This is a genomic window from Amorphoplanes friuliensis DSM 7358 (genome assembly GCF_000494755.1).
GTDB lineage: Bacteria > Actinomycetota > Actinomycetes > Mycobacteriales > Micromonosporaceae > Actinoplanes > Actinoplanes friuliensis.
The window spans coordinates 3,246,888-3,360,537 of record NC_022657.1 but is presented as its reverse complement, the minus strand read 5'-3'; the positions used below and the strand labels follow the sequence as shown (position 1 = coordinate 3,360,537).

109 protein-coding genes (1 of these 109 running past the window's edge) are annotated in these 113,650 nt (G+C 70.5%); 61 read left to right on the top strand and 48 right to left on the bottom strand.

Annotated elements, in window-relative coordinates:
* Positions 1-81 precede the first annotated feature (81 nt).
* Positions 82-1,584 carry a glycoside hydrolase family 43 protein gene (locus AFR_RS15675; RefSeq protein WP_238547287.1) on the top strand — a complete coding sequence of 501 codons (1,503 nt, stop codon included), beginning with the start codon at positions 82-84 and terminating at the stop codon, positions 1,582-1,584.
* 145 nt (positions 1,585-1,729) lie between these two features.
* Entirely contained in the window at positions 1,730-2,128 is a 399-nt protein-coding gene (locus tag AFR_RS15670) for a hypothetical protein (protein ID WP_023361458.1), read from the top strand.
* A gap of 20 nt (positions 2,129-2,148) precedes the next feature.
* On the opposite strand, the gene AFR_RS15665 is transcribed toward AFR_RS15670, so the two are convergent.
* Together AFR_RS15665 and AFR_RS15660 are read right to left on the bottom strand one after the other, a co-directional pair.
* The gene (locus AFR_RS15665) at positions 2,149-2,355 is read right to left on the bottom strand and encodes a hypothetical protein (RefSeq protein ID WP_023361457.1); all 207 of its coding nucleotides are present in this window, start codon (positions 2,353-2,355) and stop codon (positions 2,149-2,151) included.
* A 114-nt stretch (positions 2,356-2,469) separates the two neighbouring features.
* Positions 2,470-3,351 carry a GNAT family N-acetyltransferase gene (locus tag AFR_RS15660; protein WP_148307973.1) on the bottom strand — a complete coding sequence of 294 codons (882 nt, stop codon included), beginning with the start codon at positions 3,349-3,351 and terminating at the stop codon, positions 2,470-2,472.
* Between the two features lie 148 nt (positions 3,352-3,499).
* Here AFR_RS15660 and AFR_RS15655 point away from each other — a divergent pair, with 148 nt between their 5' ends.
* From AFR_RS15655 to AFR_RS15640, 4 genes are read left to right on the top strand one after another with little or no spacing between them, the layout of a single operon-like run.
* Complete coding sequence (locus tag AFR_RS15655; RefSeq protein ID WP_041842252.1) at positions 3,500-5,038, top strand: phenylacetate--CoA ligase family protein; 1,539 nt, start codon at positions 3,500-3,502, stop codon at positions 5,036-5,038.
* Positions 5,035-5,481: a hypothetical protein gene (locus AFR_RS15650; RefSeq protein WP_023361454.1), complete on the top strand. Its 447-nt coding sequence runs from the start codon at positions 5,035-5,037 to the stop codon at positions 5,479-5,481. The genes AFR_RS15655 and AFR_RS15650 overlap by 4 nt, the downstream gene beginning before the upstream one ends.
* Positions 5,478-6,533 carry a GNAT family N-acetyltransferase gene (locus tag AFR_RS15645; protein ID WP_023361453.1) on the top strand — a complete coding sequence of 352 codons (1,056 nt, stop codon included), beginning with the start codon at positions 5,478-5,480 and terminating at the stop codon, positions 6,531-6,533. The genes AFR_RS15650 and AFR_RS15645 overlap by 4 nt, the downstream gene beginning before the upstream one ends.
* Complete coding sequence (locus AFR_RS15640) at positions 6,530-7,408, top strand: nitroreductase family protein (RefSeq protein WP_023361452.1); 879 nt, start codon at positions 6,530-6,532, stop codon at positions 7,406-7,408. Before AFR_RS15645 ends, AFR_RS15640 begins: the two co-directional genes overlap by 4 nt.
* Here the strand turns inward: AFR_RS15640 and AFR_RS15635 are convergent.
* Positions 7,405-8,166, bottom strand: coding sequence for an alpha/beta fold hydrolase (locus AFR_RS15635; RefSeq protein ID WP_023361451.1), 762 nt, complete (start codon positions 8,164-8,166; stop codon positions 7,405-7,407). The genes AFR_RS15640 and AFR_RS15635 overlap by 4 nt on opposite strands.
* A 53-nt stretch (positions 8,167-8,219) precedes the next feature.
* On the opposite strand from AFR_RS15635, the gene AFR_RS15630 reads away from it, so the two are divergent.
* Both AFR_RS15630 and AFR_RS15625 read left to right on the top strand, forming a co-directional pair.
* A complete protein-coding gene (locus AFR_RS15630; RefSeq protein WP_023361450.1) occupies positions 8,220-8,633 on the top strand; it encodes a MarR family winged helix-turn-helix transcriptional regulator in 414 nt (137 codons plus the stop codon).
* A complete protein-coding gene (locus tag AFR_RS15625; protein ID WP_023361449.1) occupies positions 8,630-9,691 on the top strand; it encodes a spore photoproduct lyase family protein in 1,062 nt (353 codons plus the stop codon). The genes AFR_RS15630 and AFR_RS15625 overlap by 4 nt, the downstream gene beginning before the upstream one ends.
* Positions 9,692-9,734: 43 nt before the next feature.
* On the opposite strand, the gene AFR_RS15620 is transcribed toward AFR_RS15625, so the two are convergent.
* The 3 genes from AFR_RS15620 to AFR_RS15610 form a co-directional block, all read right to left on the bottom strand.
* Positions 9,735-12,695 (bottom strand): 3-keto-alpha-glucoside-1,2-lyase-like domain-containing protein, encoded by a 2,961-nt coding sequence (locus AFR_RS15620; RefSeq protein WP_023361448.1) that lies wholly within the window; start codon positions 12,693-12,695, stop codon positions 9,735-9,737.
* 163 nt (positions 12,696-12,858) lie between these two features.
* Complete coding sequence (locus AFR_RS15615) at positions 12,859-14,184, bottom strand: M1 family metallopeptidase (protein WP_023361447.1); 1,326 nt, start codon at positions 14,182-14,184, stop codon at positions 12,859-12,861.
* On the bottom strand, positions 14,181-18,092 hold the full coding sequence (locus AFR_RS15610) for a Pls/PosA family non-ribosomal peptide synthetase (RefSeq protein ID WP_023361446.1): 3,912 nt from the start codon (positions 18,090-18,092) through the stop codon (positions 14,181-14,183). The genes AFR_RS15615 and AFR_RS15610 overlap by 4 nt, the downstream gene beginning before the upstream one ends.
* 190 nt (positions 18,093-18,282) lie before the next feature.
* On the opposite strand from AFR_RS15610, the gene AFR_RS15605 reads away from it, so the two are divergent.
* Positions 18,283-18,480: a hypothetical protein gene (locus AFR_RS15605; protein ID WP_023361445.1), complete on the top strand. Its 198-nt coding sequence runs from the start codon at positions 18,283-18,285 to the stop codon at positions 18,478-18,480.
* A 22-nt stretch (positions 18,481-18,502) separates the two neighbouring features.
* Here the strand turns inward: AFR_RS15605 and AFR_RS15600 are convergent, their stop codons facing one another.
* The gene (locus tag AFR_RS15600) at positions 18,503-19,099 is read right to left on the bottom strand and encodes a TetR/AcrR family transcriptional regulator (protein WP_023361444.1); all 597 of its coding nucleotides are present in this window, start codon (positions 19,097-19,099) and stop codon (positions 18,503-18,505) included.
* A gap of 76 nt (positions 19,100-19,175) precedes the next feature.
* Here AFR_RS15600 and AFR_RS15595 point away from each other — a divergent pair, with 76 nt between their 5' ends.
* Entirely contained in the window at positions 19,176-20,114 is a 939-nt protein-coding gene (locus tag AFR_RS15595; protein ID WP_023361443.1) for an LLM class F420-dependent oxidoreductase, read from the top strand.
* A gap of 216 nt (positions 20,115-20,330) precedes the next feature.
* On the opposite strand, the gene AFR_RS15590 is transcribed toward AFR_RS15595, so the two are convergent.
* Positions 20,331-21,035 carry a hypothetical protein gene (locus AFR_RS15590; protein WP_023361442.1) on the bottom strand — a complete coding sequence of 235 codons (705 nt, stop codon included), beginning with the start codon at positions 21,033-21,035 and terminating at the stop codon, positions 20,331-20,333.
* A 42-nt stretch (positions 21,036-21,077) separates the two neighbouring features.
* On the opposite strand from AFR_RS15590, the gene AFR_RS15585 reads away from it, so the two are divergent.
* Positions 21,078-21,455 (top strand): DUF4279 domain-containing protein, encoded by a 378-nt coding sequence (locus tag AFR_RS15585; protein ID WP_023361441.1) that lies wholly within the window; start codon positions 21,078-21,080, stop codon positions 21,453-21,455.
* A 6-nt stretch (positions 21,456-21,461) separates the two neighbouring features.
* On the opposite strand, the gene AFR_RS48395 is transcribed toward AFR_RS15585, so the two are convergent.
* Positions 21,462-22,517 (bottom strand): M15 family metallopeptidase, encoded by a 1,056-nt coding sequence (locus tag AFR_RS48395; RefSeq protein ID WP_023361440.1) that lies wholly within the window; start codon positions 22,515-22,517, stop codon positions 21,462-21,464.
* 132 nt (positions 22,518-22,649) lie between these two features.
* Entirely contained in the window at positions 22,650-25,523 is a 2,874-nt protein-coding gene (locus AFR_RS15575) for a GH92 family glycosyl hydrolase (protein WP_023361439.1), read from the bottom strand.
* A 213-nt stretch (positions 25,524-25,736) separates the two neighbouring features.
* Between AFR_RS15575 and AFR_RS15570 the strand changes: the two genes are divergently transcribed.
* Both AFR_RS15570 and AFR_RS15565 read left to right on the top strand, forming a co-directional pair.
* On the top strand, positions 25,737-28,970 hold the full coding sequence (locus AFR_RS15570; RefSeq protein ID WP_052359718.1) for a GH92 family glycosyl hydrolase: 3,234 nt from the start codon (positions 25,737-25,739) through the stop codon (positions 28,968-28,970).
* A 56-nt stretch (positions 28,971-29,026) separates the two neighbouring features.
* The gene (locus tag AFR_RS15565) at positions 29,027-30,130 is read left to right on the top strand and encodes a ricin-type beta-trefoil lectin domain protein (protein ID WP_023361437.1); all 1,104 of its coding nucleotides are present in this window, start codon (positions 29,027-29,029) and stop codon (positions 30,128-30,130) included.
* Positions 30,131-30,132: 2 nt separating this feature from the next.
* Here the strand turns inward: AFR_RS15565 and AFR_RS15560 are convergent, their stop codons facing one another.
* The 3 genes from AFR_RS15560 to AFR_RS15550 form a co-directional block, all read right to left on the bottom strand.
* Positions 30,133-30,753 (bottom strand): VC0807 family protein, encoded by a 621-nt coding sequence (locus AFR_RS15560; RefSeq protein ID WP_148307971.1) that lies wholly within the window; start codon positions 30,751-30,753, stop codon positions 30,133-30,135.
* Positions 30,754-30,775: 22 nt separating this feature from the next.
* Entirely contained in the window at positions 30,776-31,381 is a 606-nt protein-coding gene (locus tag AFR_RS15555) for a TetR/AcrR family transcriptional regulator (RefSeq protein WP_023361435.1), read from the bottom strand.
* 69 nt (positions 31,382-31,450) lie between these two features.
* Positions 31,451-33,073 (bottom strand): methyl-accepting chemotaxis protein, encoded by a 1,623-nt coding sequence (locus AFR_RS15550; RefSeq protein WP_023361434.1) that lies wholly within the window; start codon positions 33,071-33,073, stop codon positions 31,451-31,453.
* An 86-nt stretch (positions 33,074-33,159) separates the two neighbouring features.
* On the opposite strand from AFR_RS15550, the gene AFR_RS43650 reads away from it, so the two are divergent.
* The 5 genes from AFR_RS43650 (at position 33,160) to AFR_RS15525 (ending at position 38,210) form a co-directional block, all read left to right on the top strand.
* On the top strand, positions 33,160-33,990 hold the full coding sequence (locus AFR_RS43650; RefSeq protein ID WP_023361433.1) for a helix-turn-helix domain-containing protein: 831 nt from the start codon (positions 33,160-33,162) through the stop codon (positions 33,988-33,990).
* A 43-nt stretch (positions 33,991-34,033) separates the two neighbouring features.
* The gene (locus tag AFR_RS15540) at positions 34,034-34,777 is read left to right on the top strand and encodes an SDR family oxidoreductase (protein ID WP_438829941.1); all 744 of its coding nucleotides are present in this window, start codon (positions 34,034-34,036) and stop codon (positions 34,775-34,777) included.
* A complete protein-coding gene (locus tag AFR_RS15535) occupies positions 34,777-35,649 on the top strand; it encodes an SDR family NAD(P)-dependent oxidoreductase (RefSeq protein WP_023361431.1) in 873 nt (290 codons plus the stop codon). The genes AFR_RS15540 and AFR_RS15535 overlap by 1 nt, the downstream gene beginning before the upstream one ends.
* A gap of 90 nt (positions 35,650-35,739) precedes the next feature.
* The gene (locus tag AFR_RS15530) at positions 35,740-36,828 is read left to right on the top strand and encodes an alpha/beta hydrolase family protein (protein ID WP_023361430.1); all 1,089 of its coding nucleotides are present in this window, start codon (positions 35,740-35,742) and stop codon (positions 36,826-36,828) included.
* Between the two features lie 125 nt (positions 36,829-36,953).
* Entirely contained in the window at positions 36,954-38,210 is a 1,257-nt protein-coding gene (locus tag AFR_RS15525; RefSeq protein WP_023361429.1) for a prolyl oligopeptidase family serine peptidase, read from the top strand.
* Here AFR_RS15525 and AFR_RS15520 read toward each other — a convergent pair whose 3' ends face one another.
* Positions 38,211-38,516 (bottom strand): putative quinol monooxygenase, encoded by a 306-nt coding sequence (locus tag AFR_RS15520; RefSeq protein WP_041840892.1) that lies wholly within the window; start codon positions 38,514-38,516, stop codon positions 38,211-38,213.
* Between the two features lie 63 nt (positions 38,517-38,579).
* On the opposite strand from AFR_RS15520, the gene AFR_RS15515 reads away from it, so the two are divergent.
* The 3 genes from AFR_RS15515 (at position 38,580) to AFR_RS43645 (ending at position 41,127) form a co-directional block, all read left to right on the top strand.
* Complete coding sequence (locus tag AFR_RS15515; RefSeq protein WP_023361427.1) at positions 38,580-39,257, top strand: response regulator transcription factor; 678 nt, start codon at positions 38,580-38,582, stop codon at positions 39,255-39,257.
* On the top strand, positions 39,250-40,512 hold the full coding sequence (locus AFR_RS15510; RefSeq protein WP_023361426.1) for a sensor histidine kinase: 1,263 nt from the start codon (positions 39,250-39,252) through the stop codon (positions 40,510-40,512). Before AFR_RS15515 ends, AFR_RS15510 begins: the two co-directional genes overlap by 8 nt.
* 87 nt (positions 40,513-40,599) lie before the next feature.
* Positions 40,600-41,127 carry a PepSY domain-containing protein gene (locus tag AFR_RS43645; RefSeq protein ID WP_023361425.1) on the top strand — a complete coding sequence of 176 codons (528 nt, stop codon included), beginning with the start codon at positions 40,600-40,602 and terminating at the stop codon, positions 41,125-41,127.
* A 66-nt stretch (positions 41,128-41,193) separates the two neighbouring features.
* Here the strand turns inward: AFR_RS43645 and AFR_RS15500 are convergent, their stop codons facing one another.
* From AFR_RS15500 to AFR_RS15490, 3 genes are all read right to left on the bottom strand, one after another.
* Positions 41,194-42,405 (bottom strand): alpha/beta hydrolase, encoded by a 1,212-nt coding sequence (locus AFR_RS15500; RefSeq protein WP_023361424.1) that lies wholly within the window; start codon positions 42,403-42,405, stop codon positions 41,194-41,196.
* 78 nt (positions 42,406-42,483) lie between these two features.
* Positions 42,484-42,813 carry a VOC family protein gene (locus tag AFR_RS15495; protein WP_023361423.1) on the bottom strand — a complete coding sequence of 110 codons (330 nt, stop codon included), beginning with the start codon at positions 42,811-42,813 and terminating at the stop codon, positions 42,484-42,486.
* Positions 42,814-42,967: 154 nt separating this feature from the next.
* Positions 42,968-43,681: an endonuclease/exonuclease/phosphatase family protein gene (locus AFR_RS15490; RefSeq protein WP_023361422.1), complete on the bottom strand. Its 714-nt coding sequence runs from the start codon at positions 43,679-43,681 to the stop codon at positions 42,968-42,970.
* A 53-nt stretch (positions 43,682-43,734) separates the two neighbouring features.
* On the opposite strand from AFR_RS15490, the gene AFR_RS15485 reads away from it, so the two are divergent.
* A complete protein-coding gene (locus AFR_RS15485; protein ID WP_023361421.1) occupies positions 43,735-44,118 on the top strand; it encodes a VOC family protein in 384 nt (127 codons plus the stop codon).
* On the opposite strand, the gene AFR_RS15480 is transcribed toward AFR_RS15485, so the two are convergent.
* Together AFR_RS15480 and AFR_RS15475 are read right to left on the bottom strand one after the other, a co-directional pair.
* On the bottom strand, positions 44,066-44,650 hold the full coding sequence (locus tag AFR_RS15480; protein WP_023361420.1) for a hypothetical protein: 585 nt from the start codon (positions 44,648-44,650) through the stop codon (positions 44,066-44,068). The genes AFR_RS15485 and AFR_RS15480 overlap by 53 nt on opposite strands.
* 53 nt (positions 44,651-44,703) lie before the next feature.
* Positions 44,704-46,179 carry a GGDEF domain-containing protein gene (locus AFR_RS15475; RefSeq protein ID WP_023361419.1) on the bottom strand — a complete coding sequence of 492 codons (1,476 nt, stop codon included), beginning with the start codon at positions 46,177-46,179 and terminating at the stop codon, positions 44,704-44,706.
* Between the two features lie 74 nt (positions 46,180-46,253).
* On the opposite strand from AFR_RS15475, the gene AFR_RS15470 reads away from it, so the two are divergent.
* Positions 46,254-47,183, top strand: a complete 930-nt coding sequence (locus tag AFR_RS15470) for a DUF389 domain-containing protein (protein WP_023361418.1) — start codon at positions 46,254-46,256, stop codon at positions 47,181-47,183.
* 2 nt (positions 47,184-47,185) lie between these two features.
* Here the strand turns inward: AFR_RS15470 and AFR_RS15465 are convergent, their stop codons facing one another.
* Entirely contained in the window at positions 47,186-47,788 is a 603-nt protein-coding gene (locus AFR_RS15465) for a hypothetical protein (protein ID WP_023361417.1), read from the bottom strand.
* A complete protein-coding gene (locus tag AFR_RS15460; protein ID WP_023361416.1) occupies positions 47,785-48,684 on the bottom strand; it encodes an ABC transporter ATP-binding protein in 900 nt (299 codons plus the stop codon). The genes AFR_RS15465 and AFR_RS15460 overlap by 4 nt, the downstream gene beginning before the upstream one ends.
* A 104-nt stretch (positions 48,685-48,788) precedes the next feature.
* On the opposite strand from AFR_RS15460, the gene AFR_RS15455 reads away from it, so the two are divergent.
* From AFR_RS15455 to AFR_RS15435, 5 genes are all read left to right on the top strand, one after another.
* A complete protein-coding gene (locus tag AFR_RS15455) occupies positions 48,789-50,390 on the top strand; it encodes an MFS transporter (RefSeq protein WP_148307969.1) in 1,602 nt (533 codons plus the stop codon).
* Between the two features lie 70 nt (positions 50,391-50,460).
* On the top strand, positions 50,461-51,024 hold the full coding sequence (locus AFR_RS15450) for a hemerythrin domain-containing protein (protein ID WP_023361414.1): 564 nt from the start codon (positions 50,461-50,463) through the stop codon (positions 51,022-51,024).
* 63 nt (positions 51,025-51,087) lie between these two features.
* Complete coding sequence (locus tag AFR_RS15445) at positions 51,088-51,930, top strand: helix-turn-helix domain-containing protein (protein ID WP_023361413.1); 843 nt, start codon at positions 51,088-51,090, stop codon at positions 51,928-51,930.
* A gap of 151 nt (positions 51,931-52,081) precedes the next feature.
* Positions 52,082-54,829: a transglycosylase domain-containing protein gene (locus tag AFR_RS15440; RefSeq protein ID WP_023361412.1), complete on the top strand. Its 2,748-nt coding sequence runs from the start codon at positions 52,082-52,084 to the stop codon at positions 54,827-54,829.
* A gap of 34 nt (positions 54,830-54,863) precedes the next feature.
* A complete protein-coding gene (locus AFR_RS15435; protein ID WP_023361411.1) occupies positions 54,864-57,605 on the top strand; it encodes an AAA domain-containing protein in 2,742 nt (913 codons plus the stop codon).
* Here AFR_RS15435 and AFR_RS15430 read toward each other — a convergent pair.
* Entirely contained in the window at positions 57,589-58,545 is a 957-nt protein-coding gene (locus AFR_RS15430; protein ID WP_041842244.1) for a quinone oxidoreductase family protein, read from the bottom strand. The genes AFR_RS15435 and AFR_RS15430 overlap by 17 nt on opposite strands.
* A 101-nt stretch (positions 58,546-58,646) precedes the next feature.
* On the opposite strand from AFR_RS15430, the gene AFR_RS15425 reads away from it, so the two are divergent.
* Positions 58,647-59,522 carry a helix-turn-helix domain-containing protein gene (locus AFR_RS15425; protein ID WP_023361409.1) on the top strand — a complete coding sequence of 292 codons (876 nt, stop codon included), beginning with the start codon at positions 58,647-58,649 and terminating at the stop codon, positions 59,520-59,522.
* A gap of 1 nt (position 59,523) precedes the next feature.
* Here AFR_RS15425 and AFR_RS15420 read toward each other — a convergent pair whose 3' ends face one another.
* From AFR_RS15420 to AFR_RS15405, 4 genes are all read right to left on the bottom strand, one after another.
* Positions 59,524-59,943 (bottom strand): hypothetical protein, encoded by a 420-nt coding sequence (locus AFR_RS15420; protein ID WP_023361408.1) that lies wholly within the window; start codon positions 59,941-59,943, stop codon positions 59,524-59,526.
* Between the two features lie 82 nt (positions 59,944-60,025).
* Positions 60,026-60,451, bottom strand: a complete 426-nt coding sequence (locus AFR_RS43640; protein ID WP_148307968.1) for a DUF6188 family protein — start codon at positions 60,449-60,451, stop codon at positions 60,026-60,028.
* Between the two features lie 77 nt (positions 60,452-60,528).
* Positions 60,529-61,215: a DUF998 domain-containing protein gene (locus tag AFR_RS15410; protein ID WP_023361406.1), complete on the bottom strand. Its 687-nt coding sequence runs from the start codon at positions 61,213-61,215 to the stop codon at positions 60,529-60,531.
* 56 nt (positions 61,216-61,271) lie between these two features.
* Positions 61,272-62,447 (bottom strand): ROK family transcriptional regulator, encoded by a 1,176-nt coding sequence (locus tag AFR_RS15405; protein WP_052359398.1) that lies wholly within the window; start codon positions 62,445-62,447, stop codon positions 61,272-61,274.
* 42 nt (positions 62,448-62,489) lie between these two features.
* Between AFR_RS15405 and AFR_RS15400 the strand changes: the two genes are divergently transcribed.
* The 7 genes from AFR_RS15400 (at position 62,490) to AFR_RS15370 (ending at position 70,511) form a co-directional block, all read left to right on the top strand.
* Positions 62,490-63,317: a LacI family DNA-binding transcriptional regulator gene (locus AFR_RS15400; protein ID WP_023361404.1), complete on the top strand. Its 828-nt coding sequence runs from the start codon at positions 62,490-62,492 to the stop codon at positions 63,315-63,317.
* 128 nt (positions 63,318-63,445) lie between these two features.
* The gene (locus tag AFR_RS45080) at positions 63,446-64,741 is read left to right on the top strand and encodes an ABC transporter substrate-binding protein (RefSeq protein ID WP_023361403.1); all 1,296 of its coding nucleotides are present in this window, start codon (positions 63,446-63,448) and stop codon (positions 64,739-64,741) included.
* Positions 64,738-65,601 (top strand): carbohydrate ABC transporter permease, encoded by an 864-nt coding sequence (locus tag AFR_RS15390; RefSeq protein WP_023361402.1) that lies wholly within the window; start codon positions 64,738-64,740, stop codon positions 65,599-65,601. The genes AFR_RS45080 and AFR_RS15390 overlap by 4 nt, the downstream gene beginning before the upstream one ends.
* Positions 65,598-66,419, top strand: coding sequence for a carbohydrate ABC transporter permease (locus AFR_RS15385; RefSeq protein ID WP_023361401.1), 822 nt, complete (start codon positions 65,598-65,600; stop codon positions 66,417-66,419). The genes AFR_RS15390 and AFR_RS15385 overlap by 4 nt, the downstream gene beginning before the upstream one ends.
* Positions 66,416-69,148 carry a glycoside hydrolase family 2 protein gene (locus tag AFR_RS47825; RefSeq protein ID WP_023361400.1) on the top strand — a complete coding sequence of 911 codons (2,733 nt, stop codon included), beginning with the start codon at positions 66,416-66,418 and terminating at the stop codon, positions 69,146-69,148. The genes AFR_RS15385 and AFR_RS47825 overlap by 4 nt, the downstream gene beginning before the upstream one ends.
* Before the next feature lie 12 nt (positions 69,149-69,160).
* A complete protein-coding gene (locus tag AFR_RS15375; RefSeq protein ID WP_023361399.1) occupies positions 69,161-70,162 on the top strand; it encodes a glycosyl hydrolase in 1,002 nt (333 codons plus the stop codon).
* A 61-nt stretch (positions 70,163-70,223) separates the two neighbouring features.
* Positions 70,224-70,511, top strand: a complete 288-nt coding sequence (locus AFR_RS15370) for a hypothetical protein (protein WP_023361398.1) — start codon at positions 70,224-70,226, stop codon at positions 70,509-70,511.
* 8 nt (positions 70,512-70,519) lie between these two features.
* On the opposite strand, the gene AFR_RS15365 is transcribed toward AFR_RS15370, so the two are convergent.
* Positions 70,520-70,921, bottom strand: coding sequence for a winged helix-turn-helix transcriptional regulator (locus tag AFR_RS15365; protein ID WP_041840890.1), 402 nt, complete (start codon positions 70,919-70,921; stop codon positions 70,520-70,522).
* A 54-nt stretch (positions 70,922-70,975) separates the two neighbouring features.
* Between AFR_RS15365 and AFR_RS15360 the strand changes: the two genes are divergently transcribed.
* Positions 70,976-71,776 carry an alpha/beta fold hydrolase gene (locus tag AFR_RS15360; protein ID WP_023361396.1) on the top strand — a complete coding sequence of 267 codons (801 nt, stop codon included), beginning with the start codon at positions 70,976-70,978 and terminating at the stop codon, positions 71,774-71,776.
* Positions 71,777-71,835: 59 nt separating this feature from the next.
* Here the strand turns inward: AFR_RS15360 and katG are convergent, their stop codons facing one another.
* On the bottom strand, positions 71,836-74,109 hold the full coding sequence (katG, locus tag AFR_RS15355) for a catalase/peroxidase HPI (RefSeq protein WP_023361395.1): 2,274 nt from the start codon (positions 74,107-74,109) through the stop codon (positions 71,836-71,838).
* The gene (locus AFR_RS15350) at positions 74,106-74,561 is read right to left on the bottom strand and encodes a Fur family transcriptional regulator (protein ID WP_023361394.1); all 456 of its coding nucleotides are present in this window, start codon (positions 74,559-74,561) and stop codon (positions 74,106-74,108) included. Before AFR_RS15350 ends, katG begins: the two co-directional genes overlap by 4 nt.
* Positions 74,562-74,805: 244 nt before the next feature.
* On the opposite strand from AFR_RS15350, the gene AFR_RS15345 reads away from it, so the two are divergent.
* Positions 74,806-75,039 carry a hypothetical protein gene (locus tag AFR_RS15345; RefSeq protein WP_148307967.1) on the top strand — a complete coding sequence of 78 codons (234 nt, stop codon included), beginning with the start codon at positions 74,806-74,808 and terminating at the stop codon, positions 75,037-75,039.
* Between the two features lie 24 nt (positions 75,040-75,063).
* Here AFR_RS15345 and AFR_RS46765 read toward each other — a convergent pair whose 3' ends face one another.
* Complete coding sequence (locus AFR_RS46765; RefSeq protein ID WP_158510549.1) at positions 75,064-75,240, bottom strand: hypothetical protein; 177 nt, start codon at positions 75,238-75,240, stop codon at positions 75,064-75,066.
* Positions 75,241-75,432: 192 nt separating this feature from the next.
* Between AFR_RS46765 and AFR_RS15340 the strand changes: the two genes are divergently transcribed.
* The 8 genes from AFR_RS15340 (at position 75,433) to AFR_RS15305 (ending at position 82,268) form a co-directional block, all read left to right on the top strand.
* Positions 75,433-75,963: a SigE family RNA polymerase sigma factor gene (locus AFR_RS15340; protein ID WP_023361392.1), complete on the top strand. Its 531-nt coding sequence runs from the start codon at positions 75,433-75,435 to the stop codon at positions 75,961-75,963.
* Positions 75,960-77,183: a hypothetical protein gene (locus AFR_RS15335; protein ID WP_023361391.1), complete on the top strand. Its 1,224-nt coding sequence runs from the start codon at positions 75,960-75,962 to the stop codon at positions 77,181-77,183. Before AFR_RS15340 ends, AFR_RS15335 begins: the two co-directional genes overlap by 4 nt.
* 67 nt (positions 77,184-77,250) lie before the next feature.
* Positions 77,251-78,150 carry an AraC family transcriptional regulator gene (locus AFR_RS15330; RefSeq protein ID WP_023361390.1) on the top strand — a complete coding sequence of 300 codons (900 nt, stop codon included), beginning with the start codon at positions 77,251-77,253 and terminating at the stop codon, positions 78,148-78,150.
* Between the two features lie 148 nt (positions 78,151-78,298).
* Positions 78,299-78,604: a putative quinol monooxygenase gene (locus tag AFR_RS15325; protein WP_023361389.1), complete on the top strand. Its 306-nt coding sequence runs from the start codon at positions 78,299-78,301 to the stop codon at positions 78,602-78,604.
* Positions 78,605-78,636: 32 nt separating this feature from the next.
* Positions 78,637-79,599 (top strand): alpha/beta hydrolase, encoded by a 963-nt coding sequence (locus tag AFR_RS15320; protein WP_023361388.1) that lies wholly within the window; start codon positions 78,637-78,639, stop codon positions 79,597-79,599.
* Positions 79,596-80,195, top strand: a complete 600-nt coding sequence (locus AFR_RS15315) for a class I SAM-dependent methyltransferase (RefSeq protein WP_023361387.1) — start codon at positions 79,596-79,598, stop codon at positions 80,193-80,195. Before AFR_RS15320 ends, AFR_RS15315 begins: the two co-directional genes overlap by 4 nt.
* An 11-nt stretch (positions 80,196-80,206) precedes the next feature.
* Positions 80,207-81,433 carry a low temperature requirement protein A gene (locus AFR_RS15310; protein ID WP_158510548.1) on the top strand — a complete coding sequence of 409 codons (1,227 nt, stop codon included), beginning with the start codon at positions 80,207-80,209 and terminating at the stop codon, positions 81,431-81,433.
* Complete coding sequence (locus tag AFR_RS15305) at positions 81,372-82,268, top strand: SMP-30/gluconolactonase/LRE family protein (RefSeq protein ID WP_023361385.1); 897 nt, start codon at positions 81,372-81,374, stop codon at positions 82,266-82,268. The genes AFR_RS15310 and AFR_RS15305 overlap by 62 nt, the downstream gene beginning before the upstream one ends.
* 42 nt (positions 82,269-82,310) lie before the next feature.
* Here the strand turns inward: AFR_RS15305 and AFR_RS15300 are convergent, their stop codons facing one another.
* Positions 82,311-83,237, bottom strand: coding sequence for a hypothetical protein (locus AFR_RS15300; protein WP_023361384.1), 927 nt, complete (start codon positions 83,235-83,237; stop codon positions 82,311-82,313).
* Positions 83,238-83,324: 87 nt separating this feature from the next.
* On the opposite strand from AFR_RS15300, the gene AFR_RS15295 reads away from it, so the two are divergent.
* From AFR_RS15295 to AFR_RS15285, 3 genes are all read left to right on the top strand, one after another.
* The gene (locus AFR_RS15295) at positions 83,325-84,509 is read left to right on the top strand and encodes a spore photoproduct lyase family protein (protein ID WP_023361383.1); all 1,185 of its coding nucleotides are present in this window, start codon (positions 83,325-83,327) and stop codon (positions 84,507-84,509) included.
* 171 nt (positions 84,510-84,680) lie between these two features.
* Complete coding sequence (locus AFR_RS15290) at positions 84,681-86,750, top strand: phosphocholine-specific phospholipase C (RefSeq protein WP_023361382.1); 2,070 nt, start codon at positions 84,681-84,683, stop codon at positions 86,748-86,750.
* 35 nt (positions 86,751-86,785) lie between these two features.
* A complete protein-coding gene (locus AFR_RS15285; RefSeq protein WP_023361381.1) occupies positions 86,786-87,619 on the top strand; it encodes a patatin-like phospholipase family protein in 834 nt (277 codons plus the stop codon).
* Positions 87,620-87,635: 16 nt separating this feature from the next.
* Here the strand turns inward: AFR_RS15285 and AFR_RS15280 are convergent, their stop codons facing one another.
* Positions 87,636-89,090 carry an alkaline phosphatase PhoX gene (locus tag AFR_RS15280; RefSeq protein ID WP_041840888.1) on the bottom strand — a complete coding sequence of 485 codons (1,455 nt, stop codon included), beginning with the start codon at positions 89,088-89,090 and terminating at the stop codon, positions 87,636-87,638.
* 72 nt (positions 89,091-89,162) lie between these two features.
* Positions 89,163-89,567, bottom strand: a complete 405-nt coding sequence (locus AFR_RS15275) for a VOC family protein (protein WP_023361379.1) — start codon at positions 89,565-89,567, stop codon at positions 89,163-89,165.
* A 94-nt stretch (positions 89,568-89,661) separates the two neighbouring features.
* Here AFR_RS15275 and AFR_RS15270 point away from each other — a divergent pair, with 94 nt between their 5' ends.
* Complete coding sequence (locus AFR_RS15270) at positions 89,662-90,618, top strand: helix-turn-helix transcriptional regulator (protein ID WP_023361378.1); 957 nt, start codon at positions 89,662-89,664, stop codon at positions 90,616-90,618.
* On the opposite strand, the gene AFR_RS15265 is transcribed toward AFR_RS15270, so the two are convergent.
* Positions 90,598-91,257, bottom strand: a complete 660-nt coding sequence (locus AFR_RS15265) for a GntR family transcriptional regulator (protein ID WP_041842236.1) — start codon at positions 91,255-91,257, stop codon at positions 90,598-90,600. The two genes, AFR_RS15270 and AFR_RS15265, sit on opposite strands and share 21 nt — an antisense overlap.
* Before the next feature lie 63 nt (positions 91,258-91,320).
* On the opposite strand from AFR_RS15265, the gene AFR_RS15260 reads away from it, so the two are divergent.
* Genes AFR_RS15260 through AFR_RS15250 form a run of 3 tightly spaced genes read left to right on the top strand, consistent with a single transcriptional unit; the run spans position 91,321 to position 93,375 of the window.
* The gene (locus AFR_RS15260; protein ID WP_023361376.1) at positions 91,321-91,863 is read left to right on the top strand and encodes a YbhB/YbcL family Raf kinase inhibitor-like protein; all 543 of its coding nucleotides are present in this window, start codon (positions 91,321-91,323) and stop codon (positions 91,861-91,863) included.
* A 54-nt stretch (positions 91,864-91,917) separates the two neighbouring features.
* Entirely contained in the window at positions 91,918-92,379 is a 462-nt protein-coding gene (locus AFR_RS15255) for a hypothetical protein (protein ID WP_023361375.1), read from the top strand.
* Between the two features lie 54 nt (positions 92,380-92,433).
* Complete coding sequence (locus AFR_RS15250) at positions 92,434-93,375, top strand: DUF808 domain-containing protein (protein WP_023361374.1); 942 nt, start codon at positions 92,434-92,436, stop codon at positions 93,373-93,375.
* Between the two features lie 16 nt (positions 93,376-93,391).
* Here the strand turns inward: AFR_RS15250 and AFR_RS15245 are convergent, their stop codons facing one another.
* Positions 93,392-94,531: an N-acetylmuramoyl-L-alanine amidase gene (locus tag AFR_RS15245; protein WP_158510547.1), complete on the bottom strand. Its 1,140-nt coding sequence runs from the start codon at positions 94,529-94,531 to the stop codon at positions 93,392-93,394.
* A gap of 231 nt (positions 94,532-94,762) precedes the next feature.
* Between AFR_RS15245 and AFR_RS15240 the strand changes: the two genes are divergently transcribed.
* Positions 94,763-95,107 (top strand): hypothetical protein, encoded by a 345-nt coding sequence (locus AFR_RS15240; RefSeq protein ID WP_023361372.1) that lies wholly within the window; start codon positions 94,763-94,765, stop codon positions 95,105-95,107.
* Between the two features lies 1 nt (position 95,108).
* Here the strand turns inward: AFR_RS15240 and AFR_RS15235 are convergent, their stop codons facing one another.
* Positions 95,109-95,456, bottom strand: coding sequence for a DUF2255 family protein (locus AFR_RS15235; protein ID WP_023361371.1), 348 nt, complete (start codon positions 95,454-95,456; stop codon positions 95,109-95,111).
* 94 nt (positions 95,457-95,550) lie between these two features.
* Here AFR_RS15235 and AFR_RS15230 point away from each other — a divergent pair, with 94 nt between their 5' ends.
* Positions 95,551-96,387, top strand: a complete 837-nt coding sequence (locus tag AFR_RS15230) for a LysR family transcriptional regulator (RefSeq protein ID WP_041842234.1) — start codon at positions 95,551-95,553, stop codon at positions 96,385-96,387.
* Between the two features lie 60 nt (positions 96,388-96,447).
* On the opposite strand, the gene AFR_RS15225 is transcribed toward AFR_RS15230, so the two are convergent.
* From AFR_RS15225 to AFR_RS15215, 3 genes are all read right to left on the bottom strand, one after another.
* Complete coding sequence (locus tag AFR_RS15225; protein WP_041840886.1) at positions 96,448-99,645, bottom strand: LamG-like jellyroll fold domain-containing protein; 3,198 nt, start codon at positions 99,643-99,645, stop codon at positions 96,448-96,450.
* Positions 99,646-99,743: 98 nt separating this feature from the next.
* The gene (locus tag AFR_RS15220) at positions 99,744-100,490 is read right to left on the bottom strand and encodes an ABC transporter permease (RefSeq protein WP_023361368.1); all 747 of its coding nucleotides are present in this window, start codon (positions 100,488-100,490) and stop codon (positions 99,744-99,746) included.
* Positions 100,487-101,383 (bottom strand): ATP-binding cassette domain-containing protein, encoded by an 897-nt coding sequence (locus tag AFR_RS15215; RefSeq protein WP_023361367.1) that lies wholly within the window; start codon positions 101,381-101,383, stop codon positions 100,487-100,489. The genes AFR_RS15220 and AFR_RS15215 overlap by 4 nt, the downstream gene beginning before the upstream one ends.
* 73 nt (positions 101,384-101,456) lie before the next feature.
* On the opposite strand from AFR_RS15215, the gene AFR_RS15210 reads away from it, so the two are divergent.
* Positions 101,457-102,083, top strand: a complete 627-nt coding sequence (locus tag AFR_RS15210; RefSeq protein ID WP_041840885.1) for a TetR/AcrR family transcriptional regulator — start codon at positions 101,457-101,459, stop codon at positions 102,081-102,083.
* On the opposite strand, the gene AFR_RS15205 is transcribed toward AFR_RS15210, so the two are convergent.
* On the bottom strand, positions 102,068-102,403 hold the full coding sequence (locus tag AFR_RS15205) for a winged helix-turn-helix transcriptional regulator (RefSeq protein WP_238547286.1): 336 nt from the start codon (positions 102,401-102,403) through the stop codon (positions 102,068-102,070). The two genes, AFR_RS15210 and AFR_RS15205, sit on opposite strands and share 16 nt — an antisense overlap.
* Before the next feature lie 105 nt (positions 102,404-102,508).
* On the opposite strand from AFR_RS15205, the gene AFR_RS15200 reads away from it, so the two are divergent.
* Complete coding sequence (locus AFR_RS15200) at positions 102,509-103,102, top strand: NAD(P)-dependent oxidoreductase (RefSeq protein ID WP_023361364.1); 594 nt, start codon at positions 102,509-102,511, stop codon at positions 103,100-103,102.
* Here AFR_RS15200 and AFR_RS15195 read toward each other — a convergent pair.
* Together AFR_RS15195 and AFR_RS15190 are read right to left on the bottom strand one after the other, a co-directional pair.
* Entirely contained in the window at positions 103,099-104,142 is a 1,044-nt protein-coding gene (locus AFR_RS15195) for an NAD(P)-dependent alcohol dehydrogenase (RefSeq protein ID WP_041840884.1), read from the bottom strand. The genes AFR_RS15200 and AFR_RS15195 overlap by 4 nt on opposite strands.
* Before the next feature lie 64 nt (positions 104,143-104,206).
* Positions 104,207-105,184 (bottom strand): aldo/keto reductase, encoded by a 978-nt coding sequence (locus AFR_RS15190; RefSeq protein WP_023361362.1) that lies wholly within the window; start codon positions 105,182-105,184, stop codon positions 104,207-104,209.
* A gap of 167 nt (positions 105,185-105,351) precedes the next feature.
* Here AFR_RS15190 and AFR_RS15185 point away from each other — a divergent pair, with 167 nt between their 5' ends.
* Complete coding sequence (locus tag AFR_RS15185) at positions 105,352-106,122, top strand: SDR family NAD(P)-dependent oxidoreductase (protein WP_023361361.1); 771 nt, start codon at positions 105,352-105,354, stop codon at positions 106,120-106,122.
* Here the strand turns inward: AFR_RS15185 and AFR_RS15180 are convergent.
* Positions 106,107-107,063 carry a nucleoside hydrolase gene (locus AFR_RS15180; RefSeq protein ID WP_041840883.1) on the bottom strand — a complete coding sequence of 319 codons (957 nt, stop codon included), beginning with the start codon at positions 107,061-107,063 and terminating at the stop codon, positions 106,107-106,109. The genes AFR_RS15185 and AFR_RS15180 overlap by 16 nt on opposite strands.
* Positions 107,064-107,191: 128 nt before the next feature.
* Here AFR_RS15180 and AFR_RS15175 point away from each other — a divergent pair, with 128 nt between their 5' ends.
* Genes AFR_RS15175 through AFR_RS15165 form a run of 3 tightly spaced genes read left to right on the top strand, consistent with a single transcriptional unit; the run spans position 107,192 to position 109,354 of the window.
* On the top strand, positions 107,192-107,518 hold the full coding sequence (locus tag AFR_RS15175; protein WP_202964048.1) for a YciI family protein: 327 nt from the start codon (positions 107,192-107,194) through the stop codon (positions 107,516-107,518).
* Positions 107,515-108,768 (top strand): RNA polymerase sigma factor, encoded by a 1,254-nt coding sequence (locus AFR_RS15170; RefSeq protein ID WP_023361358.1) that lies wholly within the window; start codon positions 107,515-107,517, stop codon positions 108,766-108,768. The genes AFR_RS15175 and AFR_RS15170 overlap by 4 nt, the downstream gene beginning before the upstream one ends.
* Positions 108,769-108,796: 28 nt before the next feature.
* A complete protein-coding gene (locus AFR_RS15165) occupies positions 108,797-109,354 on the top strand; it encodes a hypothetical protein (RefSeq protein ID WP_023361357.1) in 558 nt (185 codons plus the stop codon).
* Positions 109,355-109,366: 12 nt separating this feature from the next.
* Here AFR_RS15165 and AFR_RS15160 read toward each other — a convergent pair whose 3' ends face one another.
* The 5 genes from AFR_RS15160 to AFR_RS15140 all read right to left on the bottom strand — a co-directional run.
* A complete protein-coding gene (locus tag AFR_RS15160; RefSeq protein ID WP_023361356.1) occupies positions 109,367-110,332 on the bottom strand; it encodes a hypothetical protein in 966 nt (321 codons plus the stop codon).
* Between the two features lie 80 nt (positions 110,333-110,412).
* Positions 110,413-110,823 (bottom strand): hypothetical protein, encoded by a 411-nt coding sequence (locus tag AFR_RS15155; protein ID WP_023361355.1) that lies wholly within the window; start codon positions 110,821-110,823, stop codon positions 110,413-110,415.
* A 25-nt stretch (positions 110,824-110,848) separates the two neighbouring features.
* Complete coding sequence (locus AFR_RS15150) at positions 110,849-111,577, bottom strand: ABC transporter permease subunit (RefSeq protein ID WP_023361354.1); 729 nt, start codon at positions 111,575-111,577, stop codon at positions 110,849-110,851.
* Positions 111,574-112,998, bottom strand: coding sequence for a DUF1349 domain-containing protein (locus tag AFR_RS15145; protein ID WP_023361353.1), 1,425 nt, complete (start codon positions 112,996-112,998; stop codon positions 111,574-111,576). Before AFR_RS15145 ends, AFR_RS15150 begins: the two co-directional genes overlap by 4 nt.
* Positions 112,998-113,650, bottom strand: partial view of an ABC transporter ATP-binding protein gene (locus tag AFR_RS15140; RefSeq protein ID WP_023361352.1) — the 3' portion only. The gene runs 97 nt beyond the window's last position; the window shows 653 of its 750 coding nt (coding positions 98-750); its start codon lies off the right edge, out of view — the gene reads right to left on this strand; it ends in the stop codon at positions 112,998-113,000. Before AFR_RS15140 ends, AFR_RS15145 begins: the two co-directional genes overlap by 1 nt.

The window sequence follows — 113,650 nt, the reverse complement described above, 5'->3', positions numbered from 1 at the left end:
GAGTGTTGGATATTGACAACTTCCGATTGCTTGTGCCTGAATGCGTCTACACCTGCCCGGCCCGTCCACTGGGGAGAAACCATGATCAGCGCCCGTCGTACGACCGCTGTCCGAGCCTGTGCAGGATTGATGTGTGTCGCGCTCGCGGCGTTCTCCCTGCCCGGTGCCGCCGCCGCGGCGATCCCCGACTACACGACCGCCGAGGCCGGCAACCCCTTCGTCGACGGCCTGTACGCCGATCCCGACGTGGCCGTCTACGGCAGCACCTACTGGGTGTACCCGACCTCGTCGCGCAGTTACGCCGAGCAGACCTACCTCGACGCCTTCTCCTCGCAGGACCTCGTCCACTGGACCAAACACCCGAACGTCCTCACCACCGCACGGGTGTCCTGGGCGAAGTACGCGATGTGGGCGCCGGCACCCGTGCAGCGCAACGGCAAGTACTACCTGTACTTCGCGGCGAACGACATCCAGAACAACTCGGCGCTCGGCGGCATCGGGGTGGCGGTCGCGGACCGGCCCGAGGGGCCGTACACCGACGCGATCGGCCGGCCGCTGATCTCGCAGTTCGTCAACGGTGCGCAGCCGATCGACCAGGACGTCTTCATCGACGACGACGGCCAGGCATACATGTACTACGGCGGCTGGGGCCACGCCAACGTCGTGAAGCTCAACAGCGACATGACCAGCCTCGGAACCTTCGCCGACGGGACGACCTACAAGGAGATCACCCCGTCGAACTACACCGAGGGCCCGCAGATGTTCAAACGCAACGGCAAGTACTACCTGATGTGGTCCGAGGGCGGCTGGACCGGCCCCAACTACTCGGTGTCGTACGCCATCGCCGACTCCCCCACCGGCCCGTTCGTGAAGCTCGACCGGGTGCTGGACCAGGACCCCGCGGTCGCCCGCGGCGCCGGCCACAACTCGGTGATCAACGTGCCCGGCACCTCGACCTGGTACATCGTCTACCACCGCCGGCCGCTGAGCCAGACCGACGGCAACTACCGGCAGCTCGCCTACGACCGCATGTACTTCAACGCCGACGGCACCATCCGGCGCGTCGCGATGCTGGTCAAGGACAACTTCGACGACACCAACGCCGTCGGCTGGCGGACCTACGGCGGCGGCTGGTCGACCTCCGGCGGCCAGTACCTCGCCGCGTCGTCGGCCGGCGGCAAGTCGCTGCTCGACGTCAACTTCGCCAACCTCGCGTACGACGCCGACATCACCCTGACCGGCGGCGGCGGTGACGGCGGCCTGCTGTTCCGCACCACCGGAGCAGCTGTCGGCACCGACAGCCACCAGGGCTACTACGCGGGCATCTCCACCCAGGGCCGGGTCGTACTCGGCCGCATGAACAACAACTGGACCCAGCTCGCCTCGGCAGCCCTGCCGATCACCCAGGGCACCCGGTACCACCTGCGCATCGAGGCGATCGGCTCGTCGATCAAGGTCTACGTCGGCGACCTGACCACCCCGAAGATCTCGGTCACCGACACGACCTGGACCTCCGGCGCCACGGGCGTCCGCGTCTTCCAGACCGCCGCGAGCTACGACAACATCGCCGTGACACCCCGCTGATCCGGCCCGCTGCGCTCTCGCGAAAGCAGCGCGCTTGTGAGACCGTTCGCCCGTGCTCGGTGGTGGTCAGCGAAGTGTTCGTCATCTGGTCGTTCCGGCCCTCTTGGTCCGGCTCATCGGGAAAGGCCGCTGGAAACACCCGGGCGTGGCCGCGTTCGCCCAGGTCGCGCCTTGGTTCGGCGACCCGCTGGACTTCCTGGGCGATGTGGAGGACATGGAACGGCAGTCGCGTGCTCTGGACCGGCTGGTGGATGACGACGAGGCTGCGCGACTCTTCCACCTCGCCCGCCCGCGCCTCCCGGCAGACACGGCCGGCCTACCGTGGCTCGACGTCGAACAAGCTCACTTCATCGCGGTGAGCGAGCGTGTCGGCGACGACACGGCAATCGCGCTGGACTACCGGACTGATCGGGCCGATCCGTCCGTCGTCGGCAGCGACATCTGGACAGTCCCCGGGCAGTACCACTGGCGAACCATCAGCCCGACGTTCTCAGCCTTCACGGCAGCGCTGGGAATCGACGATCCGGGCCGGACAAGCAAGTAGGTGCCGGAACTCAACGGGCGTCACCCGTCGCAGTCCTCCTGGGCTGTCTCCTCGAATTCCGCCTCGGACACCACGCGCTGATCCTGATACCCGAAACCGGTCAGCACCATCCCGGGCGCCAGCTCTTGGAGCACCGCCACGGTGAACTTCAGCGACACCACGTTCGTCGCGCCGCCGTGGGCGTAATACCCGGCGTCCTCGCGGAACGCCCGCATCGTCTCCTGCATGACCAGCCAACTCGATGGTTTTCTCGAAAAGGGCGATCCGGGCCGGGGCGACCACGGTCGGGTGCTTGACACCGTCCGCGTCCGGCGTGCTCACGCGGTCACTATCTCGCTGCGTCAGGCCGCCCGTCGATAGGTGACGGTGCGTCCGGCGTCGCGGAAGCCGATTCGGTGATACAGCTCTCGGGGCACTGGGTAGCCGGTGTCACCACGGGGGCACACCACGGCGAGGGTCGCGCCGGCGTCACGCATGGACCGCAGGCAGGCCAGGCTGACGGCAGCTCCGAGGCCACGCCGGGCATGCCGGGGATCGGTGCCGACCGGTTCGAGCAGAGCGGCCCGGTTGACGTCGTCGTACCAGCCGAGTGCGGACGCCACCAGGGTCCCGTCGGACGCCTCCACCACCAGGTCGAGATCACGCCGGTAAGGCCAGGTCTCCGCGATCACCCGGTAACGCTCGGTGGCCATGCCTGACTCGCCGTCACCGAGGTCCACCGGCGGCACCTGCAGCCGGCCGAGCGACTTCGGGCGCCACGCCGCCCGATGAACCGCGGCCCGCTCGGCCACCTCACCGCGCCGGGTTGCGCGCACCCGGTAGCCATCGGGCAGGGTTGGCGCGGGGAGGTCGCCGTCCAGATCACGGACGCAGTGCCGGAAGTACGGTTCGTCCGCTTCGCAGTACCCGGAGTTCCTGAGACCAGCGATCAATGCGGTGTCGGTGTCCATCGCGGTCACCGTCTGCTCGACCGAACCGGCCGCCTGGTCGAACCAGCGCAGCACCGTGGGCACCAGACTCGGTGACGCATGCAGTTCGAGGCCGCCCGGCCGGATCAGCCCGGCCCAGGCCACGACCTCACCGTCCGCGTCCCGCCACATTTCCACAGTGCGATACGGCAGCGTTGACCGCTGCCACGCCAGGTCACCGATATGCCAGTGACTGTCCGGTGTCCAACTGCGCTGAACGGCCCGCTGCATAGCCATCAGGGCGGCATTCGTCACGGCGTGATTGTGCACCATGGAAGACGGCGCCGAGAGCCAGTTAATTGCTGCCTTCGGGGACGGCGCAGCGCTAGGGTCGGGTACTCACTGGGGCTGAGTAACAACGCTGAGGTGGTGGGGCGCGCGGGTTTCTAGGGTGATTCGCGTGATGAGCTTTGTGCGGCAGTGGACGTTGCGGATTGCCAGTTCGGCGCTCAGTGGGCTGTACACGCTGTACCGGATTCATCCGGCGGCGTGGCGGTTGATGGCGCGGAACTACCGGCCGCAGCTCGGGCGGTTTGCTCGGCTGAACGCGTGGATGACCTGTCAGTTCGCGGCGTTGGATGTGCCGGCGTACCGGGATTTCCTGGGCCGTAACGGGTGGGCGTTCCGGTGGTTCGAGCTGACGAGCTACCCGCCGACGGGGAAACGGTCGTACGTCGACGCGTACCCGGAGAACGAGCGCTGCTGGCACGGTGAGCTGGAGATTGCCGGGAGTGTCGTGGACGAGTCGTCGGGGTCGTCCGGGCGGCCCTACAACTGGGTGCGCGGGCGGCGGGAGCTGCGGTCGGTGCACAAGAATCTGGCCGGGTACGCGACGATGGTCTTTCCGTCGAAGCGGCGGTTCGTCGTCAACGCGTACTCGATGGGTGCTTGGGCGACGGGCACGAACACCGGTATTGCCATGGCGCGGATTGCGATGGTGAAGAACACCGGGCCGGATCTGCGCAAGATTGTCGACACGTTGCGGCATTTCGGGCCGGGGTTCGAGTACATCGTCACCGCGTACCCGCCGTTCCTGAAGCATCTGCGCGACGAGCTCGATGCGGAGGGTTTTCCGTGGGCGGACTACCGGATCTCCGGGCTGGTCGGTGGCGAGGGCATGACCGAGGCGCTGCGGGACTATCTGGAGGAGCGCTTCCACAAGGTGCGGTCCGGGTACGGCGCCAGTGATCTGACCATCGGCATGGCGGGTGAGACCGACTTCAGTGTCTGGGTACGCCGCCGGCTGCGTACCGATGCCGCGTTGCGCACCGCGCTGCTCGGTCCGGACGAGCACCGGCTGCCGATGGTGTTCCAGTACAACCCGCTCGAGACGTACCTGGAGACGACGGCCGACTCGGAGATCCTCTGCACCATCAACTCGATGGCGGTGCTGACGCCGAAGGTGCGCTACAACATCGGTGACGAGGGCCGGCTGGCGACTTTCCCCGAGGTGCTGGCGGCCATCACCGATCCGGGCGCGCGGGCCGAGGCGGAGGCGGCCTTCCGGGTCGACCGGATGCGGCTGCCGCTGCTGTTCCTGTTCGGGCGCAAGGACAGCACGATCTCGTACATGGGGGCGAACATCTACCCCCAGGACGTCGAGTACGGGCTCTACACCGGCAACACCCTCGCTCACCTGCTGCAGGGCTTCTGTCTCGAGCTGCGTGAGCACGCCGACCTGGAGAGCCGCCCGATCGTCCACCTCCAGCTGCGCGACGACGCCGTGCTCGACGCGGCGCAGCGCTCAGGTCTGGCCGAGACCTGCCGGGCCGGCATCGTGGCGCATCTGACCGCGGTGAGCCGGGACTTCGCCGAGTCGCTGGCCGAGGATCCGTCCGCCGCCGACCTGCGTGTGGCCGTGCACGACTACGCCACCGGGCCGTTCACCGACGCCAACAACAAGATCAAGAGCGCTTACCTCGTGAAGGGCGGTACCCCGTGAGGACCACCGATTTTTCCGCCGTCCCGCTCGCGGGCCAGGCGAACGCCATGTTCGTCGGGGCCACCCGGTACGCCGGGCTGGGCTCGATCCTGCTGCTGAGCCGGCGCTTCTTCCGGATGGTGAAGCAGATGAAACGCATGTCGGGGTACCGGTGGCACACGGTCTATTACCGCTTCCCGTTCACCCTGGGCACGATCGCGTTCTTCGACGACCGTGACGCGCTGCTCAAGTTCGCGCGCAGCAAGACGCACCGCGACCTGATGTGCTGGATCACCGACAACGGCACCCGCCACGCCAAGGCCGGGTTCATCCGCCTCTACGACGCCGACCCGCACGGGTACAGCAACGGGGTCTGGCGCGCCGAGGACACCACCATGTCCCACATCGAGACGTTCACGCCGCTGTCCACCGAGACCGCCGGCCCGCCGGTGCACCGGTCGTGAAGGCGGTTCCGGTCCGGTCGCGGGCCGACTTCCGCGACTTCCTCGACCTTCCGGTGCGGCTCCACCCGCGGGACCGCTACGTGCCGCTGCCGGCACCGGTGATCGCCGCGCAGCGCCGGACCGCCGAGCTGTTCATCGTCCGCGACATCACCGGCCGTGTTGTCGGGCGGACCAGCGTGCACCGCGACGCGGCGTTCGACACCAAGGCCGGTCCGCGGCAGCTCTTCGGCCACACCGAGTTCGTCGACGACCCGGCCGTCTTTGCTGCGTTGATGGACGTCGCGGGAAAGGACACGCTCTTCGGCCCGGTCGCCCTGCTGCCCAATCAGACCGGTGGGGTCATCACCTCCGGCTTCGCCGATCGCGGTTTTGTCGACTCGGCCTGGAACCCCTCCTACTACCCGGCCATGTACGAGCGCCACGGCTTCACCCGTCGCTTCGAGGCCGACACGTGGATCGTGGACGTGTCCGGCTCGGCGGCGGCGTACCCGTTCGACGACACCCGCCTGGCCGCGGAGGACCTGGTGATCCGGCACGGCTCGCGCCGCCGGTTGCGGGAGCAGCTGCCGGTCCTGCGCGGAATGCTGAACGCGAGTTTTGCGCAGCTGGGCTACTACACCGAGATCTCCGCGGCCCAGCTGGCCGAGCAGACCGACGGGTTGTCGTTCCTGCTCGACGAGGGCCTGCTGGTGTGGCTGGAGAAGGCGGGCCGCCCGATCTCGTTCGTGGTGGCGGTGCCGGACATCTCGGAGTTCCTGATGACGGTCGGCGGGCGGCTCGGGGTCCTCGAACAACTGCGCCTGCTCGCCACCCGGTCGCGGTACCGCCGCGACGCGGTGCTGGTCATCAAGGGCACCGTGCCGGACGAGCAGGGGCGCGGTTATCTCAGGCTGCTGTCCCGCGAGGTCCACCGCCACCTCGAGGCCGGCGGATACCGATCGCTGCGCAGCACCTTCGTCGAACGCGACAACGCGGCCTCCGCCGCCCACTACCGACGTGCCGGTGGCCGCCCGCTGCACGGTTACACGTTCTACGAGAGGGCCGCACGATGAGCTGGGTCGAGGAGTTCCGCGCCCACGAGGCGATCTACCGGCGGGCGCCGAGTGCGCACAACACGCAGCCGTGGACGCTGGAGTACCGCGCCGACGAGATCGTCATCGGGATCGACCCGGCGCGGGCGCTGCCGGGCTCGGATCCCGGCGGGCGTGATCTGAGGCTCGGGCTGGGGGCGTTCGTGGAGACGTGCCTGATCGTGGCCGCCGACGCCGGGCTCTCCGTCACCTACGACTCACGACGTCTCCTGGCGGCCCCGAGCCCTTATGTCACACCGTTCACCGCGGCTGACGTGTCCGCCCGGCGCGTCGCCCGGGGTGCTTACCGGCCCGGCGTCGTGTCCACCGCGGGCCTGGAGCCGGGGCTCGTCCACGTGCCGAGCCGCGACCTCGCCGACGATCTCGCCGTGGCCGACCGGTGGATGTTCTCCACGCCGAGGGTCGCGCTGGAGCTGCGGGACTGGCTGCGCCTCGACCCCGGCGACCCTCGGTACCGCCTCGACGGCCTGACCGACCGCGCCCTCGAGCTGAGCCGCGGGGAGGCCCGTGTTCTGGCGTCCGCGCTCCGGGCCTACCCGGTGACCCGGCGGCTCGGACTCGCCGCCCTGCTCGCCGCGAGCGGCCGGAACCTGCTGCGCTACGACGGCAGTGTCCTGGTCCTCACCGGCGACGTCTCCCTCGACGCGGGCCGGCGCCTGCTGCGCACGTGGCTGACGCTGGGCCGCTCGGGGCTGGCCGTCCACCCGCTGAGCCAGCTCCTCGACTGCCCGGCCACGGCTGCCCGCCTGGCCGCCCGGGTCGGCGCCACGCCCCTGGCGGTCTTCCGTGTCGGGGTGCCGCTCCACGAGCCGGTGCGGTCCGCACGCCGGCCCTAGGGGGTCTTCACGAAGTCCCAGACCGCCGGGAGCAGGCGCTTCGGTGACTCCAGCTGGGGCAGGTGACCGGTCTCGGTGAGCAGCACGAACTCGGCGCCGGGGATGGCCTCCGCGTACGCGCGGCCGTAGTCGGTGTCGGCGATGCGGTCGTGGTCACCCCAGATGACGCGGACCGGGACCGTGATTCCGGACAGGCGCTCGCGCAGGCTGGGGTCGGTCATCGTCCCCGCGTACACGGAGAGGGTCTGGCGGTTGCCGGCCATGACCGTCTGCTGTTGCGGGGTCAGGGCGCCCGGGTCGATCTGGAACTTGGCGGGCTCGAAGTAGCTGCGCTCGGCGATCTCCGGGAAGGTCAGGCCGAAGAAGTCCGCCACCGGGTGGCCGGGCACCTCGAGGCCGACCGCGTCGACCAGGACAACGCCGCTGATCCTTCGCGTGCCGAGCAGGGCCAGCTCGGCGGCGATCCAGCCGCCGATGGAGTTGCCGACGACCGTCACGTCGGCCAGGTCGAGCCGGTCCAGGAGGTCGGCGTAGAGCCGGGCGAGGTCGCCGATGGTCGCGAGCGTGTCCGGGCGTGCGGTCCCGCCGAAGCCGGGATGCGTCGGGGTGATCACGCGGGCGGGGCGTTCACCGGCCAGCAGCTCGGCGAAACCGGCGACGGTCTGGGGGCCACCGCCACCGTGAAGAAGAAGGACCGGGTGTCCCTCGCCGGTCTCGGTGTAGACGACGGTCGCGGTGTCGAGGTCGAGGGTTTCCATATCAGGGACCTTAGATCAGCATGTTGATATAAACAAGCTGGTATTCTCGGCGCATGCCCAGAGACGTCACCGAGATCGGTCTGTCCGTCAAGCGGCTGCAGATCAGGCACCACCGCACCGCCAACGAACGGCTGGCGCCACTCGGCCTCTCGCTCGTGCAGTGGGACGCGCTGCGCCACCTGCACGAAAATCCGGAGGCGTCGCTGCACGATCTCGCGCAGCTCACGTTCCAGACCGACCAGTCGTTCGGCACGCTGGCCACGCGCATGATCGACCGCGGACTCATCGAGCGGCGGCCGGGACCGGGCCGGGCGGTGCGTCATCGGCTCACCGAGAAGGGCGACGACCTGCGTCAACGCGGGCGGGCGATCGTGCGGGAGGTCGTGGCCGAGTCGTTCGCGCCGCTCTCCACGACCGAGTTACAGACGTTCGGTGACCTGCTCGCCCGGGTATTGCACCAGCCGTGACGTCTCCCCTGCTGGACATCCGGCGCATCTACGTCGAGCCCGCGGCTGCCGCCCTGCCGCGCGGCAAGGAGATCCTGGCCCGCTTCCCGGAGGCCCAGCTGGTCGAGGTCGACAGCCACCAGCGCATCCCCGAGCTGCACGGCGACGAGGCGAACGTCCACCGGTGGGTGCGCATCAAACGCGAGGCGCTCGTGCTCGGCGTCAAGAAGACCCTCACCGCCCGGCCGAACGGCCGCTCCGCCGACTTCATCGCGCCGTCGACGGCCAACGGCTGCGCCATGGCCTGCGCCTACTGCTACGTGCCGCGGCACAAGGGTTACAGCAACCCCGTCACGGTCTTCGCCAACATCGACAAGATCACCGGGTACGTCCACCGTCACGTGGCGCGCCAGGGCACCAAGCCGGCACCGAACGAGTGCGACCCCGAGGCATGGGTCTACGACATCGGGGAGAATTCCGACTGCAGCCTCGACGCGAGGATCAGTGACAACGTCCGGGACCTGGTCGAGCTGTTCCGGTGGCTGCCGACCGCCAAGGCGTCGTTCGCCACCAAACACGTCAACCGTGACCTGCTCGACTGGGATCCGCAGGGCCGCACCCGGATCCGGTTCTCCCTCATGCCGGCCCGCGATGCCAAGATCCTCGACATCCGCACGTCACCGATCGCCGAACGCATCGCGGCGATCGACGACTTCGTGGCCGCCGGTTACGAGGTGCACGTCAACTTCAGCCCGGTCGTCGTCCGTGACGGCTGGCTGGCGGACTGGGCCGAGCTGCTGGACCAGCTCGACGCGGGCATCGGCGCGGCGGCCAAGGCACAGCTGGCGGCCGAGGTCATCTTCCTGACGCACAACCGCGATCTGCACGAGGTGAACCTCGGCTGGCACCCCAAGGCCGAGGAGCTGATCTGGCGTCCCGAGCTCCAGCAGCCGAAACGCTCGCAGAACGGCTCGTGGAACGTGCGTTACCGGACGGGCGCCAAGGGCGGTTACGTCGCGGCGCTCACCGAGCTGATCGCCGCACGCACTCCCTACTGCCGCATCCGGTACGCGTTCTGACGGGCTGTGCCCAGGACCCGTGAGTCCTGGGCACAGCGCTCGCTCAGTTACGCGGTTCGATCCAGATGTTGCGGTACTGGACCTTGTTGCCGTGGTCCTGCAGCCGGATCGAGCCGGTCGACGGGCCCTCGGCGATGCTGCCGCCGGTCACCGTCGTGATCTCGTAGTTCTTGTGCACGGTGACGCCGTTCCACACCACGGAGATGCGGGCGTTCTCCGTCTTGGCACCGGCCGCGTCGAAACGGGCCGCGCGGAAGTCGATGTCGTACGTCTGCCAGACCTCCGGTGCCTTGGCCGCGTTCACGTCCGGCGGCTTCTGGGTGTAGATCGCTCCCGCCTCGTTGTTGTCCAGCGTGGTGTCCCCGTACGAGTCGAGGATCTGGAGTTCGTAACGCTCCTGCTGGTAGACACCGCTGTTGCCACGGTTCTGGCCGGTGACCTCCGGCGGCAGCAGCGGCACCTTGAACTCGACGTGGAGCTTGTAGTCGCCGAAGGCCTGACGGGTGCGCAGGTCACCGCAGCAGACCTCCATGGCGTTGCCGGCGACGCGCGGCCAGCTCGCCGTGCGCCCGTCGGTGTGCTGCCACTCGGTCAGGTTCTTGCCGTCGAAGAGCGTGATCCGCTGGCCGGGCTTGCGCACGGTGACCAGGTCGAGGTTCACGTGACCCGTGTCGAGCGCGTCCACGCGGTACTCGATCGTGTTGGCCCCCTCGAGCAGGGTCAGCCGCTCGGTCTTGGTCGCCCAGTCGTTCCAGGTCACCGTGCTGGGGAGCACGGTCTGGCGGATCTTGCGGCCGTTGACGTGGATGCTCACGGTCTTGTTGCCTGCGAACGGGTCCGGACCGTTGGAGTAGCGCAGGCCGACCTCGTACTCGCCCTTCTTGCTCACCTCGGTGTGCACCGTCGTGCTGGCGTTGAGGTTGCCGAAGCCGGCGACAAAACCGACGCCCGAGTGACCCGGGTGATCGGTGGCGAGCGCGGCAGTGCCCTGGCGGCGGCCCTCCTCGGCCTCGTAGAAGACCTGGTCGGCCTCGGGACCGGGGATGGCGTTGAGGGTGTACCAGGCTTCGGTGCTCCAGAGCTGCTCGCCGCCGGCCGCGCTGAACGGGCGGGGTGACCGGAGGTGGACGACCCGGTCACGCTCCAGCCCGTCGACGGTCAGGGTCACCTTGCGGCGGTCGGAGGAGACCTTGGCCGCGGTCACCGTCAGCTTCTTCTCGTCGACCTTCGGACCCCCGTACGCCGGGGTGGCCGCATACCGCCACTGCTCGACCTGGTAGCCCTTCGCGATGTTCGCCACGGTCTCGGCGGACAGCGGCTTGGTGTACTCGACGGTGAAGCCCGTGCTGGTGGCGCTCATCGACTTCATGTCGAACGCCGTCACACCGTTGGGGGTGAGCTTCTGCAGGCCGTACCGGAGTTTGCCCTCCTGGCCCCAGTTGCCGTCCGAGCCGAGCCCGCCGATGTAGATCGACCCGTCCGGGCCGATGGTCGTGCGGTTGACACCCGACTCGAGGCCCTGGGTGTGGCGGAACACCGCACCCTGGTACTCACCATGGACCTTCTCCAGGTACGCCCGCTGCAGACCACCGTAGGTCACGTCACCGAAGATCAGCTGACCCTCGAACGGCCCCTTCTTCAGCGTGACCGGGGTGCTCGGGGAGTTCGCGATCTCGTTCTGCGGCAGCCACAGCATCGGCTTGGTGACAGCGTTGTCGTCGTACGGGCCGGCGGGGTTGGTGTAGTGGTTGAAGAACCGGTCCTGCTTGATGTGCAGCAGCTTCGACGACGGCAGCCAGCCACCCTGGTTGTCGGCGACGAAGAGCTCACCCTGCGGGCCCCAGCCGAGGCCGTTCGGCGTCCGCAGACCACCGGCGACGTAGGTGACCTTGCCGGTGCGGCGGTTGACCTTGAGGCTGGTCCCGCGGTTGGCGACCGGCTGCGGGTTGGTCGTGGCACCACCGAGGTTGATGGACACCGACAGGTTCAGGTAGAAGTCCCCGCCCCGGTAGAGCAGCCCGAACGCGAACTCGTGGAAGTTGCCGCCGAACGGCCAGGTCGCGACCGTCCGCATCGAGTCGGTGACCTCGTCACCGTTGGTGTCCTGCAGCTCGGTGAGCTCGTGCTTCTGCGAGACGTAGATGGTGTCGTCGACCACGGCGACACCCATCGGCTCCTTGAGCCCACCGGCGATCTTCTTGTACTTGACCTTGCTCGGGCCGGTCTTGCCGGTCACACCGCTGACGATGTAGACCTCACCCTTGACCTCGTCGCTGCCACCCCAGGTGGTGATGACCATGCGGCCGTCGTCCAGCCAGTCCATGGCCGACACCTGCGGCTGGAAGCCCTCGGGGCGCAGGTTGGTCAGCGTGTAACCGGGGTTGACCGCGTCGAGCGGCAGACCGTCGCCCGGGGTGTCGAAGGCGCCCTCACACTGCTTCTGACCCGGCGCCGTCACGCGGACGACCTCCGCGTCGGTGCTCAGCACGCTCGTCGGCACGGGCACGAAGGCGTCCGCACCCGGAGGCTGCCAGGCCAGCGACAGCTCCTGGCCGCCGCCCGCCTCGAAGTACTCGATGCGCAGGGCGTGCACACCGGCGGTCAGCGTGACCGTGTTGTCCTTGGACACGACGCCGTGCAGCCCGTCGTTGTCGATCACCTCGGCGTCGTCGAGGTACAGCCGGGAACCGTCGTCGCTGGTCAGCCGGAAGGCGTACGCTCCGTCGGCCGGGACGTTCAGGTTGCCGAGGACGTGCGCCACAAAGTTGTCCGAGAGGCCGAAGTCGGCGTCGGTGCGGTAGTCGATGGTCGGTGTCAGCCTGTCGACATTGGGCGTCTGACCCGGCTTGAGCTTGCAGATCGCGGTCAGCGGGACCCGGGTGTCGAAGGTGCGGAGGGTGACACCGGGTTCCTGCGGCGGAAGCTCGGCGGCGTGTGCGGTTGCGGGGCTGATCGCGACCGCCGCGGCGGCGGTCACGAGACTGAGGACGAGGGCACGGACCATGCTGCTCCTTCGTGCGAGCGTTACCGGCTCAATTCCCGGAGATGAACATCACGGTCCACTATCGAGTGGCCACACAGAAGTTTCAATGTTTGAGGCAGAACTTTTGTTGTCGGATTCAAAAGTATGCGGAGACGTGTCCCCCGAAACCGGCCACAAACGACTTCTAGCGAGGTAGCGGAGGCAGGGCGGCGCGGTCGAGCCAGGCGGTGAACAGGGCGTCCAGAGGCTCCCGGGCGAAGCGCTGCGCGTGCTCGCGGAACTGCTCGGTGGTCACGGTGGCGTGCTGATGTTCGGCCACCCAGGACCGCAGGCAGGCGAAGAACGACTCGTCGCCGATCTTTTTGCGCAGGGCGTGCAGCGTGAGCGCACCCCGCTTGTAGACCAGCGGGTCGAACATCCGGGCGATGCCGGGATCGGCCACCACGACGTCCGCCGGGCGCGCGGCGATGCGGGTGTACCAGTGGACCGCCAGCGCGTCCGCCGACAACTCGCCGCCGACGCCGGACCACAGCCACTCGGCGTAGGTGGCAAAACCCTCGTTGAGCCAGATGTGCCGCCAGTCGGCAACCGTGAGGCTGTTGCCGAACCACTGATGGGCCAGCTCGTGCGCGACGAGCCGCTCGTGGGTGCGCCGCCCGTCGACGTGGTTCTTGCCGAAGATGGCCATGCCCTGCGCCTCGACCGGGTCGTCGAGGTCGTCGTCGGCGACCACGACCATGTACTCCCGGAACGGGTACGGCCCGAAGAAGCGCTGCATCGTCTCCATGATCTGACCGTGCCGGCCGAAATCGTGGGCGAACCGCGTGCGGACGGCGGGCGGGATCGCGGCGCGCTGGACCACTCCCCCGACGGACAGGTCGACCAGCTCGTACCGTCCGATCTGGACGCTCATCAGATAGGGCGAGGTGGGTTCGAGGCGCTCGTAGACCCAGGTCGTGCTCCCCGGACCCCGGCGGCGGGAGACCAGGTCACCGGTCACCAGCACCGTGTACGCCGAGGACGTCGTGATCGCCACCCGGAAGGCGGCCTTGTCCGCGGGCTGGTCGTTGCACGGGAACCACGACGGTGACCCGTTCGGCTGGCTGGCGACGAGCACCCCGTCGGTCAGCTCGTCCCACCCGAGGTCACCCCAGCGGCCGGAGACGGGCACGGGCTTCCCCGCGTACCGGATGTCGACCCGGAAGGTGTCCCCGGCGTGGATCGGACGCTCGGGTCTGATCTGGACCTTGTCCGGGCGGTGGACGTACTTCGCCGGCCGGCCGTCCACCCGGATGTCCTGGATCCGCAGGCGGCCCAGGTCGACCGTGAACCGCGACAGCGACTGGGTGGCCGTCGCGGTGAGGGTGGCCCGGCCGGCGAGACGGTTGGACAGGACCCGGTAGTCCAGATCGAGGTCGTAGTGCAGCACCCGGTAGCCGCCGTTGCCGTGCCCCGGAAGGTAGGAGTCGGTCGAACGGTCGGCACCGTTCGCAGGCGCCTTCGGGGTCACGCTCGAGCAGCCGGCGCGGGCCAGGTCGCGATGGGGTTGCCGAGCCAGCGGCTGTCCTCGGGGACCGCGTCGCCGCGGGTGACCAGGGAACCGGGGCCGACGGTGGTCCGGGCGCCGATGCTGGCGCCGGGCAGGACGATGCCGTGCGGGCCCAGGGCGGCGCCCGCGCCGAGGGTCACCTGATCCATGCTCATGACACGATCATGGAACAAGTGGGTCTGGACCACACAACCGCGGTTCACCGTGGCGCCGTCACCGAGACGGACCAGGTCGTACTCCGGCAGCCAGTAGGTCTCCAGCCACACACCCCGGCCGATCTTGGCACCGAGGGTCCGCAGCCAGGCCGTGAGCAGCGGCGTCCCGGCGGCAAAACGCATCAGCCACGGCGCCGCGAGCACCTCGACGAAGGTGTCGGCGAGCTCGTTGCGCCAGACGAAGGACGTCCACAACGCGCGGTCGGCGACCCGGAACTTTCCGACGAGCAGCCACTTGGCGGCCGTCGCGATCAGGGCGGCGACCAGGGCCGCGGCCAGCATCACCGGTCCGGCGGCCAGCGCGGCCATCCACCCTCCGGCGAGCTCCCACACGACCGCGAGGGCACCGAGGACCGCGGTGGCGAGCGCCGCGGCGATCATCACGGGGATGATCCGGCACAGCTCGATGGTGGCCCGGGCGAGCTTGAGCCGCAGCGGCGGGTCGAAGGTGCGGCTGGTGTCGGCGGCCTCGACGGTCCGGCGCAGCGGCATCGGCGGCGCACCGAGCCACGACGAGCCCTTCTTGGCCTTGCGCGGCGCCGACGACAGCACGCCGACCAGGCCGCGCTTGGGCACGTTCCGGCCGGGCGCGGCCATGCCGGAGTTGCCGAGGAACGCCTGCTTGCCGATGCGGGCCGGGGCGACACGCAGCCACCCGTGGCTCAGCTCGTACGTGGCGACCATCGTGTCGTCGGCCAGGAACGCCCCGTCGTCGACCGTGGTCATCGCCGGGAGCGCCAGGACCGTGGACGCCTCGACACCGCGGCCCACCTTGGCGCCCAGCAGGCGCAGCCACACCGGTGTGAAGAGGCTGGCGTAGAGCGGGAACAGCCCGACCCGGGCCATGCCCATCAGGCGCTCGGTCGCCCACACCTGCCAGGCCACCCGCCCCTGCACGGGGTGGTAGCCGGCGCGCAGGCCGATGCTGAGCAGCCTGACCGCGACCAGCACGATCAGCGCGTACCCGGCGAAGTAGGCGATCGTCGCCACCGCCACGGCCGCGAGCACCGGACCGGCGGCGGGCCGGTACGCGAGAGTCCAGCCGAGCAGGGCGAGCCCGGGCAGGGCGGCCACGACGGGCACGAGGCCGAGCAGTTGTGCCGTCACGCCGTACGCGAGGGCCCAGAAACGGGACCGGAAGCGGGACCGGACCGGACGCTGGGCGGGCCAGGCGGCCTGGTCCTTGGCGGCAGGCGCCGCCGGTGAGCCGGCCCAGCGCTGACCGGCCGGGACGGCACCGGACACCGTCGAGCCGGCGGCGATCCGCGAACCCTTGCCGACACGGGCACCGGGCATCAGCGTGCTGCGCGAACCGACGCGGGCACCGGCGCCGACACGCACCTTGCCGATGCGCACGATGTCACCGTCGACCCAGTGACCGGACAGGTCGACCTCGGGCTCGATCGCGGCACCGCGGCCCAGCTTGAGCAGGCCCGTGACGGGCGGCGCGGAGTGCAGGTTGACGTCCGGGCCGACCTGAGCACCGAGGGCCCGGGCGTACGTGAGCATCCACGCGGCACCGGCGACGGCCGTCGCGCCGGTCAGCTCGGCGAGCCGCTCGGCGGCCCACAGCCGGACGTGCACGCTGCCACCGCGCGGGTAGTTGCCCGGGCGGACACCGCGCAGCAGCAACCGCGCTCCCCCGGCGGCCAGGGCGATGCGGCCGAGCGGGCTGAACAGCAGCGCCCAGCCACCGGCCACCCACCACCAGGAGACGGACGGCGCCCACGGCGCGGGAACGATCAGAGCGACGACGTTGCCGAGCGCGGCCAGGACGGTCAGCCAGCGCAGCCCGACGAGAGCGAGCATCGGCAGCATCAGCACGGCCTGGAACAGTCCGGTGCGCCGCGGTGTCGGCCGGACCTCGCGCCGGGTCACCGCGGTGGTGCCGAGCGCGTCGAGCACCGTCGCCAGCTGCGACAGCCTCGGGTGCAGGTAGATGTCGGCGACCGAGACGCGCGGGTGCACACGCCGGATCCAGGCCACCAGCTGCGCGGCGCTCAGGCTGCCGCCGCCGTTGTTGAAGAAGTCGGCGCCCGCCTCGGACGGGCGCACGCCGAGGATCTCCTCCCAGCCGCCGGCCAGCCACGCCTCGGTCGCGGTCAGCTCACCGGCCGCGTCCTGGGCGGTGGCCAGCGGCCAGGGCAGCGCGGCCCGGTCGACCTTGCCGGAGGTGCGGGTCGGCAGCGCCTCCACGACGGCCAGCAACGGCACGAGCGCGGCCGGCAGCTGCTCACGAACCCGGAGCGCGGCTGCCGCGGCGTCGAAGTCGACACCCTCACGCGGCACTACGTAGCCGACCAGAAGCTGATTGCCCGCGGCGGTCCGCTTGACGGCGGCGGCAGCGCCCACGACGTCGGGCAGCGCCTGCAGTGCGGCGTCGACCTCACCGAGCTCGATGCGGCGCCCGCCCAGCTTGACCTGCTCGTCACCGCGACCGACGAACAGCAGCCCCTCGGGCTCGGCCTTGACGATGTCACCACTGCGGTAGGCCCGCTCCCAGCCCAGCGACGGCAGCGGCGCGAACTTCTCGGCGTCCTTCTGCGGGTCCAGGTAGCGCGCGAGACCCACACCACCGATCACGAGCTCACCGGTCTCGCCCATCGCGACGGGCTCGCCGGCCGCATCGACCACGGCGAGCTCCCAGCCGGCGAGCGGCAGCCCGATGCGCACCGGACCCTGGCCGGTCATCGGCGCGGCGCACGCGACCACGGTCGCCTCGGTCGGGCCGTACGTGTTCCAGACCTCGCGGCCCTCGACGGCCAGGCGCTCCGCGAGCTCCGGCGGGCAGGCCTCGCCGCCGAAGATCAGCAGGCGGACCTCGTCCAGCGCCTCGACCGGCCACAGCGCGGCCAGTGTGGGCACAGTGGACACCACGGAGATGCGCTGCTCGGCCAGCCACGGGCCCAGATCGACACCGCTGCGGACCAGGGAGCGCTCGGCCGGGACCAGGCAGGCGCCGTGCCGCCAGGCCAGCCACATCTCCTCGCAGGACGCGTCGAAGGCCACCGACAGGCCGGCCAGGACGCGGTCGTGCGGGCCGATCGCCTCGGCGGTCTCACCGGCGAGGAACAGCTCGGCCTCGGCGTCGACGAAGGCCGCCGCGGCGCCGTGGCTGACCGCAACACCCTTCGGGGTGCCCGTCGAGCCGGAGGTGAAGATGATCCAGGCGTCGTCGTCCGGTCCGGGCCGTCCGGTCCGGCCCTCGGGCGTACGCCGTAGCGACACCGACAGCCCGTCACCGAGCACCGCCGCGACGCCGGCCTCGGTGAAAACGAGTTCGGCGCGCTCCTCGGGGTCGTCCGCGTCGACGGGCACATAGGCGGCGCCGGCGCTGAGGATGCCGAGGATGGCCACGTACAGCTCGGTCGTACCGGAGGAGATCCGGACGCCGACCCGGTCACCGACGCCGATCCCGTGCCCGGCGAGGGAGACGCGCACGGCCTCGACCTCATCGGCCAGCTCGCGGTAGGTCAGCCGGGTGGAGCCGTTGTCCAGCGCGTCGACACCGGTGTAGGCGCGCACGGTGTCGACGAGGATGTCGACGAGTGTGCGGCGGGCCGGGGCGGAGGAGGAACGGAACACTGCCGGCGCCACGTCGGTGGTGCCGATCGGAGGGAGCGCAACGAACTGCAGATCGGTCGTCACGGTCACCGGGCGTGCACCATCTTCACCTCAACGGCTCAGGGTCCTGGACAGCGCTCTACGTTACGGCCTTGTGACCGCAGATACCGGGCATATCTCGCCGTCGTGGTGACCGACACCCTGTCATTCGGCTCACAGGGCCTCCCTGCCTGCCGATAGTTGGTGTACAAATGATTTGCACACCAACGGAGGTCTCGCCATGCCGAAGGATCAGAACCGGTTCGTGAGCTGGTTCCACCGCACGTTCGACAGCTGGTTCTTCCGCTCCTTCATCGGACCCGCCCAGACCGACAACGCGGTCCACGGCGCCGACGCCTTCGCCCGCGAGCAGTGGAAGCGCGACCTCGAGGCCCGCAAGCAGTACACCCGCGACAAGCGCGCCGCCGCCCGGCGCTAGAACGCAGGCCTGCACCTACGCGCTAACTGCGGGTGGGGACCAGGGCGTGCGCGGCTTCGGTTGCGCGGGCCGCGATGCTGTCGAGCGTCCGGCCGTTGCGGGCGAAAAAGCCGTCCGCGAACAGCGACACGTACCCGTGGGCCACGGCGACCGTCGCCTCGACGAGCAGCAGCGCCTCGTCGTGCGACGCGGCGCCGGCCTCCGTTGCCAGGTCGAGCAGCGTGGAGATGAGCGCACGGGTCTGCTCGCGACGGGCGTCGTCGGGGATCTGGTAGAGCTCTTCGGCGAAGATGACGTGGAAGCCCGCGCCCGTACGGGTCACGAACCGGACGTAGGCGCCCGCGGCCGCGGCCAGACGGCCCGCCGGGTCGCTCCCCGCCGCGTCGGCCGCGGCGAGCACGGCCTCCCGCAGGTTGCGCGCGGCAGCACCCGAGACCGCGCTGAGCAGGTGATCCCGGTCCGCGAAGTGCCGGTACGGGGCGGCTGAACTGACCTCGAGCCGGCGCGCGACGGCGGCGACCGAGAAGCGTCCCAGCCCTCCGTCGGCCAGCTGGTCGAAGCTGGCCTCGATCAGTGCGGCGCGCAGATCGCCGTGGTGGTAACCGCGGTCCGCCGACACGCCGCCTCCCCGCTTGCCATCATGTGAGTGGGCTCTTACATTACCAAGTGATAGCCCTCTTACATGCGGAGGCACTGTGAGCATTCGGCTCGGGTACCAGATTCCGAACTTCACCTACCCCGGCATCCCCGTCGAGGACACCTTCGCCACGGTCGCCGCGCAGGCCCAGGAGGCCGAGGCGTCCGGCTTCGACACGGTGCTGGTGATGGACCACTTCTACCAGCTGCCCGGCATCGGCGCGCCGGAGAACGCCATGCTCGAGTCCTACACGACGCTCGGCGCCCTCGCGTCCCTCACGTCGACGGTCCAGTTGTCCGCACTGGTCACCGGGAACACGTACCGGAATCCCGCCCTGCTGGCCAAGACGGTGACCACCTTGGACGTGGTCTCGAAAGGCCGCGCCATCCTCGGCATCGGCGCCGGCTGGTTCGAACGCGAACACCACGACTACGGCTTCGAGTTCGGCACCTTCGGCCAGCGCTTCGAACGCCTCGAAGAAGCCCTGACCATCATCGAACCCATGCTCAAAGGCGACCCGGGCACCCTCGACGGCAAGTGGTACACCGCCCGCGGCGCCATGAACAACCCGCGCGTCCGCCCCGACATCCCGATCATGCTGGGCGGCAGCGGCGAGCAGAAGACCTTCCGCCTGGCGGCCCGCTTCGCCGACCACATGAACATCATCTGCGACGTGGCCGACCTGGCCCGCAAGGTCGGCGTCCTCCGCGAACGCTGCGAGGAGATCGGCCGCGACCCCGCCACGCTGGCGACCAGCTTCCTGGTCATGGGCATGGTCGGCGAGAACGACCAGGAGATCAAGGAACTCGCCGAGACCATCCCGGAAGACCGCCGCAACCGCGCCTTCCTCGGCACGCCCGCCCAGGTCGCCGACCAGATCCACGAAAACATCCTCGGCGCCGGCATCGACGGCATCACCATCAACCTGATCCGCAACGGCCACCGCCCGGGCATGGTCGCCCAGGTCGGCGCCGCCCTCAAGCCTCTCGTCGCTTAGTCATCCCCGCGGCCGGCCGGCATCGATCGGCCGGCCGCCCGGGTCACGCTCGACAGCTCAGCGCGGCGGCCTCCACCGCCGGCGACCCACGGGTATTCGGCTCTGTCGTCGCAGCCCCGCACCCCGGAAACCGGGATCACCCAACACGGGAGCAACCGCATCCGCCCACCTGCGCTCGGGCAGTGCGGTCGCCGTTCTTCGGTCCGATCCTGACCACTAGGAAGCCGGCGGGTCCGAGAGGGAGGGGCGGCCGGCGACGAGGTCGGCGATGCTCAGGCTCCAGTGGCCGAAGCGGGCGTCGAAGCCGGCAGCCCGCTTCTCGGCCCGGGCGGCCTTCGACGGTGAGTAGTGCTTGCGGGCCCACGCCGAGTGCGGGCGGGCCAGGCGGGCAGCTCCGATCCACGCCACCGGCGGGAGGAAGACACCCAGGACCGCGGTCGAATACTTGCCCTTGCGGACGCAGAGCAGAACCGCTCCGATGTGGACGACCGCGGTGGTGATGACGGCGGCGCGGCCCGCGCCCAGCCAGGATTGGTCGGCGAGGGGGTTGAGGCCCAGCAGGACCAGGCCCATGCCGCTCAGGGCGAGGGCCACGAGTTGGACCGAGAGCTGGCCTTCGGGTGACCAGTAGACGTCCTGGAGGTGCAGGATCAGGGCGAATTCGTCCAGGATCAGGGAGGAGCCGACGCCGATCAGGACGCCGGAGATCTCCGACCACGGGCGGGTGCCGCCGACGCCGACGGAGAGGTACGCGCCGGTCAGGGTCAGGAGGATGCCCGGTACGGCGTGGTGGATGTGGACGCCGCCGGTGAGGTTGTTGCGGAACGGGCCGACGCCGGCCCGGATCATGCGGGTGATGATCCGGGTGGCGACGAAGGTGGTCAGGAACGACAGGAACAGCAGCAGGAAGGGCAGGCCCATCCGGGGATTATGCGCCGGTGATCGACGCGCCAGAATGAGCGGATGGCCTCACCGAATCGGCTGACGTTCATGGTCCGCAGCGATTTGCTGACCGCGGACGAGATCAGCGTGCGGCTGGGACTGAAGCCGACCTCTGTCCAGCGTGCCCGGGGCAGCAGGCTGCACATCTGGGAGCTGGCGAGTCCGTTGGCCGAGGAAGCTTCCCCGGACGACCATCTGAACGGTCTGCTCGACGTCATCGAGCCGAAAGCAGCCGGCGTGAGGAAACTCCTGGATGCCGGTGCAGAAGTCTTCTGGTCCTGCTTCGTCACCGCCGCGCCGTTGGGCGCCATCGTCGAGCTCGAACCACCCCTTCTGTCACGCCTCGCCGGTCTCGGTCTGCCGCTGGTTCTCGACATCTACGACAGTGATCCCGGTTGAGTGAGCTCATCCGCCGGTGATCGACCAGTGCCAGGGCTCGGAGGGCAGGTTCACGAAGCCGTACTCGTCGGCGTGGACGCTGAGCCAGCGGAAGCCGGCGCTGCTCGAGGTCAGGGAGCTGCCGCCCTGGGTGATGTCGACGGCCAGGCCGAGCTCGTGGAGGGACCTGCCGGGGATTGCGGTGGGGACGCGGCAGGACGAGGCCGGGGCGGTGTAGACGTCCGGGCAGCCGTTGATCTTCCGGAGTTCGATCTGGCGTTGTTTGGTGCGGAAACCACCGCCGGACAGGACCACGCCGTCGGCCTTGGCGGCGGCGAGCATCTCGCGGAACGCGAACGAGACGCTCTTGTGCACGGTCACGCCGTTGACGGCTGTGGTGTCGGCGGTGGTGAAGACCGGGCGGACCTGCGCGACGACGTCGCGGCTGAGCGCGGCGGCCTGGGTGGCGTACTCCGGGGCTTTGTTGAGGCCGGCCAGGCGTTCCTGGTTGGTGGCGACCGCCTCGGACATGACCCGCCAGGACGCGATCGCGGTGTCGAGGTCGGCGGTGGCGGTGCGGGCGGTGCCCTGCGCGGTCTTCAGCGTCCTGGCGGCTGCGGCGGCTGCCGTCCGGCTCGCTGTCACGGTCTTGGCGGCTGCGGTCACGGCGGCCTGGGCGCGGGACACCTTGGTCGCGTTGCGGGGGCGCTGCTGGAGAGCCACGGTTCGCGCGTTCTTCGCGGTGGTGAGGGCTTCGACGGCTACGGCGTACCGGGTGCGGGCGGTGCCGTCAGCGGTGATGGCCGCGGAGAGGGCGGTCTGGGCGCCGGTCTGGGTGGTCTTGGACTTCGTGACGCCGGCGGAGCGGGTCACGAGGGTGGCGCGCTGGCCGGCGAGCTTCTCGCGGAGGGCGAGGACCTGCGGTGTCGGGGTGAGGCTGCGGTGCATCAGGGACGCCCACTGCTGGGCGGCCTTCGGGACTGCGGCCGAGGCCGGAGCCGCGGGGCCGGCGATTATCAGGGCCCCGGCAGCGGCGGCCGCCGCGGCCAGGGGTTTCAGGCGGGATCCGTGTCGCGTCGTCATCTGGCGTTCCTCGGTCTCGTCGGTCGGGACGGGACGCGGAGGTCCCGGCTTTCTCCAGACGAGTTTTGAGAACGCCAGGTGCAGGCCCGGGCCGGTGCGGGAGCGGACAGGTTGCCGCACCGGCCGGGCGTGTCACTGCAGCGTCAGCGCGTACACGAGGATGCGCGGGTCACCGGGGAGGGTGACCGACCGGATATGCTTGGCGGGGTCGGCCGGAACGGTGAGACCGAACAGGCTCGCCGCGGGGCCGTCGACGCCCTGACCTGCCTTGATGCGGTTGGGCATGGTCAGTACGGCCGGGCCCGACCCGCACCAGTCGGTGACTGTCAGCGCTGTCGAGGCGCTGCTGCCGTCGGCGTAGGTGACGACGACCGTGCCCGGGACCGGGCCGTGGTGGGACGCTGCGACGAGCCGCACGGACTGGCGGTTGCCGGCGGGGACGCGGATCTCCTGGCCGCGGGCGCGGACGAAGTTCGGTGCCGCGCCGCCCGGTGCCGGTGTGCTGTAGGTGATGCCGCCCCAGCTCACCGTGCCCGCCGCGGGCAGCAGCGCCGCGTCGTAGCTCCAGCCGGCGCCGTCGAAGTTGCCCTCGGCGTTCGCGGCCGTCGTGGCGGTGCCGTCGGTGGTGCGGACCGCGGCAAGATCGACCGCGCACTGGCCGCCGGTGGTCGCGGCGCAGGGCAGGACGGGTGCGGCGCTGACCGACGGCGGCTGGTCCGCGACGGCCGTGCCCCAGGCGGACACGGTGGTGCCGACGGTGAAGTCCAGCGTTCCGCCGCGGGCGATCGCCGACCAGTCCAGCCAGTTGCGGGTGTGGTCGGCACCGTTGAGGCGTACCTGCCGGACGTAGCGGTTGGAGTCGGTCACGTCGGGCGCGGTGATGGTCAGCGTGCCGCCCTGGCGGTCGGCGTAGGCACCGATCCGCACGGTGGCCGACGGGAACTGCGGGCTGGACAGCGCCAGGAAGCCGGCGCCGCTCATCGTCGGATAGATGCCCAGCGAGGACAGCACGTACCAGGCGCTCATGGTGCCCAGGTCGTCGTTGCCGGTCATGCCGTCCGGCCCGGTCGTGAAGAGCGTCATGGCCGCACGGACCACGGTTGCGCTCTTCGCCGGGGCGCCGGCCCAGTGATACATGTACGGCGCCAGCAGATCAGGCTCGTTGTTGGGGTTGTACGTCGCCTTGCCGTAGTAGTCGTACGGTGCCGTGATCCACGCGCTGCGAGCCGTGCCGGCCGGATCGGTCAGCAACTGGTTGTACGCGAAGAAGTCGTCCAGCCGCTTCTCGGCACCGGCCCGCCCGCCCATCAGGCCGACCAGTCCGGCCGGGTCCTGCGGCACGAGCCACTGGTACTGGTACGCCCCACCCTCGTGGAACTGGTGCCCGGCCTCCACTGGGTCGTACGGCGTCACGAAGGCACCGGCGGTCGTCCGCGGCCGGAAGTGCTTGATCGACGGGTCCCACAGCGCCCGGTACGACTGACCCCGCGCGGTGAACATCCGGGCGTCGGCCGTCTTGCCCAAAGCGCCGGCCATCAACGCGAGGGATGCGTCTGCGGCGGCGTACTCGAGGGTCGACGACGCCGGGTGCACGCAGTCGTTGTCGCCACCCTTGTGCCGGCAGTCCGTGCCCACCGTCAGCCCGGACGGCACGTACCCGCGGTCGACGTAGTAGCCGACACCGGTACGCCCGTTGTACTGCGAGTCCGCGGGCGGCTGACTGGTCGCGTTGGCCCGCAGCAGCGTGTACGTCTCCTCCTCGAGACCGGCCAGCAGCCCCTTGGAGAACGCCTCGACCAGGAACGGTGTCACCGGGTCACCGGTCATGATGTTGGTCTCGCTGTTGGCCAGCGCCCAGCGCGGCAGCCACCCGCCGTCGCGGCCGACCGCCACCACCGATCGCGCGACATCGCGGGCGACCTGCGGGACGAGCATCTCCAGCAGCTGGTTCTGCGGCCGGTAGGTGTCCCACAAAGAGAAGTTCTGGTACGGCGTGTAGCCGTCCGCGGTGTGCACCCGGTCGTCGAAGCCCATGTACTTGCCGTCGACGTCACCGGCGAGGTTCGGGTGCATCAGCGAGTGGTAGAGCGAGGTGTAGAACGCACTCTGCCGGTCGGCCGTACCGCCGGTGATGCGGACCGCGTCCAGCTGCTGCGCCCAGGCCGTGCGCAGCGTGGTGCGGGTGGCGTCGAAGTCGTACGAGGTGCCGGTCTCGGCGGTGAGGTTGCGCCGGGCGCCGTCGGCACCGGTGTACGACAGCGCCACCTTGGCCACCACGTCACGGTCGCCGGTGGTGTCGAAGGTGACCCAGCCGCCGTTGCCGCCCGTGCCGGACGCGTCGCGGGTGCCGGGGCTGCGGGTCGTGCCGCGCCAGGTGCCGTAGGAGGCGAACGGCCGGTCGAAGCTCGCCGAGAACCAGACCGTGTGGTCGTCGCGGCCGGCGCAGAAGCCGCCCGCTTTCACGCGGCCCTCGACCGTACGGTCACCGACGACGTGGATCTCGGAGTCGAGGACACCCTGGTTGGCCTTGCCGGTGTTGAACAGGACGTTCGCGGCATTGGTCGACGGGAACGTGTAACGCTGCCAGCCGGTGCGTGGTGTCGCGGTGAGCTCGGCGCGCACGCCGTACTTCGAGAGCCCGACGCGGTAGTAGCCGGGGGTCGCCTGCTCGTCGGTGTGCGAGTAGGCCGAGCGGTAGACGGTCGGGTCCACGCTGCTCACCGCACCGGTCGTCGGCATGATCGGCACCTCGCCGGCCACACCGCAGCCGACACCGGACAGGTGCGTCTGGCTGAAGCCGTAGATCGTGTTCTGCAGGTAGTCGTACCCGCCCTGCCCGCCGGTGTCGGGGCTGACCTGGACCATGCCGAACGGCGCCGCGGCACCCGGGAAGGTGTTGCCGAAGTTCTGCGTGCCGACGAACGGCCGGACGAGGTCGACCGGCGCGTCGGCGGCAGCGGCCGGAGTGGCGGGAACCAGAAGAATCGCGGCAACAAGAGCGGCCACGGACAGGTGATGTCGAATACGGGCAGATGCCATCGAAGGCCTCCACTAACAGCGGCAGATTTGACAACGTTGTCACAGTCCAATGAAGACCGTCAATGGTCACTTGATTGACGAGTCTCCATGGGTTGTTTACGCTCCCGAAATCTGACAACGTTGTCAGAAGTTCCGTCGCGCGCCCCCACTCCCCCGCGAACGGCAGGTCCCGTCATGGGCATGAGAACCACGTCCACCTGGCTCGCCACTGTGCTGCTGACCGTCGGGCTGGGGGCCGCCGTGGCCACCCCCGCCCAGGCCGCGCCCGGCGACTTCAGCACCGGCTTCGAAGCCGCCGACCCCCCGACCACCTGGCAGAACAGCGTCGAATCGAGCGCCGGCATCGGCGGTTACTGCTGCGCGCTGACGGCGATGGAAAGCGCCCCGCGGGCCGAGACCGCCCACACCGGAACGTCGGCACTGATGTTCTCCGGCAACGACCAGAGCACCACGTCTTCGTATTCCTACAATCGTGTCCTCGACGTGGACATCCCGGTGAGCTCGGCCAGCAGCCTCTCCTATTGGGTCTATCCGCAGTCCGGTGGACACCTTGATGTCGCGGTCGACCTGGCTTTCACCGACGGCACTTATCTGCGGGACTCCGGCGCCGTCGACCAGAACGGCATCCGCGTGCACCCGGCCTTCCAGGGCAACGGCTCGGTCCTCGGATTCGACCGCTGGAATTACGTCACCTCGGCCATCGGCGACAAGGTCGCCGGCAAGACCGTCGACCGCATTCTGATCGGGTACGACCAGCCGCTCAACACCGGCACCTTCCGCGGATATTTCGACGACATCGCCATCTCCGCCGCCGCACCGGCCGACCGGCTCTCCGACCTGGTCGACACGCGGCGCGGCTCGAACTCCGAGCCGGGGTACTCGCGCGGCAACACCTTCCCGGGCGCCACCGTCCCGAACGGCTTCAATTTCTGGACACCGGTCACCAACGGCAACAGTGACGGCTGGCTCTACCAGTACAACGCGACCACCGTGCAGGGCTTCAGCGTCAGTCACGAGCCCAGCCCGTGGATCGGCGACTACGGCCAGCTGCAGGTCATGCCCATGACCGGTGCGGTCAAGACGACGCCGGACGCGCGGAAATCGACCTTCAGCCACAACAACGAGGTCGCGAAGGCGCACTACTACAAGACGCAGCTGGACACGTACGGGATCACGGCCGAAATGACGCCGACGGATCACGCCGGGGTGATGCGGTTCAAATATCCGGCGACCTCCGAATCGGTCATCGTCTTCGACACCATCGACAAGGTCCCCGGCTCGATCACGGTGAACAACGCCGCGCGCACGATCACCGGATATCTCGACCACAAGGGCCCGCGGATCTATTTCTCCGCCACCGTCGACAAGGCCATCGCCGCGTCCGGGAACGTCAGCGGCCAGGGTGCGACGAGCTGGATCCGCTTCGCCACCACGGCCAACGAGCAGGTCACCCTCAAGATGGCGACCTCCTACATCAGCGTCGCCCAGGCCACCGCCAACCTCAGCCAGGAGGTCGGCGCCAAGAGCTTCGACACGGTACGCGAGGAGTCGGCCGCCCTGTGGGACACGACGCTCGGACGCGTACGCATCGAGGGCGCCTCGACCGACCGGCTGACGACGTTCTACTCCAACATGTACCGGGCCTTCATGTACCCGAACAACATGTCGGAGATGGTCGGCGGGGTGCGCAAGTACTTCAGCCCGTACGACAACGCCGTGCACGACGGTCAGATGTACGTGAACAACGGCTTCTGGGACACCGCCCGTGCCGTGTGGCCGCTGTACTCACTGCTGACACCCACGCGTACCGGGGAGATGCTGGACGGGTTCGTCAACGCGTACAAGAACGGGGGTTGGACGCCGCGCTGGTCGGGGCCGGGATACATCGACATCATGGTCGGCACCAATCAGGACCTGGCGTTCGCGGACGCCTATGCCAAGGGTGTCCGCAACTTCGACTACCGCGCCGCCTATGCCTCGATGGTGAAGAACGCCAGCGTCTATTCGGGGTCCGGTTCGAAGGGCCGTAAGGGCATCGAGGTGTCGACGTTCAAGCGGTACGTGCCGACGGACGTGCGCGGTGAGGCAGCCTCCTGGACGCTGGAGGACGCCAACAACAACTTCGGTATCGCGCAGCTCGGGCGGGCGCTCGGATTCACCGAGGACGCCGAGTACTTCCAGAACCGCGCGCTCGATTACGCCAATCTCCATTCGCCGTCGGTGGGGATGTTCCGCGGCAAGCAGAGCTCCGGCGCCTGGCGCACGGCCGACTCGGCGTTCAAGCCCAACGAGTGGGGTTACGAGTTCACCGAGGGCGCGCCCTGGCACTACGCGACGCCCGCACCGCAGGACCCCCAGGGCATGGCCAACCTGTACGGCGGCCGGGCCCAGCTCTCCAGCAAGATCGACTCAGTGTTCGCGGCATCGCGGGACTACCTTCCCGGCAGCTACGGCGGCGTGATCCACGAGATGCGCGAGGCCTACGACACCAACATGGGCCAGTACGCCCACCCGAACGAGCCGATCCACCACATGCTCTACATGTACAACTACGCGGGCACACCGTCGAAGACCCAGAACCGCGTCCGCGACGTGCTCACCAAGCTGTACGGCTCGGGCGCCGGCAACGGCGGTGGCTACCTCGGCGACGAGGACAACGGGCAGATGTCGGCCTGGTACGTCTTCAGCGCCCTCGGCTTCTACCCGGCCCGGATGGGCAGCACCGACTACACGATCGGCGCTCCGCTGCACCCCAAGGCCACCGTCAACCTCGAGAACGGCCGCAGTTTCACCGTCGAGGCGCCCGGGGTCAGCGACACGAACCGGTACATCCAGAGCGCGACGCTGAACGGCGTCGCGTACACGAAGAACTATGTGACCCACGCGGATCTCCTGGCCGGTGGCACGCTGAGCTTCACCATGGGCAGCGCGCCGTCGTCCTGGGGCTCCGGTGCGAACGACATGCCGCCGTCGATCACCACCGGAAGCGCCGCGCCGCGCCCGCTCGCCGACAAGGCCACCGGCGGGACCATCACGGCCACCGCCGAGAACGCCCCCAACGAGAACGCCGGCAAGCTGGTCGACGACACGTCGATGACCAAGTGGCTGGCCTTCCAGACCACCCCCACCCTGGAGTACCGCCTCCCCACCGCCGCGGTGGTGAAGCAGTACACGCTGACCTCGGGCGACGACGTGCCCGGGCGTGACCCGCGCAGCTGGACACTGCAGGGCTCCGCGGACGGCACGACCTGGACGACGCTGGACACCCGGACGGGTCTCGACTTCGCCGACCGGCGGCAGACCCGCGCCTTCGTCATTCCGAACAGCACGGCCTATCCGCGGTACCGCCTCCAGGTGACCGCCAATCACGGCGCCGCCGAGACGCAGTTGGCCGAGTGGGAGCTGCTCGGCTAGCTGATCGGGACACCTCCACGTCCTCACGTCTTCACGTCCTCACGGAAGGATCGACGATGCATGGTCTTCTGCGCCGGGCCGGGGCTGCCGCTCTCGGGCTGGCCCTGGCCACCGGCCTGCTCACCGTCTCCCCCACCGCCGCCCTCGCCGAGTCCAACGGCGGCGTCCGCGTCATGCCGCTGGGCGACTCCATCACCGACGGCTTCAACGTTCCCGGCGGATATCGCATCAACCTGTGGCAGCGGATGGCCGCGGACCGGCTCACCGTCGACTTCGTCGGCTCGGGCTTCAACGGGCCGGCGGCTCTCGGCGACCACGACCACGAGGGTCACTCCGGCTGGAAGATCCGCGACCTCGACGCGAACATCACCGGCTGGCTCCAGCGGTCCGCACCCCGCACGGTCCTGCTGCACATCGGCACGAACGACATCAACGGCAACGACGACGTCGGCAACGCGCCGGCCCTGCTCTCCGCCCTGATCGACAAGATCCGGGTCCTGGCCCCGAACGTCGAACTCTTCGTCGCCACGATCACCCCGATCAGCGACGCGGCGGCCGAGCAGCGGGCCCGGACGTTCAACGCGACGATCCCCGGCATCGTGGCGCAGAAGGGCTCCCGGACCCACCTGGTCGACCTGCACGCCGCCCTGACCACCGCCGACCTGGCCGACGGCCTGCACCCGAACGCCGGCGGTTACGACAAGATGGCGGCACGCTGGTATTCCGCACTGCAATCCGTGCCGGGCAGCCTCACCGCGGTGACCGTGCCGCCGGTGGGCTCGCCGGCGCTGCTGTCTCACGGCCCGTCGACCCGCTGCCTGGACATCAGCGGCGGTACGACCGACGGCTCCCAGGCCCTGATCCGGGACTGCCACGGCGGCGCCAACCAGCGCTTCACGCGTACGGCGGCAGGTGAACTGAAGGTCCTCGACCGGTGCCTCGACGTCAACGGCAGCGGCACCGCCAACGGCACGAAGGTCCAGCTGTGGACGTGCAACGGCACGGGCGCGCAGCGCTTCACCGCCAACCCGGACGGCTCACTGGTCAACACCAACTCACTCAAGTGCATCGACGTGAGCGGCAACGGCACCGCGAACGGCACGCTGGTCCAGCTGTACGAATGCAACGGCACCGGTGCGCAGCGCTGGACCGTGCGCTGACGCTACGACGAGACGGTACGGATGCCGTCGGGACCTGTCGTCAGGCCCCGGCGGCTCATGTACCCGCGCCCGTACCGCGGTCCGATCCACAGCATCAGGACGATGAGCACGAGGAACTGAACGGAGGTCACCACCGGCACGACATCGACCGGCAGGGTGTACGCCAGCACGATCCGGACGACCGCCTCGACCAGGAACCCGGCACCCCAGATGACGGTGACGGCCCGCATCACGTGGCGGAACTCCGGCGAGTCCCGCCAGTTGGCCTCCCACGCCTCGACCGCCGCGGCGGTGCGCTGGAAGCCGAGAATGCCCTCGAAGGCGATCGTGCGCCCCCGCAACGACCACAGCAGCCAGACGCCGATGATGCCGGTGAAGACACCGCCCTTCGCCAGCAGCCACCGGGGACTGCCGGTGAGGAGCGAGGCGAGCGCTCCGGCAACGAGCAGGCTCAGGGTGAAGACCGAGATCCTGTCGATCGCCCGCTCCCGGACACCGGTGAGGACGATCCGCACGAGGGTCGGGACACCGCCGGCCAGCAGGGCGAGCAGAGGGCCGACCCCGAGCGTACGAAGCAGGTAGTAGAGCCCCACGGGCAGCACGAAGCCACTCAGCAGCGCCACCATCAGCTGCCGTCGCCGTCCGTCATCCGGTGGCATCGGCGTCCCGCCGGGTCGCGAGCCGGAACGTGGTGACGAGCTCCCGCCGGTACGCGTCGAAGTCCAGGCCGTCGTGCAGCCGTTGCACCGCTGCCGTGATCGCGCCACGGATCAGGACTGCCATCGACCTCGTGTCGAAGTCGCGGAACTCCCCGCTGCGCTGCCCCTCGCTCAGCAGCCCGGCCAAGGCCTGCACGTCGGGCTCCTGAGCGCTCGCCGACGTGTACGGCTTCCCCTCGTCGTCCCGCAGATGCGGGCCGATCGCGGTGAGAGCAGCCACCTCCCGCGGATGCTCCCGTAGGAAATCCACATTGCCTTCCAGGTACGCGGTGAGCCGTTCACCGGCAGTGCCCTCCCGCGCGATCCGCTCCCCCAGCAAGCGGGCCGCAGTGGTGTAGACGTCCACCAGGATCTGCCGGATCAGATCGTCCTTGTTGGCGAAGTGGTACGAGATCAGCCGCGGGCTGCTCAGCCCGGCCCGCTCGGTGATCCGCGCATAGGAAGCCTTGTCATAGCCGAGCTCGACGATCGTGTCGATCGCCGCCTCCACGATCTGCGCCCGCCGCGCCGCGGTGGTGATCGAGTGCGCCATTCCGTCACCTCTTATCTGGCTGGATAAAATTTACCACAGCCAGATAAGAGGGGATTCGAGCGCTCGCGATCAGTAGCGGAAGGTGGACACCAGCGTGGTGAGTTCGGTCGACATGCGGGCCAGTTCGGCGGTGGCGTGGCGGGTCTCGGCGACACCTTCGCTGGTCAGACGGGCTGCCTCGGCGACGCCGCTGATGGTGTTGGAGATCTCGCCGCTGCCGGAGGCCGCCTCGGCGACGCTGCGGTTCATTTCCGAGGTCGTCGCGGTCTGCTCCTCGACGGCCGAGGCGATGGTGGTCTGGAAGTCGCTGATGCGCCCGATGACCTCGCTGATGCCCTCGATGGCGGTGACGGCGCCGGCCGCGTCGTGCTGAATGGTGGCGACGCGGCGGGAGATCTCCTCGGTGGCGCGGGCGGTCTCCTGGGCCAGATCCTTGACCTCGGCGGCGACCACGGCGAAGCCCTTGCCGGCCTCACCGGCCCGGGCGGCCTCGATGGTCGCGTTGAGGGCGAGCAGGTTGGTCTGCGCGGCGATCGAGGTGATCACCTTGACCACGTTGCCGATCTCCGTCGAGGACTCGCCGAGCTGGTTCATCGTCGCCGAGGTGACCGCGGCGGCCGCCACGGCGTCGGCGGCGACCCGGGCCGCCTCGGAGGCGTTGAGGGAGATCTCGTGGATCGACGCGGCCATCTCCTCGCCACCGGCGGAGACGGTGCCGACGCTCGCCGACACCTCCTCGGCGGCCGTGGACACGGCCCGGGCCTGCGCCGACGTCTCCTCCGCCGAGGCGGCGATCTTGCGGGCGGTGCCGGACATCTCCTCGGACGCCCCGGCCAGCGACGACGCGGAACCGTTGATGGTCGCCACCGTCTCGCGGAGCCGGGCGACCGCGGCGTCGAGGGCCTGGCCGACACGGCCGGTCTCGTCCCGGGACGTCAGCCCGCTGGTCCGCGTGAGGTCACCCTCGGCGAGGGCCTCGGACACCTGCTCGATCCGGGCCAGCGACCGCACGATGCCGCGCGTGACCAGGACAGCGATCAGGATGGCGGCCAGCAGACCGGCCACCAGCACGGAGACCGACATCGTCACGCTCGACCGGTACGCCTGCCGGGCGGACTCGGCGGCCGCCGCGGCCTCCGCCGTCTCGGCTGCGGCCATGTCGTCGACCGTGGTGTTGATCCTGTCCATGATCGGCAGGACACGGGCGTCGCGGATCTTCTCCCACGTCGCGATGTCGTGGGTGGCGCCGGCGGGCAGCAGCTCGGTCTTGACGATCGACGAGTACGCCTGCCACTGCTTCTGCAGGTCCGCGACCGCCGCCGGGTTCTCCGTGTCCGAGGTCTGCTCGTAGTCCTTCAACGCCTTCTCGAAGTCGCCGACCGCCGTGGCGAACGCCGTCTCGTACTTCTGCGTGGTCGCGGTGTCCAGCGCCAGCGCCTGGTTCGACACGTCGAGACGGGCCTTGAGGACCTCCGCGCGTACCCGGCTGATCGCGCTCACGCCGGAGACGTTGCGGGTGTAGATCTGGTCCGCGGCCGTGCTCGCCCGGCTCAGCGAGAGCAGCCCCACCACACCGACGGTCAGGGCGACCAGCGCCGCCACCGCAACGGCGGTGAAGATCTTCACCCCGGTGCCGAGGTCACGGAAACCGCGGCGGCCCGGCACTGCGGCGGAGGGAGCGCTGGTGGTCATGGATCCTCGCATCTCATGGTCCGGTCGTGTCGCCGCGGAGCATCGGCAGCGGATCGCACACCCTGAGGGCTTGTACGCTTCCACCTGTGCCGAAGCTCGAGCAGACACTGCCGTCACGGCTGCTGACCTCGAGCGAAGGGCTCGGGTGGCGGTCGATCGAGGCCCGCACGTACGCCGATCCGCCGAGCGCGGAGGCGTTCTCGTCCAGCTATCCGCGGCTGCTGCTGGTGCTGGTGACCAGTGGGCGGTACCGCATCGAGAGCAGGCACGGCCGGTCGTGGCGTGCTGCCGCGTACCGGCCGGGGTCTGTCGGGATCAGTGCCCCGGGCAATCAGAGTGAGTTGCGCTGGCGCAGCACCGGTCCCTCACCGATGCGGTCCCTGCACCTGCATCTTGATCCGGCGGTGGCCGGGAAGTCCGCCTTCCCGGACGCGCTGACGGTGCGGGACCAGTTCGTGAGCGCGGCGGCCGGTGCTGTGGCGCGGGCCCTGGAGGCCGGTGCGCCGGCGCTCTACGCGGATTCGCTCGCGCAGGCGCTGGTCGCCCATCTCGCCCACCGGACGGCCCAGCCCGCGCCCCGCCGGCCCGTTCCTGCCCTGAGCGACACCGAGGTCCGCCGGGTCACTGATTACATGCGGGCCCGGCTCGCCGACGACATCTCGGTCGAGGACCTCGCCGCGGTGGTCAACGTCAGCAAGTTCCACTTCATCCGTACGTTCGCCCTGACGACCGGGGTGACGCCGTTCCGCCACCTGCGGGCGCTGCGGCTGGAGACGGCCGCGCACCTGCTGCGGACGACGACCCTGAGCGTCGCCCGTGTCGCGGCGGCCTGCGGATATCGGAGTGCAGGTCAGTTCGGTGCCGCCTTCCGCAGCGCGTACGGGGTGAGTCCGGCCGGGTTCCGCAATTCGCAGTGATCCCGGAGCAATGACGGGAGTCCCGGCCGCCGGGAACGCGGGCATCGTCGCAAGCATGATCGAGACAAGAGTTGCCGTTGTCCTCGGCGGGAGCGGCGGCATCGGACGTGCCGTCGCCGAACGGCTCGCCGGTGACGGCATGAGCGTGATGGTCCACTACGCCGGGAACGCGGCCCGCGCCGACGAGGTGGTCAAGGCGATCACCTCCGCCGGTGGTTCGGCCGCCGCGGCCCGGGCCGACATCGCCGACCCGGCCCAGGTCGAGCAGTTGTTCACCGAGACCGAGCAGCAGTTCGGCGGTGTCGACGTCGTGGTCAACACCGCCGGGATCATGCTGCTCTCCCCGCTGACCGAGCTGAGCCTCGACGACTTCGACACCATGCACCGCACGAACGTCCGCGGGACGTTCGTGGTCAGCCAGCAGGCGGCCCAGCGGCTGCGGCGCGGTGGCGCACTGATCAACTTCTCGTCGACCGTCGTGAAGCTCGCGCTGGAGAACTACACCGCGTACGCCGCGACCAAGGGCGCCGTCGACGCGATGACGCTGATCCTCGCCAAGGAGCTGCGCGGGCGCGACGTCACCGTCAACGCCGTCGCTCCCGGCCCGACCGCCACCCCGCTCTTCCTCGACGGCAAACCGCAGGCCGTCGTCGACCACCTGACCGCCATGTCACCGCTGGAACGCCTCGGCCGCCCGGAGGACATCGCCGAGACCGTGGCGTTCCTCGCCGGTCCGGCCCGGTGGGTCAACGGGCAGATCATCTACACCAACGGAGGGATCATCTGATGGGCAGCACGATCGTGATCACCGGTGCGTCGAGCGGCTTCGGCGCGATGTCCGCCCGCGCGCTCGCCGACGCCGGTCACACCGTCTACGCCGGCATGCGCGACATCGCCGGCCGCAACGCCACCGCCGCCAAGGAGTTCGACGCGTACGCCGGGACCGCGCACAGCGTCGAGCTGGACGTGTCCGACCAGGCGTCGGTCGACGCCGGGATCGCCCGCATCGTCGACGAGTCCGGCCGCCTCGACGTGGTGATCCACAACGCCGGTCACATGACCCTCGGCCCGGTCGAGGCGTTCACCGTGGAGCAGCTGGCCTCGGTCTACGACACCAACGTGCTGAGCACCCAGCGGGTCAACCGTGCGGCGCTGCCCCACCTGCGCCGTCAGCGGGCAGGCCTGCTGATCTGGGTCGGCTCCAGCAGTGCCCGCGGTGGCACCCCGCCGTACCTGGGCCCGTACTTCGCCGCGAAGGCCGCCGAGGACGCGCTCGCCGTCAGCTACGCCGCCGAGGTGTCGCGCTTCGGCATCGAGACGTCGATCGTCGTGCCGGGCTCGTTCACCACCGGCACCAACCACTACGCCCACGCCGGTCACCCCGAGGACACCGCGACCCGCGACGCGTACGAGGAGGTCTATCCCGGGGTGATGGACGACCTGCTGGGCAAGCAGGCCGCGCTGACCCCGCCGGACGCCGACCCGGCCGAGGTCGCCCGGGAGATCACGCGGATCGTGGGCCTGCCCCGCGGCGAGCGGCCGTTCCGGGTCTTCATCGACCCGGCCCAGGACGGCGCCGAGGAAGTGTTCCGCATCGGCGACCGCATCCGCCGCGACTTCTACCGCGCCGTCGGGTACGAGTCGCTGCTGTCGATCTAGGCACCGCGGTGGAGAGCTCGGGCTCTTCACCGCTTCTTGCCCGGTATACGCTCAGCGTATACGCTCGGCGCACACCACCGAGGAGGCGCCATGGTTTCCCTGACCCGTCGCGAACTGGCTCTGGCCGCACTGGCCGTTGCGGCGACCCTGCCGAGCAGTCCGGCATCGGCCGCACCGGCCACCGCGCGGCTCCGGCTACCGCGGCCCACCGGCCCGCACCCCTTGGGCACCGTGCAGATGCAGCTGCCCGGTCCGGAACAGCGCCCACTGATGGTCAGCGTCTGGTACCCGGCCCGGCACGTCGCCGGCTTCCCGCGGGCCCGCTGGCTGTCCGCCGCGGTCCTGCCGGCCCTGCTCGAGTCGGCCGGGTTCGCGGCCGACGTGGCCGTGTCACCTCTGACGGCCGGCCACCTGGGCGCCCCCGCGGCGCCGGGACGCTTCCCCGTCGTCCTCTACTCGCACGGCGCCCACGACCACCGCGCCGACACCACCGTCATCGTGCAAGAGCTGGCCAGCCACGGGTACGCCGTGGTCACGGTGGATCACACGGACGACGCCTACAGCCAGTTGAGCGACGGACAGGTCATCGTCCCGAGCGAGGACCGCCCGATGGGGCCGCAGGACTTCGCCGACGACGTCCGCTCGGTCCTCGACCAGCTCGGGCACCTGACCCTTCCGGCCGGCCTGGGCCGCGCGCTCGACCTGCACCGCATCGGCATGTTCGGCTGGTCCAAGGGCGGCACGGCAACCGCGCGCCTGATGGTCCAGGACCGCCGCATCAGAGCCGGCCTGAGCCTCGACGCCCCGATGCTGCCGCCGCTCCCCGCCGACCTCGATCGGCCGTTCCTGCTGATCACGGCGGAGAACACCCGCGCCGCGGAACCCGCCGTCGCCGAGTTCTGGTCCCACCTGCGCGGCTGGCGCCGAAACATCCAGGCCGACGGCGCGATCCACTCCTCGTACATGGACTACCAGGTGCTGATCCCCCAGCTCGCGGAGGCCGCGAACCTCACCGACGAAGAGCTCCGCAGCTGGATCGGCACCCTCGACCCGGTCCGCGCGGTCCGCATCCAGCAGGCGTACCCGCTCGCCTTCTTCGACCTCCACCTCCGCCACCGCCGCGGCCACCTCCTCGACGGCCCGAGCCCGGCCTTCCCGGAGGTCACATTCCTTCCCTGACCAGCGCTTTCCGTCGAGCCGACGGCCGGGCCCGGGCGGTGCGGCCTTCCGCTGGATGATGCATCTGTGATAGACCGACATCGTTGTAAGAACTTGGAAACGGAGCCGAAACAGAGGAGTCCCGTATGGCCTCGACCCTCAGCCGTCGCACCGTTCTGGCCGTCGGCGCGGGTGCCGCCGCCGGGCTGACCCTCCCGGGCGTCGCCGCTCAGGCCGGTGGTCATTCGGCCACCCGCGTGGGTTTCACCCTCGACGCCGAGGTGCTCGACGGCGGTGAGCAGGTCACCTCGATCACCCTCGACACGTCCCGGCTCGGCCGGATCGACCCGGCGAGCCTGACCACCGGCACCTTCACCGTGCACGCCAAGGCCACGAGCCCGATCCCGATCGCGCCCGGTGACGCCATCTACAGCGAGTACGACCTCGACCGCGTGGTGACCGCCGCCCGGCTCGACCGGCGCGGCAACATCGTGCTCGAGCTCAGCCACGGCGAGGGCCAGACCGGCGGGGGCACGCTCGGCTACATCGCCAGCCGGGGCCGCAACGTCCAGCTCAACCTCGTCTACACCGTCACGCAGAACGCCCCGATCGTCCTGCGGCACGGCCGCCCGGTCACGATCAGGAATTTTGTGCAGGGCCGGCTGTCCAACCCCGAGGTGGACGCGTTCAGCTACCACGTCTCGGGGTCGGGCATGAAATACCGGCTCTACTCCCCCGGGCGCAGCCACAAGCGGCCCCTGATCGTGTGGCTGCACGGTGGTGGTGAGGGCGCCTCGCTGCCCGACAACTACTACGACAACGAGACCACGCTGCGAGCCAACCGCGGTGCGCTCGGCTTCGCCACCCCGGAGGCCCAGCGGATCTTCGCGGGCGCCCTCGTCGTGGCCCCGCAGAGCACCTCGTACTGGATGGAGGACGGTCCCCGCTTCGCCCCGCTGATCCGCGAGATCGTCCGCGACGTCGCGCGGCGGCACCACGTCGACCAGGACCGGATCTACGTCGCCGGGTGCAGCAACGGCGGCTACATGAGCCTGGAGATGACCAACCTCTACCCGGACCTCTTCGCCGCGTCCGTACCCGTCTGCGGGGTGGTCGCTTCCCTCCAGCCCGGCGGCGGCAGGCTGATCACCGACGCCGAGCTGACGCAGATCCGCACACCCACCTGGCTGGTCACCTCACGCGACGACACGACGGTGCCGCCGGAGCCCAACACGATCCACGCGCACGACCTGATTCCCGGCTCGCTGATGTCGCTCTACGACCACGTCGTCTGGAACGGCTACCAGTTCCCCGGCCACTGGTCCTGGATCTACCTCGCCCGCAACGACCCGAAGATCAACGGCACCAGCGTCTGGCAGTGGATGGCCCGTCAACGGCGTTGATCAGGGCAGACCCTTGGCGGCACCCGGCGTCAGGAACTCGACCCGGGTGCCCGTCAGCAGCGGATCCTTGAGCGCGTGGAAGCGCCGCACATGGTCGGCCTCCTCGTGCGCCCGGAAGGCGTCCCGGTCCCGGTATACCTCGTAGAAGACCCGGGCGAGCGGCTCGCCGTCCACGACCGAGGTCGCATAGACAAGGGTGCCCGGCTCCAGCTCGGTGATCTCACGGACGGCCACCGCCGTGAGCTCGTCGAACCGCACCGCGGCGGCCTCGTCCCGGCAGTCGAACCGCACCACTAACGCGAACATCCGCCCACCCTAGACCGCGCACCGTTCAGCGGGCGTTCAGTTCGGGTGCGGGAGGATGGCCGGATGCGCGTACTCGTGGTCGAGGACGAAAAACGGCTCGGCTGGTCCCTGCGGGTGGGGCTGGAGGCCGAGGGTTTTGCCGTCGATCTGGCCGAGAACGGCATCGACGGGCTCTGGCTCGCCCGCGAGAACGAGTACGACGTGATCGTGCTCGATCTGATGCTGCCGGGCCTGAACGGCTACCGCATCTGCTCGACGCTGCGCGAGGAGAAGGACTGGACGCCGATCGTGATGCTCACCGCCAAGGACGGCGAGTGGGATCAGGTGGAGGGGCTCGACACCGGCGCCGACGACTATCTGACCAAGCCGTTCTCGTTCCCGGTGCTCGTGGCCCGGCTGCGGGCGGTGTCGCGGCGCGGCGCGCGGGAGCGGCCGACGCAGCTGGAGGCCGGTGACATCCGGATCGATCCGGCCGCGCGGCGGGTCCGGCGGGGTGACACCGAGCTCGATCTGACCGCCCGGGAGTTCTCGCTGCTCCTCTATCTGGCCCGGAACACCGGGGACGTCGTCTCGAAGCGGCAGATCCTCGACGCGGTGTGGGACGCGGACTTCGACGGCGACCCGAACATCGTCGAGGTCTACATCCGGCACCTGCGCAACAAGGTCGACCGCCCGTTCGGCCGCGAGGCGATCCAGACCCTGCGGGGCGCGGGTTACCGGTTGGCGAGCGACGGTGGCTGACGGCCGGGCGGGCCGGGCCTCGGTCCGGCTGCGGACCACAGCCGCGGCCGTCCTCGTGGTCGCCGCCGCCCTGCTGGCGGGAGCCTTCACCCTGGTCCTTCTGGTACGCGGCTCGCTCCGCGACGGCGTGGAAGCCACCGCCGAGCAGCGCGCCTCCGACCTGGCGGCGCAGGTGGAAACCACCGGGCTGCCGCCGCAGGAGCAGGCCGACGACAGCGACGACGAGGACGTCTCGTGGCAGATCACCGACGCCGCCGGCACGGTCGTGCGGTCCTCGCCGCCGCTCGACGGTGACCAGGCCTCGGTCGAGGCGACCGAGGACGCCGCGGACTACACGATCACGGTGCGCGCCTCCCTCGAGGAGGTAGGTGACACCACCTCCGCGCTGATCCCTCCGCTGCTCATCGGCCTGCCCCTGCTCCTCGTCCTGGTCGGCGGTACGACCTGGGTGGTGGTGACGCGAGCACTGGCCCCGGTCGAACGCATCCGGCGCGAGGTCGAGGACATCACCGGTGACCGCCTGGAACGCCGGGTGCCCGAGCCGCACACCCGCGACGAGATCCACCGGCTGGCCCGGACCATGAACCAGATGCTGGGCCGGCTGGAAAGCTCACGCGTCCGGCAGCAGCGGTTCGTTGCGGACGCCTCCCACGAGCTGCGTTCACCCCTGGCCGGCATCCGTCAGGTCGCCGAGGTCGCCACCGCCCATCCCGGCGCCCTGCCCGAGGGCGAGCTGGCCGCCGCGGTGCTGGAGGAGTCCGCGCGCATGCAACGGCTCGTCGATCAGCTGTTGCTGCTCACCCGGGCCGACGACGGTGCTGTCACCCGCGTACGTCAGGACGTCGACCTCGACGACCTGGCCCTGGCCGAGGCCCGCCGGGTCCGCCGGTCCGGCCTGGTGATCGACACCTCCGGGATCAGCGGCGCCCGCGTACGCGGTGACCAGCTCGCCCTCGCCCAGGTGGTCCGCAACCTCGTCGACAACGCCGCCCGGCACGCCACGAGCAAGGTGACCGTCTCGACGCGCAGCACCGGCGGCCACGCCGAGCTCGTCGTCGAGGACGACGGCGCCGGCATCCCCGCCGACCAGCGCGAACGGGTCTTCGAACGGTTCGTCCGGCTGGACGAGGCCCGGGCCCGTGATGCCGGTGGCAGCGGTCTCGGCCTGGCCATCGTCAAGGAGATCGTTGCTGCTCACGACGGCAGTGTCACCGTCTCCGGGGGCGCGCGGTTCGTGGTCCGGCTGCCCGCCTGAACGGCCTTTCAGCGGCGTTCAGGTGAGATTCAGGGACCTCCCGGCAAGCTGCCTCTTGTCACCAGCCGAACCGAGAGAGGTCACTCCATGAACACCGCCAAGCTCCGCAGCAAGCGCGTCATCGTCACCACCGTCGCCGCCGCGGCTCTCCTGGGCGTGGGCGGCACCGTGTGGGCCACCGCGGCCAGCGCCGACGCCGACGTCCAGGGCGGCGACCGCGACCGTGTCGCCGCGGCGGCCGTGCAGGCGGCCGGTGGCGGCACCGCGACCGATGTCGAGACCAGTGACGACGCCGGTCAGGCGTACGAGGTCGAGGTCCGTAAGGCCGACGGCACCGAGGTGGACGTCGCGCTGGACAAGAACCTTGCCGTGGTCACGCAGAAGGCCGACACCGAGGACGGCACCGACACCCCCGACCGGGTGCTCTCGGACACCGAGCGGACCTCGGCCGAGAAGGCCGCTCTGGGTGCCGTCAGCGGCGGAACGGTCCTGCAGGTCGAGGCGGGCGACGACGGCGCTGCCTACGAGGTCGAGGTCCGTGGCGCGGACAACGTCGAGTACGACGTCGAGCTCGACTCCGCGTTCAAGGTCCTGACCAAGAACGCCGACAACTGATCCACCGGACACACCCGAGGGCGGCCACCGACATCGGTGGCCGCCCTCGCTGCATGTGCCCGGGGATCAGCGGCGGGCTTTGAGCCAGCCCTGGATCTCGGTGACGACCTGGCGGTCGGGCTCACCGAAGACCGGTGTGAACTTCGGGGTGATGTTCATCGTGTGGGCCATGCCCGGGTAGATGACGATCTTGTGGTCCTTGTTGCCGGCCTTGGCGATGGCGGCGTCGGCGACCAGGGCGGCACGCGCCGGGGTCTGGAGGTCGTTCTCACCGTTGAGCAGCAGCGTCGGGCCGGAGAACTTCGGCAGAGCCTGCGAGACCGTCGGGAACCGGGCGATGTCGTTGAGGTAGTCGACCAGCGCCTGGTCCAGACCCGGGACGTTCGGGTAGGCGTCGATGCCGGTGGACTTGCGCAGCACCGGGCCGGCCTCGGCGTCGATGGCGACCTGACCGTCGTGGTTGGTGTCGGTCGAGGCCAGGACCTTCTTGCCGTCGAGCAGCACGGTACGGAACTGGTCGGCGAGCTCCTTCGGCTGGGCGGCGAGACCGTTGACCGCCTCGGTGGCCGTCAGCTGCCCGTCGGCGTCCACGTCGAACTCGTCGTGCATCTGCAGCAGCAGGCGGCCGAAGATCTGCAGCGTCAGCAGGTTCTTGATGTCGAGGCCGACCACACCCATCTCGATGACACCGGCCGGCTTCGGGATGCCGTACTTCTTCGGATCGGACGCGAGGTTCGCGGCCACGTTGGTGCCCTCGCTGTGCCCGAGCAGGAAGATCTTCGACGGGTCGACGTGCGGCGACTTCGCCGCGAACCGGATCGCCGCCGACGCGTCCTGCTGGATCCGGTTGTACGGGTTCTTCGGCGCCAGCTGGGCCGGGTCGGTGCTCTCCACCGGGCCGATACCGGTCACACCCCGCTTGTTGAAGCGCAGCGTCGCGAAGCCCTCACGACCGGCCGCCTGAGCCAGCGGCACGAACGTCGAGCCGCCCTCCGGCAGCGTCTGGTTCATGTCGTTGTGCCCGCTGCCGTGCAGCATCACGACCACCGGCAGCCGGCCCTTGGACCGGGTCGGGTAGGTGAGCTCACCCTCGGTGACCCAGCCCTGCCCGAAGTCGATCCGGACCGCCTCCCGGGTGATGCCGTGCCAGCCGGCCTGCTGCGTCGCCGTCACGGGCTTCTCCGTCACCGCGGCGTCGGCGACCCCCGCACCTGCCACGAGCACCACCGCGGTGCCGAGAGCGACCGTCACGTTCCGGAACTTCTTTGTCGTCGTCATGGGAACAACGCTATTTTCCCAGGCCGCAGGCATCGATCCCGGCAACTACCCGACCTTGGTACAGCTAGCTGTACCTCGTCAGCGCCGGTGCAGCAGGCAGAACTCGTTGCCCTCGGGGTCGGCGAGCACCGTGAAGCCCTCGTCGCCCTTCTGACCCACGTCGGCCCGCGTCGCGCCGAGAGCCAGCAGGCGGTCCACCTCGGCCTCGAGGTCCCCGTCGGCGACGACCAGGTCAGGATGGTCACGGTTCTTCCCGGCCTTCGGGGCGTCGGTCGGCTGCAGCCACACACTGAGCCCACCACCGTCCCGCGGCCACAGATGGGCGTCCCCGTCATCACCGCGCTCGATGCGATAACCCAGCACCGCCGACCAGAAAGCCGCCTGACGTTCGACATCGTGGACATCCAACGTCCATTGCTCGAATCGACTCACCATGGCGGCACGCATTCCCGCTTACCCCCCGCTCAAACGGGCGCTTCCAGCCGCGCGCTGACACCGAAGTGGTCACTGGCCCAGACGCCGTCGACCGCTTCCACCAGCACCCGGGAGCATTCGGCGACCCTCAGCGTCGGCCCCACCGATCGGCCCGGACGAAGACGTAATCGATGCGCCGGCCGATTTCGAACCGGATGTCGCCCTGCTCCCGCAGCGGATTCTCCGGGACGAAGGTGAGACCGCCCTCGACACCGTTCGCGTCCTCCCAGGCGTCGCGGTACGCCACACTGGTCTCCCCCAGCGACTGCCGGCCGGACCAGAAACGGACCATCGACGACTCCGGGGCGGCATCGAAGTCACCCGCGAGGATCACATGATCGGGTGCGTCGGCGGCCACCGCCTGCTCCACCAGGCGGGCGGGCGCCACCGCCTGCAGCTCCCGCTCGTGGGCCAGGGCGAACTGCCACGAAGGCTTGAAGTGCGTCAGGAGAATCCGCCCGTACGGCGGGGGCGCCTCGACGTCCACCAGCACGACACTGCCGATCCACGGCTCGGCGGTGTCGACCCGCGAGGTGACGTGGAGATAGTGCTGGCGGACGTCGGTCACCGGCCAGCGGCTGGCGATCGAGGCGCCCGTGCCGTCCGCGGTACGGCCCTGCTGGTGCACGACGTGGTAGTCCGCACCGAGCAGGTCGACAACTTGGTCGTAGCCGTCCAGCACCACCGTCTCCTGCAGCACCGCCAGATCCGGCTGCAGACGCCGCAGCTCGGCGGCCATGACAGCACGCCGCGCCGGCCAGTCCCCGCGCCTCCCCCAGAGGTTGTACGTCAGCACGCGCATCGCCCGCGCCTTCCCGATAGCGTGCAGGCGAAACAGCCTCGGGAGGGGGAGTCATGCGCCTCGTGATGGTGCTGGATTGTGTTGATGCGGACGCGCTCGCGGGTTTCTGGACGGCCGCCCTCGGTTATGAGCGCCACCGGTTCGAGGTGCCCTATGTGCGGCTCAGCGACCCCGGTGGGCGGTGGCCCGATCTGCTGTTGCAGCAGGTGCCCGAGGCCAAGGCCGGCAAGAACCGCATGCATCTGGATCTGCAGGTGCGTGACGTCGACGCCGAGGTGGGGCGGCTGGTCGCGGCCGGGGCCCGGGTCGTCGATCCCGCGCACGACGACGACGGTTTCCTGACCGCGGTCCTGGCCGATCCGCAGGGCAACGAGTTCTGTGTGATCAGGCCGGCCGAGGACTCGCCGGCCGGGCGGGCGGTGTCTGCTTCGCCGTGAGTACGCGGCTGGTGGTGCCGGAGGTGGCCACGAGGGACCAGCCGGTCGCCGACGACACGAGGCGGATCTTGTCGATGGTGGCGCCCGGGGTGTGGCCGCGGGGGCAGGGCTGGCCGACGGCGGGTGGCACGGAGGTGCCCGAGATGCCGAAGCGGGGGCCCGTGATCCGGAAACCGATCAATTTCCCCCGGTACGCCGCAGCGCCGCGGTCACCGGCGTACGTGACGGTGCCGGCCAGTTCGAAGCGGCCGTACTGCTTGTGGTGCACGACCGGGAAGGGCTTCTTGCCGCACGACGCGGTGTAGGTGTCGTCGGTCCAGAACTCGTGGGCGAAGACGACACCGGGCGCCCGCGAGGTCAGCTTCGCGCTGCTCCAGCCGAAGGCCTTCTGCACGTCGGCTCGAGCGACGAAGCCCGCTTTGGTCCCGGGGTCGTAGGTGACCGCCGCGGACGCCGGGGTCGTGAGACCGGCGCCGGCCACGAACGTCGTGGCGGCCACTGCGGCGAGCCGGGAAAGGCAGCGCGAGAGCATGTCGTACTCCTGAGGACGGTAGGCGTGGGTGTTCCTACCGTGATCAACGAGAGTCAGGGCCGAACGGCGTTCCTGCTGTTCTTCGTCTCGTACATGGCGAGGTCGGCGCGGTGGAGCAACTCGTCCATGGCCAGTTCGCCGGGTGCGGAGATGGCCATGCCGATGCTCGCGTTCGGCTGGACCATGGTCGGGCCGACGTCGATCGGTTCGGCCATGGCGGCACGGATGCGCCTGATCACGGCCTGGGCCTGCACCTCGTCGCTGATGTCCGGCAGCACCACGGTGAACTCGTCACCGCCGAGCCGGGCCACCAGGTCGGAACCCAGCACGCAGCGGCGGAGCAGCTCGCCGAAGCCGATCAGCAACTGGTCGCCGGCCTGGTGGCCGAGCGTGTCGTTGACCTGCTTGAAGCCGTTCATGTCGATGATCAGCACGCCGACGCGGGTGCCGTTGCGGCCGGCCCGGGCCAGGGCGCGGGGCAGTGCCTCGTAGAGCTGGACGCGGTTGGCCAGCCCGGTCAGGCCGTCGGTCACGGCCAGGCGGCGGCTCTCCTGGGCGGACACCATCTGCCGGGCGAAGGCGAGCGTCGAGACGATCAGCGCGCCGACGATGAGACCGCCGGCCGGGAACGGATCCCGGATGCCGACCGTGATCAACAGCAGGGCGTACCCGGGCAGCACGGTCAGGTAGGGCCACCGCGGCGGGCGCGGCGTGGCCCGCAGGTCCGTACCGGAGCGGCTCGCCTCGGGGCGGCGGGCGTACCAGGCCTGCACGTAGGGCGCGAGCATGAGGACAAAAACGCCGCCGGTCCACAGGCTGCTCTGCAGCACGGTCGGGATCACCGGGCCGCCGCTGTTGAGCGTGTACGCCCGTACGGCGTCCCCGGTCAGGATGAGCAGGGTCGCGGCGACGATGGCGAGCAGGGGCCGGCGGGACGCGGCGGCCTGCGGGCCCCGCATCAGCACGACGCCGATCCCGAAGAGGAGCGCGGCTCCCGTGAGCGGGTGGATCACACTCGGCACGAGCTCACGCCAGCCGACCGAGCTGTCCGCCAGGGCGGGGCTGACCATCAGGTACCACAGCACCATGGCCGATCCGACACCCACGAGCCCGGCGTCCAGGCGCAGTTTGGCCCGCTCGGCAGGGGCGGCCGGGATCCGCGCGAAGGACAGGATGCCGATCAGCGTGGCGGGCGGGATCAGCAGCCGCAGCACGTCCGGCGGGCTGGGGAACTCCTGGCCCGGGAAGATCCCGTACAGGACGATGGTGACCGGCCACAGCGCGTACGAGGGCAGCATCAGCAGCCAGGCGCGGCGTACGCGGGGGGTCAGGGTCTTGAGCCGGGCGGTCCGGACGGCAAATCCCAGGGCGAGGGTCGCGAAGACCAGCTGGGAGAAGCCGGTGATGGTGACGAACACGAGCGAGTCCGACGCCCCGGACAGCGGGATCGCCGCGAGTGCGATGATCCCCAGCACCAGCAGCACCATCAGGCCGAGGGTGTCCCACCCAGGCCGCTTCGTGGTCTCCACGCCTGCCTTCATCGGCGCGGCGCCCCGGAACCTGAGTCTTACACTCACGATTCACCGTGATCATGGGAGCACCGATGCTGCACGTACGTGTAATCGCCCCCGGCGAGCGCACACCCGAGGTGCTGAGCCTGCTGACCGCCGACACTGCCGTCACGCACGTCGTGGTCCTCGCCGGCGCCGCGCATTCGCCGCAGGGTGACGTGCTGGAGTTCGACGTCGTCCGGGAGGGCGCCAGCACGGTGCTCGATCAGCTCCAGGAGCTGGGGCTGGACCGCGACGGCGCCATCGTGGTCGAGCGCGTGCAGACGTCTCTGTCCGCCTCCGCCGACGCGGCTGCCCGCGACACTCCCGGCCTGGGCGTCGACGCGGTGGTGTGGGAGGAGATCGAGCAGCAGACGGGCGAGGAGACGACCCTGTCGGCGTCGTTCCTGGCCTTCATGATCATCGCCACGGTGATCGCCGGCATCGGGGTGCTGCTCGACCAGCCGATCCTGATCGTCGGCTCGATGGTCGTCGGACCGGAGTTCGGCCCGCTGGCCGCACTCTGCGTGGGTGTCGTGCAGCGCAAGACGGTGCTGGTCCGGAACTCCCTGCTCGCGCTCGGCGTCGGCTTCCCCGTCGGCATGGCGGTCACCGTGCTGGCCGTGTGGCTGCTGACCGCGGCCGGGCTCGTCGACAAGTCGATGCTGCTCGACGAGCGGCCCCTGACCGATTTCATCTGGCGGCCGGACGCGCTGTCGTGGGTGGTCGGCTTCCTCGGCGGTGTCGCGGGGATCCTGTCGCTGACCTCCGCGAAGGCCGGCACCCTCGTCGGCGTGCTGATCTCGGTGACCACCGTGCCCGCCGCGGCCAACGTCGCGGTCGCGGTCGCCTACGGCGTGCGCAGCGAGGCCTCCGGGTCCGCCCTGCAGCTGGTCATCAACCTCGCGGCGATCATCAGCGCCGGTGTGCTGACCCTGATCGTGCAGCAGACGGTGTGGAAGTGGACCCACCGGGCCCGCTGACCTCAGTCGCTGTTCAGGTCCCGCCTGATCGCGAACGCGGCGCCGACGATCGTGGCGAGGGTCCAGCCCAGGAGGATCAGGAGTTTTTTCACGTCGCCGGTGGCCGCGTCCAGGTAGGCCGAGAACGGCAGCGGCTCCTGCATCTTGCCGTACATGGCTTCCACGAAGATGACCCAGACCGCGAAGCCGACGAAGAGGAACGTCGCGCTGCGCACGATGGCCGCGGCCGCGGCGCCCAGCAGGGCCAGGATCGGGGCGACGACCAGGGTGATCAGGAACCGTTCACGGCTGCCCTGGACGAACACGACGCCACCGCTGACAGCGGTGAATCCGACGCTCACGATCAGGGCGGTGACGAGCTGGCCGAGGAGCACCCGCAGCCGCCGCGGCCGGGCCAGGTAGAGCAGCACTGCCGTCCGGTGCTGATAGTGCTGCGAGACGCCGGTGACCCCGAACCCGAACGCCCCCACGCCCGCGAGCAGCGCCCAGAAGTCGGAACCGACCAGGCTGAGGAGAATGCCGGCGGCGGTGAAGACCGCGAGCGACATCGCGCTGGACCGGACGGTCGACATGCGGTACAGCTCGCTGCGCACGACCTCGATCATCGGACGGGCTCCGCGGCCGGGGCGGTGCTCACCAGGTCGAGGAAGATCTGCTCGAGGTTGGGCGCGTCGACCGCCAGCTCGTAGAGCGGCACCCCGGCCTCGAAGGCGATCTCACCGGCGTCCTCCGGTGTCAGACCGACCACCTCGAGCCCCTCACCGTCCGTGCCCACCGTCGCCCCCGCCTCCTCGTACACCCGCAGCAGCGTCTCCGGGTCACGGCCGCGGACGCGCAGGCGGGCCGACGTGGAGCCGTAGAGCTCGTCCAGCGGCGCGGCGTACCGGATCGAGCCGTCCGCGATGATGACGACGTCGTCGATGAGCTGGGCCAGCTCGGCCAGCAGGTGACTGGAGATCAGCACCGTGCCGCCGCCGTGCGCGTGCTCGCGCAGCAGCTCCCGCAGCCAGGCGATGCCCTCGGGATCAAGACCGTTGGCCGGCTCGTCCATGATCAGCACCGACGGGTCGCCCAGCAGGGCCGTCGCCACCGCGAGCCGCTGTCGCATGCCGAGCGAGTACTCACCGCAGCGTTGCTCGGCGGCGTCGCCGAGTCCCACCTGTTCCAGCAGGTCGTCGACCCGGTCACGGCCGGTGCCGGCGAGGATGGCCTGGGTGGTCAGGTGGGCCCGGCCGCTCTGCCCGGGGTGGGCGATGCCCTGCTCCAGGACGGCACCGACCTGCCGGGCCGGGTGGCTGAGCTTCTGGAAGCGCACCTTGTCGATCAGTGCGACGCCGGAGGTCGGCCGGGTCAGGCCGAGCAGCATCCGCAGTGTGGTCGTCTTGCCGGACCCGTTGAGCCCGAGGAAGCCGGTCACGCGCCCGGGCACGGCCGAGAACGTCACGTCGTCGACGGCACGGACCCGCCCGTAGGACTTGGTCAATCCGATCAGCTCGATCATCGCGCGTCATCATGGCAGCCGTTGTCACGTCGCGCCGCCCCTCGAGCCGGCGCGGGGACGAGATCGTCACGGTAGATCGAGCGGCCCCGGGGTAACGGGGGATGATGAGCGCCGGTCCTGCCACCGTCCCCGCCACCGCCCCGACGGCGTGGGGACCGTTGCGTATCGCCGCGTTCCGCAGTCTGTGGCTGGCCCTGCTGGCCAGCAACATCGGCACCTGGATGCAGACCGTCGGCGCCCAATGGCTGCTGGTGGAGGAGTCCGGCTCGGACACGCTGGTGGCGATCGTGCAGACCGCCAGCACGCTGCCGATCGTCCTGCTCGCGCTGCCGTCCGGTGCGCTGGCCGACACCTTCGACCGGCGCCGGTTGCTGATCGCCGTCCAGACGTTCCTGGTCGCCGTGGGTGTGGTGCTGACCGTGCTCACCCTGACCGGCCGGATGCCGGCGACGCTCCTGCTGACCCTGACGTTTGTCCTCGGTGCCGGTCAGGCGCTGACCGGACCGGCGTGGCAGGCCGTCATTCCCGAGCTGGTCCCGCGCAATCAGCTCGCGTCGGCCTCCGCCCTCGGCGCGATCAGCATGAACCTGGCCCGGGCGGTCGGCCCCGCGGTGGCCGGTCTGCTGATCGCGCGGACCGGCGCCGGGGTGGTCTTCGCGCTCAACACGCTGTCGTTCGTGGTCTTCGCCCTCGTCCTGCTGCGCTGGCGGCGCGCGGCGGCGGACCCGGGCATCGTGCCCGAGCGCTTCACGGCCGCCGTCCGGTCCGGCAGCCGGTACGTGCGGCACTCCCCCGTGGTCCGGCGCATCCTGTTGCGCGCGGCGCTGTTCCTGGTCCCCGGCAGCGCGCTCTGGGCGTTGCTCCCGCTGGTCGCCAGCCGCCGCCTCGGTCTGGGCTCCGGCGGTTACGGCGTCCTGCTCGGCGCGGTCGGTGTCGGCGCCGTGGCGGGCGCGCTGCTGCTCCCGCAGTTGCGGGCCCGCTGGTCGCTGAACCGCCTGCTGCTGGTGGCCGGCATCGGTTTTGCCGTGGTGCTCACCGTGCTCGCGCTGGGCCGCTCGGAGGCCGTCGTCGTCGCGGCGCTGCTGCCGGCCGGCATCGCCTGGGTCATGGTGCTCTCCAGTGTGAACGCCTCCATGCAGCTGTTCCTGCCGAACTGGGTCCGGGCCCGTGGTCTGGCCGTCTACCAGATGATCTTCGCCGGGGCGCAGGCCGCCGGGGCGCTGGCCTGGGGTGCGCTCTCCGACGGCGCCGGGCTGGTCACCGCGCACCTGGTGGCGGCCGCGCTGATGCTGGCCGGCGCGCTGACCCTGCGCTGGTGGCCGCTGAAGGACACCACTTCGCTGAACAGGGAGCCGGCCGTCTACTGGCCCGAGCCGCACCTGGAGCTGGAGCCCGCGAAGTACGACGGCCCGGTCCTGGTCACCGCCGGCTATCCGGTGAGCCCGGAACACGAGGACGCTTTCGTCGAGGCCATGCAGGGCGTACGCCGTACGCGGCTCCAGACCGGCGCGGTGCAGTGGGGACTGTTCCGCGACGGGGAGGATCCGGGACGCTTCGTCGAGGTGTACCTGGTGCCCAGCTGGGACGAGCACCTGCGCCAGCACACCGGCCGGCTGACGGGCGCCGACCAGGCCACCGAGGAGCGGGCGCGGGCCCTCGCCGACGGCCCGCCCGAGGTCAGCCATCTTCTCTCCACCGCGGACTGACGACGCATACATCGCGGGGACCGGGGTAGTCGGCGGAAGTTGTGCACGAACGAGCTTTCGAGGAGCAGTGATGACGAGTACCCCTGCCGGTGACGTGGTGGACGTCCTGACCAGTGACCACCGCGACGTCACGGCCCTGATCGCGGAGATCTGGTCGGTCCGCGACCCGATGGTCCGGCGGGACCTGACCGACACCGCGATCAGCGAGCTCGTCCGCCACGCGGTCGCCGAGGAGATGTACGTTTACCCGGCGATGCGCAAGTACCTGCCGGACGGTGACAAGTCGGTGGAGCACGACGTCGAGGAGCACAAGGAGCTCGAGGAGACGATGAAGCGGCTGGAGGACGTCGACGTCTCCAGCACCGAGTTCGACGAGGCGCTGCGCAAGCTCGAGACGATCCTGGCCGACCACGTCCAGGACGAGGAGTCCGAGCAGTTCCCCGAGCTGCGCCGCCGGGTGCCGCGCGAGGAGCTCGTCGAGATCGCCGGCAAGGTCGAGACGGCCAAGAAGCTGGCGCCGACCCGGCCGCACCCCGCGGCACCGAACAACGAGCTCTTCCACAAGCTCGTCGGCCCCGGCGTCGGTCTGGTCGACCGCCTCCGTGACAAGCTCACCGGCCGCGCCACGAAGTGACCACCGCTGAGGGGGTCCGGCAGGACCCCCTCAGAAGCGCCTCCCCGCGCCTACCGTGAAGACATGACCGCGGAGCCGAACCTGCTGGGCGCCTTTCTGCGCGCCCGCCGTGAGCTCGTCACCCCCGAGGAGGCGGGTGTGCCCGTCGTCGGTGTGCGGCGGGTGCCGGGCCTGCGGCGCGAGGAGGTCGCGATGCTGGCCGGCATCAGCGCCGACTACTACCTGCGCCTGGAACGCGGTCGCGACCGCCACCCGTCGGTGCAGGTCCTCGAGTCCCTCGCCCGGGTCCTGCGCCTCGACGACGTCTCCACCGCGTACCTGCTCGGTCTTGCGGCGGACAGACCCCGCCGGTCCCGCCGGCCGCGCAAGGAGATCCTCCCTTCCGGTACGGCCGCACTGGTCGCGATGCTGCCGTTGCCCGCGTTTGTCGAGGGCCGCTACCTCGACGTCCTCGCCGCCAACCCGTCGGCCGGCGCACTGTCGCCCCGTCTCGTGCCGGGCGGCAACCGGCTGCGGGACGTGTTCCTGGACCCGGGCGAGCAGGACCTTTTCTTCCCGCATTTCGAGGAGGCCGCCGCCGGGCTGGTCGCCGGTTTCCGTGAGGCGGTCGGCACCGACACCGGCGATCCCCGGTTCATCGAGCTGGTCGGCGAGCTGTCGCTGGCCAGCCCGCTCTTCCGTCAGCTCTGGGCCCGCCACGACGTGCGGTCCCGGGGCAGCGCGGTGGTGCCCTTCCATCACCCGCAGGTCGGCGAGCTCCGGCTCAACAGGGAGAAGCTGGCCGTCACCGGGACCGACGGCATGATGCTCGTCGTCTACCACCCGGACCCCGGCACGGACGCCGCCGACAAGCTGGCCCTCCTCGGGTCCGCGATGCTGCCCCCGGCCGTGCGCGAGTCGCCCTGAACCGGTCCGGCTGATCTGACACTTACCTGACATTCGTGCGCAAGGCTGGCGGCTGCCCTGGGACGACTGGAAAGTTTTTCGTCGTTTTTGTACACCAAATCACGTCTTCGTACGTCCTTAGGGTGCATGACCCACTCCGAAGGGACTCACGATGCCGTCAGCCGGACAGCGCAAGCCGCGGAATTACCTGAGCTGGTGGGTCCGAATACCCCGGTGGTACCGCCGGGCCGTCGCCGTCGTCGTGGTGCTGACGGTGTCGCTGACCGTCGCCGCCGCCGGGTACGTGGTGAGTGTGGACCTGCCGCCGGACCCGGTGCCACCACAGGCGTCGGTGCTGTACTACCGCGACGGCCGTACCGTGCTCGCCCGGATCGGGACCACCGACCGCACCGACGTCGGGCTGGACAAGATACCCCTGGCGGTGCGGCAGGCGTTCCTGGCCGCCGAGGACCGCGGCTTCTACGGGCACTCCGGCGTCTCCGTCCGCGGGCTGCTGCGGGCACTGTGGACGAACATCGTCCACGACGACGGCCAGGGCGCGTCCACCATCACCCAGCAGTACGTCCGCAACGCGTACCTGACGCAGGAGCGGACGGTGAGCCGCAAGAGCCGGGAGGCCGCCCTCGCCCTGAAGGTCGAGCACCGGTTCAGCAAGGACGAGATCCTCTCGCGCTACCTCAACACCATCTACTTCGGGCGCGGCGCGTACGGCATCGAGGCCGCGGCCCGCGCCTATTTCGGCACGGGGGTCGACCGGCTGACGGGCTTCCAGGGGGCCGTACTCGCCGCGATGGTCAAGGACCCGACGCGCGGTGACCCGGCCGCGGATCCCGAGTGGGCACAGACGCGGTGGAAGTGGATCCTGCGGGCGATGAGCGAGCAGGGCTGGCTGCCCGAGGGCACGGCCGACCGTACGCCGTACCCGGCCGTCGCGCCGGAATCGGTCACCGCGAGCACCATCGGCGGCCCCGCGGGGCTGATCGCCGACCGGGTCGAGGACGAGCTGCTGGCCGCAGGCATCAGCCGCCAGCAGATCCGTACGGGCGGGCTGCGTGTCACGACCACGATCGACGCCACCGCGCAGGCGGCCGCCACCGGTGCGATCGGCACGGCCCTGCGCGGCCAGCCGAAGGAGCTGCGGACCGCGCTGGTCGCCCTCGACCCGCAGAACGGCGGCGTCCGCGCCTACTACGGCGGCGACCGTGGCCGCGGCTACTTCGACGACGCGCTGGCCGCCCGGCCACCCGCCTCGACGTTCAAGCCGGTGGTCCTCGCCGCCGCCGAGGAACAAAACATCGGCTACCAGTCGCTCTACAACGGAACCTCGCCGCGGCAGTTCACCGACCGCGGTGGCGCGCCGCTCTACAACCAGGACAACCTGCAGTGCCCGATCTGCCCGCTCGACATCGCGATGGTGCACTCGCTCAACACCCCGTACTACGCCCTGGCCGAGCAGATCGGCCCGGCCAGCGTCCGCAAGCTCGCGCTGCGGCTGGGCGTACCCGAGAAGTACGGGAAGCAGCCGACGCTGGTCGACGTGAAGGGCGAGCCCGCGCCCGGAAAGACTCGCTCGGACATCGCTCTGGGCCGTTATCCGGTGGCCCCGGCCGACCTGGCGACGCTCTACGCCACCCTGGCCGGTGGTGGGCTCAGGACGGAACGGCACTTCGTCGAGACGGTGACCCGGGCCAACGGCTCACCCCTGTTCAAGCACCAGTCGGAGCCCGTGGAGGTGCTCTCGAGCGCCGTGGCCGCGGACGTCGGTGCCGTCCTGGCGCAGGTGGTGAAGCACGACGGCCCGATCCCCGGTGTGCCCGCGGCGGCCAAGACCGGCTCGCAGCAGTGGTCCGACACCGGCGACTCGTCCGACGCCTGGACGGCGGGCTGGGCGTCCGGGCTCGCCGCCGTGACGTGGGTCGGCCGTGACAAGCCGGGACCCATCCGCCTGAAGAACGGCAAGGCCATCAACGGCGACGGGATGCCGTACGAGATCTGGCGCAAGTTCCTCGCCGGGGCGCTCCGCGGCCGGTCGCCGGCGCTGGCACCGGCCGCGGAGGTCGGCCGGCCCGAGTCCGCCGACCTGCGGACCCTCGGTCCCGACGCCAAACGTGCCCCCGGCGTCGTCTATCCCGGGCCGCAGAAGGGCGATCTGGTCGACAAGTCGAAGGCGACCGGCTCCTGGCAGGAGCGGGTGGCGCGCCTGACCGCGGAGCTCGAGCTGTACGCGACCAAGGTGCCGGACTTCTCGGTCGCCGTGACCGACCGCAGGACCGGCCGCCGGTTCGACTTCCGGGGCGACCGCCGGTACGAGGCGGCCAGCGTGGTGAAGGTCGAGCTGCTGGCCGCGCTGCTGCTCCAGGCCCAGGTCCAGGGGCGTCAGCTCACCGCCAAGGAGCGGACACGGGCCGAAAAGATGATCAAGGCGAGTGACAACGACGCGGCGGTGAAGATGTACGCCGCCGTCGGGGGCGCCGACGGGCTGCGCCTGGCCTGCCACGAGCTCGGTCTTGACGACACCGACGCCGACGAGTCGTTCGGTCTGACCCGCACGACGGCCAAGGACCAGAACAGGATGATCGCCGCGCTCACCGCGGCCGACAGCCCGCTGAAGGAGTCCTCCCGCGACTACATCCTTCAGCTCATGGCCTCGGTCAACGCCGACCAGAGCTGGGGTGTCAGCGCCACGGCGTTCTCCGGCGAGCGGACCTCGCTGAAGAACGGCTGGCTCTCGCGCTCCACCGAGCAGGGTCGCTGGATCGTCAACAGCACCGGCCGCATCAGCGGCGACAAGACCGACACCGCGGTGACGGTCCTGTCGCACGGCCACCCCACCCAGGCCGACGGCATCAAGGTCGTCGAGCAGGTCGCCGCGCTGACCCGCAGCTACCTGGGCTGGTAACCCCGGATGCACGGTGGCGGTAGCGTGGGGCGCCATGCTGCCGTCCACCGTTCTCGCCGTCCTGGCCGAGCTGGCACCGGCCGGCGCCGACCGGGTGCTGGACGTGACCCGCGGCGGGCAGCCGCTCGCCTGGCTCGACGACGCCGAGCGGGCGCCGCGCCGGGCCGAGACCGACCGCCTGGCCGCCCTGGCGGCCCTGCACCGCGACGAACGGATCCTGCGCCGCGGCTGGGGCTTCCTCGCCGGCCGGACCGAGGTCGACGGCAAGGTCCGCAAGGTCCGGGTGCCCCTGATGAGCCAGCCGGTCCAGCTCGAACGGGGACTCACCGGGTACCGCGTGGTGCCGATCGGTGACGTCGAGATCACCCCGCTGGTCGCCGACCGGCAACTGGCCGCCGCGTTCGAGGCGGCGCCGGGGCTGGCCGCGCCGGGGTGGCTCGACGCCATCGGCAGCCGGGCCTGGCTGTGGTCGGCTGCCCAAGCGACCGGGCTGCCGGTCGACGCGGTGGTCGCGGACCGCCGCAAGCTCCCGAACGACCGGATCGTGCTGGTCGCGACGGCCGGCCTCTTCGTGGTGCGCGACGTGTACGGGCCCGGCCTGGCCGACAGCTTGCGCACCTGGTCCCGGCGGGACCTGAGCGGCACGGCGCTGGCCGCCGTCTACGGCGACGAGCGCACCGATCGCAGCGACGACACCCCGGTGGTCTCACCGCTCCCGCTCACCGAAGCGCAGGCGCGGGTGGTCGCCCGGGTCCGGACGGCGCCGGTCACCGTGGTCTCCGGGCCGCCCGGCAACGGCAAGAGCCACACCGTGGTCGCCGCGGCCCTGGAGGTGGTGCACCGCGGCGGATCGGTGCTGGTCGCGACGCAGTCGCCGCACGCCGCCGAGGTGCTGGCGTCCCTGCTGGGCCGGTACCCGGGCCCGGTTCCGGTCCTCTTCGGCGACGCGCAGCGCCGCGACGACCTCGCCGCCCAGCTCGCCGCCGGCGCCGACCGTGGTTACAGCGACCGGGAGCTGCGCGCGGATGCCGACAGCGTCCAGCTCGCCCTCAGGGGCGTCGGCCAGGAACGCGCCCGCATCACCGAAGCCCTCGACGAGGAGGTCCGGGCGGCCGCCCTCCCGCGCTGGGAGCCGCTGCTGCCCGAGCTGGCCGCCGACGTGCCCGGCGCGTTCACCGGTGTGCGGACGGACGACTTCGACCGCCCGGGGCTGCGCGGCTGGTGGGCGAGGCGCCGTCTGGGCGTACGCGGTGGGGTGCCGGCGGAGAGAGTGCGTGCGGCGCTCACCGCGGCCGCCGCCCAGCTGTCCGCCGCCCGTCTCGCCGCGACCGGCGGCACCGACCTGGACCGGCGCTGGAGCACGCTGCGGTACCTCGAGGACGGACTGGCCCGGACCGCCGGTGAGGCGATGCGCCGCGCCGCCCGCAGCGAGAAACGCTGGGACCGCGAGGCGCGGCGCGGGGTCGCCGCACTGGCCACGGCGCTGCGGGCCGGGCGCAACCAGCGCCGCGAACTGCTCGCCCGCATGGACGCCGCGCCGCTGGTCCGCGCACTGCCGTTGTGGATCGGCACGGTCGCCGACGTGGAGGACCTGCTGCCCGCCGCGCCCGGCCTGTTCGACCTGGTGGTGATCGACGAGGCCTCCCACGTGGACCAGGTGCGCGCAGCCCCGGTGCTGGCCCGCGCCCGGCGTGCGCTGATCGTCGGCGACCCCCGCCAGCTGCGGTTCGTGTCGTTCGTCAGCACCGTCGACATCAACGAGGTCCTCGCCCGCCACGACGCCGACGACCGGCTGGACGTCCGCCGGGTGAGCACCTACGACCTGGCCACGGCGGCCGCACCGGCCACCTGGCTGGCCGAGCACCACCGCAGCACGCCGCATCTGATCGGCTTCTCGGCCCGCCGCTTCTACGACGACCGGGTCGCGGTGATGACCAGGACACCGGCCGCCGAGCTCGCGGACGGGATCGACGTGGTCCGGGTCCCCGCCCCGGGATCACTCGCGGCCGAGGTCGCGGACGGGATCGACGTGGTCCGGGTCCCCGCCCCGGGATCACTCGCGGCCGAGGTCGCGGCGGTCCTGGAGGTCGTCGCCGCCCAGGCCGGGGCGGGAACGCGCAGCATCGCGGTCATCTCGCCGTTCCGCGCCCAGGCCGAGGCCCTCGAAGCCGCGCTGGTCGCGGCGTACCCGGTGGACCGCATCGAGGAGCTGGGCCTGCGGGTCGGCACGGTGCACGCCTTCCAGGGCAGCGAGGCCGACGTGGTGGTGGTCTCCCTCGGCCTGCTGCCCGGCGACCCGGCCGGCCGGCGCCGTTTCGTCGCCGACCCCCACCTGTTCAACGTGATGGTCACCCGGGCGCGTCACCGCATGGTCGTGGTCACCTCCCTCGGTACGCCGGACGGCCTGCTCGCCGACTACCTGACCTACGCGGACACCCCACCCGGGCCCGCGGGTCAGGAGGTCGTCGAGGCGAACCCGTGGCCGGCCGCCCTGCACGAGGAACTGCGGCGCCTCGAGGTGGAGGTCCGTCCCCGCTATGCGGTGGGACCGTGGACGATCGATCTGTGCATCGGCCCGGCGGAGGCACCGATCGGCGTCTTCTGCGAGGTTCATCCCGACGGCACCGGCGCCCATCTCGCCCGCCGGCAGGCACTGCACCGTGCCGGGTGGCGCCTGGCCGATGCCTTCGCCAGCCGCTGGGCGGGCGACCCCCGCCGGGCCGCCCTCGAGCTCGCCCAGCTGAAAGCGACCACCGAGCTCACGCCGGGTGACTGACCTCGACGACCTGCTTACCCAGTGCGCCACCCCGCTCGAAGGCCTCGTGGGCCGCGGCGATGTCCGCGAGCGGGTACACGCCGTCGATCACCGGGCGGAGAGCACCCGCGGTGACCTGTTCGGCTAGGCGAATCAGGTGCGGGGTCAGCGGGTTGACGCTGAAGGTGCGGATGCGGCGGCTGCCGTGCACCGTGGACGCGGCGACCGCGGCGATGGCGGGACCGGACAGACCCACGGTGACCATCCGGCCGCCCGGTGCCAGCCGGCGGCGGTAACGCCCCAGGTCGGTGCCGACCGTGTCCAGGACGACGTCGAACGGGCCGAGATCCTCCGGGGCGGTCCGCCGGTAGTCGACGACGGTGGTCGCACCCAGGTCGGTCAGGGCCTTCGTGTGCCGGTCACGGGCCAGTGCGGTGACCCGGCCGCCGAACGCGTGCGCGAGCTGGACCATGGCCGTACCCACACCACCCGCCGCCCCGCGGACCAGGACGCTCTCCCCCGCGGTCAGGACGGTCGCGTCGCGCAGAGCGGCCAGGGCGGTGACACCGGGCACGACCAGCGCGGCGGCTTCCACCGCCGAGAGACCCGCCGGTGCCGGCCCGATGCGGTCGGCGCGGACCAGGACGTACTCGGCCGCACCCGCGACGACGTGCTTCTCGCGGGGATGCACGGTCCCCCACACCGCATCACCGACCGCCACCCGGGTGGTGCCAGGGCCGGTCGCGGCGACCACACCGGCGAAGTCCAGGCCGGAGCCGATCGGGAAGCGACGACCCGAGACGATCTTCATGCCGCCGGAGCGGAGCAGGGCGTCGTGGCCGTTCACGCTGGACGCGCCGACACGGACGAGCACCTGTCCGGCTCCCGGCTCGGGACGGTCGACGTCGGTCAGGCGGAGGACGCCCGGGGCGCCGTACGAAAAGAACTGTGTGGCCTTCATGCCGTTGATCGTGGGCGGCGGGAACGTCACCGTGGTCGGCCAGTTGTTCCTGGGTCTGCGAGACCCACCATCGCCGCGGGGACCCGCCGCATACTGGGGCCATGGACGAAGATCCGCGCCGTGAACTCGCCGACTTCCTCAAGGCCCGGCGTACCCGGATCAGGCCCGAGGACGTCGGGCTGGAGCCGGGTCCGCGGCGCCGCGTGCAGGGGCTGCGGCGGGAGGAACTCGCCCTGCTGGCCGGGGTGAGCCCGGACTACTACCAGCGGATGGAACAGGGACGCGGCGTGCGGCCGTCCGAGGAGGTTCTCGACGCTTTGGCCCGGGCCCTCAGCTTCACCGCGGAGGAGACCCGCCACCTGCACAAACTCGCCGCCACGGCACGGCGGCCGGCTCGCCGGACCCGGCAGCGGCCCCCGGAGGTCGTGCCGCCGACCACCCTGAGGCTCCTGAGCACGATGACCGGGCCCGCGATGGTGGTCGGGCGGCACCTCGACCTGCTCGCCTGGAACCCGCTGGCGGGTGCCCTGCTCGGGCAGTTCGCCGACCTGCCCCGGCCCGCCCGCAACATGCTCTGGCTCCTGCTGCACCCCGACGCCGACCTCACCTGCCCCGACCGGGCGGGCACGGTGGGTGAGCTGACGGCGATGCTGCGCACCGCGGTCGCCGCCGACCCCGGACACCCGCGGGCGGTCGAGCTGGTCGGCGAGCTCGCGGTCCACAGCGTCGAGTTCCGTACGCTCTGGGGCCGCCACGACATCGAGGAGACCACCCGCGGGCGGATGCGTGTCGTCCACCCGCTCGTGGGTGAGCTCACGCTGGACTGGGACGCCTACCGGCTGCCCGGGGCGGCACCCGGGCCGATGATCGTCGCTTACACAGCCCCGGAGGGCAGCGCCGACAGCGAGCGACTCCAGTTGCTGGCCCGCCTCGTCGACACACCGGCACCGGCCAGGATCCCCGTCCGCCGGCCCTGAGTCAGACCAGGGGTGAGGCGTCCGCGGGGGTGACGACCGTGGTCGTCGTGGTCGCCGCCGCCGGCTTACGGCGCGGCGGCCGCGGAACGGCGTCGGCCTTCGGCTCGGACGTGGTCGTCGACTTCGGCTCGGACGTAGCCTTGGGCTCGGACGTTGCCTTGGGCTCGGACGTGGTCGCGGCCTTGGGCTCGGACGTCGGTGCCGGCTTCGGCTCGGACGGGGTCGCGGCCTTGGGCTCGGGGGTGCTGCCGGCCGGCTTCGCGCCGACCTCCTCCGTGGCCTTCTCCTTCGCGCGGACCACACCCGGCTGGTTGTTCACCTTCCGCACGGTCTCCACGATCTGCTCGTACTTCTCGCGGCCGGCGCGGCTCCCGAGCACGTACCCGATCGCCATACCGGCGGCCAGCTTCACAACCTTCATCCCGCACTCCTCGAATCTCGGCTTCACAACAGCGTTCGTCCCGAGTTCCCCGGCCGGCCGCTGCGAAACCGCCTGAGCGACTTCAGGATGTGCCGTCACCCCACACGGCGATCTCACCGCGGGCCAGGCAGACGACCAGGAAACCGTCCGGGCCGGCGACCGCCCAGGACTCGAAGTCGGCGTCGACACAGACCACCAGCCGCGCTCCGCTGCGGAAGACGAGCTCGAGTTCACCGTGGTCGAGCGCCCGCGCCTCCCGGACGACGTCGCCGAGCAGCGTGGCGAGAATGTCGGAGGGGTTCTCACCCGGCTCGATGGCGACCCGGCCGGCCGGACCGTCCAGGTGGGTGAGGGTCTCGATGAGAACCTGGCAGCTGCCGGAGAAGCTCAGGACGACGGCGTGACCCAGCCGCACGTACTCGAGCTTCCGGCCGACCAGAAGGTCCAGGGACCGGGCTTGCCGGGGACGCCGTCCGGCGTCCATGTCGGCGACCATGACTGGCAACATGTCGACCTCGTTCGGCTCGTCGGGGCTACTGATGGCAGGACGGTAGCCCCGACTTTCATAAGAGAGCCTTAAAGGCGTCAGAGAGATTCGTGAACCTGGGTCATCCGGCGGCACAGTGCCGCTAGCGCGGCCAGCCAGAGCCAACCGACGGAGACGCACAGCCGCTGCCACAGCCCGGCCGTGGAGGTCCACGGATCGGTGCCGGCAAAGCCCACCGTGGCGAAGGTGAAGAAGACGGCGAACGTGATGCCACTCAGCGCCGAGTACAGCGCGAACCGGCCCGAGCGGCGCCGCGGGAAGGTCACCATGGCGAGGAACAGGGCGGCAAAGCCCGGTAATGAGAAGACCAGATCGTGCACCTGACCGTGCCAGGTGGCCGGTCCGGTCGATGTCGGGTAACCACCCACCGGATCGGTCAGGAACGCTCCCGCGCCGATCAGGCCCGCACCCCAGACGGCCACGAGCAGCGGCACGACCACCGCCCCCGGGCCGCCCCGCAGGGTCCGGCGCAGGCCGGCAGAGAAGAGCATGACCAGCAGGCCGCAGACGACGAAGTTCACGATCTGCTGCCAGCCGTGCGCTTCGAGGGCGAGGGAGCTGACCGGATGCCGGATCGCCGAGTATCCGTCACCTCGAAGAGCACCTTCCACCAGGTACGCCGCGGTGAAGAGTGGACCCGCGACCAGACCGGCGGCGAGCAACCGGCTGGGGCGGGAGGGTGGCCTGGCCGGGGCGGCCGCAGCCGCGATCAGCACCGTCGTCATGCTGTCAACCGTAGTTGACAGCCGGCGGATCCGTCAACCGCAGCTGACACGGGTGGTCAGTGGACTCCCAGGGTGTGACCGGGGGCGATGGAGGCCTGCACCACCAGGGCCGCGGCGCCGATGCTCGCCGCGTCGCGGGGCTGGGCGGACAGCTCGACGACGATCTCGTGGCGGCGCCGGGCGTGCGCGGTCCGGGCCAGGTGGGCCCGCAACCGGCGGGCGTAGATGGAGCCCGCGACCGCGACACCCGGGCCGGTCAGGACCAGGCGGCCCAGGTCGAGCAGGTTCACCATGGAGGTCACGGCAACGCTGAGATAGCCGGCCGCCCGGTCCACCAGGGCAAAGGCGTCCGCGTCACCCCGGACGGCGGCGCGCGCGATGGCGTCGTACGCGGAGGAGACCGTCCCGTCGAGGCGCAGACGGGAGGTCAGGGCGGGATCCGCGCGCGCCTCGTCCACGGTGGCCGCCATCGAGGCGTACCGCTCCACGCAGCCCTGGTTGCCGCACGGGCAGGGCCGGCCGTCGTACCGGATCGACGAATGTCCGAGCTCGCCCGCGTCGAAGCTCGCGCCGCGGAAGAGGGCGCCGCCGAAGACGAGGCCGGCGCCGATGCCGGTGGACAGGTAGACGCTGCCGAACGACTGCTCGCGGGAGACACGCCGGGTCCAGAACTCCCCCAGGGCCGCGGCGGCGGCGTCGTTCTCGACCAGCACCGGGATCTTCAGGTGGTCGGCCAGATCAGCGCGAACCACGCCCCACTCCGGGGCGGCCGACTCGTGGCCGGGCCGGGCGGTCGGCGCGACGATGGCCAGGCCCTCGACCCGGTCGCGGGGCAGGTCGAGACCGTCCGTGAAGTCGTCGAAGCGTTCGGCCAGCTGCGCCGGCAGGTCGGCGGTGGTCAGCGGGACCACCTCGCGGCCGACCACCCCGCCGGTGAGGTCGATGGCCACGCAGGTCAGCGACTCGGCGCCGACCTGGAAGCCGATCCCGAAGCGGTTGGCGGCGTTGATGGCGAGCAGCTTGCGGGGCTTGCCGCGGATGGAGTCGGCCGAGCCGGTCTCGTGGATGACCCCGTCGGCGATCAGGTCGCGCACGATGTTGGAGATCGACGGCTGGGTCAGGCCCGTCAGCTCGGCGAGCTCGACGCGGCTGATCGTCGTGGCCGAGCGGATCACGTCCACGACGAGGGCGCGACTGCCCGGCCCCGCAGCCGGCGTTTCTCGTCGTGCCATGGCGGTACCGTATCGCCTGGGCAGGAAGAACCGGAGGAAGCGGTGACCGAGGCACAGCGACGGGTCGGGCTGGTGCTCGCGCGCGCCTCACGGGTGCTGGGCGAGGAGCCCTACTACCACGAGTTCCTCGAGGGGCTCGAGCGTGTGCTCACCCCGGCCGGGGTCTCGGTGCTGGTCAAGGTAGTCACCGACCGGCAGGCGGAGAGCGACACCTACGAGCGCTGGGCCGCCCGGAGGCACGTCGACGGTGTGGTGCTCGTCGATCTGGCGCCCGGCGACGACCGGGTCGCCCTGGTCAACAGCCTCGGTCTGCCCGCGATGGTGCTCGGCGCCCCGTCAACGGCCTCGGGTCTGCCGACGGTGTGGACCGACGACGCCGGGTTCGCCCACGAGGCCGTCCGTTTCCTGGCCGGGCGCGGGCACGAGGTGATCGGGCACATCAGCGGTCCGGTGAGCTTCGCGCACACCCAGTTGCGCCGTTCGGGAGCGGCAGCCGAGGCCGAGGCGCTGGGTCTGCAGTTGCTGCACGCCGAGGGCGACTACTCGTACGAGTCGGGCCGCGCGGCGACGGTGGAGCTGATCGGGGCCGGCCCGACCGCGATCTTCTGCGACAACGACCTGATGGCCCTGGCCGCTCTGGACACGTTGCGCGAACGCGGCAAGTCGGTGCCGGACGACGTCTCGGTGGTCGCCTGGGACGACTCCCCGCTCTGCCAGTTGGCCACGCCGGCGTTGTCGGCGATGAGCCACGACGTGGGCCGGATCGGTGAGCTGGCCGCGGGCGCGATGCTCGACGCGATGGCCGGGGCCGCGCCCGTCGTCTACGAGGCACCGGCCGCCCACATCGTGACGCGCGCCAGCACCCGCTGAGAAATGCCTGCTCAACAGCGATGACGTGCTCGCTCCTGACTACATAAATTATTAATCTAAGGTTGACACCGTCGTTACAGCCGTCCCATGCTGTGCCGCAGACGATCGATGAGCGGACGGATATCGGCATGATCAAGAGAAGGAACTTCCTGGGCTCCCTCGCGGCGGTCGCCCTCCTGGCCGGGTGCACCGGCGGCGCGGGCGACGATCCCGCCGACAGCGGTGAGGTGACCGGCGCGATCACGGTCCTGACCAACCGCACCGACCTGGCGACCGGCGCCCTCCCCGCGTACGCGAAGAAGTTCGAGGCGAAGTACCCGGGTACCAAGGTCAGTTTCGAGGCGGTGACCAATTACGAGGGTGACGTGACCACCCAGCTCAGCTCGGGTGACTACGGCGACGTGCTGCTGATCCCCAACACCGTCGCGGTCGGCCAGCTGGCGCAGTTCTTCGAGCCACTGGGCGGCACCGAGGAGCTGAAGGCCAAGTACAGGTTCGTCGACGAGAAGGCCTACGACGGCCAGGTCTACGGCCTGTCGATCGGCGGCGTGGCCAACGGCCTGGTGGTGAACAAGCGCGTCTGGGCGGAAGCCGGCATCACCGCGCCGCCGAAGACACCCGAGGAGTTCCTGGCCGGACTGCAGGCGGTCAAGGCGAAGACGCAGGCGGTGCCGTTCTACACCAACTACAAGGACGGCTGGCCGCTGAGCTTCTTCAACAGCCAGCGGGCGATCCTGGCCGACCCGGCGATCAACGAGAAGTTCCCGGCCGATCCGGCGCCCTGGCAGCCCGGCAAGGTCGAGTACGTCACCGACGGACTGCTCTTCGACCTCGTCCACGCCGGACTGAGCGAGAAGGACCCGCTGACGACCAACTGGGAAGGCTCCAAGCCGATGATCGCCACCGGCAAGGTGGCGACCATGCTGCTCGGCTCGTGGGCCGTTCCGCAGATGCGGGACGCCGCGAAGGCCGCCGGCGCGAACCCGGAGGACATCGCCTTCTGGCCGTTCCCGGTGCAGACCGGCGGCAAGTTCCACTCCCGCATCGAGGGCGACTACAAGGCCGGGGTCAGCAAGTCCTCGGAGAACAAGGCCACCGCGCGGGCGTGGCTCGACTGGTTCGTGACCGAGTCGGGCTTCGCCGCCGACCAGCAGGCCATCCCCCCGGCCGTCGGGCAGCCGCTGCCGAGGGCACTGCAGGACTTCCAGGACACCGGTGTCGAGCTGGTCGAGCTGCCGGCCGCGACCACCAACGCCGGCAAGGAGGACCAGATCATCAAGGAGTCCGAGATCGACCTGGCCGGCAACATCTACCGGCAGAAGCTCGTCGACATCGCCCGCGGTGCGGCCAAGGGTGACAAGGACTCCTACTTCGCCGAGCTGAACGAGCGGTGGGGCAAGGCGCAGGCACAGGTCATGAAGTGAGGGGCCGGAACGCCCACTGGTTCTATCTCGCCCCCGCGCTGGCCCTGCTGATCACCTTCACCTACGTCCCGGTCGGGAACATGGTCTGGTACAGCTTCCACCAGTGGGACGGGTTGGACCCGGTCATGGAGCCGGCGGGCCTCGACAACTACGTCCGTGTCTTCACCGACGAGCGGTACTGGCGGGTCTTCCTGATCAGCCTCTACTACTTCGTGGCGTCGTTCGCGCAGATCGCGATCGCCCTGTACTTCGCGGTCGTCCTGTCGTTCAGCACCCGGTTCCGCAACCTGTTCAAGGGCATCCTCTTCTTCCCGTACCTGCTCAACGGGGTCGCGGTGGGGTTCGTTTTCCTCTATCTCTTCCAGCCGGACGGCACTCTCGACAGTGTCCTCAGACTGGTCGGCCTGGGCGGGCACACGCAGTACTGGCTGGGTGATCCGGACGTCGCGAACATCTCGCTGGCCGGCACGTCGGTGTGGCGGTTCACGGGGCTCAGCTTCGTGCTGTTCCTGGGCGCGATCCAGTCCATCCCGGGCGAGATCTACGAGGCTGCGGACCTCGACGGCGCCAACCGGTGGCACCAGTTCCGCTTCATCATCGCGCCGGGGATCCGCCGCATCATCAGCCTGTCCTTCATCCTGGCGATCTCCGGCAGCCTGGCGGTCTTCGAGATCCCGTTCATCATGACCGGCGGCGCGAACGGCACGCGCACCTTTGTCATCCAGGCCTACGAGACGGCGTTCCAATTCCGGCAGATCGGGCTCGCCTCCGCAATGGCCGTGGTCCTGCTGCTGATCGTCCTGCTGGTCACCTGGATCCAGCGCCGGCTGCTGCCCGACGAGGAGGTGACCCTGACGTGACCCACCTGGCCCGCTCCGCGAAGTACGCCTCCCTGATCCTCGCCTCGCTGGTGGTGCTCGTCCCGCTGGTCGTGGTCCTCTTCGCAGCGTTCAAGACGCACAGCGAATACACCACCTCCGGACCGCTGACGCCGCCGCGCAACTGGCTCAACTTCGACAACTTCGCGACCGCCTGGACCAACGGCAACATGCTGCGAGGCTTCTGGAACACCACGGTCATCCTGGTGGTCTCGCTGACCGGGACTGTTGCGGTTGGCACCCTGGCCGCGTACGCGATCAGCCGCTTCTCGTTCCGCCTGAAGCGTCTGGTGCTGGGCTCGTTCCTGGTCGCCGCGCTCGTCCCCGGGGTGACAACGCAGGTGGCGACGTACCAGATCGTGAAGTCGATGGGGCTGGTGAACACCCCGTGGTCGGCGATCGTGCTGTTCCTCGGCACCGACATCGTGTCGATCTACATCTTCATCCAGTTCATGGAGTCGATCCCGCGCAGCCTCGACCAGGCCGCACTGATCGACGGCGCAAACCGCTTCACGGTCTACCGGCGGATCATCCTCCCGCTGATGCGCCCGGCGATCGCCACCGTGGTGATCATCAAGGGCATCGCGATCTACAACGAGTTCTACATCCCGTTCCTCTACCTGCGATCCCCCGACCTGAACGTCATCTCGACGGCGCTGTTCCGCTTCAAGGGCCCCTACGGCGCGCAGTGGGAGACCATCGCCGCCTGCACCATGATCGTCATCCTGCCGACCGTCGTGATCTTCCTGCTGCTCCAGCGCTTCATCTACAACGGCATCACCGAAGGAGCCACCAAATGATCAAGGTCGCAGACCTGGGCGGGGCGTGGACGCTGAGCGGGCCGTCGCTGAGCGGGCCGTCGCTCAGTGGGCCGGCGCTCAGTGGGCCGGCGCTCAGTGGGCCGTCGCTCGGGGACGAGGGCCTTCCGGCGGTCGTTCCTGGGTGCGTGCATGTCGATCTGATGAACGCCGGTCGGCTCGACGACCCGTTCCTGGACGACAACGAGAAGGCCGCGGCCTGGGTGGGTCGCGCCGACTGGACCTACACCCGCGACATCAGCTGGGACGGGCCCCGGCCCGAGCGCATCGACCTGGTCTTCGACGGCCTCGACACGGTCGCGGACATCTCGCTCGGCGGGGTGGCGCTCGGATCCACCCGCAACATGCACCGCAGCTACCGCTTCGACGTCACCTCCCTGGTCGGCGCGGATCCGGTGCCGCTCGAGGTCCGGTTCACCTCCGCCTACACCGAGGCCGAGGCGGTACGGACACAGCTCGGCCCCCGGCCCAACGCGTACCCCGAGCCGTTCAACTACGTCCGCAAGATGGCCTGCAGCTTCGGCTGGGACTGGGGTCCGACGCTGGTCACGGCGGGCATCTGGCGCCCGGTGCGCCTCGAGGGCTGGAGCACGGCGCGACTCGGGTCGGTGCGTGCGCTCACCACGTACCGGGACGGGGTCGGTGTCCTTGACCTTGATGTTGACCTGGAACGCACTCAGGCCCGGCCGCTGCGGCTGCGGGTGCTGCTCGACGGCCGCGAACTCGCGGTGGTGCCCGTGCCGGGTGAACGAAGGCCCGACTTCAAGGAAGTTGTGCCCGGGCAGGCTGAGCGACAGCCCGACTTCAAGGAAGTTGGGCCTGGGCAGGCAGAGCGACAGCCCGACTTCAACGAAGTTGGGCCCGGACAGGACGAGCGACAGCCCAACTTCAACGAAGTTGGGCCTGTGCCGGATGAGCGAAGGCCCAACTTCAAGGAAGTCGGGCCCGGGCAGGGCGAGCGAAGGCCCAACTTCAAGGAAGTCGGGCCTGAGCCGAGCGAGCCCATGGGCAACTTCAAGGAAATTGGGCCCGGGCAGGCCGAGCGACAGCCCGACTTCAAGGAAGTTGGGCCTGTGCGGATCGACGTTCCCGGTGTGCAGCCGTGGAATCCGGGCGCTGCCAACCTCTACGACCTGACCGTTGTGCTGCTCGACGGCGACGGCGACGGCGACCTTGAACTGGACCGCTGGGAACGGCGCACCGGATTCCGTTCCGTCGAGATCGACCGGTCCGGCGACGGCTTCGTGTTCCACGTCAACCAAAAACCCGTCCTGGTCAAGGGCGTCAACTGGATCCCGGACGACATCTTCCCGTCGAGGATGACCCGCGAACGCTACGCCCTGCGGCTCGGGCAGGCGGCCGCGGCCGGTGTGAACATGATCCGGGTCTGGGGCGGCGGCATCTACGAGAGCCGCGACTTCTACGAGGTCTGCGACGAGCTCGGGCTGATGGTGTGGCAGGACTTCCTCTTCGCGTGCGCCTGTTATCCCGAGGAGGAGCCGCTGTACTCCGAAGTGGTCGCCGAGGCCCGCGAGAACGTGAGCAGGCTGTCATCCCACCCGAGCCTGGTCGCGTGGAACGGCAACAACGAGAACCTCTGGCTGTACCGGGCGAGCGGCTGGGACACCGAACCCGGCGGCGACAGCACGTGGGGTGAGAGGTACTACCTCGAGACGCTGCCGGAGATCGTCGCCGAGCTGGATCCGTCGCGGCCGTACATGGCGGGGAGCCCGTGGTCGGGGTCGTGGGAGCACGAGCCGAACTCGCCCGAGCATCAGACGTTCCACTCGTGGGAGGTGTGGAACCGCCAGGACTACGTGCATTATCGCGACTCCACACCGCGGTTCGTGGCCGAGTTCGGCTGGCAGGCGCCGCCGGCGTGGCGCACGCTGCGTGACGCGGTGTCGGACGAGCCGCTGCTGCCGGACTCCCCCGGCGTGCTGCACCACCAGAAAGCCGACGACGGGAACGGCAAACTCGCCCGTGGACTCGCGCCCCACTTCCCCGCGCCGGATTCCGTCGAGGCCTGGCACTACCTGACCCAGCTCAACCAGGTACGCGCGGTGCGTACCGGGATCGCTCATTGGCGGTCGTACTGGCCGCACACCGCGGGGACGATCCTCTGGCAGCTCAACGATCTGTGGCCGGTGACGTCCTGGGCGGCGATCGACGGGGCCGGGCGGTTCAAGCCGCTCTACTTCGCGCTCACGTCGCTCTACGCCGACCGGTTGCTGTCGATCGAGCCGCGTGACGGCGGACTGGTCGTCGCAGTCATGAACGACACCGACGCCCCCTGGGCCGGGTCGCTGGAGATCGCTGCGATGACAACACCGATCTCTGTGTCACCCCGTTCGGTGTCGGTCGTCCCGGTGCCGGCGGACCTGGTGCCGTCCGACTTTCTCGTGGCTCGGCTCGACGACGTGCGCGACGTGTGGTTCGCCGCGGAAACCTCGGGCGACCCGGGGCTGACCGTCACCGCCACCCCGGTGCCCGGCGGCCTCGACGTGCACGTGCGGTCGGCCGGGCTCGCCCGCGACCTTCTCCTCCAGCCCGACCGGATCCACCCCGACGCCGTGGTGGACCGCGGCTTCGTGACCCTGCTTCCCGGCGAGAGCACCACCTTCGCCGTGCGCTGCCCGGCCGAGCTCGACCCCGCCTCGGTCAAGTCCCCCTGGGTCCTCACCGACCTCGCGTCGGTCCTCCATAGTTAGGAGTTCCCCCCGATGAGAGTCCCCCGTCCCGCTCTCGCCCTGAGCACCGCCCTGGTGCTGCTCGGCGCGGGCATGGTCTACAACGCCACGAGCTCGTCGGCGTTCGCGGCCACGTCCCGGACCACCGTCATCAACTACCTGCGGTCGATCAGCGGCACGTCGATCGTCTCCGGCCAGCACAACAAGGAACCCGCAACCTCCCCCGGCCAGTACACCCAGCAGGTTCACGACGTCACCGGCCAGTGGCCCGGCCTGTGGGGCGGCGACATGATGTTCCGCGCCGACGACGTCAACAACCGGCAGCGGGTCGTCGACCAGGCCAAGACAGAGTGGCGCAACGGTTCGATGGTCGCGCTGACCTGGCACGCCTGCTCCCCCACGGTCGGCCGCACGTGCGAGTTCGAGGGTGGCGTCAAGACCCGCATCACCGACGCCCAGTTCCAGCAGGTCGTCACCGGCGGCACCGCTCTCAACCAGACCTGGCGCGCCCGGATGGCCGAGGTCGTCCCGTACCTGCGGCAGCTCAAGGACGCCGGCGTACCCGTGCTCTGGCGTCCCTTCCACGAGATGAACGAGACCTGGAACTGGTGGGGCGGCCGCCCCGGTGCCAACGGCGGGTCGAAGATCTTCCAGCAGATGAAGGACTACTTCGACAGCCAGGGCCTCGACAACCTGATCTGGGTCTGGAACGTCCAGGACAACCCGGCCGGCGGCTGGTCGTCGTACTACCCCGGCGCCGGCTACGTCGACGTGGCCTCGCTGGACGCCTGGTACAAGAGCTACCCGTCGGCGGCGGACTACCAGCAGCTGCAGACGATCGCCGCGGGCAAGCCGATCGCGATCGCCGAGCTGGGCAAGGCCCCGAACAGCAGCCTGCTGACGAGCCAGCCCCGGTGGGCGTACTTCATGATCTGGTCCGAACAGCTCCGCGGCAGCAACACGAACGCGGAGATCCAGGCCGCGTACTACCACCCCCGCGTCCTCAACCAGGGCGAGGTCCGTATCGGAGGCTGATCACCCTCGCGGGGTCGTCCTTTCCCGGGCGGCCCCGCTCCTCCCTGGCCAGAATGGGCTGATGGAGACCACCGAGGACGGCCACTTCGTCGTCATCAACGGCCGCCGCTGGCGCGCGACCGACCCCGAGATCCCCGAGGACGTGGCCGCCGAGCTCCGCAAGGCACTGATGTCCGCCCGCCGGGACGTCGGCAAGCTGCTGCGCGCGGACGAGGACCCGGCGCCGGCCCGCGCCCGGGTGCAACTGGCGAAGGTCGCCCTCGGCGAACGCGGCACCCCGTGGTGGGACCAGACCCTCCCCCAACGCCGCGAACGCTGGGAGCAGGGCCTGCGCGACCTGCAGGACTGACGCCGGGATCAATCCGGCCGGCGTCGGGCTTCCTCGATGGCTCTGATGTGCTGCTCGGCCCAGGCGCGGACCACGGCCAGCGGCGCGTCCAGGGAGAGGCCGAGGTCGGTGAGCGAGTAGTAGACGCGGGGTGGGACGACGGGGTCGACGCGGCGTTCGACGAGGCCGTCGTGGCGGAGGCTCTGCAGGGTCTGCGACAGCATCTTGTGGGACACGCCGGGCGTGCGGCGGCGCAGCTCCGCGAAGCCGAGTTCGCCCGGGTGCGCCTCGGCCAGGACCTTGACCAGCATCGACGTCCATTTGTCGCCGATGCGGTCGAGCAGCTGCCGGGTCGGGCAGGCCGGGCTGAAGAGGTCGCCGGTTACCCCGGGCTCACCTGGTGACACCGAAGTGCTGTCTTGTCCGGCCATCGCATGATCTCCACCCTTGAGCAGGTAACCGATGGTAACCACCCAGGGGGACACATGGAACTCCGCAGGATCCGGGCGAACGGCACCGAGCTGAACGTCGCGCTGGACGGGGCCGGGCCACCGGTGCTGCTGGTGCACGGCTGGCCGCACACCTGGCAGGTCTGGCAGCTGGTGCTGCCGCTGCTGGCCGGGCGGCGGCGGGTCATCGCGCCGGACCTGCGCGGGCTCGGTGACAGCGCTCGTGCGGCGGGCGGGTTCGATGCCGCGACCGGCGCCGGTGATCTGACCGGGCTGCTCGACGCCCTGGGTGTGGACCGTGCCGACGTCGTGGCCCTCGACGCCGGTGTGCCCGCCGCTTTCCTGCTCGGCGCGCTGCATCCGGACCGGGTTCGGCGCCTGGTGCTGATGGAGGCGACGCTGCCCGGGCTGCCCGGTGGTTTTCCCGCACCGCCGTGGTGGTTCGGCTTCCACGCCGTGCCGGGGCTGGCCGAGACAGTGCTGCAGGGGCACGAGGGCACCTACGTCGACCACTTCCTCCGGACCGGGACGTACGAGCAGCGCGGCGTGCCGCCCGAGATCCGCGAGGCGTTCGTGCGGTCGTACACGGGTCGTGAGGCCTTGAGGTGCGGTTTCGGTTACTACCGGGCGGCGGAGCAGAACGCGGCGGCGATCGTCGCGGCCGGGCGGCTCACCGTGCCCACGGTCGCCGTCGGTGGCAACACGGTCGGCGACCTGCTGCACCGGCAGCTGGTGCCGGTCGCCGACCGGCTGAGCAGTGAGCTGGTTCCGCGCAGCGGGCATCTGGTCCCGCTCGACCGCCCGGACGCCGTTGCCGGACTGCTCCTCGGGGAGTGACTCGACGGGACGAGCCCGGCCGATCAACGGATCGGCCGGGCTCGGTCACACGGGACGGCTCAGGCGAGGTCGAAGCGGTCGAGCTCCATGACCTTCGTCCACGCCTTGACGAAGTCCGCGACGAACTTGCCGCGGGCGTCCTCGCTGGCGTAGACCTCGGCGAGGGCGCGCAGCTGCGAGTTCGAGCCGAAGATGAGGTCGACCGCGGTGGCGGTCCACTTCACCTTGTCGGTGGCCAGGTCGCGGATCTCGTAGACGTGCTCCTCGGACTCCGACGCCTTCCACCGGGTGTCCGGGGAGAGCAGGTTGGTGAAGAAGTCGTTGGTGAGCACACCCGGCCGGTCGGTGAACACGCCGTGCTGGACGCCGCCGACGTTCGCGCCGAGGGAACGCAGGCCGCCGATGAGGACGGTCATCTCGGGCGCGGTCAGGTCCAGCATGTACGCGCGGTCGATCAGCAGAACCTCGGGCTGGGTCTTCTCGCCCGGACGCAGGTAGTTGCGGAAGGCCTCGGCGCGGGGCTCGAGGACCTTGAACGACTCGACGTCGGTCTGCTCCTGGGTGGCGTCGGTGCGGCCGGCACGGAACGGCACGGTCACCTCGACACCGGCGTCGCGGGCTGCCTTCTCGACGGCGGCCGATCCGGCCAGCACGATCAGGTCGGCGAGCGAGATCTGCGCGCCGCCCGCGGCGTTGAACTCCTGCTGGATGCCCTCGAGCGCGGTCAGGACCGTCGCGAGCTGCTCGGGCTGGTTGACCTCCCAGCTGCGCTGCGGCTCGAGACGGATGCGGGCGCCGTTGGCACCGCCACGCTTGTCGGTCGAGCGGAAGCTTGCGGCGGAGGACCAGGCGGTGGTGATCAGCTGCGCGGTCGTGAGACCGGACTCGAGCACCTTGGCCTTGAGGGCGGCGACGTCGGCGTCACCCACGAGGGCACCGCTGACGGCCGGCACCGGGTCCTGCCACAGCTGCGGCTCGGCGACCCACGGTCCGAGGAAGCGGCTGACCGGACCCATGTCGCGGTGCAGCAGCTTGTACCAGGCCTTGGCGAAGGCCAGCGCGAACTCGTCGGGGTTCTCCAGGAACCGGCGGGAGATCTTCTCGTACGTCGGGTCGAAGCGCAGCGACAGGTCGGTCGTGAGCATCGTCGGCTTGTGCTTCTTCGCCGCGTCGTACGCGTCCGGGATGATCGCGTCGGCGTCCTTGGCGACCCACTGCTTCGCGCCGCCGGGGCTGGTGGAGAGCTCCCACTCGTACCCGAAGAGGATCTCGAAGAAGCGGTTGCTCCACTGCGTCGGCTTGTCGGTCCAGGTGACCTCGAGCCCGCTGGTGATCGTGTCGGGGCCCTTGCCGGTGCCGTAGGTGCTCAGCCAGCCGAGGCCCTGCTTGTCGATCTCGGCGCCCTCGGGCTCCGGGCCGACGTGGCCGTCGGCGGGGCCGGCGCCGTGGGTCTTGCCGAAGGTGTGACCACCGGCGATGAGCGCGACGGTCTCCTCGTCGTTCATCGCCATCCGGGCGAAGGTCTCCCGGATGAAGTGGGCTGCCGCCCGGAAGTCACCGCTGCCGCGGGGGCCTTCGGGGTTGACGTAGATGAGGCCCATCTCCGTCGCGCCGACGTCCTCGGCCATCTTGTCGTCGGAGACGTACCGCTCGTCACCGAGCCAGGCGTCCTCGGGGCCCCAGAAGATCTCCTCGGGCTCCCAGACGTCGACGCGGCCGAAACCGAAGCCGAAGGTCTTGAAGCCCATCGACTCCAGGGCGACGTTGCCGCCGAGCACGAGCAGGTCGGCCCAGGAGATCGACTGGCCGTACTTCTGCTTGACCGGCCACAGCAGACGCCGGGCCTTGTCGAGGTTGGCGTTGTCGGGCCAGCTGTTGAGCGGCGCGAACCGCTGCCCGCCGTCACCGGCGCCACCGCGGCCGTCCTGGATGCGGTAGGTGCCCGCGGCGTGCCAGCTCATGCGGATCATGAGGCCGCCGTAGTGACCGAAGTCGGCCGGCCACCAGTCCTGCGACGTGGTCAGGACGGTGGTGATGTCCCGCTTGACGGCCTCGACGTCGAGCTTGGCGAACTCCTTGGCGTAGCTGAAGTCCGGGCCGAGGGGGTTGCCCTTGTCGGAGTGCGCGTGCAGCACCGAGAGGTCGAGCTGGTTGGGCCACCAGTCGCGGTTGGTGTGCGGACGCCCGCCGGTCTTCGGGGTCGGCGAGTCGATCGCGGGGTTCTCGCTCTCGCTGCCGTGCGCGGTCACCGAGTCGTGCGCGACCGGGCAGCCGGCCTCCGCCTTCTTGTCCACGCCCTGCGCGCTGGCGGGGTTGTCCTGGGTGTCGCTCATTTGTTTCCTTCCGAGCTGGCGGGCCATGAGGTCATGCGGGTGGTCGCGCAGCCGGGGCAGGTGCCCCAGTAGACGACCTCCGCCTCGTCGACCACAAAACCGTGGTCGTCCGAGGCAGTGAGACAGGGAGCGTGACCGACCGTGCAGTCGACGTCGGCGATCGCACCGCACGAGCGGCAGACGACGTGGTGATGGTTGTCCTCCACCCGCGACTCGTAGCGCGCGGTGGCACCGGCCGGCTGGATCCGCCGCACCAGACCGGAGTCGGTGAGCGCACGCAGCACGTCGTAGACCGTCTGGTGGGAGACTGTCGGCTGACCGGCCCGCACCAGCTCGATCACCCTGTCGGTGTCGACGTGCGGATGGTCACGCAGCGCGGCGAGCACCGCCAGCCGCGGCCGGGTCACGCGCAACGAGACCGCTCGAAGTTGTGCCTCGAAGTCGGACGTCACCGGACCAACATAGTCGACTTTTCTGGAACAATTCAAGTTTGGCCGAGACAAGAACCTTTCCCGTACGCCTCACCGACGCTCCGCCCCCACCCGGCGACCTCACCTGTCACTCCAGGCCGTGCGGCCCCTGCCGGGCTGACCTGCCTGGTCGGGCTTCACCCGACAAAGCTCGATAAGTGCACCCGCAGCTCCCGCGATGACCGACGATGATCGGGCACCGCACGCCGCCCAGGGAGCCGCCGCCATGGAAACCCGACCGCTACCGGCCCCGGCCGTGGACCTCTCGGTCTTCGTGCTCGCCACCGTCGACGACCACATCGCCGCGTTCGAGCGCATCCGCGGTCACCTCTCGGCGGGCCGCCCGATCGGCGCCGGCCACCGGCTGACCCTCGCCGCCGACAGCGTGGCGCTCGCCGCGCAGTACGTCAGCCGGATGAGCAGCGCCCTCGAACTCCCCCCGGCCGACCGGGCCGACTGACCCGCGGCCTCGGACGGGCGCTCGTCACGACCAGGTCAACGCGACACCGACAGCGGCGCTCACGACAACAGCGGCGCTCAGGGCCAGCGCCCCCACTGTCAGCCGGTTACGCCGCTTCTCGTGCCGTGTGGGCGATCTGTCCTGCGCAAGCCAGGTCGTGGTTCCGAACAGCAGGAGGACAACCACCTCTGCGACGATCATCGCCGTCACCTTTCGTCGCGATTTTGTTGCTCCCAGTGTGGTGAAGACGGCCGGTGGCCACCTGCTGATCGGGATGAACAGTGGGCGAAGCCCGGTGGACGCACCGTTTTCCGAACCCGCGTGACGACGCGTGCAACCCTTCTGACGGCCGGGCGCGACTGAGGAGTGAATGCGGCCGGTGAAGGGAGCGGGATGCGGCCCGAGCAGGAACGGGAATACATCGAGTACGTCAGCGGGCGATTGCACAGCCTGCACCGCACGGCGTACATGCTCTGCGGTGACGCGCACCGGGCGGACGACATCGTCCAGGCGACGCTGACGTCGCTCTACGTGCAGTGGAAGCGGGTCACCGCGGCTGACAACGTCGACGCGTACGTGCACACCATCCTGGTCCGGCGTTACCTGGACGAGCGGCGGCTGCGCTGGTCACGCGTCCGTCTGAGTGACGCCCCGGTGCAGGCGGCCACCGCCGACTCGGCGGATCACGGGCTCGCCGAGCGGGAAGAGCTGATCACAGCGTTGCGGGCGTTGCCGAAGGGGCAGCGGGCCGTCGTGGTGCTGCGCTACTTCGGCGATCTGTCGGTCGAAGCCACCGCGGAGGCACTCAAGTGCTCCGTGGGCAACGTCAAGAGCCAGTGTGCGCGGGGGCTGGCGACTCTGCGAGCGGCGCTTCACCAGGAAGGCCACGTCGGCACCGTACAGGGAATGAGGGACGCATCATGATCAGCGAGAACGACCTGCGGGACCGGCTGGACGCCGTCGACGTGCCCCCGACCGGGCTGCGGGTGGAGACGCTGGTCGCCCAGGGGCGCAAGCGGGTCCTGCAGCGGCGCACGGTGCGGGCTGCCTGCGGGGTGGCGCTGGCGACCGGGTTGCTGGTCGGGGTGCCGTCGGTGCTGCTCAACCCCGGCGGCGGCGGGACGACGAACCCGATCGGTGACGAGCCGGCGTCCAGCGCGTCGGCGGAGGGGCCGCGGGAGCCGACGGCGGTTCCGGGGCTGCCGACCGTGCGGTGTGCCGGGAAGATGCTGGCGGTGCCGGCGGGGATGACCACGGTGCAGCCCGTGGCGGTGGACACGAGCGGCCGGTACATCGTCGGGAACGACGTACGCATGAGTGAGCTCGACACCCCAGAGGGCAAGGTGGCCGGTGTCGGTGACTCCCAGGCGATCCTGTGGACCGACGGCACCCCGCAGGCCCTGCCCAAACTGGGTGACTGGGTCTCGGCGTCCGCGGTCAACGCCGACGGTGTGGTGGCGGCCATCGCCGGCCCCAAGGACAAGTGGGCCGACGCCGTCATCCGTTACACCGGGGGTGTCCCGCACAAGCTGACCCCGCTCACGGGCAAGTGGACCTTCGAATCGGCCGAGATCAACACGGCCGGTGACATCGTCGCCAACGCCACCCGTCAGAGCACCGCCGGCAATCGCATCGACGCCGTCATGCTCTGGAAAGCCGGCGCGCAGACGGCCACCAAGCTGCCGCTGCCCCTCGGCGCCGAGGCCCGCAGCATCCTCGACGACGACCGGATCGTCGGTGTCCTGGCCAAGGGCTCGCAGATCTCGGACCTGAATTCCTACGTCTGGACCCCGCAGGGCAAGGGCACCAAGCTCGAGAACCCCCAGGGCCAGAACGGTTCCGTGTACGAGGCCAGGGGCGACTGGGCCACCGGGAACCTGTGGCCCGCCGGTGCGGTCGCCCGCTGGAACCTCAAGACGGGTGAGGTGACCGAGGTGGCCGTCGACGCCCCCGGCAACAGCATCAACGCCTCGGGGTGGATCGCCTCGGCCGGCACGATCATGCGCGACGACGCCAACGTCGAACTGCAGCTCGCCGACGACGACGTCAAGGGCGAGCCGATCGCGGTCTCGGACACCGGCGTTGTTGTCGGCCTGCCGTTCGACGGCAGCTCCGGCGCCATCAGCTGGAGGTGCGAACGCTGAGTGTGCACTGACCCGGCCGGGCGCCGCTCGATGCGGCACCCGGCCGGCGGGTGCTTCAATCGACCCCATGCCCCTCGACGAACTCCGTGGTCTGCTCGCCCGCCATGCGCGGCCCGACGTCAGCACACCGATCGAGGATGTGCTCATCTTCCGGGCCGACCGCCCGTTCCCGCCCCGGCCGACCACGTACGGGAAGGTCCTGGCTCTGGTCGCCCAGGGCACCAAAAGGTTCGCGCTCGGCGACCGCCTGTACGAGTACCGGGCCGGGCAGTTCCTCGTCGCTTCCGTGGACCTGCCCGTGACGGCGTACTTCAGTGAGGCCGCTCCGGGCCTGCCCGGGCTCGGTGTGGGGCTCAATCTGCACCCGTCCGCCATCGCGGAGATCGTGCTGCAGGCGGGTCCGGGTGACCTGCCCGCGGCCGGGCCGGACACCCCGCCGGGTCTGGCCGTCAGCACCGCCTCCACCGACCTGATCGAGGCCTTCACCCGGCTCGTCCGGCTGCTGGACCAGCCCCGGGACATCGCCGTGCTGGCGCCGCTGATCAAGCGCGAGATCCTCTGGCGGCTGATCACCGGTGACCAGGGGGCGATGCTGCGGCAGTTCGGCCTGCCGGACAGCAATCTGAGTCACGTCGCCCGTGCGGTGCAGTGGATCCGCGACCACTACGCGCAGGCGTTCCGGGTCGAGGACGTCGCGCAGCTGGCGGGCATGAGCGTCTCCGCGTTCCATCGCAACTTCCAGGCCGTGACCGCGATGAGTCCCATCCAGTTCCAGAAGCAGATCCGCCTGCAGCACGCCCGGCTCCTGCTGGCCGCCGACCCCACCGACATCGCCGGTGTCAGCCGCCGTGTCGGGTACGAGAGCCCGTCGCAGTTCAGCCGCGACTACCGGCGGCAGTTCGGCGGTCCGCCCAGCCGCGACGCGGGCCGCTTCCACCGGCGCACCCGGACGGCCGCAGCGGGCTGAGATCGTCCGAAACTGGCGACCTCTTGCTCGATCCTGCCCGCAGGCCCGATCGCGGGTTTTTCGCCATTAGCCTCCCCGGCTGTGGGCAAGTCGATCATTCCCTGGCCGGTACCGGCGGGAGGGCTGCGCCCGGGCGAGGAGACCTTTCATGACCATCGACCACGGCTTCCACGCCACCATGACCGCGCAGCCGGGCCGGGGTGACGAGCTGATCCGCCTGCTGCTCGCGGCGCCGTCGCTGAAGAACGAGGACTGCGTCGTCTTCCTGGTCGGCCGGTCGGCCTCGGACAGCGACGTCGTGCACGTCACCGAGGGCTGGACGACACCGGAGGCGCACAGCGCGTTCTTCGCCACCGCCGAGGCGCAGGCCCTGGTCGCGCAGCTCCAGCCGCTGCTCGCCGGTGAGTCGGTCTACACCGACGAGGTCCCTGTCGGCGGTAAAGCCGCCCTCTGAGCTCCCCCTCCTCCGACGACAGGAACCTGTTCATGACCACGGTCCGGCCCCCGTTCGATCCCGAGCTCGGCGCGCTGCTCGCCGGCCTGCCGCCCGTACCCGCGCTAGACCGCGACATGCTCGCCCAGATCCGCCCCTACTCGCACGTGCCCGTGGAGCCGCTCCTCGAAGGACGCACCGTCGAGCGCCGCGAGGTCACCGTCCCCGCGTCCGACGGCACACCACTCCCCCTGTCGATCTTCAGCCCGGCGGCCGCTGACCGCGTACCCGGGGCGCCCTGTGTCTATTGGTTGCACGGCGGCGGAATGGTGATGGGCGACCGTTTCTCACAGCTCGACATCCCCCTGGAATGGCTCGACCGGTTCGGCGCCGTGGTCGTCACCATCGACTACCGCCTGGCGCCCGAAGTCACCGGCACGACCCTGGTCGACGACGGCTACCAGGGCCTGCGGTGGATCGCCGCGAACGCCGCCGAACTCGGCATCGACCCCGCCCGCATCGTGGTCGCCGGCATCAGCGCCGGTGGTGGTCTGGCCGCCGGGCTCACCCTGATGGCCCGCGACCAAGGCACCCCGGAGATCGCCGCCCAGCTGCTGATCTGTCCCATGCTCGACCACCGCAACGCCACCACCTCCAGCGAGCAGTTCGCCGGCGGGCCGGGCGTGTGGAGCCGCGAGATGAACGCGTTCGGCTGGGAATCGGTGCTCGGCGACAACCCCGGCCGGGCCGTCTCCGGGTACGCCTCACCGGCCGTGGCCGACGACCTCTCGAACCTGCCGCCGACCTACGTCGACGCCGGCACGGCCGAGGTCTTCCGCGACGAGGACGTCGAGTACGCGTCCCGGATCTGGGCGGCGGGCGGACGCGCCGACCTGCACGTCTGGGCCGGCGGGTTCCACGGCTTCGACGCGCTCTTCCCGCAGGCAGGCCTGTCCGAGGCGGCGCGCCGTACGCGTACCGAATGGCTCGCCCGCACCCTGGAAACCGGGCGATGAGGGGCACGTTCCTGCGGGAGTTCCTGCGCGACCCGTTCACGGTCGCCGCCATCGCGCCGAGCAGCGCTTCGCTGGCCACCGTGATCACCTCACCCGTACCGCGGGAGGGCGCACCGGTGGTCGTCGAGCTCGGGCCGGGCACGGGAGCGTTCACCGCCGCCGTCCAGCACCGGCTCACCGGCCGCGGGCACCACCTCGCCGTCGAGGTCAACGAGCGCTTCGCCCGCCCGCTGGCCGCACGCTATCCGCGGCTCGACGTGGCCGTGGCCGACGCCCGCCACCTCCGTGAGGTGCTGGCGGACCGCGGGCACCAGCGGGCGGACGTGATCGTCAGCGGGCTGCCGTGGGTGGCGTTCGCACCGCACCGGCAGGACGACCTGCTGGACGCGGTCACCGGTGTCCTCGCCCCGGGCGGGGTGTTCACGACCTTCGGGTACACGTTCAGCCGCTGGGCTTCGCCGGCCCGCCGCCTGCGGGGTTCGCTGAACGACCGGTTCGAGGAGGTCGTCACCGGCCGGACGGTGTGGGCGAACCTGCCGCCGGCCTTCGTCTACTTCTGCCGCCGCCCCCGCGTGCCGGCTCTCTCCCCCGCCTGAGGAGTTGCCCGGTGGATCGATTACCGCGGGGTGTGCACCCCGCCGGCGAGGACCATCGCGCCACGCCGCTCGAGCTGTTCTTCGACCTCGTGTACGTCTTCGCGACCACGCAGATCATCGGTTACCTGGCCCACGAGCACAGCGTGTCCGGCGTGGTGCAGGGGCTGCTGATGGTGGCGCTGCTGTGGGGGACGTGGTCCGGGTACACGTGGCTGGGCAACCATTCGCGCGCCGACCGGGGTCCGTTGCGGGCCGGGATGGTCGTGGCGATGGCGGCGATGTTCGTGGTCGCCCTGACCATTCCGGAGGCGTGGCACGACGCGCCCGGCGGCCTGCGCGGGCCCGTCGTGCTCGTGTCGGCGTACCTGCTGGTGCGGTGGGTGCACCTCGCGGTGTACGCCGTGGCCGCGACCGGTGACGCCGGGCTGCGACGTCAGATCACGGTGACCTGGATCCCCCTGCTGGGCAGTGCGGGTCTGCTGATCGGCGGGGCGCTCGCCGGCGGGTGGGTCCAGCTGCTGCTGTTCACGCCGGCGCTCGTGGTGGACTGGGCCGGCATCTATCTCACCTCCCGGCACGGGGACTGGCGGCTGCACAGCACCACCCATCTGACCGAGCGGCACGGGCTGTTCGTCATCCTGGCGCTGGGCGAGTCGGTCGTCGCGATCGGTGTCGGCGCCGCGGGCCGTCCGATCAGCCTGTCGCTGGTGGTCGTCGCCGTCCTCGGCGTGGGTGTCGCCGTGTGCTTCTGGTGGCTGTACTTCGACGTGGTCGCGACAAGAGCCGAGCGACGCCTCGCCGGTGCACCCGGTGAGAGCAGAGTCAGGCTGGCCGTCGAGGCGTACACGTACGGGCACTTCCCGCTGATCGCCGGCATCCTGCTCGCCGCGCTGGGTGTCGAGGGTGTGGTCGCCCACGCGGGCGAGAGCACACCGCTGGGGTATTTCTCCGCGTCGGCACTGTTCGGCGGCGCGGCGGTCTACCTGGCCGGACACGTGCTGTTCCAGGCCCGGATGCACCGTTCGCTCGGAGTCACCCGCCTCGTGACCACCGGTGTTCTGCTGGCCGCGGTGCCGCTGGTCGCCGCCGCTCCCCCGATAGTCGGACTGATCGGCCTGGTGACGATCCTGGCCGGGCTCATTACCGTCGAGATCAGCCGAGCCCGGGGAGACGGACATGACACAGATCAAGACGGTGGCCGACGGCTTCCACTTCCTGGAGGCACCGCGCTGGCGTGAGGGCCGGCTCTGGTTCTCCGACTTCTACGGCCTGCAGGTCCACTCGATGCTCCCGGACGGCTCGGACCGCCGGGTCGAGGCCGACGTCCCCGGGCAGCCCGCCGGTCTGGGCTGGCTGCCCGACGGCCGGCTGCTCGTCGTCTCGATGCGCGACCGCAAGCTGCTGCGCCGCGAGGAGGACGGCACCCTGGTCGTCCACGGCGACCTGGGCAACCACGCCACCGGGCACACCAACGACATGGTCGTCGACGCTCAGGGCCGGGCGTACGTCGGCAACTTCGGTTTCGACCTGATGGGCGGCGCTCCGGTGGGAACCGCCGGCCTGCACCGGGTGGATCCCGACGGAACCGTCACGCAGGTGGCCGACGACCTCTGGTTCCCCAACGGCAGTGCCATCACCGCCGGCAACGTGCTCGTCGTGGCGGAGACGTTCGGCAACCGTGTCACCGCGTTCGACCTCACCAGCGAGGGCGAGCTCGTCAACCGGCGGCCCTGGGCGACCTTCGGCCCGCTGCCGCAGAGCCGGAACCTCGGTGACACGCTGGCCGAGCTGTCACTCGCCCCCGACGGCGTCTGCCTCGACGCGGACGGCGGCCTGTGGATCGCCGACGCCCTCGGCAGCCGTCTCGTCCGCGTGCTCGACGACGGGACCATCACCGACGAGATCGAACCGGGCACCCCGGTCTACGCCTGCGCCCTCGGCGGGGACGACGGTGCAACGCTCTTCGCCTGCGCCGCACCGGATTTCCACGAGAGCGCCCGCAAGAACGCCCACGAGGGCCACATGATCGCCATCCGGCTCACCGGTCAGGGACGGCCGTCGGCGGGCAGCTGACGGTCGCCTGGCCGAGGCGCATGCCGTGCAGGTCGGGGTCTGTCACCGCTGGTCGCTCAGGGAGCCGACGGTCCGCGGCAGCCGCCGGGCCACCCCGGCGAGGAGGTCGGCGACCTGCACCCGGGGATCGTCGCGGGAGTCGACGGACACCAGGCCGGCCAGCGGCGACACCCCGGTGTCGTCGGCGAGCGCCTGCTGCAGCCGCCGCAACCTGCCCGCCGTGAGGGCGCTCTGCTCGTCGTGGAAGACCAGGACCCGCCGCTGCCCGGCGCTCCAGAACAGCACCGTCTCGGCCAGCGCCGGGAGCAGCGGTTCCAGGGGCGGCGGCACGGACGGATCGTCGTAGAGACGGTTCAGGACGTGCCACACGTGGGCGCGGTCGAGCTCGTCCTCCCAGGCCGGCGCGGTCTCGGCCAGCGCGTCCCTGGCTTGGAAGAACAGCTCGAAGGAACGGCGGTCGGGCCGGCGGCGGTGCTTGGTCCGGACCATCTCGACGAAGGCCACGAGGAAGGCGTCCCAGGCCGGACCGGCCGCGCGGCCGGCGCGGTGCAGGGTGTGGGCCGCTGCCCGCTGGTCCCCGGTCAGGCTCGTCCCGGCGCCGTAGGACGGCTCGGCCAGGAACAGGTCGACCAGCCGGGTGACCAGGAAGAACTCCTTGTCGACGAGGTGCACGTGCGCCCGCCCGTCCAACGCTGCGACAAACCGGTCCAGCGCCTCACCCGCGTACGGGCCGCGCAGGAACCGCCCCGACTTGAGCTCGTCCGGTGAATAGCCGAACCGCGACCGCAGCTCGTCGATCAGGGCAACGGCCTCGCCCACACCCAGGTCGACACTCGCGTGTGTGATCACCGGGGTGACCGGGTCGAGCAGGTTGGTGCCGGAGAAGCCGGACTCGTCACAGGCGATCTCCACCACGGGCCCGGTCACCGCCCCCACCGGCGGCAGACCACCCTGCAGAGGCTTCGCCATGGCGACCATGCTCGCCCGCGCAGCCGCCCCTGACCACCGAATTGCCGGCGCACGGTAGATCGGTCCAGGTCAGGGTAGTCCTCAGCGGTGCCGCTCACCGGGATCGACCTGAACCAGCCGCTGGCGCCCGCCGCACCGGCAGCACCCCACAGCGCCAGCGGGGAGGCCGCCGCCACCCACGACCTGGCGGCGGTGGCGCCACCCGCGCGCCCGGCCCGGCGATGGACACCGAAACGGGTGGTGGCCACCCCGGCCGCCTACGACCACGCGCACGGCCGGCGGATCATGGAACTGGTCGAGAGCCAGGGCATCGAGGTCGAGCGCCTGCGCAGCAACCGGCTCACCGGTCTGCGCGGCGAGACCGACCGTGAAACGTACGCCCGGGCCAAAGCCACCATGGCGATCGTGGTCAGCCCGCCGTCCCGCCGCAAACTGCAGCCCATCGCACCCAGCGCCGATTGGCGTTTCGACCTGGCCGAGGGCTGCCCGGCGCACTGCCAGTACTGCTATCTCGCCGGCTCACTGTCCGGGCCACCGGTCACCCGCGTGTACGCCGACCTCGACGACATCCTCGCCGGACTGGCCGACTACGAAGGTCGCGGCACCATCACCAGCCGGCGGGACGCTCGCCGCGACGAGGGCACCACGTTCGAGGCGTCCTGCTACACCGACCCGCTGGCCCTGGAGCACCTCACCGGCAGCTGGCGGCGCGCGGTCGAGCACTTCGGCGCCTGGGACGCCCCGGTGCAACTGCGCTGGACCACCAAGTTCGACGACGTGGACACCTTCGTCGGGCTGCCGCACCACGGGCGTACCCGGGTACGGCTCAGTGTGAACTGCAAGCCGGTGACCACCCGGGTCGAGGGCGGCACCAGCCGCCTGGAGGACCGCCTCGCCGCGCTGCGCCGCCTCGCCCGGGACGGCTACCCGGTCGGCGTCACGATCGCCCCGATCATCGCCGTCCCGGACTGGCGCGACCACTACACCGAACTGCTGGACGGCATCGCCGACGCGGTCCGCGACGTCCCCGGCCTGGACCTGACCGCCGAGCTGATCACCCACCGCTTCACCCCGGGCAGCAAGGAGGTGCTGCTGGGCTGGTACCCCCGCACCAAGCTGGAGATGGACGAGGAGTCCCGCAGCCGCAAACACGGCAAGTTCGGCGCGGTGAAGTACGTCTACCCGGCCGCCACCATGGCCGAGCTGCGCACCTTCTTCCACACCGAACTCGCCACCCGCCTGCCGTCCTGCCGCATCCTCTACTGGACCTGACGCCCCCGTATCAGCGATCACCGATCTGCCGGACAGCCTGATCGGGCGACGGCGTGGGTCAGGTTGTCGGCATCGCTTTGCTTCGATGTCGCTCACCATTTCGCCGCCGCCCGCGTTCGGGACGTCAGCTTGCGTTTGCAGGAAGCAACTGACGCCACCGAAGGGTCCGGCATGGGTACCGTCGATCGCCGCACGTTCCTGAGAATGGCCGGTCTGCCGGCCGCCGCCGCGGCGCTGCCGCTGGACCTCAGCAAAGCTCTGGCCATCCCGGCGAACAACCGCACCGGTTCGATCGCCGATGTCGAGCACGTCATCATCCTGATGCAGGAGAACCGCTCGTTCGACCACTACTTCGGCACCCTACGCGGTGTGCGGGGCTTCGCCGACCCGCACCCGGTCCGGCTGCCGTCGGGTCGCAGCGTGTGGCACCAGCCGGCCGGGGCCGACGGCAAAGAACTGTTGCCGTTCCGGCCGGAGGTGCCCGACCTCGGCCAGACCTACCTGCCCGACCCGCCGCACGGCTGGAACGACGGCCACGCGGCCTGGAACAACGGCCGGTACGACCAGTGGGTGCCCAGCAAGGGCGTCACGACGATGACCTACCACACGCGCAAGGACCTGCCGTACCAGTCCGCGCTGGCGGATGCCTTCACCGTGTGCGACAACTACCACTGCTCGCTGCTCGGACCCACCGACCCCAACCGCTATCACATGTGGTCGGGGTGGGTCGGCAACGACGGCCGCGGCGGCGGCCCAGTGATCAACAATGCCGAGGCCGGGTACGACTGGTCCACCTACCCGGAACGGCTGGAGCGCAACGGCGTCTCCTGGCGGGTCTACCAGGACATCGGCGACGGCCTGAACACCGCGGGATCGTGGGGCTGGACGCGGGATCCGTACATCGGCAACTACGGCGACAACTCGCTGCTGTACTTCCACCAGTATCAGAACGCCGCGCCGGGTCAGCCGCTGGCGGACAGGGCCAAGCGAGGCACCGAGGTCAAGGCCCTGGGCCGTGACCCGCTGGCGCTGCTGAGCGACTTCCGCGCCGACGTCGAGCAGGGCCGGCTGCCGTCGGTGTCCTGGATCGTCGCACCGGAGGCCTACACCGAGCACCCGAACTGGGAACCGTCCTACGGCGCCTGGTACATCTCGCAGGTCATCGACATCCTGGCCGCCCATCCCGAGGTGTGGAGCAGGATGGCCCTGTTCATCACGTACGACGAGGACGGTGGCTTCTTCGATCATCTCGTGCCGCCGACACCGCCCGTGTCGGCTGCGCAGGGCGCTTCGACGGTTCCCACCACGCATGAGATCTACCCCGGCGACCCGGCGAACGGTGCCGGACCGTACGGGCTGGGCGTACGCGTGCCCATGATCGTGGTGTCGCCGTGGTCGCGGGGCGGCTGGGTCAACTCTCAGCTCTTCGACCACACCTCGCTGATCCGGTTCCTGGAGGCGCGCTTCGCCGGTGGGAACGCCGACCTCGTCGAATCCAACATCACGCCGTGGCGGCGCGCGGTGACCGGCGATCTCACCGGCGCCTTCGACTTCCGGGCACCGAACCGGCGGCCGGTGCGACTGCCGGGCACGGTGGAGTTCCAGCCCGAGGAGCTGGTCCGGCATCCCGACGAGCCGCCGGTCCCGCCGGTCGACCAGCAGGTGCCACAGCAGGAGCCGGGGGTACGCCCGGCGCGCGCCCTGCCGTACACGCTGCACGCCGACGCCACCGCCGACAACAACACGCTCACCGTGACGTTCCGCAACACCGGGCGTGCTGCCGCGGTCTTCCTGGCCCGGTCCGCCGCGGACGGCGAGGAGCCGCGCACCTACACGGTCGAGCCCGGCAAGACGCTGACCGGCACCTGGGCCGCCGCGGACGGCTACGACGTCGCGGTGCACGGGCCCAACGGCTTTCACCGCGCCTTCGGGGGCGCGGCGCGCGACACCGAGATCGACGTCACGGCCCTGGACGACAGCGCCGGCGAGAAGATCACCCTGGTGCTGCGGAACCCCGGGGACCGTTCGGCGCAGGTCACCGTCCTCGACGCGTACACGGGGCGGCAGACCAGGCTGACCCTGCGCCGGGGACAGTCGGCCACCCGGACGTGGAGCACCACCCGCACCCGCGGCTGGTACGACCTGACGATCTCCGGCCGGACGCTGCGCAGGCAGTACGCGGGGCACCTGGAGAACGGTCGAGACAGCATCAGTGATCCCGCGATGGGCGGCCTGGTGTGAGGCACCACCGCCGGACGGCGTGTCAGGGTTAGATCATGGAAACCGCACTTGTGCTCGGTGCCGGCGGCATCACGGGAATTGCCTGGCACCTGGGTCTGATCACCGGGCTGCGCGAGGCCGGCGTCGATCTGACGGACGCCGGCCTGGTTGTCGGGACGTCGGCCGGTTCGGTGACCGGCACCCTGATCACGGCCGGCGTCGATCCGGTCGACGCGCAGCGGCTCGAGGCGCGGCTGGGCGCCTCCGATCCGCCGATCCGGCCCGACTGGGCTCGCGGGGCGCAGGCGTACGCCCTGCTCAACGACGAGGAGCGCGACCCGGCGGCGATCCGCGCGGCGGTGGGTGCTCTCGCCGTGAGCGCGAACGTCATCGCGGAGGAGCCGTACGTGGAGTCGCTGGCGCGGCGGTTGCCGGTGCAGCAGTGGCCCGAGCGACGCCTCCTGATCACGGCGGTGGATGCCGGGAGCGGGGAGCCGGTGGTGTGGGACCGGTCGTCCGGGGTGTCGCTGCGCCGTGCTGTCGCGGCGAGTTGTGCGGTGCCGTGCATCTTCCCGGCGGTGACGATCGACGGCAGGCCGTACATGGACGGCGGGGTCCGGTCCGGGACCAACGCCGACCTCGCCGCCGAGGCACGGCGGGTAGTGGTGCTGGCGCCGCTGGCCCCGGTCCGGATGCGTGGTGCTCCGGCGGCCGAGATCGACGGTCTGCGGCAACGGTCGAAGGTCGCCCTGGTGGCCCCGGACGACCTGGCTCTGGCGGCACTCGGACCGAACCCGTTCGACGCGACGCGGTGGGAGCCGGCCATCGAGGCGGCGATCGCTCAGGGCCACCGTGTGGCACCCGAGGTCGCCGCCGTCTGGCTCGGCTGACCCACCGCGGAAGCGGTCAGCCCAGGTACTTCTGCCACGGGCCGGTGATGGCCAGGGTGAGACCGGGGTCCTGCATGTTGACGAAGAGCACCTTGCCGTCGGCGGTGAACGTCGGGCCGCAGAACTCCGAGTCGTTGAGCTGGTTGCGGGCGATGGCGTACGTCGGGCCACCCGGGAACGAGCTCAGGACGTGCGATGCTCCGGCACCGTCCTCGGCGAGCACGAGGCTCCCCCACGGCGTCACGGTCACGTTGTCCGGGCCGTCGAAGGTCAGGTCGGTGTACTTCGCCGGCGCGCCCTCCTCGGCCGTGGCCTGGTGCGGGAAGTAGGTCACCAGCTGGATCGTCTCGGCGCTGTAGTTGTAGAACCAGACCATGCCGTCGTGCGGGGCGGCGTCGGCCGGCAGCTCGCCGTCCTCCCACGCGTACGAGTTGACGACGTAGACGCCCTCGTCGGTGCCCCACACGCCTTCGAACTTGCGACCGCGCGTGACCTTGTCGTTCGCGAACTGCTCGCGTACCGGAGTGGTCTTCGCGTCGCGCTCGGGAACGTCGATCCAGCGGACGGGGAAGGGCCGACCGAGCTGGGCGGAGGTCAGATAGGCGACGTCCGGCAGGACGGATCCGTCGTCCATGATGATCTGCATGGCGGCGAGGACACCGGCGGTCGGGGCGAGCCGGGTGAGCACGCCGGGGCCGACCTTGACGCCGCGCGGTGCGGTCCACCGGTAGAAGAGGCCGTTGGGCTGGTCGGCGTCCTCGGACAGGTAGATGTGCGTGCGGTCCCGGTCGATGGCCAGGGCCTCGTGGGCGTACCGGCCCAGGCACTTGATCGGCCGCGGGTCGGCGGTGCCGTCGGCCCGGACCTCGAAGACGTAGCCGTGGTCCTTCTGGAAGACGCCGGCCCGATCGCCTTCCTCCCACCGGTCACCGGCGCGGTCCTCGGTCTCCTCGCAGGTCAGCCAGGTGCCCCACGGGGTCGGGCCACCGGCGCAGTTGGACGCGGTGCCGGAGAGGGCGACGAACTCGCCGAGGTTGCGGCCGGTCCGGTCGGTGGTGATCACCGTGCAGCCGCCGGCGTCGACGGCGCCCGGGTCGTACACCGTGCCCTTGATGTGCGGCACACCGAACTCGGCGCCCGGGTCGATCTCGTGGTTCTGGATGAGCGTGTACCGGCCGCGACCGGCGTCGTAGGCCGCCATGCCGTCGTGGTCGGACGGTGTCACGCCCTGGCCCCGGTCGAGCTTGGTGACGCCGGTCCGCGTGACGACGGCGTAGCTGAAACCCTCGGGCAGGGCCAGGATGCCGTCGGGGTCGTCGACAAGCGGCGGGAAGGGCACGGAGCCGTTGGCGACCGGCCGGTGCGGGCGGCCCGGGCTGGCCTGCGCCAGGGACGGGACAGCACCGGCAACAGTGAGACCGACACCGGCAGCAGCGCCGCCGGCCAGGAAGGTACGACGAGAGGTGGGCACGTCGCCACCCAACCCGTGCCGGCCGACTCCGGGGCGCCTACCAGGTGATGTGCCGGCAACATCGCCGTGAAGTCAGATCGTCGCGCCCGCACGAAGCCGCGCCTCCGCGGTCACCGGCGTGAAGAAGTTGATCAGGTTGCCGTCGGGGTCGCGGAAGAGCAGGGAGCGGTTTCCCCACGGCATCGTGGTCGGCTCGTTGACGAAGTCCGTCACGATGCCGCGCACCGCCTCGTACCGGGCGTCCACGTCGTCGACCAGGAACTCGATGATCGCGGTGTGGTTGTCGGCCGGCCGGGCGGCACCGGGAGCAAACAGCGGAACCGTGCGCTCGCTGCCGATCGCCAGCGTCCCCTGCCCGGTACGCAGCTCGGCGAACTCCTCGTTCCCCCAGGCGGCCTGCACGCCGGTGACCTGCTCGTAGAAGCCGACGAGCCGCTTGATGTCACCGGTGATGATGCGGATCGAGACGAGGTTCATGGGGTCGCTCCTTGATCGTCGGTTGCTGACGGGATCGACGCTAGAACCAATACTGGTCAGAAATGGTCCAGTATTCTCGCTAGGGTCTCGAACCATGGTGCGATCCACGGCACAGGTGCTCACGCTGCTGGAACTTCTCCAGTCCGGCGGCGTCCGGACGATGACCGAGCTCGCCGGCCGCCTGGGTGTCGAGCCGCGCACCGTCCGGCGCTACGTCGGCCACCTGATCGACCTCGACATCCCGGTCGAGTCGGTCCGCGGCCGGTACGGCGGATATCGGCTCGCGGCCGGCCACCGCCTGCCACCGCTCATGCTCAGCGACGACGAGGCGCTGGCCGTGCTGCTCGGCCTGATCGCCGGCCGCCGCGCCGGACTCGCCACCGCAACGGGCACGGCGAGCGAGACAGCGGCCGCGAAGATCCGGCGGGTGCTGCCACCGCGCCTCGCCGACCGGCTGGACTCCGTCCTCACCACGCTGGCCTTCACCAGCGAGCCCCGCGACACACCCACCCCCGCGACCGGGATCCTGCTCACGGTGGCCGACGCCGTCCGGCACCACCGGCCCCTCCTCATCCGGTACGCCGCCGGCCCCGGCCGCACCCTGCACGCGTACGGGCTGGTGAACCACTCCGGCCGCTGGTACGTCACCGGGGTCGACACCGGCCTCGGTGAGGACCGGACGTTCCGCCTCGACCGCATCGTGGACGCGCGGGTGCTGCCCGGCTCGTTCGTACCGCCGGCCGGGCTCGACCCTGCGGAACGGGTGCTCACGTCGATGGCCCGTGCTGCGTACCGCCACGAGGTGACCCTGCGTGTCGCGGGGACACTCGACCAGATCCGCCGGCAGCTGCCGGCCACCGTCGCCGAGGTGGGCGACCGCGACTCCGACGGCTGGGCGCGGGTGGAGATCCGGGCGGAGAGCCTCGACTGGCTGCCCGGGGTGCTCGCCGCGCTCGACCTGCCGTTTGTCATCGAACGCCCGGAGGAGCTCCGCGCCCGCGTCATCGCTCTCGCCGACCGGCTGCGAGCCTCAGCCGACCGGCCGTCCTGACGCTTCCCCCGCGACCAGCGCTGCGGCGGTCCTGGTCACGTGGCGTTCGAGGAGGCCGGCCGCCGCGCCCGCGTCACGGGCCAGAGCAGCCTCTTCGAGCAGACGATGCTCCTCGAGGTAGTCGCGGTGCGGGTTGCCGGCGCCCGACCAGCGACGGCTGAGCTCACTGGCGAGCCACAGCCGGTCGAAGGTCTCCAGCAAGACCGGATTGCCGCAGCCCTCGAGCAGCGCCCGGTGGAAGTCGTGATGCGCGCGGGACCACTCGGCACTGACGTGCGGTCCTTCGCCGGGCTGCAGCGGTGGCGTCCGTGCCAGCCGGTGGTGCGCCGCCCGGACGCGGGCCTCCCAGTCGAGGTCGCCACGGTCGATGGCCATCCGCAGCATCACCGGCTCGACGGTGCGCCGGGCCTCGGCGATGTCCTGCCAGCGCTGGTCGGACTGCAGCGGCACGGCAAATCCGCGGTTGACGAGCCGGTCGGCCAGGCCGTCACCGACCAGCCGGGTCAGGGCCTCGCGGACCACGGCGAGGCTCACCCCGTGCCGGTGCGCCAGCTCCTGGGGTTTGAGGGCGTCACCCGGCGCGAAGTCACCGCGCAGAATCGCGTCCCGGAGCTCCGCGTAGACCTGGGTGGAGAGCATCGTCACGCACGTCATCGTAGACCATTTGGCCGATAATCGATTATTGCTGTTACTGTCGATCCCATGACCACACTCAACGATCCCTTCGCCCGGCTCCCCGAGGCCGCGAGCTTCACCGTCACCAGCAGCACGATCACCGACGGCGGTGTCCTGCCGGCCGAGCAGATGTCCGGCCTCTTCGGCGTTCCCGGCGGCAAGGACATCTCCCCGCAGCTGTCCTGGACCGGTGCCCCCGACGGCACCCGCGGTTACGCCGTCACCGTGTACGACCCGGACGCCCCCACCGGCTCCGGCTTCTGGCACTGGGCCGTCGCGGACCTGCCCGCCACGGTCACCGACCTGCCCGAGGGCGCCGGCGACGACACCGGCTCGGGCCTGCCCGAGGGTGCCTTCCAGCTGCGCGGCGACGCCGGTGCGGCCCGCTTTGTCGGTGCCGCCCCGCCCGCCGGCCACGGCCCGCACCGCTACTTCGTCGTCGTGCACGCCCTCGACGTCGAGAACATCGGCATCCCCGCCGACGCCACCCCCGCGGTCCTCGGTTTCACCATGTTCGGCCACGTCCTCGGCCGCGCCGTCCTCACCGCCACAGCCGAGATCCCCGCCTGAACGCTCGTAGGGCAGGGGGCAGCGCGCGGCTGCCCCCTGCCCTACGATGCCGCAATGATCAACTCCGCTGCTGACAGGCCACCGATGCTGGAGGCCGGTGCCAGCCTGCTCGCGGTCGTCGGTGTGTTCAGCGCCGGCCGGGTCGCGTACGGCGTGGTGACCAACCTCGGCCAGAACGGCTGGAGCACCGGCGCCCGCGGGGTCTTCCTGGTCCTCAACGCCATCGTGCTGATCTTCGCGCTCTTCATCCTGGTGCTCGCATGGCAGGTGCGCCGCGGCCGGACGTGGGCCTGGGTCGTCAGTCTCGTGCTGCTGCCGTTCACGATCTTCTTCGGCGGTCTGCTCCTGCTCATCACCGCACTGAACGACATGGTCCCGTTCGCGGGCATCGGCGTCGTGCTGTTCTCCCTGGCCGCACTGCTGACCCTGACCGTGCCGCGCAGCGTCCGCGATCACCTGTTGCGCAAGCCCGCCCCGGCCATGCAGTGGGCGCCGGGACACCCACCTGCCGACTAGCAGCTCATAGGCGACAATGGGGCGGACATTGCCCGACCTCTGGAAGGACATGCCTTGGCCGGTGGACTCGTAGCCCTGCTGGATGACGTGGCGGTGCTGGCTCGCGCCGCCGCCGCGTCCGTCGACGACATCGGGGCGGCTGCCGCGAAGGCCGGCGCCAAGGCGGCGGGTGTGGTCATCGACGACGCCGCCGTCACGCCGCAGTACGTCCGGGACCTCGCCGCCGACCGCGAGCTGCCGATCATCAAGCGCATCGCCCTGGGCTCCCTGCGCAACAAGTTCCTGATCATCCTGCCGGCGATCCTGCTGCTCAGCCAGTTCGTCCCGTGGTTGCTCACCCCGATCCTCATGCTCGGCGGCGCCTACCTCTGTTTCGAGGGTGCCGAGAAGGTCTGGGCGAAGATCGCCCACCACGACGCCCACGGCGAGGACGAGGGCGCCAAGGACGAGAAGACCCTGGTGTCCGGCGCCGTCCGCACCGACCTGATCCTCTCCGCGGAGATCATGGTGATCACCCTCAACGAGGTGATCGACGAGCCTTTCTGGTCCCGCCTGGCGATCCTCGCCGTCGTCGCGGTGATCATGACCGTCCTCGTGTACGGCGCGGTCGCCCTGATCGTCAAGATGGACGACGCGGGTCTGCGCCTGGCCCAGCTCCCCGGCGCCATCGCGAAGTTCGGCCGCGGCCTCGTCAAGGCGATGCCCATCGTCCTCACCGCACTGACCATCATCGGCACCGCGGCGATGCTGTGGGTCGGCGGCCACATCCTGCTGGTCGGCACCGACGAGCTGGGCCTGCACTTCCTCTACGAGGCCGTGCACCACCTGGAGGAAGCAGCCCACGACGCTACCGGCGCCCTCGGCGGTGTTGTCGGCTGGCTCGTCAACACGATCGCCAGCGCCATCCTCGGCCTCATCGTCGGCGCGCTGGTCGTCGTGGTCATGACCTTCACGATCCACCGCCGCAAGCCGGAGCCGGCCGCCGAGGCCCACTGACCTCGGGGCACGCCCCTCAGATGGTGGTGATCAGCGCCGCGACGTCCTGACGGACGCGGTCCATGCCGGGATGGAACGCGGCACCCGGGCAGTCGGTGCTCCCGGCCGCCGGGTTCGCCGCGTGCCAGTCCCGGTGGCTCGTCACGGTACGGATCGTGGCGCTCCGCGGCGGCTCGGTGCGCGCCGGGTTCGCCACGTCCGCCGGGTTCACGTAGCGCGTGGTGGCGGCGGGGTCGAGCCGGCACGCATCGGCCAGCGTCGCCAGGACGGCGGCCAGCGACCGGTACACCGACTCCGCGGGCGCGGCGGTGGTGTAGTCGCCCAGCAGGCAGACACCCACGTTGCCGGCGTTGAACCCGGCCAGGTGCCCGCCGTTGACCATCCGCGGCCCGCCGTCCGGCCCCGCCCCCGGCCCGAACACCGGGACGAGGTCGGTGCCGGACCAGCGCCCCTCGTACACCGTGCCCGCGGCCCCGATCAGCAGGTGATACCCGAGATCGTCCAGCCCGGACCCACCCTGCGCGGCCGGGGTCGTCTGGTACGCGTACAGGGCACGAACGTGCGCCTCCTCGCGGCTGGGGTCGTACGTGCCGCCCTCGTGATGCACGGTCAGCACGGAAACGGGAAAGAACGACAACGGCGTGGTCGTGATCCGCCGGCTCTCCTCGGCACCCCACGCCGCCCGCGACAGGTACCGCGGCCCGTCGTCGACGATCGCCGCCGGCAGCACCCCGGGCGCCGCGGCCACCGCACGCAGCGGCCCGTCCACGGTGTTGAGCTCGACAGCCGCCACCGACCCACCGTCGGCCTGCACCTCGTAACCGATCGCGTCACGCGCATTCACCAGCGCGCTGCCGCCACCCGCGGGCGCACACCCCCGAGCCGGCTGCCAGTCACCCCAGCCGTCCCGCGTCCGCAGCCGCACGGCCGCAGCACCACCGGTCCACGACAGACCGACGTGGCTGAGCGGGAAAGCCGCCGTGCCCACCTTCGCGCCGCCACGAGCACGTGGCCGCGAGTGCAGCTGCGTCTGCGGAACCCGGCGCACGGCCGCGCCGGGACGGACATCAGCCGCCGCGGCGACCACCGCCGACAACGGAACGGCCGCAGCCAGACCGCCCGCACCAGCCAGAAGAACACGCCGCGAAACTCTCATCATCACCCTTTGCCGTAACGGATCGAGCCGGAACCGTAACGACGCGCCCGACCCGAGGACCAGGCGTGACCGGCAGAAAAACCGGCGGAACTCCCAACCCGCCTACCACCCCGCACGCATGGCAGCGGCGTTGTCCACAACGGCTGGACTGTCCACAGCCCTGGAGCACGCCGGCCGTTCTTTCGCCACTATCAGCGGGCCAGCTCACCCAGCCCGACGAGGGGAACCGCCTTGAACCTGACACGCCGGCCGGACCGGCTCTGCGACTGCCACTGCCCGGCCCATTCCGGCTCGTTGCGGCTGGCCTACACCAGCGCGAGCTGCAAGTGCCTGGTGACCTGCTCCACCCAGCCCGTGACCCTGCTGGTCAAGGAATGGGCCTGCGCCCTGTTCCTCCACCCCGACAACGACCACCTCTGGTTCGTCATGAACGTCGCCCACGGCCAGTGGGACTGGGAGTCCGCGGGCGAGATCGACGAGCGAGCCGACATGTTCGACGCCTGCGGAGAGATCGAGGGGCTGCTGCGCCGGCTCACCACCGTCCTCGCCGAGGCGGCAGGCGCCTCCGGCCGATGACTCAGCTGAGCCGGAGGGTGGTGGCCGCAGCCGCGTCGGTGACCATCGGGCCGACCCCTCCGGCGCCGTACCGGCCGTACTTGGTGCGGTAGGCGGCGTCGATGTCCGAGCGGAGCCCGGCCGGCAGTGCACCGATGTCCTCCACGGTCACGTCGATCTGCAGGCCGGGAACGCGGACGGCCGCGCGGCCGGCCTTCAGGACGTGGGCGAACCAGCCGGTGTCGCGGCGGTACCAGGACCGGACGTAAGGGTGAGCGCCGACGCAGACGACCCAGATCGGGGTCCAGCGCCGGGCCGCGATCTCGAGTTCTTCGGCCGCGCAGACGAGTGTCAGCTCTTCGGGGGTCATCACGTGATCGTGACCGGGCGTCGGCGCGGGACCAACACCGCCGGACCGGCGGATCAATACCTGGCCGGTATCGGTCCGGCGGTAGCCTGGGATGGTGGAGACGCGGGAGTTGCGGTACTTCGTTGCGGTCGCCGAGGAGTTGCATTTCGGGCGGGCTGCTCGCCGGCTGGACATCGCCCAGCCGCCGCTGTCCCGCACGATCGCGCAGCTCGAGCAGCGGCTCGGCGTCGCCCTGCTGGAACGCACCAGCCGCAGGGTCACGCTGACCGAGGCCGGATCCGTGCTGCTGGCCGAGGGACGGGCGATCCTCGGCGCGCTGGCCGCGGCCGAGCGGCGCACGCAGCACGCCGCGACGAGCAGGCCCTCGCTGGTGCTGGCCACCAAGACCGGGACGTCGGGCGAGTTGCTGGCGAAGCTGCTCGGCACCTACGCCGCCGAGCCGGGTGCGGTCACCGTCGACCTGCTGCTGTGCGAGTCGCAGCCTCAGCAGATGTTGCACAACGGCCGCGCCGATGTGGCGCTGCTGCATCAGCCGTTCGAGGCGACGGCCGGGCTCGACACCGAGGTGCTGAGCACCGAGGGGCAGGTCGCGATCCTGCCGAGCTCGCATCCCCTCGCCGGACGGGCCCAGCTGCGTACGGCGGAGGTCAACTCCCTGCCGGAGCTCCCGCTCGCCCGCTGGCCCGGCCCCGACGGCGTCTACCCCGAAGGACCGGGCGCCGAGGTACACAACCAGACGCAACTCTTCCAGCTGATCGCACTCGGGCGCACCACGGCGATCATGCCCGAGTCCTGCCGCGTCAACCTGCTCGAAGGCCTGACCGCTGTCCCGGTGCCGGACGCACCGACCGTGACAACGGTGATCGCGTGGCCACCCCACAGCCGTTCCCGCGCTCTCGCCGACCTGGTCCGTGTCGCCACGCGCGTCTGAAGGGCCGGGGACAGACAGAAAGGCCCACCCCGCGGGGTGGGCCTTTCTGCAGTGCTCAGGTCAGGGCTTCTCGGCCGCGTAGAGCGCTGCGACCTCGGCGTCCGTCAAGGTGCGGTTGTAGGCGTGGACCTGGTCGATCGAGCCGGACCAGTAGTCGGTCCGGTTACCGGCGTACTTGGCGCGGCCGATCGACAGCGGGCCGGTGCTGATGACGTCCGGGCCAGCCGGGACAGCGGCTGCGCGCTGACCGTCGACGTAGAGCCGGACCTCGCCGCTGGTGTGGTCGCGGACGCCGGTCAGGTGGTACCAGCGGTTCAGGTCGGGTGTGACCGCCAGCCGTGCCCGGTTGCCACCGGGGGTGCTGAAGGCGAACGCGCCCTGGCCGTACTGGAGGTAGAACGGGTTCTCCGTGGCACGGCCGTCCTGGCTGACCACCGATGCGTAGTTGCCGGGCAGCTTGTCGAGGGTCACCCACGCCGACACCGTGTAGTCCTTGGTGGTGTCGAGGACCGGTGCCGCGGTGTCGGCCGAGTCGCCGTCACCGTCGAACTTCAGGGCCGAACCCTTGGCGCCGGGTGCCCAGGCGGTGTTGCCGGCGAGCGTCAGGTCGGCGCCGCTTCCGCTGCTGTCCGCGGCTTTCGTGCCGGTGCCCTCGTCCAGGCTCCAGTCGCCGCGGCCCGGGAAGGACGCGTCGGCACCAGCGGCGGCGCCGGCGGCGATGACCTTGGCGTTGATCGCGCGTACCGGGGCGGGGTCGACCTTGATCTCGCGCCGGTCGTAGGTCCAGAGACCGTTGAGTTCGGTCTCCAGGTCGGTGATCTGGGTGTAGACCGAACCGGAGAGCTCCGCGCCGGCGGCTTCGAGGTAGAAGCGCTCGGTGTTGTCGACGTACTTGGCCGTCAGCGCGGCCTTGTCGGCGACACCGCTGTAGATCGCGGCCGGCGGGCCGGGCCACATGTGCCCGGGGGTCCGCAGGGTGAAGCCGCCGTGCTCGCCGTCCATCGCGATGCGGGTGGCGTCCGGGTAGGCCGGGTCGTTGTTGACGTAGTCGTGGTGGTCGATCACGTCACCCTTGCCGGAGTCGCCCTTGGACGAGCAGCAGTTCACGCCGCTGTGGGCGTTGAGGATGCGGGACGGGTCCTCACCCTTGAGCTGCTCGGCGATGCGGCCGGTCTCTTCCCTGTTCCACTCGCCCCAGCCCTCGTTGAAGACGACCCAGCCGATGATCGACGGGTAGCTGTGGAGCTGCTTCATCATCTCCTGGCCCTGGCTGAGCCACGCCTGCTGGCCGGCCGGGCTGTCGATGTCGGCGGAGACGAAGTCCTGCCAGACCAGCAGGCCGAGTTCGTCGGCGTGCCTGTACCAGCGGGCGGACTCGACCTTGATGTGCTTGCGGACCGCGTTGAAGCCGAGCTTCTTGGTCTCGACGAGGTCGAACTTCAGCGCCGCGTCGCTGGGCTGGGTGTAGAGGCCGTCGGGCCAGAAGCCCTGGTCCAGCGTGGCGAGCGAGAAGATCGGCTTGCCGTTCAGGACGAGCTTCGGGAAGCCGCCGACCTTCTGCACGGCGACCGAGCGCAGACCGAAGTAGCTGCGGGCCCTGTCGCTGCCCAGTTTGACGTCGAGGTCGTACAGGTAGGGGTCGTCCGGGCTCCAGAGGTGCGGATTCGCGATCTTGAGCCGGAGATCGGTGTTGGCCGCACCGGTGACCGTGCCGGCCTTCTTGCCCTTCTTGTCCAGGGCGGTGACGGTGACGCGGGAGGTCGAGGCCGACTTGACCTGCACGACGACCGAGCCGGTGGCCACGTCCGGAGTGGAGACGACCTGGTCGATCGAGGCGGTGGCGACGGGCTCCAGCCAGACGGTCTGCCAGATGCCCGACGAGGGCTCGTAGACGATGCCGCCCGGGTTCAGCGACTGCTTGCCCTTGGGCTGGTTCGGGCCGGTGACGTCGGTGACCCCGACGATGATCTCCTGCTGGCCGCGCCGGGTGAGCGCGTCGGTGATGTCGGCCGTGAACGCGGTGTAGCCGCCGGTGTGCTCGGTGACCAGCTTGCCGTTGACCCAGACCTTCGCTTGGTAGTCGACGGCGCCGAAGTTCAGCTTGACCCGCTTGCCGCCCCAGCCCTTCGGGACACTGACGAGCTTGCGGTAGAACATGTGGTCCTCGCGCCGCTCGATGCCGGAGAGCTGCGACTCGACCGGGTACGGCACGGTGATGCGCTCACCGAGCTTCTTGCCGAAGACGGGCTGCTCCCCCGCCTCGGCGCCGGCGAACTCCCACGGTCCGTTGAGGTTGAGCCAGTCCTGGCGGACCAGCTGCGGGCGCGGGTACTCCGGCAGCGGGTGCCGCGGGTTCACCTTGTCGCCGAACGGCGTGGTCAGGCGGTGCGTGGAGTTGTTGGTGGCCGACCGGACCACCTGCGGAACGGTCTCACCGCCGACGACCAGGCCGCCGGTGCCGTCGTAGTTGACGCGTACCCGCTGGCCCTTCTGGACGAACTCGCCCAGGGTGACCACGACCTTGGTGGTGTCGCGGCGGTCGAGCCGCACGGACTTGATCGGGAACGGCGTGGTGTCGACCTCGACAACGAGGTGGGACGCGAGCTGCCCGAGATCGTCCACCTTGGCGTCGAAGTCGGCGGTCAGCGTCTTGCCGTCCGCGCCGACCGTCAGGCCGACCGGGAAGACCTGGAAGCCGTCCGGCGGTGTGAACGCCGACTCGGGGACGAGCTGCTTCGCCAGTCCGGCGCCGGCCCAGCGCAGGAAGAGATTGGCGCCACCGATGTCCTGGAACATCTCGATGCGGACGGTGTGCGCCTCGCCGGCGACCAGGTGCACGGGTGCGCTGGTCTGCTCGACGTCCCAGTCCGGGACCCAGTGGTCGATCACGGGCTGGTCGTCGACGAGGAAGCGGAACCCGTTGTCGCCGATCATCGAGAACGTGTAGTCCCCGGTGGCCGGTGCCGTGATCTTGCCGGTCCAGCGGGCGGTGGTGTGCTCGGTGCGTCCGGTCAGCGACTCGAAGGTGCCGGCCAGGCCGGGCAGGTCGATGTTCGGGTCCAGCACGATGCCGCCGAGCTCCGCGAAGTCGCGGGCGCCGGGCGCCGACATCCGGAAGTACTCGCCCTTGAGACCGTGGACAGTCGCTGCTGCTTCGGGTGCCCGTTCCCGGGCGGAGGCGGCACCGGCGGGTGCCGAGAGGACGGAGACGACCAGCAGGACAGCTAGCAGAAGTGGTCGCAAGGGCGTTCGTGGCATCGAGTGTTTCCTTTCGATCACCGACACGTAACGACCAGATTCAAGCATGGGCATGTGTCATGTCAACAGAAAGAAACAGGTACGGACATTTTCTGCCGTCAAATATCACGGCGGCGGACCACTACCTGGCCGGCGATCAGCACGCCCGCGGCGGCGACCGCCAGGATCACAAGACCGAGCGACGGCGTCACCGTCTCGGGCACCCGCACCACCGCGTACGCCGACTGGCCGGCGGTGATCGGCCAGTAGTGCGCGAACCAGCCACCGAGGACGCCGGGCAGCGCCGGGCCGAGAGCGGGCAGCAGCAGGAGCGCTCCGACGAGGACGGCGAGGCTGGTCGTGGTGGACCGGACGATCATGCCGACGGCCAGCCCGAGCAGGCCGATGAGCGTCAGGTAGAGCGTCGCGCCGGCCAGCGCGCCGATCACCCCGGGATCGCCGAGCCCCGCCGCGGGCACACCGGCACTGTGGAGCCTCAGCTGGACCACGGCGAAGCTGAACACGGTCGTGAGGAAGCTGACGACGAGCACCACCGCCGCGACAACAACCGCCTTCACGGCCAGCAGCCGGGAGCGCGCCGGCGCAAAGACCAGGCTGGTGCCGATCATGCCGGTGGCGTACTCCGGGGTGATGCTGAGCGCGCCGAGCATCCCGATGATCAGCTGCGCGAAGAGAAACCCTTTCAGGCTCGTGGCCGTCGGATCCCAGCCCGCGGGGACGTCGGACGACAGGTCGAAGGCTCCCAGCAAGCCCAGAGCCACCGCGGAGGCCACCGCGCTCAGGGCCGCGATCCAGGTGCTGCGGACACTCCGGAGCTTGGTCCACTCGGAACGGAGGAGGTTCATGCCAGGTGCCCTTCGTGGGTGAGCCGGAGGAAGACGTCCTCGAGCGATTCGCGGACCCGGGTGAGCTCGTCGAGCGCGATGCCCTCGGCGGCAGCGATCTTGCCGACCGCCGAGGTGTCGGCGCCGGTGACGACAAAGGCGTCGTCGAGACCGGCGGTGAAGCTGATGCCCGCGCGGTCCAGCGCCCGGGCCAGCTCGGTGGCGGCCGCCGAGCGGACCGTGACCGCCTGCGTGGTGTGGTCCCGGACGAAGTCGTCGAGGCTGGCGTCGGCGATGAGGCGGCCGCGCCCGACCACCACGAGGTTGTCCGCGGTGAGCTCCATCTCGGACATGAGATGGCTGGAGAACAGCACGGTGCGGCCCTCCCGCGCGAAGTCCCGCATCAGCGTGCGGATCCAGCGGATGCCCTCGGGGTCGAGACCGTTGAGCGGCTCGTCGAGCACCAGCACCGCGGGATCACCGAGCAGCGCCGTCGCGATCCCGAGACGCTGGTGCATGCCCAGGGAGAACTCACCCGTACGCCGGCCGGCGTCGTCCGCGAGTCCCACCAGGCCGAGCACCTCGTCGACACGGTGGCGGCCGAGACCCGCCGCCTGGGCGAAAGCCAGCAGATGCGCGAACGCCGTGCGCTGCGCGTGGACGGCCCGCGCGTCGAGCAGCGCACCGATCGTGCGGGCCGGGTCGGTGAGCTCGGCGATGTGCCGGCCCCCGATGGTAATCGTGCCGGAGGTCGGCCGGGTCAGCCCGAGCAGCATCCGCATCGTCGTGCTCTTCCCGGCGCCGTTGGGCCCGAGAAAACCGGTGACGACGCCGGCCCGCGCGACGAAGGACAGCTCGTCCACCGCGGCCCGCGTCCCGTACCTCTTGGTCAGCACTTGCGCTTCGATGCGCATCGACGCCCCTCACCTTGTCGTGGAAAGTACACCGGTGAGTGTGAATTACGGCGGCTGAGCGTACGCTGAGACGGTGTCCAGGGGTATCGCGGAAGTGCAGACGCCGGGGCGGCGCCGCCGCTCGGAAGGCAAGAGGGCGGCGATCCTCGACGCGGCCGAGGCCCTGTTCGTCGCCGAGGGTTACGACCCGACGAGCGTGGACGCGATCGCCGCGCGCGCCCAGGTCTCCAAACGGACCGTCTACGACCACTTCGGCGACAAGGAAACGATCTTCCTGCGCGTGCTCGAGCGCGTGACCGACGCCCTGACCGGCATGGTCCGCGCCGCGATCGACGAGGAGCTGACACCGGGCCGCGAACTGCGCGAGGCACTGACCTCGTTCGCCGGCCGCATCGCCACGAGCACCTTCCCGTCCGCCGACTACACGGCCTTCCGGCGGCTGAACGCACAGCAGCGGCCGGTCCCCCGCTTGCCCGACGACGTCCGCAACCGGCCGGAACGGATGCTCGAGGACCGCTTCGCCGAACTGGCCGCCGAGGGCCGGCTCCACGCCCCCGACCCCCGCCTCGCGGCCCGCCACTTCACCGCGCTGACCATCGGCCTCGCGCTCGACTCGATCGCCGACCGGCCGGGCCACGCCGACCCCGACGTCATCACCGACGGCGTCGCCGCATTCCTCCGCGCCTACCCCGCGTCGTAGGCGGCACGAGCGGCCGCGACCTGCTCCAGATTGCCGTTGCTCCAGGCGATGAGCGGCGCGGCGGCGTGCAACAGGCTCGTGCCCAGCGGCGTGAGCTCGTACGTGACGTGGGGCGGCATGACCGCGTGGACCGTCCGGAGCAGGATGCCGTCGCGTTCGAGGCGGCGGAGGGTGACGGTCAGCATGCGCTGGCTGACCCCGTCGACGGCGCGTTTGAGCTCGGTGAACCGTCGCGGGCCATCGCTCAGGTTCGCCACGATGAAGAGTGACCACTTGTCGGCGACCAGATCGAGCACTTCGCGGACGTCGCAGCTGCTCACGGTTACCTCCATGTGCCTTATTGACCCCTCGATCGGTCCGGCTCAGGATAAATCGGCACGGTTCCTTCAAGGAACCGGGTACCCCGGAAGAACCGTGAGGGCAGCATGAAGATCGTCGTTTTCGGCACCGGATTTGTCGGCAGCGCACTCGTCCGCGAGATCACGTCCCGCGGCCACGAGGTGACCGCCGTCGCGCGGCATTCCCCCACCGCGGCCGGGAACGTGCTCGACCCCGCCTTTGTCGCCGAGGTGTCGTCCGGCGCGGACGTGATCGTGTCGGCGCTGCCGGCTTCGGACGAGAATGTGACAGCCCTGCTCGGCGCGGCCGTAGCGTCCGGAGCCCGGCTGGGAGTGGTCGGCGGTTCGTCAGTCCTGCCGATGGTCGAGGGCGGACCGCGGCTGGCCGACACCCCCGGCTTTCCCGCCTGGCTGCTGCCACGCACCGAGGCCCACGCGCGCGTCCTGGAGATCCTCGGCTCGGCGCCCACCGGTGTCGACTGGTTCTCCCTCGTCCCGGCGGCGAACTTCGGCCCGCACCAGCCCGGCACCCGCACGGGCGCGTACCGCACGAGCACCACGGCCCTGGTCACTGATGACCAGGGCCGTTCGGTGCTCGGTGTGGAGGACTACGCGATCGCCTTCGCCGACGAGATCGACAAGCCGGCCACCCACCGCACCTGGCTCGCCGTCGGGTACTAGTTGAGGGTCGCGATGTCGATCACGAAGCGGTAGCGCACGTCCGAGGACAGCACCCGCGACCACGCCTCGTTGACCTGGTCGGCGTTGATGAGTTCGACCTCGGGGGCGATGCCGCGCTCGGCGCAGAAGTCGAGCATCTCCTGGGTCTCGCCGATGCTGCCGATGCTGCTGCCCGCGAACGAGCGGCGGTTGCCGAACAGCGTGAAGACGCCGACCGGCAGCGGCTCCGGCGGGGCGCCGACGTTGACCAGCGTGCCGTCGAGTCGCAGGAGGCCGAGGTACGCGTTCAGGTCCACCTTGGCGCTGACCGTGTTGATGATCAGGTCGAAGGTGTTGGCGAGGGCCTCGAAGGTCGACGCGTCGCTGGTCGCGTAGTAGTGGTCGGCGCCCATGCGCAGGCCGTCGTCCTTCTTGCCCAGCGTCTGCGACAGCACCGTGACCTCGGCGCCCATGGCGTGCGCGATCTTGACGGCCATGTGGCCCAGGCCGCCCATCCCGACCACGGCGACACGCTTGCCGGGCCCGGCGTTCCAGTGCGCCAGCGGCGAGTACGTCGTGATGCCGGCGCACAGCAGCGGCGCGGCGGCCTCGTACGGGATGCTCTCCGGCACCCGCAGCACGAAGTCCTCGACCACGACCACGTGCGTGGAGTACCCGCCCTGGGTGACGGTGCCGTCGCGGTCGACCGCGGCGTACGTGCCGGTGTTGCCCTGCAGGCAGTACTGCTGCTGACCGGCCTTGCAGTTGTCGCACTCGCGGCACGAGTTGACCATGCAGCCGACGCCGACCCGGTCACCCACGCTGTGCAGGGTGACCTCCGCGCCGACCTCGGCAACCGTGCCGACGATCTCGTGGCCGACGGTCAGCGGGTAGGGCACCTTGCCCCAGTCGCCCTGCACGGTGTGGATGTCGGAGTGGCAGATGCCGGCGTACGCGATCTCGATCAGCACGTCCTTCGGCCCGACGTCGCGGCGTTCGACCGTGCCACGGACCAGAGGTTCGGTCGCCGACGGGGCAATGATGGCGGAAACGGTAGAAATGTTCGACTCCTGAGATAGTGGCGGGGAGCGGCAGCACCCCCCGGTTAGGGTACCGAGCTGCTGGTCAGCGTTCGATCAGTTGCATCTGGTCCTCGGTGTGATGGCCGCCCTCGGGCGCGGGCAGCGCGGTCAGGGTGGCCACCTGCTCCGGGGTGAGCTCGACCGCGTCCGCCCCGACGTTCTCCTCGACCCGGCTCACCCGCTTGGTGCCGGGAATGGGCACGATGTCGTCGCCCTGGGCGAGCAGCCACGCCAGCGCCACCTGGCCCACGGTCGCGCCCGCCTGGTCGGCGACCGCCCGGACCCCGTCGACCAGGCGCAGGTTGCGCTCGAAGTTCTCCCCGGTGAACCGCGGGTTGTTCTTGCGGAAGTCGGAGTCGTCGAGGGCGTCGAGGTCCGCGACCGACCGCAGCGCACCGGTGAGGAATCCCCGGCCGAGCGGCGAGTACGCCACCAGGCCGATGCCCAGCTCACGCAGCACCGGCAGCATCTCCTCCTGGTCGCGGGTCCACAGGGAGAACTCGGACTGCAGGGCCGTGACCGGGTGCACGGCGTGGGCCCGGCGCACCGTGTCGATCCACGCCTCCGACAGGCCGATGTGGCGGACCTTGCCCTGCTGCACCAGCTCCGCGAGCACACCCATGGTGTCCTCGATCGGGGTCTTCGGGTCGACACGGTGCTGGTAGTAGAGGTCGATGTGATCGGTGCCGAGCCGCCGCAGGGAACCCTCGACGGCGGTACGGATGTTGTCCGGGCTGCTGTCGGCGTTCCCGGCCCCGGTGTGCGAGACCAGGCCGAACTTGGTCGCGAGGACAACCTGGTCACGGCGGCCGGCGAGCGCCTTGCCGACGAGTTCCTCGTTGACGAACGGGCCGTAGACCTCCGCGGTGTCGATCAGGGTGACACCCAGGTCGATCGCCCGGTGGATGGTGCGGATCGACTCCGCGTCATCACTGCCGGCACCGGTGTACCCGTGCGACATCCCCATCGTCCCCAGGCCGATCCGGCCCACTTCCAGGTCACCCAGCTTCGCTGTACGCATGACTCCAGCAAACACCCCTGCCCCGCGCTGAGGGAGTCTCTGACAGAACCCCCATCGATTCGCGGAGAGGATCGGGCAAGAGGTCGGGAGTTCTGGCGGACCGGAGAGCCCGTCGTTTCCCTAGCGTTGACGGGGTTCGCCGTACTCGTCGACAGGGAGAGAACACCATGGGTATCGCCATTGTCACCGGGGGCAGTTCCGGGATCGGACGGGCGACCGCGGTCGAGCTGGCGAAGCGCGGTGAGGGTGTCATCTTCACCTATCGCGGCAACGAGCAGGCCGCGGCCGGGCTCGTCGCCGAGATCGAGAAGGACGGCGGTGCCGCGGTTGCGGTACGTCTCGACCTCGGTGACACCACAACTTTCCCGGCCTTTGTCGATGAGGTGCGGAACGCCCTGTCATCGACGTGGGAGACCGACCGGTTCACGTCGCTGGTCAACAACGCCGGTGTCGGTGGAGGCATGACGTTCGCCGAGACCACCGAGGAGTACTTCGACATGATGTCCCGCGTGCTGTTCCGCGGGCCGTTCTTCCTGACCCAGAAGCTGCTGCCGTTGCTGGCCGACGGCGGGGCGATCGTCAACGTCGGCAGTTCCAGCGCCCGGTCCAACGGCACGGAACGCGGGGGTGGTTACGCCGCCTATGCCGCCAACAAGGGTGCTGTCGCCGTGCTGACCCGGTACCTCGCCGTGGAACTGGCCGGGCGTGGCATCCGGGTCAACACGATCTCACCCGGCACGACGCGGACCGGGATCGGGGACAACGCCTTCGAGACGTACGCGCACCTCATCCCCGAGTTCGGGAAGAAGGTCCTGCTGGGCCGGATCGGCGAGTCGGAGGACGTCGCCGCGGCGATCGCCGTGCTGGTCTCCGCCGACGGCCGCTGGATCACCGGCCAGGACATCGAGGTCTCCGGGGGCTATCAGCTCGGCGTCTGACCGGCGTTGCGCACCGCGGCCATGAGCAGCCGCCAGAAGGCGTCCACGTCGAGCCCGACCGCGACGTCGACGTCCGGGGCCTCACCGGTGCGGCGGTGGAGATCCACCACTGTCGCACCGCGGGTGTGTGTGCCGGTCAGCTCGATCGCGACGGGCGCCGCGACGGTCCGCACGATCGACGCGTCGATGACGGCGGCCACCGCGACCGGGTCGTGCACCGGTGGGTGCTCGAAGCCGAACACCCGGAGGTAGGTGCTCGCGAAGAACGTCATGAGGTCCGCGCAGACGACGCCGAGCCGGGTGCCCAGCCCCCGGAACTCCGCGATGATCTCCTCGGTGGCCAGAGCCTGGTGTGTGACGTTCAGCCCGATCATCGTGAGGGGCACACCGGACCGCAGGACGATGTCGGCCGCCTCCGGATCGGTGACGATGTTGAACTCGCCGTAGGGCGTCGTGTTGCCCCGCTCGGTCGAGCCGCCCATGAAGACGATCCGGCGCACGCGGGGCAGCACCTCGGGATGGGTCCGCACGAGCAGCGCGACGTTGGTCAGCGGGCCGGTGGCGACGACGGTGACCGGTCCGGCCGAGCCCATGATCAGCCGCCGCATCAGCTCGACCCCGTGCACGTCCGCGATCGCGGCGACCGGGACGTCGAGGTCGGGCCCGTCGAGCCCCGACCCGCCGTGGATGTCCTCGGCGACGGTGAGCTCACCCACCAGCGGACGGTCGCAGCCCGCCGCCACGGGAACCTCACCCGCGCCGGCCAGCGCCAGGATCCTCAGCGCGTTCCGGGTCGTCTTCTCGAGGGTCTGGTTGCCGGCGACGGTCGTGACGCCGAGCAGCTGCAGCCGGGGATCACCCACCGCGAGCAGCAGGGCCAGGGCGTCGTCGTGTCCCGGGTCGCAGTCGACGATCACCGGGTGCGGTGCGGAGTCGCTCATCCGACGACGATAGTGGCCGTACGAGAAGCCTGGAAAAAGATCCATCGACGGTGTCGGATCGGGGTGGCGGCGTTCGTTGCAGGGGTGAAGGGCCACCCGCGAGGGCGGCCGGGTGAGAGGGAGAAGGTCTGATGCAATACCTGGTTTCCGTGATCGACGACAAGTCCAACTCCGGCACCGACGAGGAGATGGCCGCCATCGACGTTTTCAACGCCGGGGTTCAGGCCGCGGGTCACTGGGTCTTCGCCGGCGGGCTCGCGTCACCGGACTCGGCGACCGTCATCGACAACCGGGACGACGCGGGGATGGTCACCGACGGACCGTTCGTGGAGACGAAGGAGTACGTGGCCGGCTTCTGGGTCTTCGAGGCCCCCGACCTCGACGTGGCGCTCGAGCTCGCCGCCGGCGGGTCCAGGGCCTGCAACCGGAAGGTCGAGGTCCGGCCGTTCCTGTGAGCGACGACATCGCCACGGCGATCACCCGGGCGCACCGCGGCGAGTGGGCGCGGGTGGTCGCCGCCCTGGCCCGGCGTTTCGGTGACCTCGACATCGCCGAGGAGGCGACGGCCGAGGCGTTCGCGACCGCCGTCGAGCGATGGCCGGCCGACGGCGTGCCGCCCAATCCGGGCGCCTGGCTGACCACGACGGCCCAGCGCAAGGCCATCGACCGGATCCGGCGCGAGAGCAAACGCGACGACAAGCAGAAGGAGGCCCGGATGCTCCACGACGACGACCCGCCCGGGCCGTCCGGCGCCATCGACGACGAGCGACTCCGGCTGATCTTCACCTGCTGCCACCCGGCGCTGGCGCCGGAGACCCGCATCGCGCTGACGTTGCGCCTGGTCGGCGGTCTGACCGTGCCCGAGATCGCCCGCGCCTTCCTGGTGCAGGAGACCGCCATGGGCCAGCGGATCACCCGGGCCAAAGCCAAGATCAAGGCCGCCCGCATCCCCTACCGGGTGCCGTCGGCCGAGGACCTGCCGGCCCGGGTGTCCGGCGTCCTCGCGGTCCTCTTCCTCGTTTTCAACGAGGGTTACCTGGCGACCGGCCCCGACACCCCTCCGGTACGCCATGAGCTGACCTCCGAGGCGATCCGGCTGACCCGGGTGCTCCGTGAACTCCTGCCGGGCGACGGCGAGGTGGCCGGCCTGCTGGCGCTGATGCTCCTCACGGAGGCCCGGCGGACCGCACGGGTCTCGGCGGGCGGCGAGCTGGTCTCCCTCGACGAGCAGGATCGCGGCGCCTGGGACAAGGCGCTGATCGCGGAGGGTCATCGGCTGGTGCGCGAGCGGCTGGCGACCGGGGTGGCTCCGGGCCGCTACCAGATCCTCGCCGCGATCAACGCGGTGCACACCGACGCCTCCGACGCGCGCGCCACCGACTGGTCGCAGATCGTCGCCCTGTACGACCTGCTCGTCCGTCTGGACCCCTCGCCGGTGGTCAGGCTCAACCGGTCGGTCGCGGTCGCCGAGCTCGACGGCCCGGAGGTCGCCCTGGCCGACGTCGACCGTCTCGGGGACAAGCTGGACGGCTACCACGCCTTCCACGCGACGCGGGCCGACCTGCTGCGCCGGCTGGGCCGCAGCGGGCAGTCGCGGGCGGCGTACGACCGGGCGATCGAGCTGGCGGGCAACACGGCGGAGACGGCTTATCTGTCCCGCCGCCGCGACCAGCTGGGGCAGCGCGACACCTCCATCCATCGATAGACTCAAATCTCTCGACAGTGGAGGATTCATGAAAGCCGTTGTCACCACCGTCTCAGCCGTCGCCGTGCTGCTCCTCGCGACGGGCAGCGCCTCCTACGGACACCAGGCGCAGTCGGCCGCACCGTGTTCCGGCCAGGTCCATCCGAACCCCGGGTTCGAACGCGGGACCACCGGCTGGACCGCCGGGCCGCGCATCGTCGTCCTCGGCGACCAGGCGCGGCCCGCGCACGCCGGCCGGGCGTACGCGACCTTTGCCGGTCTGGACGTCACCCGCACCGACTCGCTGCGTGGCGCTGTCACGGTGCCCGCCGGGTGCAACCTCACGGTCTCGTTCTGGGCGCGGGCGGCCACCACCGAGACCATGCGGGGCGACTACCTCAACGTCGGGCTGTCCGTCACCGGGACGCCGCCGAAGACCGTCTTCTCGCTGTCCTACGACCATTCCCCGCAGTGGCAGCAGCACAGCAGCTCGACCGGGACGGCGACCACCGAACGCGCCGCGTCGGTCAGCTTCTTCTCCTCGGAGACCGCCGGCAACGGCGTCACCTCGTTCGACGTGGACGACGTGACCTTCACGCTGAGCTGAGCGCCGGACCGGTCAGGCGTAGTCGGAGGGAGGCAGGAAGTCAGGGCCGTACTGCTCGATGAGGGTCCGCAGGGCCTGCATCGTCGCCTGGATCTCGCCGCGCCAGTCCCGGTCCGAGGCCGGCTCCTCGGCGTCCGCCGTGTCGTCCAGCACGGTCCAGGCGTCGCGCAGCACGCGGTGGGCGCGTTCCTCCTCGGCCCGTTTCCAGATCTGGTACCGCCAGGTGTCGAGCATGTCGCCGGCCAGCGCGGTCATCTGCTTGAGGTCCCGGACGACCGGCTTCATCTCCTCCTCCACCAGTCTCATGCTGCGGTCGAGCGCGGCGTCGGCCTGCGCGACCTTGGTCCGCAGGGCCGGGTCGAGGGCCCGCGCCCGCTTGACCGTGGCGATGGTCCTGCGTCGCTGCGCCCCGATGGATTCGAGGATGCTCAGCTGCGCCGCCACGGTCAGCAGGGCCCGGGCGGCGGCCCGCCGGAGATCGGCGAGATCCACCATCGGCCGGTGGCTCCCGGCCTGGCAGCGGTGCAACTGCGCCACGATGTCGTCCAGGCTCTCGACGGTCTCCAGGAGCTTGCGGAGCCGTTCCTGCTGCTCGGCCCCCACGAGCCGGTAGAAGTCGCCGGTCTGCCGGAGCCGGGCACGGGCCCGCCGGCCCGCGCCGACCACCCGCAGCCGCAACCACAGGGCGACGGCGAAGATCAGCAGGATGGCGACGGTGCCGCCGAGGAACACCCCCTGCCGCAGGCCGGGCACGAAGGACCAGCCGGCCACGAGGAGCAGCCCGCAGCAGGCCAGGGCCACCGCCCGGGCGTCCAGCGGCTGCTGCGCGTCACCCCGGACAGCTTCACCCCACTCCTGCGGGGTGTCCCGGTGGACCACCGGGCCGAGCGTTTCGGTCCCGGCGGCCCAGCCGTGCACGTGCAGCTCCGCGCCGTGCTGGACGATACGAACCGAATCCAGTGTCGCGTGAGCCGGCATGCGGGCCATCATTCCAACGAAGGCCCCTGATCTCGCTCCCCCGATCGGGGTGGGTGAACCTTCCGGGTGAAGATCGGCCGCTACGGCCGGGGGCTCACCCGGAGGTTCTGGCAGTGGGCCTGCAGCAGGATGAGCGCCCGCTCGGTGACCGTCAGACCCTCACCCGGCCAGTAGGCGAAGTCAGCCCCCGTGTCGTCACCGACCATGAAGCTCACCAGCGGCGGCGGTGCCGCACCGTCCTCGACGTCAAAGGCATCCTCGTCGTACGTCGCGCGGACCTCGCCGGTGCGGTACCCGGTGAACCCGGCCTCCGCCATGAGCGCCACCAGCTCGGGAGTGGCGACGAGCTGCGGTGGGCGCCCGGCCAGCGGATCCGGCGGCCAGGAGAGCTCCACGACCAGCACGCCGTTGTCCTCGTCGGATCCGTCCCAGGCCGGATCGGGGTCGATGCCGATCCGGTGCACCAGGTTGCGCGGCTGCTCGGTAGTCATGACCGGGAAACCTACCCTCTGCCACTCAGGCGTCACGGAAGTGGAGGACCAGACCCCCTGCCACCAGCGCGGCAGCGGCCCACCCGGCCGTGACGGCAAGACCGGCCCAGGGACTCAGCGGCAGGCCGCCGAGGTCACCGGTGGCCTGAACGGTGAGCCCGGCGCTCATCGGTGCGATCCGCTGCAGCACACGCTGCCAGTGCGGATCGCCGATCACCTGGGCGATGACCGGGAAGAGGTACACCAGCCCGAGGATCACCCCGACGCTGGTCGCGGAGTCCCGCACGACGGCGGCGACACCCAGGCCGAGCAGCGCGATCAGGACCAGGTAGAGGATCGACCCGCCGGTCACCCGCAGTGTCGTCCCGTCGCCCGGGCGGGCGGTGGTCCCCGCCGCCGCCAGGGATCCGAGGACCGCGATGGTCGCGGCGACGGCGACAACCCCGGCGAGGACGACCGCCTTGGCCGCGAGAACGACCGGCCGGCGCGGCACCGCCGTCAGGGTCGTGCGGATCAGGCCCGAGCTGTACTCGCCGCTGATCATCAGCACGGCCAAGACGGCGGCCGGCGCCTGACCGAGCCGGACACCGACCAGGCCCGGCCCGAGCGGGTCGCAACCGGCGGACGCGCAGGTCACCACCGCGCCCGCCGCGGCGCTGAGCCCGATCGTCGCCACGATCAGGCCGAGCAGCAGCCCGCACGGACCGGCGACGGTCCAGAGCTTGGTCCACTCCGCGCGCAGGGCGGCTCTCACGCATCCCTCCTCGTCAGCACGACGGCGGCCACACCCAGACCGGCCACCGCGTACGCGACCAGCACGGCCAGCCCGGCCCAGGGCCCCAGCGGCCAGTAGCCGTTGTACGGCTTGTAGATGCTGCTGACCTGCGGATACTCCACCAGCGTCTGCTGGACCGCGAAGGCTGCCGCGGGGGTCACCCGGGTCAGCCAGTTCGCCGCGCCCACGGGCATGAACGGGTTGGCGACCAGGAGGTACGGCAGCACGAGGGCCACGAGCACGGTGGTGACCGCGACGGCACTTCTCCGGAAGATGACCCCGGCGCTGAGGGCCAGGACCGAGGCCGCGGCGAGCAGCACCGCGGTTCCGAGCGCCACGCGCAGCCCGGTGGAGTCCGTGACCGGGAAGAGGTACACGCCGTTGGACCGGGCGAGCCGTTCGCCCAGCGGCACGGCCGCCACCGCTCCCACCAGCCCGGTGGCGAAGGTGACACCGCCCAGCACGACCGCTTTGGCCAGCAGGACCCGGCCGCGCCGCGGTGCGGCGGCCAGCGTGACGTGCATCAGGCTCGTCCGGTACTCCGTGGTGACGGACAGCGCCGCCACGACGCTCACCGCGATCAGCGCGGCGAACGTACCGGTGAGGAGGTCCTTGACGGTGCCGCCGGTCGGCAGGGTCTCCCGGACCGCGGGCGCGATGTCCCCGGCGCCGGTGACGGTGAAGCCGCCGCCGGTCTCCTCGAACGAGGCGGAGGTGTCCTGCGGGTAGCCGGCGAAGGTGGCGGACCGTGCTCCCACCTGCTCCCCCGCCCAGGCGTCACCGGACCAGCTGCCCGAGGTACGCAGGTCCGTGAAGGTCGCGGTGGACACGGTGCCGATCGTGCCCAGGCCCTCCACCACGGGCGGGGAGGCGACGAACAGCCCGCCCTGCGCGGCCGGCCCGAGCTCCAGCTCCACGGCGCCGACCTCGGTCCAGTGTGTGCCGTCGGCGGAGGCGTACCCGGTGACCGTGTCACCCGAGCGGTCGAGCCGCAGCCGGCGCACGGGACCGGCCGGAACAGGACCGGCCGTGTCGTTGACGTAGTTGTGCTGCATGCGCACGCCGTGGCTGCCGGTGACCATGATCGCGGCGTAGGGCGAGCCCGGGCGGGTGCTCTGCTTGACGATGAGCCCTGCCTTCGCCCACGGGACGCCGGTCGTCAGGCCGGCGACCGAGACGGAGATGCTGCCGTCGCCGGTCAGCGACCGGCGCACGAACGAGAAGCTGTCGGTCACCGGCTCACCGCCGGGTCCGACCGGTACGGGTGGTGCACCCCGCTGATCGCTGCTGACCCCGGCGAGCAGCGCGACGAGCACCACCATCAGCCCCGCCACCACCAGGCCGGCCGTCCAGCCCCGGACCGTGCGGAACTTGATCCATTCCGTCCGCACGAGACGCATCACCGTGACACCCGGCCGAACTCGACCGCGTCGCGGGTCAGCTCCAGGTAGACGTCCTCCAGGGTGGCCCGCGCGGTGCGTCCGGTGGAGGCGGCCGCGATCAGGTCGGCCACTCCGGCGTCGGCGATGACCCGGCCACGTCCGGCCACGACCAGATGATCGGCGGTGCCCTGCACCTCGTGCATCAGGTGGCTGGACACCAGCACGGCGCGGCCCTGCGCGGCCAGCGACCGCAGGAAACCCCGCATCCAGATGATGCCGTCGGGGTCCATGCCGTTGAAGGGCTCGTCGAGCATGACGATCGGCGGGTCACCCAGCAGGGCCGCGGCGATCCCGAGGCGCTGCCGCATGCCGAGCGAGAAGCCGCCGACCCTGCGCCGGGCCACCGTGGTCAGGCCGGCCAGCTCGAGCACCTCGTCGACCCGCCGCGCACCCAGCCCCTGTGACCGGGCGAGCCAGAGCAGGTGATTGCGGGCACTGCGCGCCGGGTGCAGGGCCGCGGCGTCCAGCAGGGAACCGACGTGTCTCAGCGGGTACCGGAGGCTGCGGTAGGGCTTTCCCCCGATCAGTGCAGTGCCCTCCTCGACCGCGTCCAGGCCGAGGACCACCCGCATCGTGGTGGACTTCCCGGCGCCGTTCGGTCCGGCAAAAC

Coding starts and splice junctions, on each gene's coding strand:
- AFR_RS15330 (WP_023361390.1), top strand. CDS start 77,251: ATGCCCCTCGACGAACTCCGTGGTCTGCTCGCCCGCCATGCGCGGCCC.
- AFR_RS15530 (WP_023361430.1), top strand. CDS start 35,740: ATGGTTTCCCTGACCCGTCGCGAACTGGCTCTGGCCGCACTGGCCGTT.
- AFR_RS15515 (WP_023361427.1), top strand. CDS start 38,580: ATGCGCGTACTCGTGGTCGAGGACGAAAAACGGCTCGGCTGGTCCCTG.
- AFR_RS43640 (WP_148307968.1), bottom strand. CDS start 60,451: ATGTTGCCAGTCATGGTCGCCGACATGGACGCCGGACGGCGTCCCCGG.
- AFR_RS15550 (WP_023361434.1), bottom strand. CDS start 33,073: ATGACCACCAGCGCTCCCTCCGCCGCAGTGCCGGGCCGCCGCGGTTTC.
- AFR_RS15220 (WP_023361368.1), bottom strand. CDS start 100,490: ATGAACCTCCTCCGTTCCGAGTGGACCAAGCTCCGGAGTGTCCGCAGC.
- AFR_RS15535 (WP_023361431.1), top strand. CDS start 34,777: ATGGGCAGCACGATCGTGATCACCGGTGCGTCGAGCGGCTTCGGCGCG.
- AFR_RS15200 (WP_023361364.1), top strand. CDS start 102,509: ATGAAGATCGTCGTTTTCGGCACCGGATTTGTCGGCAGCGCACTCGTC.
- AFR_RS15270 (WP_023361378.1), top strand. CDS start 89,662: ATGGTGCGATCCACGGCACAGGTGCTCACGCTGCTGGAACTTCTCCAG.
- AFR_RS46765 (WP_158510549.1), bottom strand. CDS start 75,240: ATGATCGTCGCAGAGGTGGTTGTCCTCCTGCTGTTCGGAACCACGACC.
- AFR_RS15305 (WP_023361385.1), top strand. CDS start 81,372: ATGACACAGATCAAGACGGTGGCCGACGGCTTCCACTTCCTGGAGGCA.
- AFR_RS15265 (WP_041842236.1), bottom strand. CDS start 91,257: ATGCTCTCCACCCAGGTCTACGCGGAGCTCCGGGACGCGATTCTGCGC.
- AFR_RS43645 (WP_023361425.1), top strand. CDS start 40,600: ATGAACACCGCCAAGCTCCGCAGCAAGCGCGTCATCGTCACCACCGTC.
- AFR_RS15325 (WP_023361389.1), top strand. CDS start 78,299: ATGACCATCGACCACGGCTTCCACGCCACCATGACCGCGCAGCCGGGC.
- AFR_RS15365 (WP_041840890.1), bottom strand. CDS start 70,921: ATGGCCGGACAAGACAGCACTTCGGTGTCACCAGGTGAGCCCGGGGTA.
- AFR_RS15155 (WP_023361355.1), bottom strand. CDS start 110,823: ATGACTACCGAGCAGCCGCGCAACCTGGTGCACCGGATCGGCATCGAC.
- AFR_RS15360 (WP_023361396.1), top strand. CDS start 70,976: ATGGAACTCCGCAGGATCCGGGCGAACGGCACCGAGCTGAACGTCGCG.
- AFR_RS15335 (WP_023361391.1), top strand. CDS start 75,960: ATGATCAGCGAGAACGACCTGCGGGACCGGCTGGACGCCGTCGACGTG.
- AFR_RS15345 (WP_148307967.1), top strand. CDS start 74,806: ATGGAAACCCGACCGCTACCGGCCCCGGCCGTGGACCTCTCGGTCTTC.
- AFR_RS15590 (WP_023361442.1), bottom strand. CDS start 21,035: ATGGGCCTGCCCTTCCTGCTGCTGTTCCTGTCGTTCCTGACCACCTTC.
- AFR_RS15460 (WP_023361416.1), bottom strand. CDS start 48,684: ATGATCGAGCTGATCGGATTGACCAAGTCCTACGGGCGGGTCCGTGCC.
- AFR_RS15260 (WP_023361376.1), top strand. CDS start 91,321: ATGACCACACTCAACGATCCCTTCGCCCGGCTCCCCGAGGCCGCGAGC.
- AFR_RS15420 (WP_023361408.1), bottom strand. CDS start 59,943: ATGAAGGTTGTGAAGCTGGCCGCCGGTATGGCGATCGGGTACGTGCTC.
- AFR_RS15570 (WP_052359718.1), top strand. CDS start 25,737: ATGAGAACCACGTCCACCTGGCTCGCCACTGTGCTGCTGACCGTCGGG.
- AFR_RS15275 (WP_023361379.1), bottom strand. CDS start 89,567: ATGAACCTCGTCTCGATCCGCATCATCACCGGTGACATCAAGCGGCTC.
- AFR_RS15480 (WP_023361420.1), bottom strand. CDS start 44,650: ATGCTCTCGCGCTGCCTTTCCCGGCTCGCCGCAGTGGCCGCCACGACG.
- AFR_RS15605 (WP_023361445.1), top strand. CDS start 18,283: ATGCCGAAGGATCAGAACCGGTTCGTGAGCTGGTTCCACCGCACGTTC.
- AFR_RS15620 (WP_023361448.1), bottom strand. CDS start 12,695: ATGGTCCGTGCCCTCGTCCTCAGTCTCGTGACCGCCGCCGCGGCGGTC.
- AFR_RS15585 (WP_023361441.1), top strand. CDS start 21,078: ATGGCCTCACCGAATCGGCTGACGTTCATGGTCCGCAGCGATTTGCTG.
- AFR_RS15255 (WP_023361375.1), top strand. CDS start 91,918: ATGATCAACTCCGCTGCTGACAGGCCACCGATGCTGGAGGCCGGTGCC.
- AFR_RS15245 (WP_158510547.1), bottom strand. CDS start 94,531: ATGAGAGTTTCGCGGCGTGTTCTTCTGGCTGGTGCGGGCGGTCTGGCT.
- AFR_RS15485 (WP_023361421.1), top strand. CDS start 43,735: ATGCGCCTCGTGATGGTGCTGGATTGTGTTGATGCGGACGCGCTCGCG.
- AFR_RS15675 (WP_238547287.1), top strand. CDS start 82: ATGATCAGCGCCCGTCGTACGACCGCTGTCCGAGCCTGTGCAGGATTG.
- AFR_RS15290 (WP_023361382.1), top strand. CDS start 84,681: ATGGGTACCGTCGATCGCCGCACGTTCCTGAGAATGGCCGGTCTGCCG.
- AFR_RS15430 (WP_041842244.1), bottom strand. CDS start 58,545: ATGAAGGCCACACAGTTCTTTTCGTACGGCGCCCCGGGCGTCCTCCGC.
- AFR_RS15655 (WP_041842252.1), top strand. CDS start 3,500: ATGAGCTTTGTGCGGCAGTGGACGTTGCGGATTGCCAGTTCGGCGCTC.
- AFR_RS15630 (WP_023361450.1), top strand. CDS start 8,220: ATGCCCAGAGACGTCACCGAGATCGGTCTGTCCGTCAAGCGGCTGCAG.
- AFR_RS15180 (WP_041840883.1), bottom strand. CDS start 107,063: ATGAGCGACTCCGCACCGCACCCGGTGATCGTCGACTGCGACCCGGGA.
- AFR_RS15145 (WP_023361353.1), bottom strand. CDS start 112,998: ATGCGTCTCGTGCGGACGGAATGGATCAAGTTCCGCACGGTCCGGGGC.
- AFR_RS15565 (WP_023361437.1), top strand. CDS start 29,027: ATGCATGGTCTTCTGCGCCGGGCCGGGGCTGCCGCTCTCGGGCTGGCC.
- AFR_RS15470 (WP_023361418.1), top strand. CDS start 46,254: ATGCTGCACGTACGTGTAATCGCCCCCGGCGAGCGCACACCCGAGGTG.
- AFR_RS15640 (WP_023361452.1), top strand. CDS start 6,530: ATGAGCTGGGTCGAGGAGTTCCGCGCCCACGAGGCGATCTACCGGCGG.
- AFR_RS15185 (WP_023361361.1), top strand. CDS start 105,352: ATGGGTATCGCCATTGTCACCGGGGGCAGTTCCGGGATCGGACGGGCG.
- AFR_RS15490 (WP_023361422.1), bottom strand. CDS start 43,681: ATGCGCGTGCTGACGTACAACCTCTGGGGGAGGCGCGGGGACTGGCCG.
- AFR_RS15320 (WP_023361388.1), top strand. CDS start 78,637: ATGACCACGGTCCGGCCCCCGTTCGATCCCGAGCTCGGCGCGCTGCTC.
- AFR_RS15405 (WP_052359398.1), bottom strand. CDS start 62,447: ATGGCACGACGAGAAACGCCGGCTGCGGGGCCGGGCAGTCGCGCCCTC.
- AFR_RS45080 (WP_023361403.1), top strand. CDS start 63,446: ATGATCAAGAGAAGGAACTTCCTGGGCTCCCTCGCGGCGGTCGCCCTC.
- AFR_RS15190 (WP_023361362.1), bottom strand. CDS start 105,184: ATGCGTACAGCGAAGCTGGGTGACCTGGAAGTGGGCCGGATCGGCCTG.
- AFR_RS48395 (WP_023361440.1), bottom strand. CDS start 22,517: ATGACGACGCGACACGGATCCCGCCTGAAACCCCTGGCCGCGGCGGCC.
- AFR_RS15500 (WP_023361424.1), bottom strand. CDS start 42,405: ATGACGACGACAAAGAAGTTCCGGAACGTGACGGTCGCTCTCGGCACC.
- AFR_RS15235 (WP_023361371.1), bottom strand. CDS start 95,456: ATGACCCCCGAAGAGCTGACACTCGTCTGCGCGGCCGAAGAACTCGAG.
- AFR_RS15425 (WP_023361409.1), top strand. CDS start 58,647: ATGGACGAAGATCCGCGCCGTGAACTCGCCGACTTCCTCAAGGCCCGG.
- AFR_RS15370 (WP_023361398.1), top strand. CDS start 70,224: ATGGAGACCACCGAGGACGGCCACTTCGTCGTCATCAACGGCCGCCGC.
- AFR_RS15525 (WP_023361429.1), top strand. CDS start 36,954: ATGGCCTCGACCCTCAGCCGTCGCACCGTTCTGGCCGTCGGCGCGGGT.
- AFR_RS15435 (WP_023361411.1), top strand. CDS start 54,864: ATGCTGCCGTCCACCGTTCTCGCCGTCCTGGCCGAGCTGGCACCGGCC.
- AFR_RS15445 (WP_023361413.1), top strand. CDS start 51,088: ATGACCGCGGAGCCGAACCTGCTGGGCGCCTTTCTGCGCGCCCGCCGT.
- AFR_RS15450 (WP_023361414.1), top strand. CDS start 50,461: ATGACGAGTACCCCTGCCGGTGACGTGGTGGACGTCCTGACCAGTGAC.
- AFR_RS15375 (WP_023361399.1), top strand. CDS start 69,161: ATGAGAGTCCCCCGTCCCGCTCTCGCCCTGAGCACCGCCCTGGTGCTG.
- AFR_RS15315 (WP_023361387.1), top strand. CDS start 79,596: ATGAGGGGCACGTTCCTGCGGGAGTTCCTGCGCGACCCGTTCACGGTC.
- AFR_RS15520 (WP_041840892.1), bottom strand. CDS start 38,516: ATGTTCGCGTTAGTGGTGCGGTTCGACTGCCGGGACGAGGCCGCCGCG.
- AFR_RS15165 (WP_023361357.1), top strand. CDS start 108,797: ATGAAAGCCGTTGTCACCACCGTCTCAGCCGTCGCCGTGCTGCTCCTC.
- AFR_RS15225 (WP_041840886.1), bottom strand. CDS start 99,645: ATGCCACGAACGCCCTTGCGACCACTTCTGCTAGCTGTCCTGCTGGTC.
- AFR_RS15635 (WP_023361451.1), bottom strand. CDS start 8,166: ATGGAAACCCTCGACCTCGACACCGCGACCGTCGTCTACACCGAGACC.
- AFR_RS15410 (WP_023361406.1), bottom strand. CDS start 61,215: ATGACGACGGTGCTGATCGCGGCTGCGGCCGCCCCGGCCAGGCCACCC.
- AFR_RS15300 (WP_023361384.1), bottom strand. CDS start 83,237: ATGGCGAAGCCTCTGCAGGGTGGTCTGCCGCCGGTGGGGGCGGTGACC.
- AFR_RS15555 (WP_023361435.1), bottom strand. CDS start 31,381: ATGGCGCACTCGATCACCACCGCGGCGCGGCGGGCGCAGATCGTGGAG.
- AFR_RS15215 (WP_023361367.1), bottom strand. CDS start 101,383: ATGCGCATCGAAGCGCAAGTGCTGACCAAGAGGTACGGGACGCGGGCC.
- AFR_RS15160 (WP_023361356.1), bottom strand. CDS start 110,332: ATGCCGGCTCACGCGACACTGGATTCGGTTCGTATCGTCCAGCACGGC.
- AFR_RS15465 (WP_023361417.1), bottom strand. CDS start 47,788: ATGATCGAGGTCGTGCGCAGCGAGCTGTACCGCATGTCGACCGTCCGG.
- katG (WP_023361395.1), bottom strand. CDS start 74,109: ATGAGCGACACCCAGGACAACCCCGCCAGCGCGCAGGGCGTGGACAAG.
- AFR_RS15665 (WP_023361457.1), bottom strand. CDS start 2,355: ATGCAGGAGACGATGCGGGCGTTCCGCGAGGACGCCGGGTATTACGCC.
- AFR_RS15440 (WP_023361412.1), top strand. CDS start 52,082: ATGCCGTCAGCCGGACAGCGCAAGCCGCGGAATTACCTGAGCTGGTGG.
- AFR_RS15285 (WP_023361381.1), top strand. CDS start 86,786: ATGGAAACCGCACTTGTGCTCGGTGCCGGCGGCATCACGGGAATTGCC.
- AFR_RS15455 (WP_148307969.1), top strand. CDS start 48,789: ATGAGCGCCGGTCCTGCCACCGTCCCCGCCACCGCCCCGACGGCGTGG.
- AFR_RS15340 (WP_023361392.1), top strand. CDS start 75,433: ATGCGGCCCGAGCAGGAACGGGAATACATCGAGTACGTCAGCGGGCGA.
- AFR_RS47825 (WP_023361400.1), top strand. CDS start 66,416: ATGATCAAGGTCGCAGACCTGGGCGGGGCGTGGACGCTGAGCGGGCCG.